Origin of the sequence: Nostoc sp. (genome assembly GCF_036917095.1) — a bacterium.
Taxonomy (GTDB): domain Bacteria; phylum Cyanobacteriota; class Cyanobacteriia; order Cyanobacteriales; family Nostocaceae; genus Nostoc.
Genome location: NZ_JBALFH010000054.1, coordinates 1 through 115,343 on the forward strand (window position 1 = coordinate 1; position 115,343 = coordinate 115,343).

The window sequence follows — 115,343 nt, forward strand, 5'->3', positions numbered from 1 at the left end:
CCCGATTGTACCAAGCTTCGTGGTAATCTGGTTTAAATTTCAGTGCTTGGTCGTAGGATGCGATCGCTTCTTCATTGCGTCCTAAATCATCTAGCACAATGCCCCGATTGTACCAAGCTTCGTGGTAATCTGGTTTAAATTTCAGTGCTTGGTCGTAGGATGCGATCGCTTCTTCATTGCGTCCTAAATCATCTAGCGTAATACCCCGATTGTACCAAGCTTTGTCTTTATCTGGTTTAAATTTCAGTGCTTGGTCGTAGGATGCGATCGCTTCTTCATTGCGTCCTAAATCTTTTAGTGCAATGCCCCGATTGTACCAAGCTTCGTGTAAATCTGGTTTAAATTTCAGTGCTTGGTCGTAGGATGCGATCGCTTCTTCATTGCGTCCTAAATTAAATAGCGCAATACCCCGACTGTACCAAGCTTCGTGGTAATCTGGTTTAAATTTCAGTGCTTGGTCGTAGGATGCGATCGCTTCTTCATTGCGTCCTAATTTGCCTAGCGCAATGCCCCGATTGTTCCAAGCTTCGTGTAAATCTGGTTTAAATTTCAGTGCTTGGTCGTAGGATGCGATCGCTTCTTCATTGCGTCCTAAATCTTTTAGTGCAATACCCCGATTGTTCCAAGCGTTGTCTTTATCTGGTTTAAATTTCAGTGCTTGGTCGTAGGATGCGATCGCTTCTTCATTGCGTCCTAAATCTTTTAGCGCAACACCCCGATTGTTCCAAGCTTCGTGTAAATCTGGTTTAAATTTCAGTGCTTGGTCGTAGGATGCGATCGCTGGTTCGTATTCATTAGCAGTAAATAATAAATTTCCCAGTTCAAATAGTAAAGGTGGCTTCTGATTATCTGGCTGATATTTTTCAGTCAGCAACTCTTGAATTTCTATAACTTTCTCAATTTTTTGTTCGGCGCTAAGTTTTAAATATTCCTCATAGTCTCCTTCCAACAACAAGCGATTTGATTCTTCTACTACTTCTGGCGTTGTGGGTAATTCAAACACCCCAGAACGCCAATCAAAAAAATCTGGGGCGCGATGAATAAAATAGTTTATCGAAAATGAACGCAAAAGAAAAACAAAGCTAATAGGAAAATCATCTCTAAAGCGTTCTCGCTGTTGATTTAAGTGATTTAAAATATGGGGAACACTGGTTAAATTGCTAAATTGCCCTTCGGTAATTTCCCCAAAACTTCTTTTTTCATACTTATATAAAGAATATTCCAGACCTTTAATCAATAAAATATCAATTTGCTTGTCTTTAATAAACTCTGCTACTGGCTGATATAAATTATCAATCGCCTCAACAAAGCGCAAAACTGCAATCTTCTTCTGGGGAATCTCCTGGGGAAGTTTGACAATAAACTTGTCTGCTTCCCCAGGTGTACACTGGACAAAAAACAAACCAAATCCTGATTTTCGCTTCAGTGCGCGAAGCAAATCTTGATAAGCTTCTTCTGGTTCTGGGGGTAAATCATCATCCCAATCGCTTAAATTTGGGTTCATGAAAGTTTTGCTACGGCTTCTTTAAATTCTGGAATTCCTTGAATCAGTGGATGAATATCATACCAACGCTGCATCTCTCCATCATCATCCAAATAGCGGTATTCCAAAAGACAACGATTATACATCAAACTCCGATACAAGTCATCATTAATAATGCGCTTAGAACAAGACACTTCCGCTAACAGACACCATTGATGATTTTCCACAGCGCGGCGATAAGTATCTCTGGCTTGAGTAATTGCTCGCCGCACCGCCTTTTCTGAAACAGGTAACTCTTCAGTGCGTCCAATGGCATCTTGAGTTAACAATAGCAAATTCCTCACATGACCTCCACTCATTAAACAAAGTCTGTCTAAGGTTTCGGGACTGTCGAAAATTTCTGTTTCTAGTGATAGTTCTGGTGCAATTTGCCGGACTCGCTTCTTAATTACTTCTTTAACTTTATTGAGTCCTAGCTGGTAAACTTCTCCCTTGAGAGTGTTTACCATAATCATCGGCAAAATTTGGGGGTCGCCGTAGATATCTCTGAGGTCTGTTGCCCTGCTAGAATAGACCATTGAAATGGGAACAGTGTAAATCAAATGACAATCTAAAGCTTGGAGTTGTTCGCTACGGTCTAAAAAGACTTCCTCATAGTTTGTGCGTCCGTCGCCATCTTTAACTAACACCATCCGGTCTAAATTATCGACAATTACCGCCAGTTTATTGTAGCCATTAGGTAAGTGCTGTTTTGCATCCACCAGAAACTCATTTAACACCTGAATTAAAGTGACGGTGTGAGGATCAATTTTTTGGCGAATCTTCTGGCGTAATTCAGGAACAGCTCTTAAATTTGCGGTCAACTTGGCGAATTGAGCAAGCTGCACTTCTACAGCCATCTTCTCAAACTCTATAGGAGTCAGCGCCAAATCTTTTAAATCTACCCAACGATCTTTCAACCAGTCGAGTATCGGGCGAGGACTAGCAATTCCTTTTAAATCTTTGAGCAAACGGCGGGTACAGGCGAGGAGAATATCTGTATATTGGGCATCTTCAGAATCGATATCCTCTTCATCAGCCGCAAAATAGACAACATAAAATTTCCGATTTTCTAAATACTTCTTTAACCTGAGTAATTCTGTAGACTTCCCCGCACCCCGATGACCAGAGTACAATTGGCAAGTATTTGTATTTGCCAATTGCATCCGATTTCCCAACTCTTGCAAAATATCAGCATCTCCCCGCACATCCTGACAATCTACATATTTTGGATCGCCTGCGGGTAAGGGTTCAAAGGGGTTAAAGGCGTTGTAGAGGTTTGCAAGTAAGTCAGTACTATTAACCATAGGTAAAAAATATAGCAATGATGCTCATAATAATTGAGATCATACAGAATTGAGGTAGATGAATCCAGTTCAAATACTCATTAACGGAGATAAAAGGCGGATTCATCCAGTTCAAACACTCGTTAACGGAGTTCAGAGGTGGATTAATCCAGTTCAAATACTCGTTAACGGAGATAAAAGGTGGATTCATCCAGTTCAAACACTCGTTAACGGAGATAAAAGGTGGATTCATCCAGTTCAAACACTCGTTAACGGAGATAAAAGGTGGATTCATCCAGTTCAAATACTCGTTAACGGAGATAAAAGGTGGATTCATCCAGTTCAAACACTCATTAACGGAGTTCAGAGGTGGATGAACGCACCTCAAATACTCGTCAGCAATAAAACTACTACGAGATGAGAAAATCTTTACTTACCTATTCTTACAAAAGAGAAACTGGGTTTAGAATCTTGCGCCAGCGCTTTACCGCTGTTTGTAATTCTCCCGACAACCAACTATCAAATTGCGGATAAACTGGCAAACGGGCTACCAATTCCCACCCCGCAGGCTGTAAAATTTCTCTTAATGCCTGTTCCTGAACATGAGGATAATCGGGATTCACCTCATCTTTTGGCCCTATTCCACCCAAATCTCGCGCACCAGCTTCGATACAAGCGAGTAACCATCGGTCATCTTTAACTAAATTCGGCGGAATTTGAATAGTAATATCTGGCGGTAAAATCTGACGTGCTTTAGCAATTACTTCTGGTAACTGATGAGGGTCAAAAGGTGGTGCATCAAAGGTTTGCTGATATCCTGGACTATGAGGTTGCAAGATAACTTCTTGAATGTGGTGATAACGTTGATGCAGTTGAGATATAGCTGTTAGTGTTTCCCAGCAATCATCAACTGTTTCCCCGATTCCCAACAGTAACCCAGTTGTAAAGGGAATCTGCAACTCTCCCGCCCATTGCAATTGCTGTAAACGAACTTCTGGTAATTTACTCGGTGCGTGCCGATGTACACTATTTAACAATGTTGGCGTTAATTGTTCCAACATCAGCCCCATCGAAACATTCACACGCTTGAGCTTTTGCATTTCTTCAAAACTCAGTGGCCCCGCATTCGTGTGTGGTAAAAACCCCATTAAAAGAGCTAATTCACACAAATCATAAATCCGCTCAAACCATGCCTGACGCTTTGGCGAATGTGGATGCACTTCACCGCTAAGTATGAGAATTTCACAGACTTTTTCGTTTTGAAGTGGTTTTAAAATACTGTCTGCATCTGAAAGACTCATCCAGGGACTTTTACCCGGTTCGCTGCGAAAGTTGCAGTAACTACACCGATTAAAGCACTCGTAAGTGGGAACGATTGTATAAGCAGGGCTATAAGTGACAAGACGAGAATTATTTATTGGCATAAGCAGAATAAATTTGCTCTTAGTAAGCAGCCCCAGACTTATTTTAAAGGCTGGAGACACTGACTACAAACCTTTAATTATTCACGCCCACTTATTTATTAGAAAAACCAGAACTATTTTGCTTTGTAAATTTCTGGTAACTGCCACCAAGGAATATGAGGATACTCGTGGTGTTCTTCGTGGTAGCCGAAATGATAGCACGTAATAAATGACCACCAAATTGGACGGCTAATAGTTTGGGCACAATGAGGCTGAATATACCCTGTGATTGGTTCACTATGTGGAAGAAAAGTACCAAAATAAAATAATTGGAATGAACTTAAAAGTGAAGGAAGTACCCAAAAATAATTTAGATTGTCACTTGGTATATGAAGTATATATTTTGCAAAGTTATAAATAATGCTTAGAGCAATTATTTGTCCCCAACTCCAGTAACCTTTCATAAAATGTAAATACCAAGCAAAGAAGTTTTTGTAGTTACCATTATGAAAATCTGGATCTATTTGAGTTGCTGGATTGTGGTGGTGTAACCAATGCTTTTTCAATAATTTTTTATATGGTAAAAGTCCATAAAAAGATAAAGTTAATGTCCCAATAAGATGATTAATTTTGCTGTTCTGAGGAAACACTACCCCATGCATAGCATCATGAGATGTAATAAATAATCCTGTATATAAAAATGTTTGCCAAGCTATGCTAGGTAATAGCATCCAAAGTTTTAACTTCGATATGTCAAGGGGAAGTAATAAACTCAAGCTAATGACCCATGCACTCACAATAACAATAGCAACGAAAAGTCCTTTAAACTGAGATTTACTTTTTACTGCTGGAGTCAGTTTTGTCCGATGACTGGGTGGTTGTTCTAATTGAATCACGCTTTTACTCCGCCTAGTATTTAGGTGAAAATTCCTAAAATATAGTCACCATAAAAAGCACTAACCACCAGCCAGAAAACTCTATTAGTAGTCAGTGTTTTGCCTTAGATAGTGCCAACACTTTAAGATATTTAGAAATATTAAGATACTTTAACTATTATTACACATACAACCGCGATACCAACAACTGTTTTTGGTATCGCGGTTAAATTATATAAGTCATAGTACTGGTAGGTTTGGTAATTATAGCAACTAGTGTTTTTAATATGGGGCTTTATAAACAGCCGAAGTCTGGGGAAAAGTCGGTAACACAATTAGCGGCAAGAGTAGGGAATGAAGTGGAGTAATTCGTGCATGACGCTGTAGCCGTTGAGATCCCAAACTAATGTAGGCTAGAAAGCGATCGCTCCAAAGTTCAGACTGAGGATTAAACCTCAACTGTAACGATAAGATTTCCAAGCTTTTCAGGAAACACTTCAAAGTTAGCAAATAGTATTTATAATGTCAAAAAAATCTAATGTAAATTAGAAAATTTACTGATTTTTATTATCCAAACTAACAAAGATAAAATAATAAGTATGGCTCCTAGTAAGCTCAAAATCTGGAGCCACTTACTACAATAGAATGCTCATAATTACTCGCATTCTCGTTTAGTCACATAGTGGCGGTAGCGAAACATCGCTTCTAATTGCGCTTGTACTAGCCAACCACTGACAAATTCAACACCTCCTCCACCAGGCATAGAGAAGGAAATAGCGTCAGTTAATCTGGTTTTGCCATTTTCCGGTTCAAATTCATGTCGATGTACCCACGATTCAAAGGGGCCAGATATTTGTTCGTCAGTAAACAGGCGATATTTTTCACATTCAGTATGACGCGCTAACCAAGTTAAGGGTAACGGGCCGAGAAATAGGCGAAATTCTGTGATAGCGCCCACGTTCAATCCGCCTTCACGACGAACCACTTGGACTGGTTGCCAAGGTGGATTCAGCAGTTGCAAAATATCTGCCCTTTCGTGAAATTTCCAAACTACTTCTGGTGAGGCATTAATTACTGAAGAATGTTTAAAGTGCAGCATGGAAAGAAAAACCTAAAATTCAACTTTCGGATTCGGTATCAATCTCGATATCTAGGGTATCTTCATCAACCCGCACATACAAAATATTTGGGTTACAGCAAACTTGACAATCTTCAACATAAGATTGCTGTCCTCCGGCACTCAAATCAATAAAAGTTAAGTTCGGTTCGCCGCAATAGGCGCAGTAATACTCAGCTGTGTTTTGCATCAAGTTCTCAGCTATGAATTCAATGGCTGTAATTCCTTTGGAGATGGGTTGATATAACTCTTTGCATCAGCCAAATGTTTTAGTAGTGTAGACTGTGGCAGAGGCCCTTGCAAGTGGCTCCAAGGTAATACTTGTTCTGTTGACCATTCGGCGTGGACGTAGAAATCTAAATCAGGGATTTGTCCTTTGAGTTGTTTGAAAGCACGTTTGTAGCTACCCAAGGAATCGCCAAAGTCACGAGTAAGTTGCAGGAGTTGGGACACTCTGCGATCGCCTCTCGACAACAAAGCCTGTATAATCGACCAATTATAGCTTTCTGGGCGAAATTCTATTCCCTGTGGTTTTAGCTGTTTTTGCAAAAACTGCAACCGCTTTTCGGCTTGACGATTTACCCCAAACCATTGAAATGGTGTGTGTGCTTTGGGTACAAAGGTGCTACATCCGTATGTTAACCGCAATCCCGGCGCAGCTTTTTTGATATTACGCATCATTGCCACGGTTTGCTCTAAATCCTCTGTTTCTTCACCAGGAATTCCTGCCATTCCGTAGAGTTTCAAGCTTTTTAATCCGCCAGCTTTGGCATTTATCGCCGCTTGGATAATTTCGTCGTTATGCAGCTTTTTGTTGATGATTTGCCGGATTTTCTCGGAACCACTCTCTACTGCAATGGTAAGCGATCGCGTGTCTCGTTTCGTCAAAGTTTCTGCTAGCTGCACAGTTACGGTATTGGTTCGCACTGAAGCAATACTGAGACGAACATCATCGTACTTTGGTTGACTAATATAATCTAGCAAAGTCTCAAATTCTGGATGCTGAGTTACAGAAGCCCCTAATAATCCTAGCCGATTTGTGACTTCTAAACCTTTTGCGATCGCTGGAATTAATGAACTTTCAAGACTGGCTGTTCTAAAAGGCAGTGTGAGATAACTCGCCAAACAAAAGCGGCACATTTCTGGACAACTTCTCACCACTTCCACCATGTAAATATTTTCCCAGGCGGCTTTTTCGGTGACTACAGTCGATGCAGATAGCGTATTTCCGCGATAAGTCTGCTTTTGCACCACTGCGGGAATTTCGGGAGAAATTGGTTTAATTGACTTTACTGCACCATCTATATTGTGATATTCGACTTCATACAAACTGGGTACATAAATTCCTGGGATTTGTGCAAGTCTTTTTAGTTGAGTTTGTCTAGAAGCATTTCTCACTTCTTTGTACGCCTCAATGAAATTTCCCAGGAGGTTTTCGCCATCTCCCAGTAAAATTACATCAAAAAAAGCTGCAAAAGGTTCGGGATTAGCTGTGAGAACAGGGCCACCACCAAAAATTATCGGATGAGAATCATCACGAGAAGTTGCCAGAATGGGAATTTCTAAAGATTCCAGCAGATTTAAAATATTCACATAATCCAGTTCCCAGGAAATCGAAAATCCGACTATTTCCGGCGTTCTGGGGAGTTGTTCGTAAGTATCTGTAAACAGGCGACTCACCTGCACATCATCACGCATAGCCAAAGTTGCCCAAACTACCTGATAGCCGAGGCTAGTGATACCTACGCTGTACTCATTGGGAAAGGCAAAAATGATGGGGATAGCGTCGGTGTCTGGGTTAGCAGGGGTGAAAAGGAGGCGTTCAGAGGTAAATACAGATGATGTCACAGGTGTTTCTTAGGAGTGTTTGAATAATACAGTCTCATCGAATTCGCGCCTACACAGGCAAAAACCACTTTTCCTTCTCTTTTCTCCGAGACGGTACGCGAACGTGGGTTTTCACGGTATCTGAAAAACCTCTCTCTAAATCTCTCTTTTCTTAGGAGAGAGACTTTGAATTTTCCCCCTTCCCGCGTCGGGAAGGGGGTTAGGTGTTTCATTTTAGTCCGCGTAGGGCTGACGAGAGTTTGTCTAGCCGCGATATATAGTCGCCAGCGTTTCTTTATCTATATTTAATTTTAAGCCATAGAATTATCAAGTTAAAAAACAATGTCACGCTATTAGCAAGAATAATTGGCAAGGCTTGTAGATAAATTCCGTATATTAACCACAAAAAAACACCAATTATGAATGTAATCAACGTCAGCAAAGAAACATCTTTTGCTGATTTGGTTTGCCAGGTTTTAAACATCTGTGGCAAAAAAGAGATTGTGGTTATTGTGGCAGCCGCTAATCCTAAAATTGTCAGAAAATCCATTGCGATGCAAACCTATAAAATAAAGTTTCCATTGGTTAAAAAACTTATAAATTGATTTTTATAATACTGTTTTAATGTCTTCGATTTTACATTGTAACGTAAGGTAGAAAGTGGAAAAAATAAAAAGGTAAAAGAGTTTAACTCTTTTACCTAATCAGTAAAGAATATGTGATTGACACTAGGAAAACCTGTCAATTAATTCTTCACGGGATAACTGCAACAGTAAAGGCGTAAACTCTTCTGGTGGTAACGTCAATAAAGGTTCAATAATTCCTTGAAGCTCATTATCTATTTCAGCAAAGCGAACTTTGAGCAAGTTTTCCACCACCAAGCGTTCTCCCTGCTGAATTCCTGTTTGGAGTCCTGTTTCGAGTCCCCGTTGTTCACCTTCTTGTATCGCCTGTTCTCGGTCTTGTTGGTAAAGTGGTGCTAATCGCATAAGTAATTCCCTATCTTCCTCGTCTTGATTTTGAGTGACTTGTAAGTTTTGTTGCAAGTTGTACAGCAATTCTAACGCTGCTTTTCGGAAAGGATTATCAGGAGTAAGTGCTTCTAGTTCGTCAATTGCTTGCTTTTGAACGTTGCCTCTACCGATGATTCTCAGCCATAAGGTTTCTGAAATAGATGGCAACTGATGAATTGCTACTATCGCGGTACGTAAATATTCTGCCATGAAGTAGATTCCAGGAAGGTAGTCAACTTTTGGATTAGCACCAAATCCTGATAAGAGTTGCGCTGATGCTGTGGGGGTAAGAATCCATAATTTTGGTAAATCAGATTCTAGAATGCGTGTTTTATTTCGATTTGCCTGTCGTTGTAAATCGCCACGTACCTCTAATAATTTTAAGAGGCAATCGCAAATTTCTGTAGCTGATGCTGCGTTACGAAATGGTTCAAGTAGAGAAGGGATAGTGACAAGCTGACCTAATAATCCGAGTGTTTCTGGTATGTTACTTGGTTGTGGTTTGGGGATGAAATAAACGTCAATTTGTCTAACTTCTCCTGCGACTCGTCTAGGTGCTTGGACTTCGCCGTAAGGAGTGAGTAATTGTTCGAGATAGTCTTTGGCAAATTGGTCGTGAATAAATCTGGTCATGTGTTGATAGTTTGGTGATGCAAACCAGTTTATTTACTATTGTCTGACGATTTTTTGAGATACGACTTAGCCCAAGAGTAGCGTTGTGAATCTTTTTTCAGCAAGTACTCTATTACTTCTCGACGCTTGTTTTCATCCTTAGCATTTTTCACTACTCGCTTGATTTCAGAATCCATATCTCTAGGATTAGCACCACGTTTGATTGCTTCTTCAAACCAATGCTCACCATCTGAATATTGATGCCGTTCAAAACAAATAGCTCCCATCAAGGTGTAAGGGTGATGGCTTTTTGGTTGATACTCAATAGCTTGACGAGCGCAATTTTCGGCTTTATCTAGTTTTTCAATATCTCGAAAGGCTCCACCTCTGCTAGTTAGCAAAGCTGACTTAAGTTTATTTTCTTTGATTTTGTCGAATTCTAAATTATTTGTCAGTTGCAATGCCTGTTCTGGTTCATCTGCTTTACGCCAATGGCTACTAGCATTTGCTAAGTTCCATTTGTTGTCAGTGCGCTGAAACTCCTGCTCATAGAAATTTGCTTCAATTGTGTGGTAAGAAATCCAAATTTTACCAGAGACTAAATTCTTCTCTTGATACTTAGGCTCTTTTTGCCAGCTATAATAATTATATGTTGGTTGAGGCACTTTAATTTTAGTCTCTTGCAGCCAAGCAAACTCTGTTGGTTCAAGTCGCTCTTTTAATTCAAGTTTTTGCAAAATTGTGTATAAAAGATTAGTGTGTGATTTATCTTGATAAGCTAAAACATCATATTTTGATTTCAAAGCTGCAAAGTGCTTTTGTTGTGCGAGAATAATTATATCTTCTCGTCCATTATTTTTCAGCCACTCAATTTCTAATTCATTTAGAGCTTTTCCTGATTCTATATTTAACTTGAGATTACTAGCGTATTTATCGTGATAAATTTCTATTGTCTTAGTCAGCTTACGCTTTCTCAAGAAGTTAATATCCTGTTCACCTAAGTGATGTGATAAATCAAGTTTTTTGAGAACTTTATACAGGTGACTCTTAGGCGATAAATCATCATAATGAGTGACCTTATACTTAGCTCTCAAGGCAGTAAATTCTCGTGTTTGTTCTAAATCTTGAGCAATGGCAATTGTTTCGCTAAATCCTTGCTGTTCTAGCCAGTTAATTTCTGACCCACTCAAATTATTTTTTGCGTCAATGTTTTGCAGTATTGGATATAGTGGACTCGACAATGATAAATCGAGGTGTTTATTAGCTTGGTATTTATCTCGTAATTGAGCAAAGTGAGTTTCTTTTTTTGACTCTTGTTGTTGAAAAATTTCTGCTGTTTCCAAGAGTTGGTTATTGAGCAGCCAATTATATTCAGAATCACTTAAACGTTCTGTAACCTCTAACTTTTTTAGTATTTGATGGAGGAAACTATCAGGATATGAGTCTTGATATTGAGTAGCTTTGTACTTAGATTTGAGTTGAGTAAATCGGTTTATCTCTTGAGCAATCTTCTTCGCTTCAAATAAATCATTTTCTCTCAGCCATTTAACTTCTGAATCAGTAAGTAAATTCCCTGAATCAATTTTCCAAAGTATAAAATACAGATGACTAGATTGCCAGGAAATACCATGCTTTGTAGCTTTGTACTTAGACTTTAATTTTGAGAATTCAACCCCTAAATTTACAAAGTCCTTTAATTTATCTTGCTGTTCTTGACATATAAATTCAAGCTCATGCTCTCTCAACCATTCAATTTCTAGTGTAGTTAGTTGAATTCCTAAGTCAACTTTTCGCAGGATGAGATAAAGAAGACTAGAGGGTGATGAATCGGGATAATTAGTTGCTTGGTATTTGGACTTTAAAGCAGCAAAGTGTTTTAAGCGATTTTGAGACTCTTTATCCATGTTGATAGTAGATGCGATCGCACTTAGTTACATGTGTTATCCGCTACTATAGCAATACTAGTAAAAAAGGGCGAGTAAGACACCCACCCACGAAACATAAATATTTTCTGTAGTCAGTTAAGGCGTCGCCACCAAAACTGGAGTCGAACTTAATGGAGTTCACTTCCATCCTTACGAAGCAGATAGCGATCGCTAATCAACTTTAAGACTACTCTACCTACTTCTGGATGCGTTTTTTCAATGACTGGTTGCACGACAACGCCTTCCATAATGCAGTCGGGACTGAGTACACTATTGGCATTATTGAACTGAGACACCGCTTCCCAACTGTAAGCACCAATATAAAGCACAGGTACTCTCGGCAAAGCAAATTCCTCGCAAAAAGCTACAAAATCACTGTAATTGAGAAAATAACTGCCGCGACGCACAGCAAATATAGCAATTCCAATCTTGCCATTATTCAAGCCATATTTGATATCTTGTACGCCGTAAATTTCCCCAAAAATCTGAGTTCCTGGCGGAAGTTTCTGGAAAGCTTCGTTTTCGTTGTAAGCACGAATATAAACTAAAGTTTTGTTTACTTCGTTATTTTTCCAGAAGTAATTATGGCTACCAATTTTAGTTGTGCCATCAGCATCAACTAAGATAGTGAAGTTAGTTCCGTGCAACTTCTCTGTTACAACAACTTCTTCGCCTTCAATTAGTATGTTTTTGTAACGTTTCAAGTTTTCTGGGCTGGGGAATTTGTAATGTCCAATAACATTTTCTGCTTCCCCGCTCATCCCTCGCGGAATTGGATATTCGTACTTTGTTACACCAAAATACTCCGTGTAGTCGTCTCCGACATTTCCTGTAAAGTTATTACCAACTGGGATAAGCAAACCCTCAGAAAAAATTCCGCGAAGTTTAATAGCATACAGTTTTTTCGAGTAGTAGTTACGAATACCAAACTCATCCAAAAACTTTTCTGGAATAACACTATCAATAGGAAAGTAAAAAGCTAAATCTCCTAAGCAAAACTTCCCTTTGACTATAATTACTTGATACCCCATACCTTCAATAGAGGCAATATCTAGTCTATCAGCATTGGGATGAGGATTAATACTGCTGATTTTGACAACTTCAACTTTAAAAATACTCATAGCTCACCTCTTTTGAAAAGAATACATTTTAGAAAAACTCGAAATTTAGTACGTAGTATGGGCGTACATCTGTTGTTGGGGTAAATTTAAGGCTAAAACCTTTAAAAATATATATTTTTTATACTGATGCGGGAATTTTTTGTTAAATAGATATAGGCGATCGCCTAAGTAATCGCTAACTTACTTTAGCAATATTAACTAAATTAAAATGATTTTAAATCAGCTTATAATCAGGCAATTCAATTTCCCAAAATATAATTTATGGCTATAATATAAAACTATTTTTTAAGTATTTTAAAAACCTTTTAATGTTGGTATTTTTAGCTTTTTTTCTAAAATTTATAGCTTGTATTTGCTTATGAGCGATGCAGCACGTAAACTGATTGGGAAGCTCGATTATTTAGTTCAATACTTTTATATTACAAACGTAATACAAAAATGTCAAGTTGAGAATAATGTTTGCAACAGTGCCTCAAATCACAGCCAAACACGTAGATGGGCTTTAGAATCGGCATCTTTCGGATTTAGGATAGCCTGCATAGCACCTGGATTGACGAGTATCCCAATCCTTAGTTGGGTATCTCTGCCTTGGTGGAGATGACTGCCAAAATACCTATCGCTCGCATAGCTGAACCTTACGAAATATGGCAGGCGATGCTTTTTATTATTGAATGTGATTACTTTACTGGTAGCGTCATAGAAGTGGATGGTAGTGCCCGATTTTAACCTTCTCCCGTGTAGATGAGTAATTCGGTTGAACAATTGGAATTATTCAAATGCTTCAATTTACGTCACGGATAAAATAAAAGCATTAAACAAGAATCCCGTTGCCTTAAAGCTAGGGAATGTCGAAATCCAAAAAAATTATATGAATGCAGAAGACTTTTTAAACCAAGGATTAAGCTACAATTTGCAAGGGGATTATCAAGGAGCGATCGCAGCTTACACTCAAGCAATCAAGCTCAATCCTAACTATGCCGAAGCTTACCATAATCGAGGAATTATTCTAAGCGTTCAACTCAAAGATTATCGCAGTGCGATCGCAGATTTTAATCGCGCCATAGAAATCAATCCTAATTTTGCCACAGCCTACTGTCACCGAGGCAATGCACGTTACTTTTTAGCTGATTATGAAGGAGCAATCGCCGATCAGAACCAAGCATTACAAATCGATCCAAATCTCGCCCAATCTTACCACAGCCGGGGTAATGCTTACTTTGCCTTAGAAAAATACGACAAAGCGATCGCTGATTATATCCAAACAATAGAAACTAGTACCCAGTTAGCTGATAATATCAATATTGATATTGCCAATGCTTATCATAATCGGGGTGTAGCTTGTTTTGAGAGGGGCGATCGTCAAGGAGCAATCGCTGATTTTCAGCAAGCTTTACAGTGGCATCCCAATTTTGCCGCAGCTTACAGCAATCGGGGTAATATTCATCATATTTTAGGCAATTATCACGAAGCGATCGCCGACCATAACCAGGCATTACAATTAGATCCTAACTTGGCGGAGGCTTATCATAATCGAGGTAATGCCCACTACTCTTTAGCAGATTATCAAAGTGCGATCGCAGATTACAACCGCGCACTAAAAATTAACCCCAGCTTTGCCGGAGCATACTACAATCGGGGTTTGGTTCTTGCTCATCTCAAAGAATATCATCGAGCAATTGAGGATTTTAACCAAGCATTAAAGTTCAATCCTGATGATGTGCAAGCATATTCTGAACGGGGTCTTGTCCGTAGTACTCTTGAAGATTATGAGGGTGCGATCGCAGATTACGATCGAGCTTTACAAGAAAATCCGACTTTAGCTTTAGTATACGGTTTTCGGGCCAATGCTCGTCGCCGATTAGGAGATTATCAAGGTGCAATTGAAGATAGCAATCGCCTATTACAACTCAATCCTAATTTAGCTGAAGGATATTGCGATCGCGCCGCGGCTCGTCGTTCTTTAGGAGATAATAAAGGAGCAATTAAAGATTACGATCGGGCATTAGAGATTAATGATAACTTAGCCGCAGCTTATTATGGTCGGGGTATTGCCCGTGAAGCCCTGCAAGATTTACAGGGAGCAATTGATGATAACACTCAAGCAATAGAGCTTGTTCCTGATTTTTCTCAAGCGTACTGTAATCGGGGAAATGCTCGTCGTCTTTTGGGAGATGAAAAGGGAGCGATAGCAGATTACGATCGAGCATTACAAATTAATCCCAATTTAATTGAAGCATATTACAACCGAGGTTCTACCCGCTATGCTTTAGAAGAATATGAAAGTGCGATCGCAGATTACACCCAAGCGTTGCAAATAAATCCCCAATCTGCTGCATTTTACAGCGATCGCGCTAATGCTCGCTATGCCCTAGAAGATTATCAAGGGGCAATAGAAGATTACAGTCGAGCGATCGCCATCGACCCCAGCTTTGCTGAAGACTGGTACAATCGGGGTCGTAGTCGTTCTTTATTAAAAGACTTACAAGGAGCGCTTGCAGACTTAAACCAAGCCTTACAGCGTCAGCCTAATTGGGCTTCAGCTTACATCCTCCGCGCAGATGTCTACCAAAATCTGGGAGATTCTCAAGGAGCAATTGCCGATTTCCAAAAATCCGCAGACTTGTATTATCAAGAAGGAAATATCCAGTATTATCAACAAATTATGGAGCTAATTGAACAGCTTCAATAAAAGAACCCCACCCCCAACCCCTCCCGAAGAGCGCAAAGACAAAGCACAGCTTTGGCGGGGTGGGGTTCTCCGGGTTTACAGCAGTTTTTATGTATTTGAACCACACCTGTCGTAGGGGCGCAAGGCCTTGCGCCCCTACTGCGTGGTCTATTTATCTGAAAATAGCTGTAATTAGGTTCAAGCGGACATAATATCACTCGTTTTTTTCAAAGTGAAAGCGTTCCATGAAGCGGCGGTCAATCCAATCTTTGTAATGCCATAAGAGTTTGTGGGGTGGTAAAATAATAGCGCCTCTGATTGCGTAGGCGTAGCCCGTCGCAGACATTGCTCGTCCGTCTCCTGTACCAATTAAACTCAAATATTGTTTCTGTGGTTTATAAGGTTTGAGCGGCTTGCCTAATAAAATTCGCTGCAAATTCTCAAATAAAGGTTTACCTTGCCTAACAGCAAACACCCCAGCTTTTGGACGGGGATAATTTACCATTGTGGCAATGTCACCAGCAGCAAATATCTGCGGGTGCGTTTGAGATTGCAACGTGTCCTCCACCAAAATAAAGCCTTGCTCATCAGTTCCGAGTCCAGCTATTTTTAACCACTCAGGCGCTGATGCTTGTGTTACCCAGAAAATTTTATTACACTCTACTGTCAAACCAGATTCGCATTTAATTTCAAATATTTCTTTAGTTTCCCTATGTGTTATGGGTGCAATTTTACACACACTTTCTCCAAGATGTAGCTCAATACCTTGCTCGGTGATAAATTGCTGAATTTGATGCCGCACTAATTGATGGTAATTGGGCATCAGTTCTTGTCCGCGCTGGAATAAATGAATTTCCAGATTTTGAATTGGTTGTTGAGTTTGACGTAAAATCCGATGTAAATGAGATTGCATCGCCAACGCCAATTCTACACCGCCAGCACCACCACCTACGATCGCAATGCTAATTGGTTCTTGAGGATTTTTATCTACAGCTTCAATTAGTTCATCCCAATGTTCCAATAGCTGCGATACTGGTTTAGCTGCGATCGCATATTCTGCTGCACCTGATACAGACACTGTGGCCGGAGTGCTGCCAATATCAATAGACAGCACATCAAAATCTACTACAAGTCCGTTAGCACAAAGAACTTTGTTATTTTTCAGGTCTAGGGCAACTACTTTGTCAATATACAACTGTGCTTGAGCAAAGTTTGCTAAAGGTCGCAAGTCAATATGACATTCATCATGGCTGTAAAATCCGGCAATGTGTCCTGGTAACATTCCAGAGTAGGCTGTCTTTTGGGTTGCGGTAATCAACGTCAAACGGATTCCGGGTAAGGGCTTTATTCCAAACATTCTCAGGACAATCGCATGACTGTGACCGCCACCTATCAGCACTAGGTCTTTAACTATGGGCTGTAAGTTTTGCTGCATTGAAGTACTTAATAACAATTCTATTTGAGTTAACTCAACTGTATTGCTTTATCATTAATGGTTTTTCATAAATAATTTATGACTGCTCTATCACTGATTAGGCATCAATTTAAATCATCCTTCTCAGAGGTTAATTGATGGTGAATACAACTCATGATTGAGGATGACAGGCAGCATATATGTTAAGGTCTACTTACTTAACAGTTATATTCTCGATTTTATTGGTTACATTAGCATATTCAAATATTGACTATGCATGAAACAATAGCATACGCGACTAAATTATTAAAAATTCTTGTGATTACTTGGATATGTTGACAGTCATTATTGATGCTTTTCATGCGATGAAAAATATTTTACCGACAAATAACAGTCAGTTATCAAAAATATGTCTGGGGATACACGCTTTTCAGGAAAAAGTTAACCAAACTCAGTATCGGTCGCCAAAAGAACGTTTAAGAATAGCAATTGAACAACTGGGGAATAAGACTATAGAATCCAATCTAGCTGTAATTAATGATTTAGAGCAAATTGCCCAAAATCATCCACAGTACCATTGGATAATCATGCAAATGCTGACTAATTTTGTCCGAGAAAATGCTCTTTACATACCCCAAGAGGAAATAACGAGCAACCCATCAGCAAAAGCTCGTGCAGATATTCAAGCAGCCCTTACCGTTATTGCTAGAAGAGATGTAAACAAAGACCCAGAAAATGAGCAACTTGATTTAAGCCACACGGATATGAGGGGGGCAAACCTAAACAAGGCGAACCTAGAACAGACAAATCTCTATCAAGCTAATCTTGCTGGCGCTAATCTCAGAGAAGCTAATCTTGCTGGAGCAATTCTCAGTGCAGCTAACCTAGAAGGAGCTAACTTATATCTAGCCAACCTAGAAGGGACAATCCTCAGTGCAGCCAATCTAGAAGGAGCGAACCTTTGTGGAGCTAACCTGCATTGTGCAAGTTTATATCTAGCTGGGTTGCATGGAGCAATTCTCAATGATGCCATACTCGATGGGGCAAACCTCAGAGAAACCAAATTCTCTAAGTAAAATAATTTATAATCACGCTCAATGAAACGCTTGCGTAATTCGTAATTATTGTACCGCAAGCGTTTCATTAATTTGGAATGGCTGGTTTATTTCTGTCGTAATGTACAAGTATATTCGATATCATTCCCTAGTTCAATGAGTGTTTTGACACCTATTATAATTTTCTGCTAAATGCTATACTATTTTTCCCCAACATCTAAGTAATAATTCTAGGTTGTAAGGAAAATCTTTACCATGTCTTCTAAAAAGACAGACGTTTTGTTGAATTGGTTGATAGCTATAACAGTTATATTTGGCTTCTCATTGACTGTAATTTTTTTCGTATTGTCTAGTATTAAAGAATTGTCAATTCAGGAAAAAATCCAGTATAGAAACCAAGCATTAACAACAACTGCAATAGTTTTTCTAGCATCGGCAGCAATGTTTAATACTTATTATGCAGCAAAGCGTGCCCAAGCGATGCAGAAAAATGCGATCGCAGCTGAGAAAAACCTCGAAATTGGCATTCAAAATGCAAAACTCAATCAAGACAGATTGATTGCAGAGCGCTTTATGGGGGCAATTTCCCAGCTTGGTCATGACAAGGTTGAAACTCGGACAGGTGCAATTTATGCATTAGAAAGAGTTGCTCAGGATTTTTCCACAGAACACTGGACAATTATGGAAATTCTCACTGCCTTTGTGCGAGAGAATGCACCTATCCAGCAGGTAAAAGCAGAGCAACAAAAGGCTGAATATTCACCAGCAGTTTACTCAAGTCGGCGTAGAGGTGGGCCGCGTCCGACACAGCAGTTGGAGCAAAGCCTCCATGAGGAATTGCCAAAAATCCGCACCGATATTCAAGCAGCACTAACTGTTATCGGAAGGCGTAATTTACTCGAAGACCCAAAAGAGCAGAAACTTGATTTACGTAATACCGACATCAGAGGGGCAGACCTACTCAAAGCTAACCTGCAACAAGCAGACCTACGTGGGGCTGACTTGAGTGGGGCTGACTTGCGTGGAGCGGACTTGAGTGAGGCTGACCTCAACGGCGCTAAACTCGTTAAGTCTATTCTTTATGAAACAAAATTACTAAAAGCCAGCCTATGTGGAGCTAACCTGTGTTGGGCTAATCTCAACCGCGCTAATCTTTGTGGGGCAAACATGCGTTCGGCTAACCTCTCTGGAGCAAGTCTGCGTGTAGCCAATCTGCAAGGAGCAAACCTCTATAAAGCTAACTTGCAGCAAGCGACCTTGAAACTCGCCAACCTCTCTGGGGCAAAGCTGTTTTTAGCTAACTTGCAAGGAGCAAAACTGGGCAAAGCCAATCTGCATATGACGGGTTTGATTGGTGCTAACCTCTCAGGGGCTAACTTAAATGGGGCCAACCTTTCAAAGGCTAACTTGAATGCAGCCAAACTCCACCAAACAGAAGTTTATTTTGCCAATCTCTCAGAAGCCAGCTTAACCGAAGCTGACCTGCACCAAGCAAACCTCATTGGCGCAAACCTGTATAGGGCAACCTTTTATCAAGCTAACCTGACTCAGGCAAACCTGATGGGAGCTAACTTCTCAGAAGCTAACCTCAGTGATGTCAAATTGGAAGGGACAATTTTGACAGGAGCTAAAAACTTAGAGTTACAGCAGATTAGAAAGGCACTTGGCGATCGCACCACTCGCCTACCTGATTATATCGAAGCGCCCACACATTGGCGGCAGTCTGGTTAAGTTACTTTAGCATCAATTAGTTATTTCGGCGCATTCTACCATTTTCATAAAATTTTATAGTTTATCCAAGAATTTACGTAAGCTTTATGTAACTAAAAATATGCTTATTATAATAGTTTTAATTCATTCATAAATTCTCTATTTTTCTTGCTTTGCGGCGAACGCTTTCCTTAAATCGGGAAATCCTTCCCTCAATCTATTAAATTTAAATTAAAATCACATGATTAGCATTTCTAAATTAAATAGAATTGACATTCTGGTTTTGATTGTTATTGTCATAATTGGTCTTGTACATTTACCTTTTCCATTTGATGGAGATCAAGCATTTTTTAGGCTAGGTGCTTTGGAAATGCAACAAGGAAAGGTACTCTATCGTGATTTTTGGGATGTGAAGCAACCGGGGATTTTCTGCTTTTATTTTTTGGCGGGAAGTTTGTTTGGTTTTAATGAGATTGGCATCCATGTCTTTGAACTTATTTACATGGTGGTTTTTTCTATAATATTGCTGCTGACTCTAAAAAGCTATTTTCAGCATCAAATTATTGCAAGTCTAGTACCTTTATTAACCGTTGGTGTTTACTATATTGTTTCAGGTGCTTGGCACCTTACTCAAGTGGAAGCATTGGTTGGTTTTCCTATATTTCTTTGTCTTTGGCTGACTTATCAATCTTTAAAATATGAAGGTAACCAAAGATTTTACTTACTTTTATTTTCAGGCTTTTTTGGCGGAATTGTCCTCATCTTTAAATTAATTCTTCTATTTATATTGCTTTCTTTTTGGCTAACTATATTGATATATTCTGTATTCATAAAGCGACAGAATGCTTTTAAAGAATTTATAGAAATTAGTCTACCAATTTTTATAGGTGTTCTATTTCCACTTTTAGTTGTTGTTGCCTACTTTGCTTGGTTTCATAGTCTTGGAATTTTGTATGAAACATTTATTTTATATCCACCTCGCATTGTTGCTAATTTTGCATTCGATCGAACTAGTTTTATTTCGGGAATACGATGGTTTTTAGGTGCTTTTTACCCTTTAATTTTATTGGCTATTGTTGCAGTCAATTTTTCATTGGGTAAGTCTAAGAATATATTGACTTTGCTACTTGTTGTTTGGTGTGCTTTTGATTTTGGTGTTATTCTTTTACAAAGTGGGGCATTCTGGGAGTACCATTATTTACTATTTTTTGTACCTTTAGGGATTTTAGCAACTAAAGGATTAGATATATTATGGCAGCCTTTAAAAGAATTGCGTTCCCCAATTATTACAATTGCGCTTCTGTTTTTATTATTTTTACCTTTATCATACACTCTTACAAGAAAGAGCGTTATTTTAGCTCGGAATAACTTTGCTTTAGCTGAAGATACACGATTTAAATATCAAACTTCCTTTAGAGCGAAATATCCATTACTTCGTTCAGAGGCTGACTTTATCTCTCAACCAGAAAGTCTTCCTGGTAATATTTATGTAGCTGGCGATGCATCTATTTACTACTTTTCTGGTCGTACTCAAGCAACATCACTACGTGGTTGGGCACTTGATTATTTTCTGCCTGAGCAATGGCCAAAACTTATAGAACAGTTAGATTTGTCTAAGCCTCCTTATATCTTTATTGATTATATTCAGGAGCATACAATCAAAAAAAACTTTCCAAAAATGCTGGAATTTATTGACCAAAGATACCGGATGTTACGTCAAAATAGTAACGGAATTTGGTATATCATCAAATGAGAAGTAAGTAAAATTAATCTTCTAGGATTGCTATTATAGCGGTTATCAGTTAAGTGAGGTACAAGAACCCCACCCCCAACCCCCTCCCCGCAAGCGAGGAGGGGAGTATGATGTACATAGCCAAAAATCTAGAACAACACCAGATTGAATCGGCAAAAGGCGATCGCACAACCATCCTACCGGAAAATCTTCAACTACCCGAACATTGGAAAGCTTAAGTTACCCTTTGATACTGAAACTTGAGCCTTTGAAACAATAGGGTTCAGTTAGAGACGAAAACAGAGAAAATATTCCCTAAGTAGGAGAGAAACCATAGGACACGTGTCTTATCCTAGCGATTCTATGGGAATAGGAAAAAGAGATGTCTGTAACAAAGCGGCTGGAAATTTTAGATTTAACTCGCGAACTTCGGCAGCAACTTAATCTTTCTCAGAAACAGTTTGCTGTTAGATTAGGAGTTTCCTTCAAAACAGTCAACCGCTGGGAGAATGGGCATACAGTGCCTTCACGGATAGCCTTAAAACTAATAGAAGAAATGTTGCGGAAGATGGGTGAACCCGGCAAAAAACTGCTAAATCAGTATTTTCCAGAAGCAGAATAGGGTTATGAGTCGTAAGGCGAGAGCATCTGAATCCCAAAACATCTTTGCTGGTGGTATAGACAAGGGCGCATTTATCCGAGAGCAACTGCTGCACTATGGTGTTGCTTTATTATCCGTTGCCTTAGCTCTGTGGGCAACTCTGCTACTCAATCCATATCTCACTCCAACGCCTGCTGCGCTGTTTTTTGCTGCGGTGATGGTGAGTGCCTGGTACGGTGGCTTGGGTTCAGGGTTACTTGCAACCGTTTTGTCTACTTTGGCAATCAATTACTTCTTTTTTAAGCCACTCTATCCGCAGAACATTACAAATCTGAATATTGTAGTTCCCTTGGTAGTGTTCATGCTGACAACAGGGTTAATCAGTTGGCTCAACGAATCACGCCGCATAGCCCAACGGAAAGCGGAGGAAAGTCTGAAGTTACTAAGCGAAAGCGAAGTACGGTTTGGTCGCTTAACAGAGTCCAATGAGGAAGCACTGCGGCAACGAGAAACAGAACTTCGCTTGATTACAGATACGTTGCCAGTTCTAATTTCCTTTGTAGATTCAGAACAACGCTACCGCTTCAACAACCGAGCCTATGAAGAGTGGTTTGGGCAGTCGGCGGCAGAAGTTTATGGAAAGCATATTTGGGAAGTTGTAGGTGAATCCGCTTATGGGGTGGTTCGTCCCTATGTGGAACAAGTACTGGCAGGAGAGCAGGTTACTTTTGAAAGTCAAGTTCCTTATAAAGATGGTGGCACACGCTACATTAATGCTATTTACGTTCCCCAGTTTAATAGACAGGGAATCGTTGAAGGGTATGCAGCGTTGATCGTTGACATCAGCGAACAGCAAGCTGCGCTACGCAAACGTCAGCAGGCAGAGGAGGCGTTGCGCGAGAGCAATGAGCGGCTAAACTTTGCCCTGCAAACCGCAGAGTTAGGCGATTGGGATATGGACTTGAGCAACCAGACTGCTCGCCGTTCCCTACGACACGACCAAATCTTTGGTTATGAGTCTCTCCTACCCGAATGGACTTACAATATGTTCCTAGAGCACGTCTTACCTGAAGATCGCGCTTTGGTTGATGCCAAATTTCGGACTGCTCTAATTAATCAGGATACCTGGGACTTTCAGTGCCGCATTCGCCGTGCAGATGGAGAATTACGCTGGATTTGGGCGCGGGGTCATATTTATCATAATGCTCAAGGAGATGCAGTGCGGATGCTGGGACTGATTGCCGACATTAGCGATCGCCAGCAAACAGAAGCAGCGTTGCGTGAAAGTGAAGCCCGCTTTCGCCAGATGGCAGACACTGCCCCCGTACTGATATGGATGTCCGGCACTGACAAACTTTGTAACTACTTTAATAAACCCTGGCTAGATTTTACTGGGCGGACTCTGGAGCAAGAGATGGGCAATGGTTGGACTGAAGGTGTTCATCCCGATGATTTTCAGCGTTGCTTAGACACATACACCAATGCCTTTGATGCCCGACAAAATTTTCAAATGGAATATCGCCTTAGACGCAATGATTGCGAATACCGTTGGCTTTTTGATACTGGTGTACCTCGGTTTGCACCATCTGGGGAATTTCTCGGCTATATCGGCTCGTGTGTTGATATCGACGATCGCAACTTGGCAGAAGTTGCCCTACGTGACAGTGAGGAGCGATATCGAATTTTAACGGAAGTGTCACCCCTGGCTATTTGGATGGGTAATAGCGATGGTGTAATTACCTATTGCAATCAATACTGGTTTGACTACACCGGACTGACAATGGAGCAGACTCTAGGGCATGGCTGGACTTGTGTCATTCACCCAGATGACTATATGCGCGTCTTGAAAACTTGGAAGCAGGCTGTTGCTGACGGCACAAACTATGAAGCAGAAATTCGCTACCGTCGAGTTTCTGATGGTAGCTATCGTTGGCATCTGGCGCGGAGTTTGCCATTTCGAGATGCAGCCGGACAGATTATCAAGTGGGTGGGCATCACCAGCGACATTCACGATCGCAAAGTTGCCGAAACCGCCCTGCAACAACTCAACGAAATGCTGGAACAAGGGATTCAAGAGCGCACCATCGAACTCCAAGCTGCCAACAAGGAACTAGAATCCTTTTCTTATTCAGTTTCTCATGACTTGCGAGCACCGTTTCGCCACATCGCCGGATTTGTAGAATTGCTTCAAAAGCGGCATAACTCAACAAACTTAGATGAAACGAGTCAGCGCTATTTGAAAATAATTGCCGAAACTGCAAAACAGGCAGGAATACTAATCGATGAGTTGCTCACATTTTCTCGCATGGGGCGCACCGAGATGCGCTATATCAACATCAATATGGAGCAACTGGTGCAAGGGATAAAACGCGATTTGCTCACAGAAACCCAAGGACGCACAATCCATTGGCACATAGAGCCACTCCCAGAAGTGCAGGCTGACCCCTCCATGCTGCGGCTCGTCCTTCGCAACCTAATAGACAATGCCGTAAAATATACCCAGACTCGAAACCCAGCAGAAATTACTGTTGGAAGTACTAACAATGAAAACGAAGTTGTCTTTTTTGTACAAGATAACGGCGTAGGCTTCAATATGCAATATGTTCACAAGCTATTCGGAGTATTTCAACGCCTGCATAGCGAGCCACAATTTGAAGGCACAGGTGTTGGATTGGCAAACGTGCAACGCATTATTCATCGACATAATGGTCGAGTCTGGGCGGAGGCTGTAGTTGATAAAGGAGCCACCTTTTATTTCTCGCTGCCTAAGTTGTTAACAAAGGAGAGTGATGAAAGAACTCAAACGAATTCTGCTGATTGAAGACAGTGCCAACGATGCAGAATTAATACTGGCTGCTTTGTCGGAAAATCATCTCGCTAATGAAGTGGTGGTGGTACGTGATGGAGAGGAAGCCCTGGATTATCTCTATCGCCGGGGGCTATTCCGGTTGCGAATGGAGGGGCATCCTGTTGTGGTGCTGCTCGATTTGAAACTACCTAAAATTGATGGACTAGAAGTGCTGGCACAACTCAAATCTGACCCAATGATGCGAGTGATTCCAATCGTAGTCCTAACTTCTTCTCGTGAGGAGCCAGATTTAGTTCGATGCTACGAGTTAGGGGTGAATGCCTATGTCGTCAAGCCAGTAAATTATCATGAGTTTGCCGATGCTATCAAGGGTGTGGGACTGTTTTGGGCAATGATTAATCAGCCACCTCTTGGCGCTCTACCTTCTGCACCTCATCGTCAACAGGAGAGTAAATGATGAATGTCCTGCGTTTTCTCCTTTTGGAAGACAGTATGTTAGATGCAGAGCTTACCCAAGCGATGTTAACTGAAGGGGGAATTAATTGCGAACTGATACGAGTCGAAACTGGTGCTGATTTCCTAGCTGCTGTGCAAGCGGAGGCTTTCGATTTAATTCTTGCCGATTATGCCTTGCCATCTTTTGATGGAATTTCTGCCTTGGAAATTGCCCGAAATCAATGTCCAGAGGTTCCTTTTATCTTTGTCTCTGCGGCGCTAGGTGAAGAATTAGCGATCGAAGCCTTAAAAAACGGTGCAACCGATTATGTATTAAAGCAACGACTCGGGCGATTAGTTCCTTCGGTGCAACGAGCATTGCGGGAAGCTAAAGAGCGACGTGAGCGCAAGGGAGCAGAGAAATCCTTACAAAAGAGTGAAGCCAGGTATCGCCGAATTGTTGATACGTCTTATGAGGGAATCTGGATGATTGATTCTCAAACTCAAACAGAGTATGTGAATCAGCGGTTGTCGCAGATGTTGGGCTATCCGGCAGAAGAAATGCTCGGTCGTTCCATGTTTGATTTTATCGATCGGATTGATGGGATAACACCCGAAGAGAAATTGAAGTGGCTTGAGAAAGAGGGGAGCGATCTTAAAGAAGCTCGATTGCGCTGCAAAGATGGTTCGTACATCTGGACACTGATTTCTGCTAGAGCAATTTTGAATGAACAAAATGAGTTCTTAGGTGCGATCGCAATGCTAACTGATATCACCGATCGCAAACGCACCGAATCAGAACGCGATCGCCTTTTGCAACTAGAGAAAAGAGCTAGGGAGGAAGCAGAGGCTGCCAACCAGATAAAAGATGAGTTTCTAGCAGTACTTTCCCATGAATTGCGATCGCCGCTAAATCCGATTCTTGGTTGGGCAAAACTATTGCAAATGCGAAAATTTGAGGAGATTCCGCTCAAAAAAGCACTGGAAACCATTGAGCGCAATGCCAAATTACAAGCTCAACTCATTGAAGACTTGCTGGATGTTTCTCGCATCCTTCAAGGTAAACTCAATCTCAACATGATGCCAGTCAATCTGGCATCCACCATTGAAGCTGCAATGGAAACTGTGCATTTGGCAGCGGAGGCTAAAACCATTCAGATTGAGACGATGCTCGATCCAACTGTGGGGAAAGTTCTGGGTGATTCAGCTCGCTTACAGCAAGTCCTTTGGAACCTGTTATCGAATGCCGTCAAGTTTACAGCGACTGGGGGACAAGTAAATGTGCGATTGGAGTGCATCGATGCCCAAGCGCAGATTACCGTCAGCGACACAGGTAAGGGCATTCACCCAGACTTCCTACCTCATGTGTTTGACTATTTCCGTCAGGGTGACAGTACAACAACCAGAAAGTTTGGTGGGCTAGGGTTAGGTTTAGCGATCGCCCGTCACTTGATTGAGATGCATGGTGGAACGGTTTGCGCCGAGAGTCTTGGCGAGGAGCAAGGAGCGATCTTCACAGTTAGGTTACCACTACTTAAGGACAGTGCAATAATTAAGGATGACACAAATGCCGATTCCTCAACTGCTGTTTTTCCTTTTTCTCCCCTCATGGGTCTACAAGTGCTGATTGTGGATGACAATGCAGACACCCGCGACTTTTTTAGTTTTGTGCTGGAACAGTTTGGAGCGATCGTCATCGCAGTAGCATCAGGCGATGAAGCATTACAAGCGCTAACACAGTCAAAGCCAGATATCTTACTCAGCGATATTGGGATGCCAGAGATGAACGGCTATATGCTGATGCAACAGGTACGGACTCAAGAAGCAGCAGTAGGGGGAAAACAGATTCCAGCGATCGCTCTGACTGCTTATGCAGGCCAAATCAATCAGCAGCAAGCAATAAAAGCAGGGTTTCAACAGCACATCGTTAAACCTGTAGCACCAGAGGAATTGCTCGCAGCAATTACTAATTTAGTCCAATCTACTTAGGTATTTGTTATAAACCTGAGTCCATTAGCTGAACCCCGTTAATGTTACAGATTTTAAACTATTCTTTACAGGTAATATCGCGTTTTCAATTGCCTGGACATACCTGCGGTTAACGTATAAAAATCTTGTATCTCAATTACGTATTTATATCGCCCTAATTAATCATTCGTGAATAATCACATCCCTGACTTCTCTAGAAAGTCGGCGATCTGAGCTTGTGACTTTCAAAAAGAGGATTCCTATATAGATGATTATAGATGATTATTATTTGATAGTAGAATTAAGAGTTCGTCAACTATATCCGTGTTTGTACTCTATCATAACTTTACAGATGCTCTTAGAATCAACCTAAATTTGTTTACGTAAGGAGTCAGATATGAAGGCTTATGACATGTCTTTCATAAAGATAAATGGACTTACGAGTTTGTTTGTATTTATCTCAATTATATTTATTTTCTCATTAACTCTAATTTTTTCATTCTTTGAGAATATTGAAGGCTTTTCAAATCAAGAAAAAATCCAATATATTAATCAAGCATTAACAACTCTTGCGATAATCATTGGGGGATTAGCATTAATTATTAATGCTTACTATACTTCCAGACTCTCTTTTGGTGAAAATCAGAGTGTATTAACCAAACTCCTTGGTAGGACACTAGCTTGGAACGACAACATCGTAACTGACATTAAGAGCACTCAACAAACTCCAGAAGAAATTGTTCCAGAACGTTTTTCTAAAGCAATCGAACAGTTGGGAAATGAAAAGATAGAAACGCGATTTGCCGCAATTTATGCTTTAGAACGAATTGCCAAGGATTCTCCGAAAGACCATTGGACAATTATGGAAATCCTCGCTGCTTTTATCCGCGAGAATGCCTCGGTGAATCAGGACGAATCACAGGAGTCATCAAAACTTCCTACAGATATTCAAACAGCCTTAACTGTCATTGGACGACGCGATTCTCATAAAGATCCGGTAAATCAGAAACTAGATTTACGCAATACAGACCTCAGTAATGCAGATTTAACGGAAGCTAACCTCTCTAAAGCAATCCTCGCAGGAGCTAACTTGCAATGGGTCAATTTTACACGAGCAAATCTCTCTGAGGCAGACTTATCAGTAACCTATCTTTGTGGCTCAATTTTCTATCAAGCCAACCTCTCTAAAGCAATCCTCCCAGAAGCCAATCTCCAAGGCGTAGTCCTCAGAAAAGCGAATCTCTCTAAGGCAATCCTTTATGATGCCAATTTGGAAGGTGCAGTTCTTTGTGATGCTAACTTAACAGGCGCAGTTCTTTGTGATGCCAACTTAGAAGGAGCAATCCTTTGTGATGCCAACTTGGAAGAAGTAAACTTTGAGGGTAGCAACCTTCTAGATGCAAACCTGATTGGCAGTAACTTGCACAGGGCAAAACTTGCTGGAGCCAACCTAGAAGGTGTATTACTGAGTACAGCCAACCTCCAAGAAGCTAACTTCCAAGAAGCTAACCTCTATAGAGCAAACTTTAGCGGTTCTGAAAACCTAGAATTACAGCAGATTGAACAAGCAATTGGCGATCGCACAACAATCTTACCGGAAAACTTTAAAATACCCAAACACTGGAAATAACAAAAAGCTTAAATTTTAGCATTTAAAACTAGATTACACATTAGAGGATATTTTAAAAGTTCTCTTGACCGGATCAAAAGTTATAAATACCTCTAAGTCCCCCTTAAAAAGGGGGACTTTGATTTGCCCCCCTTTTTTACAGGGGTTAGGGGGGATAAATAAGTGCCTAAAATCACAGCCAAACATTTTTAAAATAACCTCTTAGGTACGCATATTTTACGTAATTTAAATTCCTAACAATTATAAAATGCCGAGAGGTTCTCGACACAACTGCGATCGCGCACTAAAGTTATTGGTAGCAAAAGAGTTGGTCAATTTCAAAGACAATTCCAATAAATAACTTTTAGCAGTGAAATATATCACTGAAAATTATATAAATATCAAATTCCAAGAGATTTTTTAGTAATTTAAATTTATTAGCCTTTCATGACAGAAAAGATTTCCTTCTAATTGAATTTGTCTGTTGTTTGTTGGCACTGTTACAACCCGAAATTTTGAAACCGTTTACCATACCTGAGTACATTCAAAAAAACAAAAGTAGTTCCTCAGGAACATAAAACTTTTAATTCTGGAGAGTAACTTGTTGTTATTTTATCCAGTTAAATTGCCATAGGTTGGTAAATTATCAACGATTTTCATTTTTTATGAACACTGAATCGATAAATAAAACTAACAAAGGAAGTAAAAATTAGCAAAGAGAACAACTTAATCTATTTAGTTTTTTCTGCGCCACTAGTTAAGAGGTAATCTATGGTGCGAAACTCAAAGCTAGGGTACAGAACGTTCCCTAAGTCTATTCTGCGTCCATCCGTTGCTATAGGTATAATTGCATCTTTATTGGTTAGCGGAATAAGTTTTTATATAGTAAAACGCTGGCAAAATTATGCAAATTCAGAGGCACAAGTGCCAGCAACACAATTGCCACAGTTAAAAACGGTAACAGCTTTAGGGCGGATTGAACCACAAGGAAAAGTAATTAAACTTTCTGCTGCGGTGTCTGCGGAAGGAAGTCGGGTAGAAAAGTTGTTAGTGAAGGAGGGGGATAGGGTAAAAGCAGGACAAGCGATCGCGATTTTGAACAGCCGCGATCGCTTGCAAGCAGCATTAAAAGAGGCGCAAGAACAAGTAAAGGTAGCCCAGGCAAACCTAAACCGCACCCAAGCAGGTGCTAAACCCGGTGAAATTGCCGCCCAAAAAGCTGCGATCGCCCGTTTAGAAGCAGAACGCCAAGGTGATATTAATGCCCAAACAGCGACAATTGAACGGTTCCAAGCCGAAGTGCGTAACGCCCAAGCAGAAGACGAACGCTATCAGCAACTATCTCAACAGGGCGCAATTTCTGCCTCTCAACGGGATAGTAAGCACTTAAACTTGGAAACTGCCCAAAAAAGCTTGCGAGAAGCACAGGCGCAATTAAATCGTACCCAATCAACTAGCCAGCAACAGATCAAAGAAGCCACAGCAAAACTTGATGAAATCGCCGAAGTGCGAGGAGTGGATGTAGAAGCTGCCCAAGCAGAAGTCAATCGTGCCATAGCAGTCATGAATCTAGCAAAAGTCAACCTCAATCAGGCTGAAGTGCAATCGCCTCAAAATGGCCAGATATTCGAGATCCATACCCATCCTGGCGAATTAATATCGAATGATGGCATTGCTGATATCGGGCAAACCAACCAGATGTATGTCATAGCCGAAGTCTACGAAAGCGATATCGGCAAAGTGCATTCAGGGCAGCAAGTGCGAGTATCTGGTGATTACCTCCCGATTGAATTGCAGGGAATCGTAGATCGCAAAGGCTTGCAAGTGCGGCGGCAGAATGTCATTAACACAGATCCCGTCAGCAATATCGACAGCAGAGTAGTGGAAGTCCATATCCGACTAGATGAAGCCTCCAGCCAAAAAGCTGCCGCCTTAACCAATATGCAAGTTAAGGCAGTAATTGAACTGTGAAATTAGTCATTAGTCATTTGTCATTAGTCATTTGTCATTTGTCATTGGTTATTAATTCTTCTTCGTTACTCCCTTACTCCCTTGTCCCCTCATCCCCACACTCCCCACTATGATGGGATTGATCGAACAACTGCGACGGCGAACCCCTCTAGGATGGCTGCAACTGAATCATGAAAAAAGCCGTTTCTTAGTGGCATTGTCAGGCATTGCCTTTGCGGATCTTCTTATGTTCATGCAGCTAGGCTTTCAGACTGCACTGTATGACAGCAACACTAGATTGCATCGTAGTTTGGAAGCAGACATTGTTTTAACCAGTCCCCAAGCCCGTAACTTGCCAAGCTTGTCTACGTTTTCTCGGCGGCGACTTTACCAAGCAATGGATATACCAGGGGTGAAGTCGGCAGAACCAATGTATTTCAACAACACAATCTGGAAAAATCCCCAAACACATCGTGAGACGGGGGTTTTAGTTATCGGTTTCAACCCAGATAAGCCAGCTTTTGACTTACCTGATGTTAACCAGCAATTGCAAGCGATCAAACTGCCGGATACCGTCTTGTTTGACCGTGGCGCTAGAGGAGATTATCAAAAAGCGATCGCTCGAATTAACCAAGGTAAAACCCTGACTGCCGAAATAGAACGGCGCACAATTACCATTAGTGGCTTATTTCAAGTCGGGGCTTCCTTTGGTTCTGATGGCAATTTGATTACCAGCGATCAAAACTTTTTGCGGCTATTTTCTGGGCGACAGTCAAGCAGTGTCAGTCTAGGTTTGATTAAAGTAAAACCAGGCTATGACCCGAAAAAAGTGGCAGCAACATTGAAAGCCTATCTAAGAGATGATGTCAGAGTATTAACCCACGCCGAATTTATTGAATTTGAGAACAACTTCTGGAGAACAAATTCTCCAATTGGGTTTATTTTCAGCCTGGGTGTATCGATGGGGTTTGTAGTGGGCGTGATTATCGTCTATCAAGTCCTTTCCACCGATGTTAATGCCCACGTTCGAGAATACGCCACCTTCAAAGCAATGGGATATCACAATTACTACCTGCTAGGTGTGGTGCTTGAAGAATCGTTAATATTGGCAGCACTGGGCTTCTTCCCTGGATTGGGAGTGTCCTTAGCACTTTACCAACTGACTCGCAGTGCTACAAATTTGCCCATGTATATGACCGCGATTCGGGCATTGCAGGTATTAGTGCTGACTATAATTATGTGTGCAATTTCTGGTGCGATCGCCACCCGCAAACTCCAAGCCACCGACCCTGCTGATATGTTTTAAAAATTGTCATTAGTCATTGGTCATTTGTCCTTTGTAGTAACAAATGACTAATGACTAAGGGCAAATGACGGTCATCACGAGTAATCGAGCTACTTATGACTAGCAAACCCGTCATCTTCATCCAGAATCTCGACCACCATTTTGGTCGCGGCTCACTTCGCAAGCAAGTTTTATCTAATATCAACTTAGAGATTAACACTGGTGAAATTATTATCATGACTGGGCCCTCTGGTTCTGGAAAGACTACCTTGCTGACTTTAGTGGGTGGGTTGCGTTCTACCCAATCTGGTAGTTTGCGGGTGTTGGAACGAGAACTTTGTGGTGCTAGTGCCGAACAACTAGTAGAAGCGCGACGCCATAACGGTTATATTTTTCAAGCACATAACTTGCATGGTAGTTTGACAGCACTCCAAAATGTCAAAATGGCTTTGGAATTGCACAAACATCTTGGGTTAAAAAAGATGCAAGCTAGATCGGCCCAAATGCTAGAACAGGTAGGATTAGGAAATCACTTGCATTACTATCCTGATAAACTGTCCGGCGGACAAAAACAAAGAGTAGCGATCGCTCGTGCTTTAGTCAGTCATCCTCAAATAATCCTAGCGGATGAACCCACTGCCGCTCTTGACAGTCAATCAGGACGAGATGTAGTCAATCTGATGCAAAAACTAGCAAAAGAACAAGGCTGTACTATCTTGATGGTTACTCATGACAACCGCATCCTAGACATTGCCGATCGCATCGTTGACATGGAAGATGGCAAACTCAAGTCAAAAGTCATATTATCAGCCTCAAGTTGAGCAGCATATTCCATGATTCAGAGTTGATTTATAAAGTAAATCTTCTGTGTGCCGTGGCACGACTAAAATTTGTGCATTAGATTTATGGTTTGTTAGCGAAAGCGCCACTAACAAACGCTACGCGAACAATACGAGCAGATTTCTAAGACATTAATATTCTTTACATTTATTTACATTATTTAATATAGTTTGATTTATTCTCGCCGACTTACTTAGCTGGTGTAAGTGATTTCCCTATAGCGATTTTAACCTAACGGTGTGATATTAGTGTCCAGTTGAACAAGTGTCCAGTTGATTCCAAGATTTCCTTCAAGTATCATTATGTAATGACTGTAACCAAAACGAGTTTACTTTGTTGCTTAACAAGTAACACCTATGGCAAGCCACGATAGGCTTTTTGCCATCAATCTAGTTAAATTTTATGCTCATTGCCAATGTCATACACCTTGGTTTTAGAGTTAAGCCCAATTCACTAAAATTACAGATAAAATCATTCCCCCTTGCAAATCCATAAGTAGCTGGAGAATTTCCTAAGATTTATGGTTTTCAACAATATCGACTTCAAACAAGAAACACTGGCGATCGCAAGCTAGTCTATTTTCCAACACAAGCAAGGGATTTTTTGTAGTTCTATGATTATTGAGAATAGCGCTAGTAGTTCAAACAAAAAGTTGCTCGGTTTTGATGTCAAAACGTTGACAGCCAAACGTCGTGCAATAAATGTGTTAAAGGGAATATTTGCTGTTCTCCCTCTCACCTTGGCATTGCCTGTAGATGCTTTACAAGTAAAAGTGACTCCAACTAATCCTAAATTAGGGGATACACTCTCGGTGGAGATTAATCTAGATAATCCGGAGAATAGTACAAATCCAACAGTAGCTAGTGGTAAGAATACATACCCAGCCTTTGAAATTGCACCCAATCAGTATCGAGCTTTGGTTCCCACAACTCCATTAGAAAAAGCTGGAACTAGAACACTTCGGGTTGCAGGGGATAGTCAGGTGCAAAACTTGGCAGTCAACGTGCTTAATCGCAAGTTCCCCGTACAACGCATTAATTTGCCACCTGGCAAAGCCGGAGTAGATGCCACAGAGCATGAACTTAAACGCGTGGCAGCTTTTAAGGCACTACAAACACCAGAAAAGTATTGGAATGGAGTATTTCTAAAGCCAAATGCAGGGCGGATGAGTACAAACTATGGTGTACGTCGCTACTATAATGGTACATTTGCAAAGGACTACTATCATCGTGGTCTTGACTACGCTGGTGCTGCCGGCTCACCGGTAATTTCTCCAGCCGCTGGGCGAGTTGCTTTGGTAGGTAGGGTATCCCAAGGGTTTCGGGTTCACGGGAATGTAGTTGGCATTGACCACGGTCAAGGAGTAACCAGTATTTTCATGCACCTGAGTCGTATTAACGTTAAAGAAGGTGATTTTGTGAAAGCTGGTCAACTAATTGGCGCAGTAGGTTCAACCGGTGCAGCTACGGGGCCACATTTACACTGGGGTCTGTATGTCAACGGACAATCAGTCGATCCAACACCTTGGCGAACTAAGGTCGTTAACTAGTAGAGGCGGAATTGATCGCGTCTGTGCATAATTTGTATTTTTTTTGCTGAGAATTAGGCAAAAGAAATTGGATTAATACCGTCCCTACCTCGCTTGGCTAACATAAATGATGATAAGCGTTATGAGCATCGAAAAAATTGTAGAACAAGCTCTCCAGGATGGTTATTTGACACCAGCAATGGAAGCAGAAGTCGGTAGAATCTGTGACAACGCCTCAGAACTCTCAATTGAAGAGTATATGGCGCTGGATCGGCTGATGGGTGCGCTATTGACTGGTGAGGTAGTGGCGGTACCTCGCAAACAATTCATTAATGTCATGGAAGAATTAGTACTGACGGAAGCGATCGCACGAGTCGCAGAAATTGAAGCCACCAGCGAAAGTTCTCTAGATGTTGGGGATATTGCTGCTTACGCTCTCAATCGGCTACCACCTTTGTATGCTACTACAGAAGAAGGTGCTAACTTCCAACGCCAAACGGCTCAGGCACAACTCCAAGATTTCATTTCTCAACAAGTAAGTGAGGCGATTAACCGTTACCTCGATCGACCCAATTTCTTCCCAGAACGGCAAGCCTTAGGCAAAAACACTGGCAATGAGGTTGTACGCCAAGTTAGTGCTTTACTTCAGACATACGCACCTAACTTTGAGCAAAAATTATAATTTTAAGAGCCATTGGCCATTAGTCATTAGTCATTAGTCATTTGTTTTAGACAGAGGACAAAGGACTAATGACTCTATAATTATTCACGTACTAACACTGTTGTCCCTAAACTAACTTGCTCATACAACAGTCGGACATCAGAATTACGCATTCTTAAGCAGCCGTGAGATACAGCCGTTCCTACCAAATCAATATCTGGCGTGCCATGAAAGCCAATTTCATTCCGTCCATCTGACCAAAAACCAATCCATCTGTCTCCCAAGGGACTATCCGTACCAGCCTTAAATACTTTGCCCGTAATCGGGTGACGCCAGATTGGATAGTGTCGCATGTGGATCACTTGGAAAGAACCTGTGGGCGTTTCCCAACCTTTCTTACCTACAGCAATTGGGTAACTGGCTATCACCTCATCTCCTGCGTATACATAGGTGCGGCGATCGCTTAAATCAACCACTACTTGCGTTTTCGCATCTGCCAGCCTATTAGATGGTATTTGTTGGGCTGAAGCTTGAGACCACAAAGCTTTTGGCCAACTATCCGCAACCGGATTTTGTCTTTCTGGTTGTACTACCAGCCGCATCTTAGTTGGTGGATCGGTTGTAGCTACATTCTTTTTAATGGTTTGGGGCTGATTTGGAAGCGTAATAGTAGAAGACTTGAGTGTAGAAGCTCTCAGAACAGTGGTTTTCGCTACATTCTTCTTAATTATTTTTGACTTAGTTTGAGGCTTAATAGCAGAAGACCTGAGTGTAGGCGTCCTCCGGACAATTGTGCGTCCATCTGTTGCTTTCGTTACATTCTTCTTAATTAATTTCGACTTAGTTTGAGGCTTAATAGTAGAGGATCTCGGTTTAAACGCCCTTTGGGCTACTTCATCAGGGGGCATAGATGCACCCAGCGCAATTTCCCCTAAACTCACTTGGGAAAGATTTTTGTAGGCTTTCTCTGGGCGGCTTCCCTTGGGATTGGTTAGGGTAGAATCTCGCCGCATCGAAGTAGATGCAGACTTCTCAGACTGCCGTTCTGCCGTAGTAATGCGCCAATGGACAGCTAAAGATAAAAATGCTGTACCAAAACAAAGCAACATTACCATACGTGCTACAGATTCATTTCTTACCATTGCCATCGCCTATTGTTTATCCCTGACATATCCAGCCGAGCAATTGGATGAGTTCATCATCCGATTATCAAAAATTTATCAATACTTATCATTTCTGCTAGAAATCTGCCAACACGTCTGGGCAAACTAAGACTATGCGAATTGCCCCAGCAGCAAAATTTCACGCGAGCAACCTCATTCCTCAAAATTCTTGGGGGTCGTAAGCCTCTCCTCGGGCTTTGTTGTAGAACTTTTGAAATGTAGCAATCAATCATTAATGGTGTAAGTGGAAGAAAAACCATGTTTGAAAAACTATTGTTAGCAGTCACAATTACATTTTCACTCAATTTCTTTTTTCAAGTTCGCGTACCAGAACAACATCACTCTGGTGCTAACTACGGCACACAACCAGAACAATCAGCAACTCTTCTGGTAATTAAATCAAAAAAATAAATCACCATCTTAGCAACTAAAGCAACCCAACTTCCAGAAATTATTACTTGATTTTAAAGGGATCGAGAAGTTAGAATTCAAAAATTTTTATATTCATTTTTATAACCAGATTTAATTATTTTTATCAAGCGTAGATACACAGTTGCCAAAATCACCAAAACATGCATGTAGATGCGCCTTTGTTAGTTGATGGGTCTTGGGCAACTATGCGAGCAGTATAAGGAAAAAGTGGCTCTCTTTATTGCTATAAAAGTATCCAAAATTGTATGCCTCAGTGTTCCAGTCATAAATCCGTCACCTTAGCATGGAACTTCTGTCCCATTAGCAGGTCTAATAGATAGGGATGATTTAGAGCCAGTACGATCTATGAGTCAGTCGATCTCTGTATCCTGGTCAACGGTTGATGCAAAGTATCCAGAAGCATCAGTGCAAGTTGACAAACTCCCTAACCACGATTTAATTTTGCGCTGTCAAGCGGGACTGCGACCAGATCGTGTTGCGTTTGCAGAACTATTACGCCGCTATCAAAGTCAAGTTGATAGAGTTCTATATCACCTGGCTCCAGATTGGGCTGATAGAGCCGATTTGGCTCAAGAAGTTTGGATTCGAGTCTATCGGAATATTAACCGATTACAAGAACCTCCCAAATTTCGGGGCTGGTTAAGCCGCATTGCTACCAACTTGTTTTACGATGAGTTGCGGAAACGCAAGCGGGTTATGAGTCCTTTGTCATTGGATGCTCCCCGTTCGTTAGAGGACGGCGAGATGGATTGGGAAATCGCTGGCGATACTCCTGGCCCTGAGGAAGAACTGACAACTAGAGAATTTTACGAGCAACTGCGAGAAGCGATCGCGGATTTACCAGAGGTATTTCGTACTACCATTGTCCTCAGAGAAATCGAAGGCATGGCATACGAAGAAATTGCCGAAATCACTGGAGTTTCCTTAGGAACAGTTAAGTCAAGAATAGCCAGAGCTAGATCGAGGCTGCAAGCTCAGTTGCAGAATTATCTAGATTCCTAATTTACATTATCTTGCCTCTGCCCAATGGCAGAATTTAAGCATTGATTAAGAATTACCACCAAAGACGTAGATCGCTTCTGCCTTTAGGAGGAAAATTGACCAATTTTTCCCAATTTCCCGCCCAGTTTACCCGTGCATAAATTGGTAATAATGTTAAGATGACTACTGATTCTCAGTTTTTCGACCGTTCTCCTTTGCAACTTCCTCAAGATTTGCCAGATGGAATGGCCAAGCATACCAATGAATCAACGGGTCTTATGGATATGGTGAAGCGCGATCGCTTCGAGTTATTGAGTGCTTACCTCGATGGTGAAGTCACAGCCTCCGAACGCAGGCAAGTAGAAGAATGGCTGGCAAATGATGCCTCAGTTCAATGCTTGTATGCCCGATTGTTAAAGCTGCGCCAAGGCTTGCGGACTCTCCCAGTGCCGACACCCCAACAGTCACCAGAAGCAACAGTTCAGCAAGTATTGACACGTTTGCGCCGCCGTTCCCGTTTAAACTGGATAATGGCAGGTGCAGCCGTTGCGGCTTGTGCGATCGGTGCAGTATCTGGCTTACTAGCTGGTGGTTCGAGAACACCGCAACTGGCACAACGACCACACATAGAACCGATACAAACGTCCTCAGCGTCTATGCTTCCACCTTCCCCGCTGATGGTGGGACTAAATAACCCGGTAATTGAAATTCCTAAAGCAGCAGTAGCCTCTCCGGAAAATTCAATCTATCAGGTACAGCCGCAACGGCAGGACTCCAAACAGGACATCAATTAATCGCAAAGTTAAGAGTTCACAGATCGTAACTGTACTTTGCGGTTAAACCACAGCCGCTCCACCAGCCGTCAGGTTGGAGGCAGCCTCCTAATTGCTCAACTCGCTCTAGAGTCATTAAATAAACCCAAGCCCAACCCAGAGAGAGCGACTGTGGCTCATAAACCTCGATAATTTGTCGGTTATAGAGGTTTTCTGGTGTTTGCCTGGTGGATTGGTAATTTTCCAGCACATCTAGCTCATTTAAAATCCTTGAGTTGGCAAAAGAGAGTAAATATCCGCGAACTTGGCTATCGCCTAGCGTCATTACTGGGTACCCCATTGGCAGAGAAAACAATTTACCTTGTACAAAAGCTAATTTGACATCAACTACTTTGCCAGCACAGTATCTTTTATAGTTAGCTTCACCTGGTTTGAGCGTGCCGTAGACAAAAACCCGCACTAAATCAGAAAATTTTTTATTTGATTCAACCATTTAAACCTTCATCAAATAACTCTTGCTATACCTGAAAGGTTCGAAGTTTGGGCATAATCAGTCTGATGCTCAATTGCACTTATTGCTTATATATAAATCTGTGAGTAGTTGACCTACAATATTTAGATTAACCTGCTATGTTGACATAGGTAGGTTGACATAGTAAGTAGACCCAGTAGGAGAATTTTTGGTGGATTCCCGATATAACCCAGCAGCGATTGAGGAAAAATGGCAAAAAACATGGGTAGAACTTGGCTTAGATAAAACACCTACAGCTAGTAACAAGCCAAAATTCTACGCTCTTTCCATGTTCCCTTATCCATCGGGCAGCCTACACATGGGTCACGTCCGTAATTATACTATTACCGACGTAATTGCCCGCCTCAAGCGAATGCAAGGGTATCGGGTAATACACCCAATGGGTTGGGATGCCTTTGGCTTACCGGCAGAAAATGCCGCCATTGATCGTGGTGTACCACCAGCAAGGTGGACTTATCAAAATATTGCCCAGATGCGGCAACAATTACAGCGTCTTGGTTTATCCATTGATTGGGAATGCGAACTTGCTACCTGTTCGCCAGACTATTACAAGTGGACACAATGGATTTTCTTGCAGTTTTTGCAAGCGGGGTTAGCTTACCAAAAAGAAGCAGCGGTGAACTGGGACCCTATCGATCAAACTGTACTGGCAAACGAGCAAGTTGATAACGAAGGACGCTCTTGGCGCAGTGGGGCAATAGTTGAGCGCAAATTGTTGCGGCAATGGTTTTTTAAGATTACTGACTACGCTGAAGAATTACTCAACGACTTGCATAAATTGACAGGTTGGCCGGAACGCGTCAAGTCGATGCAGGCAAACTGGATTGGCAAATCTACAGGTGCTTACTTAGAATTTCCCATCGTTGGGATAGATGAAAAAATCGGCGTGTACACCACACGCCCAGATACCGTTTATGGTGTCAGCTATCTGGTATTAGCACCAGAGCATCCCTTAACAAAGCGCGTCACCACAAAAGAACAACAAGCAGCAGTAGAAAGCTTTATTAAAGAGGTTTCCAATCAAAGTGAGTTGGAACGTACCGCTGAAGACAAACCTAAGCGGGGTATCCCCACAGGTGGTAAGGCAATTAACCCGTTTACAGGGGAAGAAGTGCCGATTTGGATTGCTGACTATGTACTGTATGAGTATGGTACTGGAGCAGTGATGGGTGTACCAGCACACGATGTCCGGGATTTTAAGTTTGCCAAAAATTACGATTTGCCGATTGATTTTGTCATTGTTTCCCCAGATGATGTTGCAGGTTTTGACTTAACTCCAACATCAGAGATAGATGAAGTTACACAACTCATCCAAATTGAATATAACCAGGCGTACACCGAACCAGGAATTTTAATTAATTCTGGGCTTTTTACTGGTATGACTTCCACTGATGCTAAACAAGCAATAATTGAATACGCCGAAAAACAAGGTTTTGGTAAAGTGCGGGTGCAGTATCGCTTGCGGGATTGGTTGATTTCGCGGCAGCGTTACTGGGGCGCACCGATACCTGTAATTCACTGTCCTAATTGTGGGATAGTGCCAGTTCCCGATAAAGATTTGCCAGTACAGTTGCCAGAAGAAGTGGAATTTACTGGACGTGGCGGTTCGCCTTTGACTCAGTTGGAAAGTTGGGTAAATGTGGCTTGTCCGACTTGTGGCACTCCAGCAAAGCGGGAAACCGACACGATGGATACTTTTATTGATTCCTCGTGGTATTACTTGCGCTTCCCTGACGCTAAGAATGAACAACAGGTTTTCGATTCCAGTAAAATTAACGATTGGATGCCAGTCGATCAGTACGTGGGTGGGATTGAACACGCGATTTTACATTTGTTGTATTCGCGGTTCTTTACTAAGGTACTGCGGGACAGAGGGTTACTGAACTTTGATGAACCCTTCCAACGCCTGTTAACTCAAGGTATGGTACAGGGTTTAACTTACACAAATCCCAATAAGGCTGGTAAAGATAAGTGGGTTCCCTTTAATCTGGTTAATCCAAACGATCCACGAGATCCTAAGACAGGTGAAGCACTGCAACTCGTTTATGCCACCATGTCTAAATCAAAGGGTAATGGTGTAGCCCCAGAAGATGTAATTGCCAAATACGGTGTAGATACAGCGCGGATGTTCATCTTGTTCAAAGCGCCGCCAGAAAAAGACCTGGAATGGGATGAAGCCGATGTGGAAGGACAATCCCGCTTTTTAAATCGGGTTTGGCGTTTGGTGACAGATTATGTTGCGGCTGGGGTATCTCGTAAAAAAGCCCAACTCGCTGATTTAACTAAGGCAGAAAAGGAATTGCGGCGGGCAATTCACACGGCTATTCAAGCGGTGACAGAAGACGTGGAAGACGAATATCAATTCAACACAGCTATTTCAGAATTGATGAAGTTGAGTAATGCCTTAACCGATGCCAGCGACAAAAATTCACCAATTTATGCAGAAGGTATTCGGACTTTGGTGGTATTACTAGCACCCTTTGCACCACACATTGCTGATGAATTGTGGCATTTATTGGGTGAAAGTAATTTTGTTCACACTCAAACTTGGCCGTCATTTGACCCTGTTGCTTTGGTAGCCGATGAAATCACTTTAGTGATTCAAGTTATGGGTAAAACTCGCGGCGCAATTCAAGTACCAGCACAAGCAGATAAAGCAGCGTTGGAGAAATACGCCCGTGAATCAGAAATTGCCCAGCGTTACATCGAAGGTAAAGAGATCAAAAAGGTAATTGTAGTGCCTGGGAAGCTGGTGAATTTTGTAGTTAGCTAGTAGTAGAGGGAAGAGAACACAGTCAGGAATGACGCACTGAAAACCTGAACGTTGATTCCCTCTAGACTACGCCAGCTGCTTAAAAGCGGGTTATCCAAAGAACTACAAATTTTTTAATATTCATACAGGCTCGTATTTATTACGGCACGGATGCTAAGGCCATCAAGTATGTGTTTCAAGAAATAATGTAACAGTAGTTTCCTTCTCTGGTATATGTGTATTTAAAAACATATGTATTATCGTCCAGAGAGTAAAACTATTTTATTTATACACGAAAAAGTGCTTGAGAGTTTTGCTCACTCAAGCACTTTTTCGTAAAAGCTTATACCAGCTCACTTGTTTGCTGCAAAATTTGAAATCTGCAACACTCCCTTGGGAGGGAGCATTGCGGGGATAACTTATGACAAACATGTGGTGAAATGGTATCACTCCTTGCACTAACTAAGAATATCTCTTTTGCAAGAATACCGGGGATCTGATGAGTGACAGTTTATGAACTGACACTAGTTAAAAACGACTCACCATGAATGGTAACTAACAAGACTAAGCACGATTGTAGCAATTTTGTAAGTATAGTATAAAAAATGATGGTCTATTAAGGATCGCCTACCTCTTAGTGCAGTTTCTCTTCGGTGCAGTAACTAGTAGCATAAATATCTCAAATTTGGCGAAAATTCACTGTAAACCCTCAGTAGAAAATCCTCTTTAATGTAAGTGAAAGATGGTTTGGATATGGAGATAGAAGCGATTTAGACTGAAATAAATCATCACCTCCTCAATGGATAAAGGTATTCTTTAGAGATGGCAACTTGAGAACAAATTATCGACCCAAGCAGATTGAAAAGTTTGGGTTAGGTATCTTCTATCTCTTAACAAACGGTAACATCCAAGTCTTCCGCATAGTGTAGGTGGTTACTTCCTTGATTGAAGCAAAACACAGCTTTTTCACCAATGATTTCCGCGGTATTGAAAACGATTTCGCGTGTTTCTATAAAAACAACAGAGGTGGATTATGGGTAAGATTTAAGAATTCATCATACCTGTGCCTAAAATTGTGAGAGTCTAGATGGACGCTTTCCCCTTGGCTAAAATAGCCACTCCCCTACGAGCAGACGCCTTAACCCAGCGTCTAGGTGTGTGGTAAGATTGCCTGGAACAGAGATTTCATCTGAGTTGGAGTCTTATATAAATTGCAAAGGTCAAGCTGACCGATGATTAACCCCACTCTACTTTTCCTATGGATTCGGAAAATATACAACAAGACTGGTAACAAACTAAGTGTAATTTCTAAATGAATATCTAGAATCTGCTACCAGACTGAACGAACTTCACACAATTTTGACTTTTATTTGACTTTTAGGATAGACACATGAACGATAAGCTGATGCTAATGATTCCAGGCCCAACCCCGGTGCCAGAAGCTGCCTTACTGGCATTAGCCAAGCATCCGATTGGGCACCGTACTAGTGAATTTAGCAACATATTGGCAGAGGTGACGGAAAACCTCAAGTGGCTGCACCAAACTCAAAGTGATGTGCTGACACTGAATGTCAGTGGTACGGGTGCTGTAGAAGCTGGAATAATTAATTTTCTCTCTCCAGGCGATCGCATTTTAGTTGGCTCTAATGGTAAATTTGGCGAACGCTGGGTAGAAGTTGGTCAAGCCTACGGTTTGAATGTAGAAGAAGTTAAGGTGGAATGGGGAAAACCCTTAGACCCCGCAGTATTTGCCGAAAAACTCCAAGCAGATACTCAAAAGCAAATTAAAGCCGTAATTATTACCCACAGCGAAACCTCGACGGGTGTGTTGAACGATCTAGAAACCATCAATCGCCACGTCAAAGAACACGGTGAAGCTTTAATTATCGTTGATGCCGTCACCAGCTTGGGTGCGTTCAATCTTCCTGTGGATGCTTGGGGTTTGGATATAGTCGCCTCCGGTTCCCAAAAAGGTTATATGATTCCGCCGGGATTGGGTTTTGTCTCTGTCAGCCCCAAAGCTTGGGAAGCTTACAAAACTGCGAAGCTACCGAAATATTATTTGGACTTAGGCAAATATCGTAAAGCCACAGCCAAAAATACAACTCCATTTACCCCGCCTGTGAACTTGATCGTCGCGCTGCACACCACGTTGCGAATCATGAAAGAAGAAGGGTTGGAATCAATATTTGCTCGACACGAACGGCTCAAGAATGCTACTCGCGCCGCTATTCAAGGGTTAAATTTACCCTTGCTTGCAGCAGATAGTTCCGCCAGTCCGGCGATTACGGCTGTAGCACCGCAGGGAATTGAACCCGATAAGATTCGTTCATTGATGAAAAAACGCTTTGATATTGCCCTAGCAGGCGGTCAAGACCATTTGAGTAACAAAATTTTCCGTATTGGTCACTTGGGTTTTGTGAGCGATCGCGATATTCTTAGCTGTATAGCATCCTTAGAAGTTACTCTCAGAGAACTTGGCTACGAAGACTTTACCCCTGGATCTGGTATAGCGGCAGCAGTTAGAGTGTTTAGTCAGTCCTGAGTACCGAGTCATAAGTGATGAGTATGATTTTTACTCAGCACTAAATCAAGAGAGCGAGTTAAATTATCAACTCGCTCTCTTGATTTATGTATATATGAGTAGAAACCGCCAAAGATAAATTCCTTATATATCAACCTTTGCATAAGGTAGAGTGGATGTGACACGCCTACATTCTCCTGAATCAGCTAGTCATAAGCTAATTCTATTAATTCGCATCGAATCAATAGCTAAGAGGCTAGCACGATTGCTTTTCTTCTCTACGAGACGCTACGCGAACATTTTGAATTTTGAATTTCTTAGCTATGCCGTCTCCAACCAATCATAAATTTGTTCTAACTGCTCTAGAGTAATCAGCCCATACTGCCAAAGAATCATTGCCAAAGGGCCTGGATCTTGCTCCCGATGCCGAAGCGCCACCGCCAGCGATGCTGTGGAAATTGCTAAATCTTCTTGCAAAAAATTAATCAGTCGAGAATATTTTGATGGTGACATTTGTATCTCACCTCCTTGTGCAGAATGTATTGTCATATATCAGTTCACCATTGCTTGGTAGCCAGTAGCCAGTATTTTATCTGTCACGGTGCCGTTATCGGCTATACACCCCAACACAGTTTTTTCGATCTGCCTTCAAGGGAAGCTTCTCATTAAGGGTCTGAGAAATAGAAATTTTCGTACAAATCATCTGCTCGATTCTCAAGCAGTATTTTTAGTTAGTTAGATTGGCTCATTTTGTTTACTTTTGTGCTTTGTTTAATTACACATGTAGTAACAAAGATTCCATAGCCTATACTCTCTTATTGGCGACTATTTACACTTACACCCAAGGGAGTATTTTTGCAACCAAATCTTAAGACCGCGATTTTAGGTTGGAGGACAGTAGAATTTTTACATTATTACCACAGTTTTTAAATAGTAGCGTTACAGATGACTGTTTTACCACATAAAGTGACATTTTTTACAGAAAAAACATAAATTTTGATCGTCTTGGCTCTGAACAGAGCAACTACCCAAATCTTTATCCCTGCAAAGCACCGAAGTCTCAATACTCGATTTTGACAATATCGCCCACTTTCAACTTCAATTCGGCGGCTCTTCCAGAGCGAAGTTCAATCACCTTATCGATTGGTGTATTGGGGCCATAGGTAGGACAAGGTTCACTTGCACAAGGAGGTGCAGCAGCCTGTATATATTTAACTATGCCTTTATGTAGAAATACCATATCCAAAGGCACAGGTACATTCTTCATCCAGAAACTAACTGGTTGTGCTGAAGGGAAGCCAAACAGCATCCCCCGGTTATCTGGCAACGCTGGCCGATACATCAACCCCTTCGCTTGCTGTTGTGGCGTCTGCGCTACTTCTAATTGAATCGTTGTGCCATTAGGAACAATAGCTTTAGCAGTAATTGGTAGTGTTTGACCTAAATTCTGTGTTGCTGGAGTTTGAGAACCAGAGGTGAGGCTGGGAGGTTTAGCTGTTGTTGGCACAGAACAGCCTAACAATAAAATACTCAGCAACATCGAGAACAAACTTAGCCAGCGAGTCATCATTATTTTCGATTTTGTAATTTAGATTTCAATTTTACAGAATTTAAGCTAAAAAGCCCACGGCTTTTATTCGTCCCGTAATCCAGAGGCGTTTTCAACCTCGATTAACAAGACTTGGGGCAAAATTCCCTTGTTAAAAATAGGCAAACTGACGCCACAGTGTACTAGGATTCTCTTAAAACGTAACCAACGCCTCGCACTGTTTGAATGAGGCGCTTTTGACCTTCATCTTCGATTTTTAACCGCAAGTAACGGATGTACACTTCAATTACATTCGACTCACCCAGAAAGTCATAACCCCAAACATTTTCTAAAATTTGTTCGCGGGTTAACACCTCACGGGGATGTTCCATTAAGAATTTTAATAGTTCAAATTCCTTCATTGTTAAGTCAATTGCCCGTCCGCTATGTATCGCACGGCGAGTTGCTATGTCTAAAATTAAATCCCCAAAGCGCAACTGCTCTGTGGTATCCACATCGGGTTTTAAGTAGAGGCGAATCAGCTTCAAAAAGTCTTCTGAGCGGTAAGGCTTGAGGATGTAATCATCCGCTCCAGCTTCTAGACAAGCTACACGATCGTCGACTGTATCCCTTGCCATTAAAATCAACACAGGCGATCGCATACCGGTGCTTCTCAGATTTTTGCACAAAGAGAGTCCTGATTCTCCTGCTAACATCCGGTCTAAAACAATTAAAGCAGGTTGGCGATCGCGACAGTGTTGTAAACCACTGGTCGCATCATGAGCCAAAATTGATTCATAGCCAGCTTCTTGCAAATCGCAAGAAAGCTGATTTGCTAGGCTCTCATCGGTTTCAATCACCAAAACACAGGGACTTTGAGCAACTGTCATAAGAATTTGGGATATTGGATTGGGGATTGTAAAGATATTCCAGAGAAAATCTTTACATCAGTTATAAAGTGCAGTTACGAGTTTTTAATGATGGAGCAATCCTGATTTGACACGCTGCTAAGAATCTTTTAGCACGTTCAGGTGTCAGCCATCTAATTCTCCGATGCAATCTTAATAACTAACTCCAAATACCATCCCTACACCAGTAATTCTGGAAGGAAATCACCAAACTGGAAACAGGGCATAGGGCACGGGGAGATAAAAGGGAGAAAGAAGCAATGCCCAATGCCCAATAACTACGGCAATTCTACCGAAGTTGGTTTAGCGATATGTGGCAAACCCCAACCTAATTTTTCTCGCAAAATTCGGAAAAATTCAGGCGGTTGCAGGCGGATAAATCGGGCACTATATTGCGATCGCTCCATATATACCCGATCTTCTGGTAGTATATAGCACCCCCCATTGCCATCTACCACCATAACCAAGCGAGGAATGTTGACTGGGTAAATGTTGACCGATTCAGTATCTGGAAATACTAATGCTCTAGAAGCTAGGGAATGGGGACAAATGGGTACTAGCTGTAAAACAGGTACGCCAGGAGTCACCACTGGCCCACCAGCACTCAATGAGTAAGCTGTAGAACCAGTAGGCGTAGAAACAATTACACCATCCGCTGCAATATCTACTGGCGCATGACGCCCTATGGCAATTTCAAAATGGCACATAGAGGTCAAAGGTTCTCGATGCAGAACCATTTCATTCAGGCAGAGGGCTTCCCACAGGACTGAATCTCCCCGAAACACTTTGACGGTGAGCATAGCTCGTTCTTCTATTTCATACTCACCCGCCATCAACTGTTCTAGTGCTTGGGGTAATTGATTCAGGAAAGTTTCTGTCAAAAATCCCATATGGCCGGTATTCACTGTTAGCAATGGAATACCACAGGGGGCGACTTGACGAGACGCTGCTAAAACAGTGCCGTCTCCCCCTAATACCACTGCAAACTCCATATCTGAGTCAAAACCAGGGGGTGTCAGACCGTCAATGGGGGTGTGGCACACAGGACTCTCCGGGTTAGAGTAGCCCAGTATCCCACCGATACTCGATGTCATAGACACATCCCAACCGGCAGCGGTTAGCTTGTCTTTCAACTCGATAGCGACACGACCCGCTATCGGTTTAACGTCATTGTAGATAATGCCTGCTTTCGGCACACTCAAATATCCAAATTTAGGCGATGCTCTGTATTATGTAATCCTTACACATTTTTGACCATGTAGTCATTAATCTAGAGTCAAATATCCAGAGTCTAGAGTTTAATGACTAATCTGACATTTCACCTCATGTGGAAAAGCTAACCCCAAACTTAACCCCCCAGCCATCTTACCTAGTAAAGAAGGGGGAGAATTTAAAGCCTTTCTCCTGCAAGGAAGAGGTTTTCTAGACCCCGGGAAAAGTCAGAATGACTAATATCTGTTTTGTAATGACTATTGACTATTGACTTTTGAAGATTGTTTAAAAGGAGTTTTTTTAGATGATTTCTGCTTTTTGGTTTTATTTTTCTCGTAGTCTAACTCTTTGAGCTTTTTCATTATTCGGCTGAAGTACTCTTGTAGATAGCTTTCTAGCGTTGTGGTTTGTTGCCGATCTAAACCAAAGACTGCGTATACTTCATCCATTGAAGCATCCAACTGTTTACCACTAGCCAATACTTCTGTAAACGCTAGCCTGTCCGCTACGTTCCATCCCCACTGAAAAAATCGCATTATGCCCCGCACGGCACGCAGTAAGCTGATTGGCATCCGCGTTACTCTGGCGTCTTTTCCAGATAAGCGTTCGCACAGGTTGATGATTTCCTCTGCACTCCATGCACGAGTACCTACTACAGGGAAAGCTTGGTTTTCTGTTTCTGGTACACTCAGTGCTCGGATAGCAAATTTAGCAATATCCTGAGTGTCCATATAGGCGATGGGAGAAGAATTACCTGTTACCCAAACGGGCTGTGCTTCCAAAATCGGAATTCCGTACTGACTAATTAACCCTTGCATAAACCCAGCTAGCCGCAAGATGGTGTAATTCAAGCCTGACTCAGCCAAGAAGAGTTCTGTACACCGCTTAATTTCCATTAGCGGCACTTCTGGGTATTTATCAGCATCTAAAATCGAAAAGAAGATAAAACGCTCTACACCTGCTGCTTTCGCAGCTTGAATCAATGCTACTTTGCCCTCCCAGTCCACTTGTTTGATACTTAGTGAATCTGTCGGGCGAGATGTTGAGGCATCAATAACTTGGGTTACACCAACTAAAGCTTCCGCTAAGGTATCTGGGTAACGTAAATTTCCTGGTACGAGTTCCGCACCCCATTCTTTAAGAAAAGCTGCTTTTTTGCTGCTGCGAACAAGACAGCGTACTTTATATCCCTCATCGATAGCACGACGAGCCACTTGTCTTCCTAAGGTGCCAGTGGCACCGACGATTAATAATGTCATGAGGGTTGTAATAAATTTTAATGTTTTATGAAAAGAATGTTATCAGAATAACCTATGCAAACAAAACTTTACATCTTTTCTCAGAAAATCTATTTATTTAGATAGACTTATGGGAAAATAGCTGTCCGGCTAACGGACAAGCTTTTTTCCCAATCAACGAAAAGTATGAGCGATCGCTTGGGGCGTTCAGAACTTTTCGATGAAAAAGGGAGTGGGCAGTGGCGAATGAGGAGAATAATAACTCTTAACTCAGCACTGGCTCAACGCCCCGCTACTGCTAACAGCGCTCAATTATTCTTCGCCGCCCTGAATTTTCAGTAACAACGCGCCTAAGCCCCAGCCTACGAAGATTAAACCGAAAGACAATAGAGCTGCATTCAAAATTTCGCCGCCCATTGGTGTGATTCTCCTTATGCAAAGTGGTGTGTAAACTAGGTCTACCAGAAGCTTTTCAATAGTTGCTGTAGGATTAGACCTGTGTAAATAATTTTAAACTAGTTTAGCAGGCAATCCCTACTGTGGAGGGGGGTGAGGGAGATGAAGGATTTGATGAGCATAATTATGAAGAAAATTTATGTATCAAAATAATCAAGCTAATTTAGTAAATTTTGGTGAAGAAAATCGTCCGCGTTTGGCGATGACGCTGGGAGATCCGGCGGGAATTGGGCCGGAGGTGATTTTGAAAGCTTTAGCAGAGCCGGAAATTATTAAAAAATATAACGTTACAGTGGTGGGTAGCCGGGATTTGCTGGCACAGACTTATCGCAATCTGAATTTAACTGGTAATTTAGCACCTGTGGCAAATCCAGACGAGTTGTCAGTTAGTGATGTGCTGTTGGGTGCGGAAATTGGTGAAATTATCCCAGGAAAAGGTAATACAGCAAGTGGTGCTGCGAGTTTTGCGTATATGGAATATGCGATCGCTCAAACACTCGCTGGTAAATTTGATGGTATTGTCACAGGGCCGATCGCTAAATCTGCTTGGAAAGCCGCAGGGTATAATTATCCAGGGCAAACGGAACTTTTGGCGCAAAAGTCAGGTGTTGACCGTTTTGGGATGTTATTTGTGGCGCGATCGCCCCATACTGGTTGGACACTGCGTGCTTTACTTGCCACCACGCATATTCCCCTACGTCAAGTAGCCGATACATTGACACCGCAGTTGTTGACACAAAAACTGGATTTGCTGGTGGAGTGTTTGGAGAAAGATTTTGGTATAGATAGAGGGAGAATTGCGATCGCAGGTTTAAATCCGCATAGTGGCGAACAGGGACAACTTGGACATGAAGAACAGGATTGGCTAATTCCCTGGTTGGAGCAAGAGCGGCAAAAAAGACCACAATTACAGCTAGATGGGCCAATACCGCCAGATACGATGTGGGTTAAACCTGGTCAAGCTTGGTATGGAAATTCTTTAGTACAAAATCCAGCTGATGGTTACTTGGCACTTTACCACGACCAAGGTTTAATTCCTGTGAAATTGATGGCGTTCGATCGGGCAGTTAATACTTCTATTGGCCTTCCTTTTGTTCGGACTTCACCGGATCATGGAACAGCGTTTGATATTGCAGGTAAGGGAATTGCTGATGCTACGAGTATGAAAGCAGCGATACATTTAGCGGCTGAGTTGGTTAGTCAAAGATTGGCGGCGAGAAAACTATGAATTATTTCATGATTTATAACTAGACTTGTCGAAAGAATCATGGAAGTCCAACCAAGAGAAATTAGGAATTATCTGACAGTAGATGGAAAAAATATTTTTGATGAGTGGCTTGATTCTCTGCGAGATAGAAGAGCAAAAGCTAAAATAAGAGCCAGACTTGACCGAGTTGAAGATGGTAATTTAGGTGATTGTAAGTCAGTTGGAGAAGGTGTTTTTGAATTGAGAATCGACTATGGGCCAGGCTACCGCATATACTTTGGAGAAGAAGGGATAACAATTATTATTCTTTTATGTGGTGGAGATAAAAGCACTCAGAAACAAGATGTTGATAAAGCTCAGGAATATTGGAAAGACTATAGGAGTAGAGATAATGCCTAGAAGTGTAAGCTATCACGAAGGACTAGTTAAACATCTCCAAGATCCATTAGAAGCAGCATCTTATATCGAAGTAGTTCTAGAAGAGGGCGATCCTAAAATGTTAGGAAAAGCACTCAAAAATGTGATTAAGGCACAGGGTGGAATTGATCGGTTTCCAGCGCCAGTTAAGCAATGCTATGAGCAACTTGACTTGATGTTATCTGAGCAAGGAGAAATTGAATTTTATTGTCTGAGGAAATTACTGGATGCATTGGGATTACAGCTAGCAGTAACAGTGAAGTCAGTATGAGGTGATTTTTTAAGGACAGTTGAAATCGCTCAGTCTTATACCTTCCCAATTTATTTTTACAATTTATAAATTCCCTCTCGAAGTTATCACTCTATATTTTAAGTAAGCAATAAGACTAATGCTGACTCAGATGAGTCATTTTTTTATGAAGTACTCCTGAAATCGGAAAGCTCAGGAATTAGTATTTTCGTCAGGTGCTTCAAACTTGTAACCATAGCCGCGCACAGTTTTAATAAACTCCGGTATGCTGGCATCGACTTCCATCTTCTTGCGAAGCTGACCAATATGCACATCAACCACCCGGCCATCTCCTACGTAGTCGCAACCCCAGATTTTTTGGATTAACTGTGGGCGACTCCAAGCCTGATTAGGATGACTTGCCAAAAAATGTAAGATATTAAATTCCAGCGCTGTTAAGGCGAGAGGTTTATCGTTAAGTGTTACCTCCCGACCCTCTGGGTTAATTGCTAGCTGCTTGAAAACGATACGCTGTGTTGGGGAGGGGTTGATGTAGCGTATCCGCCTCAAAAGAGCTTCTACTCTAACTTCAACTTCTGCAAGACTAAATGGTTTAGTCATGAAATCATCAGCACCTGCGCTTAAGATTTTAATTTTATCAGCCTCGTCAGTCCTACTAGTCAGTATCAGCACTAAAACATTAGTGCGACTTTGCATTTCTTGACAGAGGTTATAACCATTAGCATCTGGCAAATTCCAATCCAGAATTACTAAAGCTGGGTTAAATTGCTCAAACAACGATAAAGCAGTCTTACCATCTGCTGCCGACTCTATTTGATATTTGCGACTTAAAAAACGATAGACGAGATTTCTCACGCCGAAGTCGTCATCGACGATCATAATTTTGGGAGTAGTAGCGGTAACCATAACCATAATGTTGCCTATAGTAGATTGGGCGATTCGCTGTTGCGCCAGTTTTGCTTTACGTGTTTGTGTTGAGAGTGTATTCACGCGCGTCTCTGCTGAGTCCGATCGCCACTGTAGTACTTGTACACAATAATTAATTTTCTATGAAGTTTATGAAAACTTCAGCCATCTTAATGCTTATCGAATGTATAAGTATTGTACGAATTTTGTATATTTTTGAATTTATGTTGTGTAGGTTGGAACTTTTATACTTAATATAAGTGTAATCGAAGACCATCTTTATAACCGCAAATAGTAGAGAGAAACACCAAACGCCCGGCAATTACTAAAATTTTGGAAGGAACAACACTCCCCGATCGATTAGGTATCTATAAAGACTTACAAACTAAGCTATAAGCCAATCTAAATTCTAAACTCCTACTTATCCAAGTGTACTCTAGCTAACAGGTATGTCCTATTGAAGAGGGTCTACGAAAATTTACTCAGCGTGCATTTACATGTAGCTACCCTCTTAAGCATATACTATACTACAATTTTCAGCCTGAGACTATGATAGGCCAAGGACTGAGAGCATCGCCAGAAGGCATTAAGGCAGCAAAAACAGCTTTAACAGACAAAACTTGGAGTCAGCATAAATTAGCAACGGGTTTAAACATTACACGTCAACCAGATTCCAAATTTTTACCAAAATATAGACAGCAATCCAGAGAAATTTAGGGGCTGGTAGCAAGCTAAGGGTAAAACCTGGAGTAAACAGTTAAGAGCTACGCTGATTAAATATCGCAATATTGGTTACGACTGGCAGTTCAACTAACAGCAAAAAGAATTGCTTCAGCAATATTACGATGTCAATAAATTGCTGGTAGATTGCCTCAATAGTGCTGCAAGAAATTGAAGAGACATTATTGCGATCGCAGATATTGAAAAGGTACGCAATTCCTGTACTAATCTCTGAATATTTTTAATTTTTAGACTATTTTTTAATTAATTAGCTAGGGAATTTAATAAATTTAAATTTATTTATAATCTGTCTGAATATTCAATATTTTATATATAAACTTAAAATGTATTTATATAAGTTAATACAAAAACCTGAGTTACTTATAGTCTAAGTTGACAGTATTTGCAATGGATTAATTGGTAGAAAATATTTTAATTACTAACTCTATCTTAGGAGAGATTTTCAGGATATTCATCCCAGAGAAAGAGCAATTAAATATGCTTAGTCCGTTAAATTGCAATTACGTCAGTTAGGAATAAATTATGGTTAACAACATAGTAGGCGGTATCATTCCCCCACAGCCACCAATAGAAGCGCAATCTGATGTTCATACGCTGAAGTCTCGTCTAGAATGGGGCGAACCAGCTTTTACAATACTTGATGTGCGCGATCGCAACACCTTTAACGAAGGTCACATCATGGGAGCAATGCCGATGCCCATAGATCAATTGGTAGAGCGTGCAGTACCTTCTTTGGATAAGAGCCGTGATATTTACGTTTACGGTGCTAATGAAGAAGAAACTGCCCAAGCCGCACAACAACTGCGTTCTAATGGATTTGAGCATGTCTCCCAACTCAAAGGTGGTCTTGCGGCATGGAAGGCTATCGGTGGGCCAACAGAAGGCATTGTTGAATCAAAAACTCCCCCAGGTGCAGATGACTACAATGTAGTAGATCGGCTAAAAAATCATCAAGAAAATCAGCCAAAGGGAGGCCCTAGCGCGACGGAAGCCATTAAAAAAGGAGCTAGTGACCTCAAAGAAAACATTCAAGAGGGAGCCAGTAACCTCAAAGAAAACATTCAAGAGGGAGCCAGTAACCTCAAAGAAAACATTCAAGAGGGAGCCAGTAACCTCAAAGAAGGAATTAGTGAATCTAAAGACACTGAATAATTCCAATCTTGGCTCTTAGGCAAAAATAACTTAGAAAATTAGCGAATAGACCTCTTGCATAAATCAAGAATAAGAACCCCACTCTACCTTTGACTTACGTCTAATTCTCTCCTCGCAACCAAAGAGGAGAGTTTAGGGATGGGGTGTTAGGAAATTTTCCAAGAGGTCTAATCTCGATTTATTGCGAACAAAAAAGTCACAATTCAGCAGTCAAAAGACAGAATATTGTCTCTTGCAATATTTGCTCTCCAGATAAATAACTTTTGCAAGAGACTTGATGAGGGGCGCTTACAAGGAAGAATGAAAAAATTTTCCCTATCCCCTGTAACCTGTTCCCTATTTTTAAGGCAGGTTGACTGTTCGCTCAATGTTCAAACAAATCTTTAAATTGCAATAAATCTAAGGAAACTATTGTTGGTAGAAATTCAAAACATTCTTGAGCAATTTCCCAACGTTCTTCTCGTTTGAGCATTTGTATTAGCTTCTGCTGCACGCTAAGTAAGTAGCGCACATCATTGGCAGCATAACTCAGTTGAGCTTCAGATAAACTAGTGGCGTTACCCCAATCAGAACTTTGAGAGCTTTTATCTAGTTCCACTTGTTCTAACTCTTGCACCACATCTTTGAGTCCGTGGCGATTTGTGTAAGTACGCGCTAACTTACTGGCAATTTTGGTGCAAAAAACAGGCCGAACCTGAATCCCCAGATTGGCTCGCAAAGTCGCAAGGTCAAAGCGAGCAAAGTGAAACACTTTTACAACATTCGCCGCTTCCAAGAGTTTTTTTAAGTTTGGAGCCTCAGCTTGTCCTTTAGCTATGCGGATTACAGCCACTTTCCCTTCAGGGTTGCACAGTTGGACAAGACACAAGCGATCGCGTTGCGGCAATAATCCCATCGTTTCTGTATCAACTGCGATCGCTGTAGATTCTAAATACTGTTCAAGGGCTGCGTCACTGAGATCGCGATCGCTCACCTGAAAATCTTGTAATGTCATGAATTGTTCAAAAATAATTGTAGTGTCCAACAGATAAAAGTCTTGTCAGACACTACATTATTATTGTGCAAAACAATCAGAAATTAAATCTACCTAGTGCGAAAGAAAAGCTGTGTCAGGTAAACTTCGCCTTGATTATTAGTAGCAACGCCAATTCCAGTCAGGTTGTAATTTCCTTTAAGGTTCTTTAAATGTCCGGGACTGTTGATCCAACCAGTAACAGCTTCGTCTACAGGGCTGCTATATCCCCGGTTGAAAGCAACATTTTCCGCCGCACTGTTGTAGCGTAGAGGGATAGCTTTGACTCGCCGTTCAAATCCCTGATGGCTAAATGGGGTTTTACCTTTAGCCATATTTTGACTATGAATTCTTGCCTGTCGAGTAATATTTGCATTTAGGGTCAACTTTGGCAGCCCTTTAGAAGCCCGATATCGATTAATTTGGTCAAAAACTGATTTTTCTAACTCCGTAGTTTTAAAAGTAGGAGTCGATATAGCAACCTGACTGGAAAAAAGCGACAACAGCTTATTACGGGTGGATGTATTTGTAGAAGGATGATTTGGTATCGGAACAGTCGTTAATCCACTAGCAAGGACAAGCGCACTTAAAGCGATGCCAAAAGCAGTTTGTCGGAACATGGAGAATTGCGTAATGTGTAGAGATATAAGACTTCTACTCTATCCTATTGTTCCGACGATACATAGCACGATACTATTAAGGATTGATGAATTTTGGCAATCTGGCTATATCGTTGGATCGGAAGTATAAACAATCTGAACAATTGTCAATACTTGAATAGGTCAGCTTCATAAAATCACGGTTATTTTGGCTGAGAATTTAAGATTTTCATCAATTACTAAAAAAATAATGTAGTTTTCAATAAACAAATGTCATTGAAACTACATTATTCAACATCTAGTAAAAGCTTTGGTAGCAGGCTGAAGTCTTGGGAATTTGAGAAGAAAACTTAAATTTACCAAATCTATCAGCGAAGGAAAATTTGTGTAAAGTAGATTTCGCCTCTACTATTCTTGACGACACCAATCCCCGTCTTATCATAATTACCTCTGATATTGGCAAGATGCCCTGGACTTTTGAGCCAGCCTTGAACAGCTTTCGTCGCAGGATCGCTATATCCCTGGTTGTAAGCGACATTTTCAGCAGCTCCTCTGTAGGAAATACCGATCGCTCTAACACGTTCTGAAAATCCTGTATGTCCAAAGGGAACTGTACCGTTAGCCATATTCTGACTGTGAATCCTGGCTTGATTATCGATGGCAGAATTACGAGTCAACTTTGCTAGCCCTTGGGAAGCTCTGTAGTTATTAATTTGGTTGAAAACCGACTGTTCTTGAGCAGCTGTATCGATGCTAGATGCTGCCATATAAACAGTATCACTTAATACATGTGAAGATTTTGCTGTAAAAGTTGGATTTGTTACGGGAGTAGCGATCGCTCCACTACCGAGAACAATAGTGCCTAAAGCAACGCTGTAAATTATTGATTTAATCATTTGCTGGTAGTAAACTTTTAGACAATCTAACCAACTAATATCAATGTGACAAATTGCTTATAGGCTTATATATCTAAATTTATGCCCTTTTTTGTTCAATAGCTACCAGTAATCGTTTAAATACACGATTTTACGAAGGAATCATGCTGTTTAAGAGATAATTGTCTTCTACCATTAGTATGTATGTCGAGCTAATTTACATAATGTACTTAGGCTACTATATAGTGTAATTACTAGGCTATTTTGATTTTTATAGTTCTAAGTTATGCTTATCCATCCTAAGAATTCAGGTATATTACTGTTTTTAGGTATATTCCATAGCTTTGTTGATGTCTAAAAAGCAGTAAAAACCGCTTGTGTAAGTTGAAGGTGCAGAATGTAGGATATAAATTGCACGGATATCTTCAGCAAAATATTTGCGTGATTTCAACTAGCCTTGGTTAAAGGTTTCTAACTCTTGCTGTACCACGCGCAATAGCCGTGCAATATATTCTGCACGCCATCGGTTAACGGGGGAATTTCATGCAGCAAAATGCGAAAAACCACTAAGTCAAATGATTTAAAGTAAATATTAAGTAAGGTGCATTACGGCTTGAGCCTAACGCACCATGTTCTCTGGCGGTGCGTTAGGCGCTTTGATCGTGTTTTTCGTGACAAATTAGCTCAAATATATGCGCCTAACACACCCTACTGGCGTGGCAAGGCTAAAATGTTGCAAAAAAATTGTAGGTTGGGTGGAGCGGAGCGCAACCCAACCTACGTCTACTAACCCACTAGCCAAAGATTTAAAGTTGCGTCAATGGTTTTGCCCCAGTTGCAGTAACTATAATTTCAGTTCAAAAAATATCCCGTCGTAGGGGCACAAGGCCTTGCGCCCCTACAAATCTATAAATAATTTGGGATAATTTATTTTTTGCAAGTCCCTAAACGCAAGTCTAAATATTTTGAGCGAGGGATTAAGATTATAGCCGCCGTAGGTATCCCGGCGGCTATTAACGCGTGTCAAGAACTTGGAAGTCCTGAAGTAATTTAGGCAGAGATCGTTGAAGCAGGAATTGCGTGACTTCTAGTCATGCGAACTTCAAAAGTATATATTTCAAAATTTTGGTCGAGGGTTAAAGTACCCAGTTCACTGTTGGAATTGTTGGTCTGTGTATTGCTTTTCCCCAAAGATTTTATGCATATTTACGCATCATTTAAGAACTTGGCTACTGTTTGTACATCCTTATCGCCGCGTCCAGAGCAGTTAATTACAATCCGGGGACTATCGGTTAGTTGGGGACATAGGGTTTCGAGGTAGGCGATCGCATGGGCTGTTTCCAATGCCGGGATAATCCCTTCCAATTTCGACAATCGCTGGAATGCCGCCAAAGCTTCTGCATCCGTCACACTATAGTATTCGGCGCGACCAGTATCCTTCATATAGCTATGTTCTGGGCCAACACCGGGATAATCTAAACCTGCACTAATTGAGTGTGCCTCAATGATTTGCCCATCCTCATCTTGCAGGAGATAGCTCATTGCTCCGTGCAATACACCAATTCGTCCTTTTGTCAAGGTTGCTGCGTGTTTTTCGGTATTGACACCTTCTCCTGCTGCCTCAACCCCAATAAACCGGATAGAAGGCTCATTAATAAACTCATAGAATAGTCCCATAGCATTGGAACCACCACCCACGCAAGCCAAGAGAATATCAGGCAATACACCCCATTTTTCGATTGCTTGGGCGCGAGTTTCTTGGCCGATTACTGCATGGAAATCACGTACCATCATCGGGTAAGGATGGGGCCCTGCTACCGAACCCAGGATGTAATGAGTCGTTTCCACATTTGTCACCCAATCGCGAATTGCCTCAGAAGTAGCATCCTTGAGGGTTCCCGTCCCTGCTTCCACCGGACGCACTTCTGCCCCCATCAACCGCATTCTGAACACATTCAAAGCTTGGCGTTCCATGTCATGAACGCCCATGTAGATTATGCATTCCAGTCCAAAACGAGCGCAAACTGTAGCTGTGGCAACTCCGTGTTGTCCAGCACCGGTTTCGGCAATAATCCGCTGCTTACCCATGCGTTTCGCTAACAATACCTGACCAAGGGCATTATTAATTTTGTGAGCGCCAGTATGATTTAAATCTTCACGTTTTAAGTAAATTTGTGGCCCCGTGCGATCGGGTCGGGCATAATGAGCAGTCAGGCGTTCAGCGAAATACAATGGTGTGGCACGTCCTACATAGTCCCGTAACAACTGCTGTAGTTCTGCTTGAAAACCAGGGTCATTGCGGTATTGCTGATAAGCTGTTTCTAGTTCGGTAAGAGCAGGCATCAGCGTTTCAGGTACATACTTACCGCCAAAGCGTCCAAAGCGACCTTGCGTATCGGGAACCTGAGCAGTTGAACTTGGAGATAGGGGAGTGGTAGTCACAGGCTGATTTTGATGACGGGAATGACTTAATTATTATAGAAAAATCTGGGGTATATCTGGGGACTGGGAACTAAATTATTCGTTGATACTCAATGTCCAATGCCCAGTGCTTCATGTCCAATTACTTTCAATCCCTGGCAATGGATTTATGATGTTAGCCTAGAAATATGATATTGCAGCAGAATGGTTGCGTAGAAGTTTCCACTGCCTTTGAAATTTGTCTTAAACATTCATTTTATGTCTTCTTCCAATCCCAAATCTTCTGACAAAAGTTTTGTCTACCGCGAATTTGGCAACGACAACTCCGCCGCGACAGAAAGACCAATTCCAGAACTGCCTCCACAACAACAAAATCTTAAAGTACAAGCTTCTCGCAAAGGACGCAAAGGGAAAACCGTGACAGTGATTAGCGGTTTTCAAGCCAAACCAGAAACCTTGGCTGATTTGGTGAAGCAGTTGAAAAGCCAGTGTGGGACAGGTGGGACAATTAAAGACAACGAAATTGAAATTCAGGGCGAACACAAGCAGAAAATTGTCGAGATTTTGACCAAGCTAGGTTACAAAGCTAAAATCAGCGGTGGCTAATCTTGAGTGCGGTTTACCGCATCTTAGATTGAGACTGGCAATGTTATCTTTGAGAGGTACAAATATGCTTGAATGCTGGTGAATCACTTCGCCGACAAGCTGTCTTTTTTGAGATTAACAGGAGGTTCAAATGGATTTAGTTCGTCTTCTGTGTGCCATTTTCGTGCCGCCATTGGGAGTTTTTTTGCAAGTAGGTTTTGGTGTAGACTTTTGGATTAATATACTTTTGACGCTTTTTGGTTACATTCCTGGAATTATTCATGCAGTGTGGATAATTGCTAAGAAATAATTCTTTGTAGGGGTAGGTTGAGTGTACCAATCTCGGCGTTACTGATTCTGAGTAATATTTGCGTAGAGGCAATTTGATGAATTGCCTCTATAGAAAAAGTTATGAATTGGATGTCTGCAAATTATTCAATAACAATTCATTACTCAGAATCAATTAGAGACTTCCAAGCAAAAAAATATCCAATTTTTAGGGTGCGTTACTTAATTAAGCACTATCGCGATCTAATCTGTAACGGTGCGCCAAAGCTATAATGCAGCATCATAATTTGTAAGTTTAATTGGACAAAAATCTAAAATATTTTATAATTTTTTAAAATAAAAAACGTAAAGACATGAATTTTCACGTCTCCAATGTAGATTTTAGCGCGGTAGTAATTACCGAATTAACTCTCATTTTTTAACATGGCGTAGAGTCTAAACTCTAGAAGCAAGGGGCAGATGTGCAATTGCCATTGCACAGTTGAAACGTTCAAATCTTTGATCAACCCAGTGCGTATATCTAGTACCCAGCCATGAACCATAGGCGCTTTTCGCTCATAGAGTGCCTGACGCATGATGGAAGTTTGGTAAAGATTTTTTACTTGCGCCACAACATTAATTTCCGCCAAACGATTCAGACGTTCTTCTCTTGTTGGCAAGGCATCAATCTCTTCTTGTTTCTGTAAATACAGTTCCCGAATTGGATTTACCCAGTTATCAAGTATTCCAATAGTTCTTCCTTCTAAAGCCGTCTTAATTCCTCCACAATCGTAGTGACCGCAAACGATAATATGTTCTACTTTAAGATGTAAAATTGCGTACTCTAAAATGGCTAAAAAGTTAATATCGGTCAGAGAAACTTGATTGGCAATATTACGATGTACAAATAACTCTCCTGGTTCTGTACGGGTAAACTTTGTTAATGCCAGACGACTATCAGAACACCCAATGTATAGAAAAGGTGGTGTTTGCCCACTAGATAATACTTCAAAGTAACTTGGGTCTAGAGCTAGTTTTTCGGCAACCCAAGCCTGATTATTTCTGAGGAGTTCATCGATGCTGTTATATTTCATCTTGCGTCAAATGCGAGAGAGAATCTCATCAATATTTTAGCTTATCTACAGTTTCCTCTATATCAAGATGAACTTTTTTAGAAGCTCAAATTTTATAAAGATCACAATTTTTTTCTACAGCATCAATAGAATTATTGTATAAATTGTAAAAAGCTAAGTTAGTAGTTAGAGAAGAACAACTATGTATAACTTGGGAGAACTAGCTAAATAAAGTTAAATTTATTTATATTAACTAAAAACTGAGCGTTGATACTGCCTGTTGAAAATTATCATTTAGCATTTCTAGCTATTTTTGCAAAGTAGAAAAATTTACGTCCCAAAAATCTATGTAAATCCTTTTAAATTACACCCCAAACTGTACATTGGAGCCAAGCAAGTGTAATGGAAGGTTTGAGTACTGGCCTCTTTAAGACACAGAGACACTTTCTGATTTTGGGAAGCTAACTTAATAAAGAAACCAAATTTGAGGTTGAAATATTAAGTTATCAGCTTCAATCGGGGGCAACAACTTTATTATCGTGATGATGGTTGATTGACCAACGGTGATCGACAGTCATAGAGGAAAACTCGCAAATTTCTTCTAGGCGTTTTTGCTGTACGGCAGCTTTACGCAGAGTAATAATTAGTTGATTTACCTGATGCCGTAAATCTGGATTATCATTTACAGCTAACATGGTTTGTCTTTCTAAAAGTTGAAGTATAAGTTCGTAGTGAATAGGAGAAGGTAGAGGAATTTGCTCCATGAAGTTCAATTTTGATTTCATATTTGGGATTTTGTATTAGTCAGATGTCTCTTATTAATGAATTGTTACATAATAAATAACTAGTTGCTTATGGCTTTGATTTGATTAGCAATGAAGATTTGGCAAAGATATTGATGATACTTAACAGCAAATTGCTGCATGTCTATGCATAGTGTGCCCAATTGCTCAACTATTTATGCAGTTGCCCTGCGCTTCTTAGCACAGGGGAGATGTTTCTTTCAGAAATTTCTCGGTAATATACGAGCGATCGCAGCACCGGGATCTGGTTGTTTTACCAAAGATTCTCCAATGAGTACAGCGGATGCACCTGCTGTAAGCACCAAACTCAAATCATCTGGGTTGTGTAGTCCTGACTCACTGACAACAAGGATGTTTTTCTCCTGCAATTGGCTACCCCTTGCAGCTAAAAGTTGGCAAGTAGTTTGCAGGTCAACAGAGAAATCTTCCAAATTGCGATTATTGATTCCTACTAAGGAGACCCCATCTAAGGCTAACACACGGTCAAGTTCTGCCAAACTATGGACTTCAATCAAGGTTGCCATTTTCAGATTGTTAGCAATTTTAAGGAAGTATTTCAAATCTTGATCGCTCAGGATAGCCGCAATCAACAAAATCGCATCTGCACCCTGAACCCGTGCCAAATATATCTGGTAAGCATAAACGACAAACTCTTTGCACAGTACGGGCAAATCTACGGCAGCCCGAACCTTTGCTAAGTTGTCAAAACTACCTTGAAAGAACTTGACATCCGTCAGCACAGAAAGACAACTAGCGCCACCTTGCTGATAAGATAGGGCGATCGCTACTGGGTCAAAATCTTCTCGTAAAACGCCTTTGCTCGGTGAAGCTTTTTTAACTTCTGCAATCAGTGCTGGCTTGGTCTTACCTTGGCGCAAGGCACCGACAAAATCACGGGTTGGCGGCGCAGTCAGTACCCGCTTCCGTAATTCTTGCAAAGGAACTTTCTCCCGCATTTGGTCATATTCTACTTCTTTCTGCCAGACAATTTCCTCCAAGATATGTTTTGGCGCTGCATCAGGCACGACAGCCTGATAACGCAATATCGATACATCAATAGCTGGGTTAGGCGAACGGCGACGGATTTGCATAATTAGTCATTGGTCATTGGTCATTGGTCATTAGTCATTAGTCATTGGTCATTAGTCATTGGTCATTTGTCCTTGTTTATTAGCAAAGGACAAATGACAGAGGACAAATGACTAAATGGCTCGTTTGTAAGCTTCGTCCAGCACTTCCGAAAGTGTCGGGTGGGCGTGAACTAGATGAGCGAGGCTTTGGACGGATTGACGGTTTGCGATCGCAGCTGACGCTTCATGAATTAAGTCTGAGGCGTGCAGTCCAAAAATGTGGACGCCCAAGACTTCTCCGGTGTCTTTGCGATATATCACCTTAGCAATACCGTCGGCTTCGTTTTCTGCCAGCGCTTTGGAATTCCCTTTGAAGTAACTCCGACTTGCAGCGATTTCAAATCCTTCGGTTTGTCCCAACTCCTTAGCTGCTGTTTCCGTTAAGCCCACATAGCTAACTTCAGGATGGGTAAACGCCGCTGCGGGAATGCTGCGATAGTCTACTATTCTTTCCCTCCCAACTATATTTTCTACCGCGATGATGCCTTGAGCAGAAGCAGCATGTGCCAACATCATCTTCCCATTAGCGTCGCCAATTGCCCACAAATGCGGCACTACTTCACCTGCTGATAGCACTGCCATGCGATCGTCAACTGGGATAAAATTCCGCCGATCGAGTTCTATGCCCACAGACTCTAAACCGAGATTTTTGGTCGCCGGGATGCGTCCTGTAGCCACCAAGCAAGCATCTACTTCGATGACATCGACATCTTCTTTGGTTTTGAAATCTGCTAACTCAATCACCACTGGCGAACCAGGGGTAACTTTTTTGGCGTATATCCCTACTTTGGTTTCAATATCGCGGGGAGTAATCAGCACCCGTTCGGCAAGTTTGGCAATATCGCGGTCAAATCCTGGCATTAACTGATCTAGGGCTTCAATCAAGGTGATTTCACAACCTAAAGCTGAGTAAATATCAGAAAATTCCAAGCCGATGTAACCACTGCCAATAATCGCCACCCAATCTGGTAGCGACTCCAACTTGACACCTTGGTCGCTGGTAAAGACAGTTTTGCCGTCTACTTCAATCCCTGGAGGTACAAAAGGAATTGAACCGGGCGAAAGAATGATGTCTTTGGCTGTGATGGTTTTTTCACCACCATCGCCGGTGACAGACACTTTTTGTGGCCCAGCAATTTTTCCCCAACCCGTGATGATATCGACTTTTAAACGTTTGAGGCTGTTGGTTAAGTCCCCTTGAATTTTCGAGACGAGATTACCAGCATGATTGGCGATCGCTTGGCGATCGAATTCTACGCTACCAATTTGAATTCCTAGTGACTTCAGGTGGTGGGCATTACGTAACTCCCGCACACGTCCAGATGCTGCCAGCAGCGCCTTTGAAGGAATACAGCCCCGATTAACACAGGTTCCTCCCATATCAGCAGCTTCAATAATCGCTGTTTTCAGACCGCAACTTACGGCGTGTAAGGCTGCGCCATGTCCGCCTACACCAGCGCCGATAATTACTAAATCGTAATCAAATCCTTGACTCACGTTAGTTTCCCCGTGTGCTTCGCCTATTTATTCTCAACTTGACCGACAATCAGCGCAACCCCTTTAACAGTTATCAGTTATCAGTTGTCAAGTTCGTTGCTGGGTTTAAGCCCCCAGAACACAGTAAGAGCGATCGCTCTTAACTGGTAACTGATTTAAATTCCCTACCATACGCCTGATAACTATTTACTGATTTAACATTTGGGTTTTGCTAACTTAAATTATGATTCAATCACTTCTGGCGGAAAGATGGATGTTTCCAGTAATTATAGTCAAATCTAGATACTTATTTTTTTTAGACTCCAAAGGGAGTGGGGACTGGGGAAGAAGCAGGGGAGCAGGGGGCAGGGGGCAGGGGAGCAGGGGGAAATTCTTCTCCTCTGCCCTCCGCACTCTGCCCCTCTGCGTCTATTCCCCACACCTTTTTCTTTACAGGGCGTCAGCCTAAGACCTAAGCTGGATTTAGGATTTATCCAGAAGATTTACGCAGGCGATCGCTCGATGTCTATTCCCCAAATTAGTGAATTTACTATCCGCCGTCATGCCAACGCCAAATCTTTCCAGCGAGGCGAGGCATATTATGAGGCAGGTGCTGTCAATGCTGTTACCCAACGCGGTCATCTGCTTCAGGCAGAGGTTACAGGCACTGAAGCTAGACCTTATCATGTCAATCTGAGTTTTGATAGCAGTGGGTTAACCTCAGTCAACTGCACCTGTGCCTATGACTTTGAAGGGTGGTGCAAACACATTGTAGCGACGATGCTCGTGTGTGCGCGTAACTCAGAAAATATTGAGCAGCGCCCCACCTTAGAACAACTACTCGATCGCCTCGATCCGATCCAAACCCAAAAGCTGCTGCAAGATTTGGTAACAGAATACCCACCCCTGATTGAGGCGATTGACCGCCATGTTACCTGGATGACTAATCCTGCTGTCCAGGAAAAAATTACAAAATCCTTGCGCCGCAGTACTATCAATCCGGTTCCCTTTCGTGGGCAAGTACGGCAGATTCTCCGGGATACCGTGCGCTACTTTGAGGAGGGGTACGAAGAAGAACCGATTGGCGAAGAATTGCTGAGTGTAGTCCAAACTGCGGTAGATTTTAGCGAACGGGGAGAGAGTGAAAATGCGATCGCTATTTTGGAAGCGATTACCTCTACCTGTGCGGAAAATTGGGACGATGTTGCAGAATATGGCGCTGAAAACGATGAAATTGTCGGGGAATTAAATAATGCCTGGTGTGAAGCTATTCTTAGTGTGGAACTCACCCCAGAAGAAAAAGTTGATATTCAAATAAATTTAGAAGCCTGGCAAGATGAGTGGAATGCTGATTTTGGCCTAGTTATGGAAGCTTTACGCCAAGGTTGGGATTATCCGCCACTGGTACGAGTTCTCCAAGGTAATATCACCGAAAGGGGAGCTTGGGAAGAAGACGTACCAGACTACGCAGATGATTTGGCATTAATTCGGCTGAAAATTCTTGAACGTCAGGAACGTTACCAAGAATACCTGTATTTAGCAGAAGCGGAAGGGCAAACCCAGCAATATCTCACAATGCTAGGGCGTTTGGGCAGGGTGGAAGAAGCAATTGATGCTGCTCAAACCCAGATGAACTCAATGGAAGAGGCTTTTGCCCTAGCGAAAGCACTAAGCGTTCAGGGGGCATTACAGCAAGCACTAGATATAGCCCAGAGTGGATTAAATTTACCGGGTAATTGTCAGTACGAATTGGGAATTTGGACAAGTGATTTGGCTCTTGAGTGGGGTAATAGTGAAGCTGCTTTATTAGCAATCAAGGCTGCTTTTCAAGTGAAGCCCTGCTTGGTTGACTACCAAAAGATGGCAGAATTGGCTGGTGAAAACTGGGAAAGTGTCAAAACAGACCTACTGAGAATTATCCGTACTGATGGTGCTTTGGGAACAGAATCAGCCAAGGTAGATATATTTTTATATGAAGGACTGATTGATGATGCAATTGCGATCGTTAGCGAACTCAGTTCTTATTATTCAGAGTTGATTTACCAAGTTATGGATGCTGCTATCTCTCACAATCCTAGTTGGGTGATTGCTAATGCTCGTCGCCGTGCCGAAAAGATTATGGATGCAGGTAAAGCCGAATACTACTACTACGCGGTTGAATGGTTGAAAAAGGCACGTAATGCCTACTTGGAATCTGGGAAGAAAGCTGACTGGTCAAGCTATCGGGAAAACTTGATACAAACCCACGCTCGTAAACGTAAATTGATGGGAATGTTTAAGCAAAAAGGTATGGAGTAAAAATTATTGTTTGTAACTATAAATCATATACAAAATGGATTAGAGCCTGAAGAAGCTCGATAATTGCTTAATCTGCAATTACAACACTTTTTTGCTCTAAATGTTTTTGCTTACCTTCTGAAGTAATAAGTGTAACCTAGATCGCGCCATACAGAAAACTCTGATTCATCCAAATACTCTAGGTCTATTTCTCCACCAATGCCAACAGATAATTCCAACATATATGCTTACTTATGCAGATCGAATACCATCGATACTTTTAAGTCTGCAATAATCAGATGATTTAGCTTTTAAATTGAGATTTGCCGAAGATATAAACTTTAGCGACAAAAAATGAAGTAAGATTCACTTCTGAAGCAGTCGCCGTATAATCCTATAGTTTCTGACAAAAAATAATCCAGTGTGATGATTAATAAATATCCTCAGAATCTTATAGTGTCCTGCTTACCGCTGAATATACTTCTATTACTCAGCAGCATATCTTTTAGTCCACTGAAAGCTCAGGCTGTTGATACCACACAATTACCAACTAGTAATTTCATCCTGTCGCAACAACTCCCACGGCCACAGGATGTCCAACCATCCTTACCTTCTCCACTTCCCTCACCTGAAGTGCCACAGCCACTCCCTCCACCAGCAGAACTATTTCCACCCTCTGCCCCAAATCCCACACTTGAGGAACCACTCCCTGGCAACTTTCCTCAAACTATTATTGTTGAACGGTTTGAAGTTGTTGGTAGCACAGTTTTCAGTCCTGAAGAGTTAGCCCTCGCCACTGCTGAATTTACCAAACGACCGATCTCGCTGACTGAAGTGTATCAAGCACGTTCTAAAATCACTGAGCTGTACGTCAAAAATGGTTACATTACCTCTGGTGCTTATATTCCACCCCAAACAATCCAATCCGGTGTTGTAAAAATTCAGGTGGTCGAAGGTAAATTAGAAGATATCCAGGTAACCGGGACTAGGCGGTTAAATCGGAATTATGTCCGCAGCCGACTGGCAATAGCTACATCACCGCCTCTGAATCGCCAGCGTCTACTAGAGGCACTGCAACTTTTGCAACTTAATCCTTTGATTCAAAACGTGACTGCTGAACTCTCGGCAGGATCTCAGACTGGTACGAGTCTGTTAGAAGTCAAGATCGGTGAGGCTAAAACTTTTAGTAGCCAAATAGTTCTTGATAATGGGCGATCGCCTAGCGTTGGCAGTTTCCGCCGCGGATTACGTTTGAATGAAGCCAACTTACTCGGATTTGGAGATGGTCTGAGTTTAGGATACACGAACACTGATGGTAGTAACTCTTTTGACGCTACTTACACATTACCTCTTAATCCTCGCAACGGGACGCTTACCTTCAACTATGGCACTACGTCGAGTAATGTCATTGAACCTGATTTCAGATCGTTAGATATCGAATCGGCTTCTCGCTACTACGAATTGACATTCCGTCAGCCCATAGTTCAAACTCCCACACAAGAATTTGCCGTTGGGTTAACAGCTTCCCGACGTGAAAGTGATATCTCGTGGATTCTAGAGAAAGAAGGAATTCCCGCCTCTCTACTTTCGCCTGGTGCTGATGAACAGGGACGCACCAGGGTATCTGCGTTGCGGTTTTTTCAAGAATGGACGAGTCGCAACAGCCGTGAAGTCATCGCCTTACGCTCTCAATTCAGTTTGGGCATAGATGCGTTGAATGCCACGGTTAATCAAAATCCTCCCGATAGCCGTTTTTTTGCTTGGCAAGGGCAAGCGCAGTGGGCACGCCTTTTAGCTCCTGAAACCTTATTATTATTACGTGTGAATACCCAGCTAGCATCCAGAACACTCTTACCTATAGAGCAATTTGGCTTAGGTGGGCAGGATAGCATTCGCGGCTACCGTCAAGATTACCTGTTGACAGATAATGCCACTTTTGTTTCTGCTGAAGTTCAAGTACCGATTTTGCGCTTACCCCAGATAGATAGCATATTACAGGTTGTCCCGTTTGTGGATTTTGGCGTTGGCTGGAACAGTTCTGGTAGAGAGAATCCCGACCCTAATACTCTAGCTGCTGTTGGTCTAGGGTTGCGTTGGTCACAGGGCGATCGCTTCACCGCTCGTCTTGACTGGGGCATTCCTTTAGTATCTGTTAACTCAAATGATAGAACATTACAAGAAAACGGTCTGTATTTTAGTTTAATTTATAATCCTTTTTAAAATTTAGGGGTTCATTCTCCTTTTATTCTCTACCAGAGACTGGACTTTGCTCACTTTCAGTAAGGGTTTAAATCTCCTTATGTAACTCTCTTCACTTCTCTACGAGAGGCTGTGCCAACTTAAAGTTGCGCGAACAATTTTGAATTTTGAATTTTGAATTTTGAATTGTTATTCTGGGTATCCTAAGAAAGACAAGGTTAAATGATATAAACGAAGGAACAAATTTTATAACTTATGTGTGAGTAAAGAAAACAGCTACAACTTCTACCCCAAAAACTGACTAAACAATTAGCCATCTCATTCCAAACGCTCAATCATAAAGAGAAGGCTGCACCCTCATCCCAATAGGTCACGGCGAGCAAATTTTCCTTAAGTGTAGACTTTCAGACTGCACTCATAGCGCTTCTAGGTTGAGTCTAATACAGACCTAACAAGAACAGCCCGAACCCTTATAGCCTTGAGGAGTAAGATTCAAAGCCTCTCTCCTAAAAGGCTGTGCATTAGTCACATTTTTTGTAACAATCCTGAAACCCAGATTTTAAAAGGGTTTTAGAGAGTGAGGCAAAGAGGTTAATTGACAAGTTTTCCCTTACTTTAATGATAACTAATCAATTTTATTGAAAATTTCACACAGATGTATAAGGATTTGTTAAGTGCCTGCGATCGCTCCCAAAAATCTTAATAAAGATGTAACTAATGGATAGCCTAAAAAAGGATGTTCGGAGTGTATTGCATACAAGAACCGCTATATAGGAGTAAGTAAGTGAGCAAGAATAAATCAAATATGTTACGCAATATAAAATTAATTAGATAAGGTTGTTGTAAGTGGATATATCCCTTGAAATAGAGTTATATTCACTTACTAAAAACCTTTAATTAACTTAGAATTTTTCAGACTAAAACATTAAATATATGAGTATTTGAGGAACAGCCATGCTAAGAAATGAGCGGGAAAAAATACGCCATCTGTTGGTCATTCGAGACCTGGAAGGGCGACGAACTGTCCCCTTGCGAGAGACTACTTATTCTCTAGGGCGGCATCCCGCAAACACTATTGTCTTGGCTTCCCGATCGGTATCAATGCAACATGCAATTTTATTGCGAGTAACTGTTCCAGAGACTGAGCAATACGGTTTTCAGATTATTGATGGCAACTACAAGGGAAAAGGAAGTACTAATGGCTTATTTGTAAATGGCACTAAATGCTTTTCTCATAATCTTAGGCATGGAGATGTCATTGCTTTTGGCAGTAATAAAGCTCAGGCGAAATATTATGCTATTTCTAATATTTCAGAACAAGCATTTTCTGAATCTTTTGATGTTGAAGACTTATCTGGTTTCTTATCAGAGCAAGCCAGTCCTGCCAATCCTTTTCAAACCTTAGCTATCGATCCTAGCTTTGAAGCAGCCAGTGAGTCTGCTCTAGCTCGCCTAGCATCCTTTCCTGAACTCATCCCCAATCCAATTATTGAGATGGATTTAGAGGGAACAGTTACTTATCTCAATCCAGCCGCAGCTCTTAAGTTTCCCAAACTTCGAGAAGTTGGGACGAAACACCCAATCTTAACAGGACTTTTGAGTGAAGTTAATAATCTAGAAAAAAAATCTTTTGTGCGGGAGGTGGAAGTAGGTGCAGAAGTTTTTGAACAATCCGTTCTCTACCTTCCTGAAAGTGATTTAATTAGAACTTTTATTATTAGAGATATTACAGAGCAAAAGAAAGCTACAGCCGAACTGCGCCAGCGCGATCGCTTGCTACAGGCAGTTGCGGAAGCTGCCAATTATTTGCTAGGGGAAATGAATTACGAAACTGGTATTGCTCAAGCTCTAGCTGTACTCGGTGAAGCGGCCCAGGCAGATCGTGCTTATCTGTTTCAGAACCATCTCCATCCTGCTACAGGTGAAATAGCAGTCAGCCTGCGGTTTGAATGGACGCGCTCTTTTATTGAATCTAGCCATCACCATTGGCAGAATCAGCCTTATCAAGCTTCTGGATTAGCTCGTTGGTATACTGTTCTCTCTAGCGGCCAGTCAATTAGCGGACTCACTCAAAAATTTCCTGTCGCCGAACAAGAATTCCTGATTCGAGATGGCATTCAATCCCTTCTCCTGGTGCCTCTCCGGTTGGAGAATGAGTTCTGGGGTTACCTTGGCTTGGCAGACTGCACCTTTGAGCGTCATTGGTCAAAGCACGAAGAATCTACCCTTTTAACGATGGCCGCCAGTATCATTGGTACGCAGCAGCGCCAACAAGTAGAAGAAAAGATTCGCTATCAAGCCCTCCATGACTTGCTGACAGGGTTACCCAATCGCCTACTATTTAACGAATTGCTCAGTAAAACTTTGCCCAACGCAACTCGGAATGGCGAAAGTTTAGCTGTGATCTTCCTCGACCTGGATCGCTTCAAGGTGATTAATGACACTCTGGGGCATACTCTGGGAGACCAATTGTTACAAAGCGTCTCTCAAAGATTAAAAGACTCACTCAGAGGCGGAGACACTGTAGCTCGTTGGGGAGGCGATGAATTCACTATCTTACTCCCGCGAGTCAATGATATTGAAGAGGTAACTCTGGTGGCGTGCAGAATCTTACAAGCGTTGGAGGATGCTTTTTATCTCCAAGGGCATGAACTTTATGTGACTGCCAGCCTCGGTATTGCGTTGCTTGATAACAACAGTCCTGACGCCGAAACACTAATCCAGCACGCAGATGCCGCTTTGTACTACGCCAAAGACAAAGGGCGGAATAACTACCAATTCTACAGTGTTTCCCTGAGTGCGAAAAATCCTGAACTCCTGACTTTAGAAAAGAGCTTGCGCTATGCCCTAGAACGCAATGAATTTACGCTGTACTATCAGCCTCGTGTGAATATTGCTACAGAAGAAATTACTGGTATGGAGGCTCTATTGCGTTGGCAGCACCCAGAGATGGGATTGGTCGCACCTAGCGTTTTCATTCCCTTGGTCGAAGAAAGTGGATTAATTGTCCCCATCGGCGAATGGGTATTACGGACAGCCTGTACTCAAAATAAAATCTGGCAAGATGCAGGATTTCCACCCATAATGATGGCTGTCAATCTTTCTCTTAAGCAGTTCCGTCAACCCAAATTGGTGGAGACTATAGCCACAGTTTTAGAACAAACGGGTCTGGAGCCGCGCTTTTTAGAATTAGAAATTATGGAAACCACAGCCATTGAGGACTTAGATTTCACCAGAACGGTGTTAAAGGATCTACAGCAGATGGGTGTTTACATCTCCATTGATGACTTTGGTACGGGTCATTCCTCGCTCTCGCGCCTACAACTTTTGCCACTCCACAATCTGAAAATAGATAAATCTTTCATTCAAAATTTGACACAGGATGACAAAGTAGCTCATATTATCCAGGCTATAGTTACCTTGGGACACAGCTTGGGATTGAAGTTGACGGCTGAAGGGGTAGAAAAAGAAGAGGAATTAGAGTTCTTAAAATCTATCAACTGTGAGGATGTCCAGGGCTTTCTATTCTACCGACCGCTTTCTGCAAAGATTGCAACAGAAACCCTCGAAAGTAAACGACCAAAGGTCTAGTAGTCTGTCCCATTAATTCTGACAAGTAGATAAATTCTTCAATTTCTCTTCTTTCCTTCTTCCTTTGCGTACTTCGCGTCTTCTCTGCGAGACGCTGCGCGTAGCTTACTTCTCCGTAGGAGTACGCGGTTCGTTCTCTTATCCCTGAAATTTAATGGGACAGCCTACTAATACAAAGAAAAACTGTTTGTGCCAGTGACGATACAATAGCATTCATTGTCTTGCTGCTAACTTTTTTCGTTCTATGTTGCCAGTCATCTATTCCGATGAATTTTTAGATCACAAGACTGGAAAATACCATCCCGAAAGACCAGAACGTTTGATAGCGATCGCTACTGCCCTAAAAGCAGCTACATTCGCAGATAAAATCGCCTGGCGATCGCCCACACCAGCATCAGAACAGCCATTATTGATGCCTATGTTGGTTAAAGCGCATAGCCCAGCCTACATCAAAAAACTTTGGCAAATCGCTTCTAGTGGCGGCGGCCCTTTGGATGGAGATACGCCAGTTTCCCCGCGCAGTTATGATGTGGCTTTGTTGGCAGTAAGTGCATGGTTGGATGGAGTTGAGGCTGTATTAAAGTCGGCTAATCCAGCTTTTGTACTGGCGCGTCCCCCAGGACACCATGCAGAAAGTGATGCGGGGATGGGCTTTTGCCTATTTTCTAATGCAGCGATCGCAGCTTTTTTTGCCCTCGAACAACCCGGAATTAACCGCGTCGCCATCCTTGATTGGGATGTACATCACGGTAATGGTACTCAGGCGATCGTCGAAACTGAAGCATGCATCGCCTACTGTTCCCTACATCAGTACCCATGCTATCCCGGTACTGGAAGATCCACGGAACGCGGCTTTCATAATAATGTATTAAATTTACCTGTACCCCCAGGTAGTGATATTGCAACATATCAGCCACTCTTTGAAAGACAGGTCGTACCGTTTTTAGCTAACTTTCAGGCAGATTTACTGCTTGTGAGTGCTGGTTATGATGGCAATGCCGCAGATCCTTTGGCAAGTATCAATTTGCAGCCAGAAGACTACGCTTTATTTACTGATTATTGTCTGGGGATAACTCGTAAAATTCTGTTTGGTTTAGAAGGTGGTTACGACTTTGATTCTCTTTCTCAATCGGTTGTAGCGACAATTGAACGCTGTTTATTTTAGGGATTTCTTTTTTTGGCGTTGCAGAGAAAGCGCGATAATTTGGCAACTTCTAAAATTCCCCACTGCTTGTCCCAATTCATGCCACTGCTCTGCAACGCCCTTTTTTTAGGTGAAACCTCGGAATTCTTAATTGAATAACTTTCGTACATCCACTGACATCGTAGCAATCGTATTTAATTTGTAGCTCAGATTCTCGACTTCTCTCAAAAACCGGGAATCTTCTTATATATTTCCTTTGGATTTCACAACATAGTTAGCAAAAATAGGCATTTGTGCATATTTATTGTCATGATTCTTTGTGAGTTAGTTGACAAATTTAACAACTATCTTTACGTAAATTTAGGGTGACACAACTTGCGATCTAAACTAAAACTAAGTAATTTCTTTTACAAAGGCTTACTAAAATTCATCAAATCTTCAGAAATAAAAAGTTTGAATGTTGTTCTGAAACAGCTAAAGTTTTGTTAAGATGCAATTGCTAGCAGTTTCTCAACGAAATTCACCTATCGGGGTGTGGAGAAATAAAAAGTACTAGCAGCACAAATTTAAACAGGTGAAGCAATGACCACCTACATTTTTTTCGATGAAGCCCTACGAATGCTGACCAACGCCTATTTGATGTCAGTAGTACTGTTAATAGCAGCTTCTGGTATAGGTTTGGCGGTAATTGAAACAATAGAAAAAACAGGAGAACGCTAAGTTTACTGATAGCAGTATAATTTTTGCCAAAAACCATTGGGTACAGGTGTTCGCCGTGAATAAATCCTGGGAACACTAAAGTATGAAAGTCTCACAGCGTTGCAGCCTTACCTGGAAATCTATCAAACATACAGGTAACTGTAGCGCTATTGAGACTCAAACCAAGGAGCTACTACAATGGGTCTATTCGACGCTGTGTTGGGCACAGAAAGCCAAACCCAAACAGCACTCAATCAAGAGGAAGCTTTTGCTGTCATTATATTAGTGGCAACAGCCTCAGACGGTTATCTTTCTGTTGAGCAAGAAGATTCTATCACTTCTGTGCTGTCCCGGATGAAACTTTTTAAAAGTTATCCCCATGAGATGATGAAGAAGCTGTTTGAAAAAATCTTGGGCATTCTCCAGGGTGATGGTTTTAATGCTTTATTTAATGCAGCAAAAGATTCTCTATCTCAAGACTTGCGGGAAGCAGCCTTTGCAGTAGCCACTGATTTAGTCTTAGCTGAAGGTACTGTAGCTGAAGAAGACAAAAACTTCCTAAATGATTTATATCAAGCTTTAGGGGTTTCTAGTGAGATAGCAATACAAATTGTGCAAGTAATATTGATTAAAAACCGGGGATAGGGCGATAAAATATATGCTTAATTAGACTATATATATAGCTTATAAACAAAGCGTGCCAAAGGAGTTAAGCTTCTTTGGCACTATTTTTGGCGCTATTGTGACTAGGCTTAGATTCGCGCCTTTTTCGAGAAGTAGCAAATCTTGTTGTTCAATGCATTATTGTGTCATAATTCGAGTTTCTAATTTTGAACTCGAAATTGTAAATTACTTATGCGTTGTTCTGCCACCCTAACCCAACTAGTTGAAGTTATTTTGGCCACTCCGATAAACTTATCTGAAACTGCTTTAACACAAGTAAGTTGCGGGATACAAACAGATAGCCGTACCCTGAAGCCAGGTGAAGTATTTGTAGCTTTCCGAGGTGATAAGTTTGATGGACATGAATTTGTGCCAACTGCGATCGCAAAAGGTGCAATAGCTGCAATTGTGGATTTTGAATACGAAAATCCTGGTTTTCCTATATTACGGGTAAAAGACACCCTCCAGGCATATCAGAAAATTGGCAGATGGTGGCGCGATCGCTTTCACATCCCTGTGATTGGTGTAACAGGTTCTGTAGGTAAAACTACAACTAAAGAATTAATTGCGGCAGTTTTAGGAACAAAGGGACGAGTTCACAAAACTTTTGGAAATTACAACAACGAAATTGGTGTCCCGAAAACTCTCCTAGAACTTGGTGCAGAACATGACTACGCCGTGATTGAAATGGCGATGCGGGGTAGGGGACAAATTGCCGAACTGACGCAAATAGCGCGTCCAACAATTGGAGTGATTACCAATGTGGGAACGGCGCATATTGAGTTACTGGGTTCCGAAGAAGCGATCGCTGAGGCAAAATGTGAGTTATTAGCCGAAATGTCTGCTGATAGCGTGGCAATTCTGAACCACGACAATCCTTTATTAATGGCCACAGCAGCAAAATTTTGGCAGGGAGAAGTTTTAACTTACGGCTTTTCTGGTGGAGATATCGAAGGGCAATTAATTGATAACGACACTGTAGAAGTTGCAGGAATTCAACTACCTCTACCTCTACCTGGGCGTCACAATGCAACTAATTTTTTGGCAGCTTTAGCGGTGGCAAAGGTGTTGGGGATCGATTGGGCAAGCCTGAAAGCAGGTGTAATGGTGGATATGCCCACAGGGCGATCGCAGCGATTTAGCTTACCCAATGACGTGTTAATCTTAGATGAAACTTATAATGCTGCACCAGAAGCGATGATCGCAGCATTGCAATTATTGGCAGATACACCCGGAAAGCGGAAGATTGCCGTGTTGGGTGCAATGAAAGAATTGGGAGAGCGATCGCAGCAGTTGCACCAGCGAGTGGGAGAAACAGTGCGAAAGTTGAATTTAGACGGTTTGTTGGTTTTGGTAGATGGACAAGATGCCGAAGCGATCGCCCTTAGTGCCGAAGGTATCCCATCGGAGTGCTTTGCAACTCATGCTGATTTGGTGGCTAGGTTGAAAATATTTGTGCAAGCAGGCGATCGTTTATTGTTCAAAGCCGCCCATTCCGTGGGACTAGATCGGGTAGTCAATCAGTTACGTGCAGAATTTCCTAAATGATACCACTCGAAACCCAACGTCTCATATTGCGAGACTTTGTAGAATCAGATTGGCCAGAGGTTCATCAATACGCTAGCGATCGTGAAGTTGTGCGTTATTTGACTTTTGGCCCTAATAGCGAAGAAGATACCAAGAATTTTTTGCAAAGAGAGATTTCATTGCAAGGCGAAGAACCTCGTCAGCATTTTGCCTTGGCAGTGACTTTAAAAGTCCAAAAGCAATTAATTGGAATCTGTCGAATATCCATTAAAGATACTGACAATAAAATAGGCTCTATTGGATACTGTTTTACTAAGGGATTTTGGGGGCAAGGATATGCAACTGAAGCTGTAAAAGCAATTGTATCATTTGGTTTTCAGGAGTTAGGCTTACATCGCATCTTTGCGACTTGTCACCCAGAAAACATTGCCTCAGCAAGAGTTATGCAAAAAATCGGAATGCAGCAGGAAGGATATTTGCGAGAACACCATTGGATTAAGGGAGAATGGCGAGACTCTTGGCTATATGCCATCCTTGAGCATGAGTGGAGAAGAGTTAATTAGGTAAGGTATAGCCTAACCGATTTTTTGGTCTGCAAGCGATCGCTTTTTCTGATATGATCTGATATGTATATTCCTGGGCGCAACCTGCCAATACCAGCAAATTTTTTGAAGTAACTAAACTTAGACAATGGCTAAGTGATTTAAGTTGCCTTTGTAGCCACTAATCTCAATCACGGCATCGGTGAGAGCAGAGAATCCATTAGTATTATCATTAACTGCCAGAAAAGTCTGCTGATGAGTGCCTTTACCGAGAGTGAAAGTTGCCGCAGCTTTAGCCACAAAAGCAGTTACAGTTAATATCTGTTGTACATCTGAAAGATTCAGACTTGCAACAGTGCCAAGTTGAACCAAATTAGCGGCTGAAACTGTATTCAGACTATCAATTTTATGTTGACAGATGTTAAGGTCAGTAATCACATCAAACCTAGATAGCAGCGAATCACTTAGGCTGTTAAACACAAATTTATCAGCACCATTACTGCCTGTGAGGGTATCACCACCAGCGCCACCGTTGAGGATATCATTACCGTTACCACCAACCAGTTTGTCATTTCCTGCTAATCCAAAGAGTTGATCGTTGCCGTTTTTACCAGAAATTTTGTCATTACCAGCCCCAGCAGTGAGTTTATCTTTACAGTTGCCACCGCTTAAGGTAATGTTTGGTACATTTGCTTCTGTAGTAATCTTGCCGATCGGTTGACTATTAGCATCAAACAGATAACTGGCAACTGCATCAGCGATCCCATCGCTGTTATTGTCAATATCTGCGGAAGTTAGTTTGCCGTTGGCATCGTAGTTGTAAGTGGTAATCTCATCAGCGATGCCATCATTATTTTTGTCAACTACCTGTGCAGTGAGTTTGCCGTTAGCATCGTAGCTGTAAGCAGTTACTTCATCAATGATACCATCATGATTATTGTCAAGAAGCTGTGATTTTAGCTTGCCACTAAAATCGTAAATATAAGTGCCAACCGCATCAATTACACCATCGTTGTTGAAGTCATAGCTGGCGGATGCGCGTCCATATATATAGGTTTCGACACTATTAACTATGCCGTCGCTGTTGTCGTCATTCCTTCGGGATGTCAACTTGCCGTTGGCATCATAAGTTTCAACACGTTCAGCGATGCCGTCGCCGTTGCTATCATAGCTTTGGGATGTTAACTTGCTGTTAGCATCATAAGTAGAGGTTTCGACAGAATCAGCGATACCGTCACCGTTGTTGTCATAGCTATAAAATATCAGGTTGCCGTTGGCATCATAATCATAAGTATAGATATAGACAATATCAGCGATACCGTCACTGTTGTTGTCATAGGTAGAGGATGTCACGTTTCCCTTGGCATCATAAACGAAGGTTCCGCCACTATCAACGATGCCATCGCCGTTGTTGTCACGACTATAAAATATCTCGTTGCCGTTGGCATCATAAGTATAGGTTTCAACAGAATCAGCGATGCCATCGCTGTTGTAGTCAGTACTAGAGGATGTCACCTTGTTGTTGGCATCATAAACCAAGGTTTCGACAGAATCAGCGATGCCATCGCTGTTAAAGTCACGACTTTCCGATGTCCGGTTGCCCTTGGCATCATAAGTATAGATGTAAACTTGTTCAGCAATGCCGTCGCCGTTGGAGTCAAAGCTAGAGAATGTCAACTTGCCGTTGGTATCATAGATTTCGGTCTCAACACCAACAGTGCCGTCAGCATTGTTGGCACGACTAGTTAATGTACGGTTACCCTTGGAATCATAAATAGAGGTTTGGATATAATCACTGATGCCGTCACCGTTGTAGTCAGTGCTAGAGGATATCAGGTTGCCCTTGACATCATAAGTAGAGGTTGAGAAAAAATCAGCAATGCCGTCTTCGTTCTGGTCACGACTATAAGATATACGGTTGCTGTTGGCATCATAAGTAGAGGTTTGGACAACAGCGATGATACCGCTACGCTTGTCGTCAAGGGTTTCGGATGTTTGGTTGCCGTTGATATCATAAGTATAGGTTCTGATAAAATCAGCAATGCCGTCGCCGCTGAAGTCAACGTTATAGGATGTCAGGTTGCCCTTGGCATCATAAGTATAGGTGTAGATAGATTCAGCGATACCATCACCGTTGTCGTCATAGATAAGGGATGTCTGGTTATAGCTGTAGGTAATAACTGAGTCTATTGTGCCATCACTGTTTTTGTCTATATTCTCAGATATCAGTCTGCCATTGGCATCGTAAGTGGATGTTGTAGTTGAGGTCATAAACTTCTATTAAACTTATTTTAGCTACAAGCAAAAATACTGAACTCATCTCAGAGTCTTTAGTTAGATTTGTACTCATAACAGTGAGAATATTGATTTATCAATTTTGATAATATTAAAAGCTGTTTGTAAAGTAAGTTTAAGACGAAGTTGCTATTTAGCTGACGCGACGCAGCATTAATCGAGTCATTGCTGCTTTTACCAACAGCACCAGAAAGGGCGAGTACAGAATTTTAAGTCGTCTTAAATCTAAAATTTGGAGGGTAATGTCTAACGATAAGCCGAAGAAGTGCCTACGCAGCGCTTTACCTTATCAGAAGGTGCGATCGCAGGTTTGTAATTACTGGCATACACACCCAAAAAGGGCAAATTTGCCGTATTGGGTGCGATGAAAGAATTGTAAAGAGCGATGTCTAACCACAAGCCGAAGAAGCGTTTACGCACCAGCGAGTTGGAGAAATAGTGCGATCCGCAACTATGTGTAGATTTCAGGCGTTGTTGGAAAGACTAGGGCTGTTACTGTAGCGTCTTTGAAAAAGAATTGCTGCCAAATTCGTCACCAAACAAGTAATTGCTAGCCACAGCAAGATATAAGTAGGAGCCATCACCACGCCAATCTGGAACCAAGTATATACGTGCAGTATCATTACAGAAGCGAAAAAGCTAGCAATTCCAGCAGATTGCCACACTTGATACGATGGGCGACGTAACGCTACCAGGCTCATCGTTAAAATTGTGACAAGCAAGTTCGCTGGTACGAGAAATGCACAAATACTAACGCAGTTACCACGAGAGAACTCAGCTAAGGTGTTTAAATCGAGCATTAATTTATTGGGATAGATGTTAGCGTTTTAAGAATTTAATTTATTGTATTTTAAAATAACGAAATCAACATTAATATATGAGTGAGTACTCACATTGCAAATATAACATAAATTAAACTATTGAGTTGCGTTTTGATACTAGCAATAGTTAGTTAATTATAAAGATTTTGGATAAGTAGGGTGGAAAATACCCACCCTAGCTGAATTAACCCGGTAAAATCACCGTATCGATAACGTGTACCACACCATTATCAGCTTCGATATCTGCTGCTAAAACTGTGGCATTTTTAACTTCAAAACCATCAGAAGAACTAATTTTAATGGGTGAACCTTCCACAGAATTAACCGTACCGAGTTCTGCTAAATCAGCCTTTAGCAGCTTTCCTGGAACGACATGATACTTTAAAATCCGCGTTAGCTGGGGAATATTCTGTAACAGAGTTTGGATAGTTCCCGGCGGTAACTTGGCAAAAGCATCGTCATTTGGTGCAAAGACAGTGAACGGGCCAGGACTTTTTAATGTTTCTACTAAACCAGCAGCTTGTACAGCCGCCACCAGTGTTTTGAAAGACTCAGCCGTAACTGCAATATCAACAATATCAGCCATATATCTTACCTAAATCTCTGCAAAAGATTTTAAAGGATAATAAACCTATTTTAAGTTTTATTAAACAAAATAAATTTAAAATCAGGCGTTGAATAAACCACACATAAAAGTGTAATTTACGCTAGACATCACCTGATGATGTTTTGAAGAAAATTCTGATTTAGTTGAACAGCTGATGTATGAAGTGGCGGTGGCGAAAACTTATGAGCGCACGATCGGCGATCGCTGCATTCAAACAATGCTCAATTATACAATCAAGCTTCAATTGGGGGAACCTCCGCAAGGCAGTGGCTCCCCTATGCTGATTAATTATGATTAGCTTTCCAGTTTGCTAAATCGGTTAAAGAGCGATCGCGATAACGTCCATAACGCTCCTGCTTACTTTTGATTTTCGCACCCAGTTCGGGAAAAATCCCAAAGTTGGGTGGCATCGGTTGGAAATGCTTTGGCGAAGCAGAACTAATAAATTCCAATAACGCACCCATCATTGTTGTTGGTGGTAAAACCAAAGCTTCTTTACCCAAAGCTAGCCGCGCTGCATTAATTCCCGCCAAGCAGCCACCCGCAGCCGCAGCAGTATAGCCTTCAGTACCAATCAATTGTCCAGCAGCTAACAATGTCGGACGCTCTTTAAATTGCAGAGTTGGATGCATTAGCCCAGGAGCATTAATAAAAGTGTTGCGGTGCATCACTCCCAATCGCACAAACTCTGCCTTTTCCAAACTTGGAATTAGCTGAAATATTCGCTTTTGCTCGCCCCAACGCAGGTTAGTTTGGAATCCTACCATATTCCACAGTTGACCGGCTTTATCTTCTTGTCGTAACTGCACCACAGCATAAGGACGTTCCCCGGTGCGAGTATCTGACAACCCCACTGGCTTTAGGGGGCCGTAGCGCATGGTATCTTCCCCACGCTGTGCGAGTTCTTCAATGGGTAAACAAGCTTCAAAAAATTTCGCTGTTTCTCGTTCAAAACCTTTGAGTTCTGTTTGTTCCGCTTTACAAAGTTCTTCTCGAAACCGCAAGTACTGCTCTTTATTCATTGGGCAGTTGAGATAAGCGGCTTCACCTTTGTCATAACGTGATGCCATAAAAGCAACGTCACGGTTAATCGATTCTCCCACAATAATCGGACTAGCCGCATCGAAAAAGCTGAGGTATTCCATCCCGGTAAAGCGGCGCAAATCTTCCGCTAAGTCGGGACTGGTTAAAGGCCCAGTTGCCAAAACCACAATTCCTTCGGGAATCGCAGACACTTCACCCCGGCGAAATTCAATTAAAGGATGATGTGCTAAAGTTTGAGTCAAGTCTTGGCCAAATTGCCCCCTATCTACCGCTAGCGCCCCACCCGCAGGAACGGCGTGTTCATCAGCTTTCGAGATGACGATAGAACCAAGTTGGCGTAACTCTTCGTGCAATAATCCCGCCGCGCGATCGCTTGCCATTGCCCCAAAAGAATTACTACACACTAATTCTGCCAAGTGTTCTGTATGATGAGCAGGGCTGAAGCGTTTTGGACGCATTTCATGCAGAATTACCGGTACTCCAGCTTGGGCTATTTGCCACGCTGCTTCAGTTCCAGCTAGTCCACCTCCAATTACTTGTATCGGTTGTTGTTCCATAGTTAAATTTTTAGTTCCTATATCATAAGTATCCATCAGCATCACAGAAGGAAAATTAAATAAAAAGTCATGCTGACTATACAATCAGCGTAAAACATGGTGGAGCAACAACACCAGATAATTTCTGCTATGCCTGTATTCTATGTAACCTTTAAAAAATTATAAATTATCTGTATCAATTCCCTTTTCTTTGAGTTTAGCCAACAATTCTTGATAGCGATCGCGCTCTTTTTCTAATTCTTGTAAAGCCGCTTCTTTTGCTTGGCGTTCTTGTTCTCGTAACCGATCGATTTCTACGGGTGACAAAAACTTTTGTCCGGTAGGAGAAACAATTTCCAGAGTTTCCGGGGTTAGTGTAAACCGGATTCCCAAACGCGGACTTACCCAATCATTCATCTCTTCGATGACTTCAAAACTATCCCCAGAACGGAGCAAGCCATTTAAATCGTTCTTAGCCGGATCGTAAATATAATATTCTTCTACGCCGTAACGCTGGTAAAACTGCAATTTTTTGGTCATTTCTTTGAGGGTATTACCTGGCGACAGAATTTCAAATACTACCTGTGGGGGGATATTATCTTCATCCCACTGTAAATAGGAACCCCGTTTTCCTTTTGGTCTGCCAAAGACTACCATTGTATCCGGCGCTTGTTTAAGATTCGGGCTTCCTTTAACTGGATACCAAAACAAATCTCCGGCGATAAATACATCAGCTTGCGATGCAAATAAAATTTCTAAATTTTCTTTAATTTTGACAATCCATGCAAATTGTTCTGTATTATCCGCCATTGGCTGTCCGTCGCTTTCCGGGTAGATGACTTCGATGGTGGTTTCTGGTGTAACTTGTTGTACCATTGCTGTACCTCCAAGTATGGGGTTTTTAGCTGATATTTCTAGTTGAGATAGCGATCGCGTTCATCTTAATTTTACCTATAAGTAAGTCGGCGATAAAAAACCAAGCTATGTAAAATCTCTGGAATTAGCTTGTAGTTGCGTTTTAGCAAAGACAGCGCAACTCCAAACCATAATTATTTATTCATGCCGACTTAGTTAAGACTGAATTTCGCTCATGAAGTCGATTGCTTTTTGGTGAAATATTGTGTTTTGATGCTTTAAAGCAATTTGGGCTGATTCTTGGAGATCGGCGATCGCTTCCTCCCGATTACCTAAGCGATGGCGATTGATAGTCACCAGAGTTATAAAGTATATAACCAAGGCTGGAATATCCAAAAGCAAATATTAAATTGAGCATTGGTTTATAAAAGTTTATTACACTAGTATTTTTCCCAAATCTAGGAATTAAACATCACAACCTTTGCTCTGCTGTTTTGCAACTGCACACAATTTGCCACAAACTATTATGGAAATTTCCGATCGCGCACTTCCACAGCATAATCTTGCACGGCTTTGGTAATCGTTTCTCGCAAGTTTGTATAAGCTTTGGCGAATGGTGGATGTTTCTCAGCAAGTCCGAGTACATCTGAAGTAACTAAGACTTGTCCATCGCAGTGAGTTCCCGCACCGATACCGATTGTCGGAATGCTCAATTTTTGTGTAATCTGCATTGCTAAATCTGCGGGGATATGCTCTAAAACCAGAGAAAATACACCAGCTTTTTCGAGAGCGATCGCTTCTTGTAAAATCCTTTCACTCGCTTCTTCCGTTTTCCCTTGTTGTCGCAAACCGAGTTGATGTATTGATTGCGGTGTCAAACCGACATGACCCATTACCGGAATTCCAGCTTGTACCAAACGAGCAATAGTTTCTGCGATCGCTGGATAGCCACCTTCCAATTTTACCGCTTGAGCGCCTGTTTCTTTCAGTACCCGCCCAGCTGAGTGCATCGCTTGCTGGAGACTTTCTTGATACGTCAAAAATGGTAAATCTACAACAACTAATGCGCGTTTAACCCCACGACGCACAGATTTGGCGTGGTATATCATTTCATCCAACGTTATCGGCAGTGTTGTTTCATACCCTAGAACTACTGCCATAGAGTCGCCCACAAGGATTAAGTCTACACCAGCTGCATCGATGAGTTGAGCGATCGCATAATCCCAGGCGGTCAACGCCACAATTGAACGTCCCTGTTGTTTCCATTGAATTAATTGCTGGGTAGTGATTGCCATTTTTAATTAGGGGATAGGGGATAGGGGATAGGTGATAGGGGATAAGTCATAGGTGATAGGCTATTAGAAAGAATTCAGTCCCCTGTACCCTTTAACCTGTCCCCTAATCCCTACTTAACAGCGCGACTGAAAGCAATATGGGGTTTTGCACTACTCGTTTTGGGCATTAACCAAGCTAGACCTTCACTAGTGCCGATCCATAATTTATTGGCGATGTCAGGTGCAAGGGCAAGAACCCGACTAGAAGGAAGTCCAGCAACTTCTGCATCTAACACAGCTCCTGTATTTGGATTTAATCGTAACAAACCATTATTAGTCCCGACCCAGACACTACCATCTTTCGCAAAACGTACTGCACTCACATCACGCCCGCGCAGGCGAGTCACAGACCGCAGTACTGCACCAGTTTTTGGGTTAATAACTAGCAAATTATTTGGCATCCCCGCCCAAATTAATCCTTCTGGACTAATAGCTAAGGCTTGTACGGTTGTCCCAGGTAAATCGGCAATCCGCTTCATTATCGTTGCACTAGAAGTATTTACCCGCACTAATCCATCAAGAGTACCAACCCACAGTTGACCTTCAGCATCTAAAGTCAGGGCGTTGGCACTAACACCAGGCAGATTTTTTAATGTTGTCATAATTAAGCCTTGGTCGGGACTAATTAGGGCTAAACCACTATCGGTTCCAGTCCACAAATAACCCCGTTTGTCAAGTAACAATGACAACACGCGTTTAGAAGGTAAAAATAAATTCTGCGCGGTGATTTCATTAGTGCGGGGGTCTACCCGGCTTAGTCCCTCATAACTTCCCACCCACAAGCGTCCTACTTTGTCTTGGGCTAAAGCACCAATGGCAATATTCGGTAACCTAACACGAGAAATAATCTTGCCGGTTTTAGGATCGATCCGCGATAGTCCCCGCCAAGAACCTACCCAAAGATTGCCTGTAACATCTCCGAGTAAGTTACCAACACGATAATCAGTTTCTGGCGAATTTTCTTGGACTCCCCGCTCATCGGGTAAGGATTCTACGCGCGGTGGCGGTGCAGAAGGCGGGTAAGCAGGGGTTAGCTCAGATGAATTAATATCAGGGGTTTTTTGTGCCCATCCTATACTTGGCAAAGCTATCAACCCCAGCAAGATAGAAGTAGTCAATAAACTAGTACGCTTGCAAAACAATACCACGGTGACATTTCCTTTGGAGACACTACCCATAGCCGTTACCTAAACTGGCTTTGGGTTAATCTCAGTGTTCCCCTAGCTGAGATTTTTTAAACATTGGGGATTGGGGACTGGGGAATAGAAAATAAATATTTAGGAATACTTACTTTCTCATTACCCAATACCCAGTCCCTATTGCCCAATGTTTAGATACCATTGATGACACGTTGTAAAGCATCTGTAATAAAATGTTAAATTTTTATGTAATAACAAAATTAAATATATAAGTTAAAAACTTTCAAAGAATAACTTATCGAATTCTTGATATATTGTGGAATAAGTTACAAATTACGTGGTGTGCAATTTTTTATCTTTACGCTCACGACTGTGCTAAATTTCTGTCAAGTAAATTCTTTTCTGGTATCTTTTCCATCAACGGAGGAGATAGAAGGAGTGTAAAGGCGGGAATGTGTGCCAGCCAGCCCAATCCCCTGAATACCCCGATTTGTAGGGAAATTATCTAAATACTATCTGCAAAAAGCGGAAGTTTTGGTGAAATTGAGAAGGTTTAGTTAGGTGCGAAGAAGAGGTAAAAAAGAATTTTGATTCGTAGGAAGAGGGAACAGTAGAAGCGCTAGGTCGTGTACCCCTAGAAGGGGATAACACTGGTGAGGAGGGCTACCACCGCTACCAAAGTGTCAGCCGCAAAAAGACTGCTACCCTTTGCCAAAAACAACCCTTAACAAAAATTTTTCCCGTTCTTTTCCCCAATGAAGGGGGAAAAAATGGGGTAAGGGGAAGTTGCACAAAACGTGATTTGATAATTAACAAGAGTGATTTCAGGGAAGGATAAAATATGTCTTACGCTCAAACGAAGACTCAGAGCAAGTCTGGGTATCAAGCCGGGGTTAAAGATTACAGACTTACTTATTACACACCCGATTACACACCAAAAGATACCGATCTTCTAGCTGCGTTCCGCATGACACCCCAGCCTGGTGTTCCTCCCGAAGAAGCAGGTGCGGCTGTAGCGGCTGAGTCTTCCACAGGTACTTGGACAACTGTGTGGACAGACTTGCTCACCGACCTCGATCGCTACAAAGGTCGTTGCTACGATATCGAACCAGTTCCCGGTGAAGACAACCAGTACATTTGCTACGTTGCCTATCCTTTGGACTTGTTTGAAGAAGGTTCTGTAACCAACGTTTTAACCTCAATTGTAGGTAACGTATTTGGTTTCAAAGCTCTGCGGGCACTGCGTCTAGAAGATATTCGCTTTCCAGTAGCTTACATCAAGACCTTCCAAGGGCCTCCTCACGGTATCCAAGTTGAGCGCGACAAGTTAAACAAATACGGTCGTCCTTTGCTGGGTTGTACAATTAAGCCCAAATTGGGTCTTTCCGCTAAGAACTACGGACGCGCTGTATACGAGTGCTTACGCGGTGGTTTGGACTTCACCAAAGACGACGAAAACATCAACTCCGCACCATTCCAAAGATGGCGCGATCGCTTCTTGTTCGTAGCTGAAGCTATCAACAAAGCTCAAGCAGAAACCGGTGAAATTAAAGGTCACTACCTAAACGTCACCGCTCCTACCTGTGAAGAAATGCTGAAGCGGGCTGAGTACGCTAAAGAACTCAAAATGCCCATCATCATGCATGACTACCTCACCGCAGGTTTCACCGCCAACACCACATTGGCTCGTTGGTGCCGCGATAACGGTATCTTGCTGCACATTCACCGGGCGATGCACGCTGTAATTGACCGTCAAAAGAACCACGGTATCCACTTCCGTGTATTGGCTAAAGCCCTACGTTTATCTGGTGGCGACCACATCCACACTGGTACAGTAGTTGGTAAGTTGGAAGGTGAGCGCGGCATCACAATGGGCTTCGTTGACCTGTTGCGTGAAAACTACATTGAGCAAGACAAGTCTCGTGGTATTTACTTTACCCAAGACTGGGCTTCTCTACCTGGTGTAATGGCAGTTGCTTCTGGTGGTATCCACGTATGGCACATGCCCGCGTTGGTAGAAATCTTTGGTGATGACTCCGTACTACAATTCGGTGGTGGTACTTTGGGTCACCCTTGGGGTAACGCTCCTGGTGCAACCGCTAACCGCGTTGCCTTGGAAGCCGTTGTTCAAGCTCGTAACGAAGGCCGCAACTTGGCTCGTGAAGGTAACGATATCATCCGCGAAGCTGCCAAGTGGTCTCCTGAACTAGCTGTTGCTTGCGAACTGTGGAAAGAAATCAAGTTCGAGTTTGAAGCAATGGATACCGTCTGATCTGAGTTAACGGTTAAGAGTTAAGAGTTAGAAGTAGAGACGCGACGCCAGTCGCTACAACGGGGGGAACCCCCCTTCGGGTTCGGGGGTTCGCAATCGACGGGAACCGCCAAGACTGCGACCCCCTCACCGCAACGCGCTGGCTCATGAATCGCGTCTGTACAAGAGTTAGGATTTGCATTAATTCATAACTCATAACTCATAACTCATAACTCTTCAGGGCTGGGGTCAAGCATGAATCTTAAGCAAATTGCGAAGGACACAGCCAAAACTCTCCAAAGCTATCTGACTTATCAGGCTCTAAGGACAGTATTGGCACAGCTAGGCGAAACTAATCCGCCATTAGAACTTTGGTTGCATAACTTTTCGTCTGGCAAAATTCAAAATGGTGAGTCATTTATTGAGCAACTGTTGCGAGAAAAACCAGAATTGGCTTTGCGAATCATGACTGTCAGAGAACACATTGCGGAAGAAATTGCAGAATTTTTACCGGAAATGGTTACCACTGGCATTCAGCAAGCCAACATGGAACAGCGTCGCCAGCATTTAGAACGCATCACACGAATAGACGCATCTAACCCCAGTCTCCAACCAGAACAGCAAGCAACTTCAGATCCGAATTTGGATAACTCATCCAATTAGTTCGGTCAACCTAGTAGTAAAAAATCGCAACCCATTATCAAAAGCTATGCAAACTTTACCAAAAGAGCGTCGTTACGAAACCCTTTCTTATCTGCCACCCCTGACTGACGCTCAAATTGCCAAGCAGATTCAGTACATTTTGAATCAAGGTTACATTCCAGCGATCGAGTTCAACGAAACTTCTGAGCCAACAGAATTATATTGGACAATGTGGAAGCTACCTTTGTTCGGTGCTAAATCTACTCAAGAAGTATTGAGCGAAGTTCAAGGATGCCGTTCTCAATTCAACACCAGCTATATCCGTGTTGTGGGTTTTGACAACATCAAGCAGTGCCAAATTCTCAGCTTTCTTGTTCACAAACCTAACAAAGCCAACAAATACTAAATTTAGCAAGCTTTAAGTAATTGGTTTATCCCCATAGGAGAGGTAGAATTATCTGCCTCTCCTATTTACTAGATTTGTTTTGAAACGCATAGGGAGGTAGAGGAAAACGCAGAGAATAACTCCGCGTCACTTTGCATTTTCCTCTGCGTTTTTTAAGAAGATAATAAATGGAATTACAGCAGCTACCTGAAATAAGAATTTGTTTTGTTGGTGACTCCTTCGTTAACGGCACTGGCGACCAAGAATGTCTTGGCTGGACTGGGAGAGTATGTGCTAATGCTAATAAAAAAGGTTATGAAATTACTTACTATAATTTAGGAATTAGGCGTAATTCGAGTACTGATATAGCAAAACGTTGGTTACAGGAACTTTCACTGCGATTACCCAAAGAATATGATGGCAGAGTTGTGTTTTCTTTTGGATTGAATGACACAACATTAGAAAATGGTAAAACTCGCGTGGATTTGGCAGATTCCATCAAAAATGCCTATGAAATTTTAAGTAAAGCTCAAAGGTTATACCCTATTTTAATGGTTGGCCCAGCACCATACGCAGAACAAGAAGATAGTCAAAGAAGAAACAGAAATATTGATTTATCTAAACAGTTTGCTTTAATTTGTAATGAATTAAATATTCCATATTTAGATGTTTTCCCAATATTAGAAAAATCAAGTATCTGGATAGATGAAGCAAAAGCTAATGATGGCGCTCATCCTAGAGCAGGAGGTTATGCAGAATTTGCCAAAATTGTGGAAAATTGGGATGCTTGGTTAAATTGGTTTCCCTAAAGTTTAGCAATGGGCAAATAGCGATCGCCCTAAGTTATCCTATAAAAAAAGGGTAAAAAGTTGCATGGCATGGCCAAAAAAGGGAACAAGCCCGATTACGGTGAATAATATAACCTACCGTTGGACTGTTAGATTCGATAGCGGTTACATAAAGTTGATTGTTGTACGTGAACCCCAGACAGGACAACGACTGGCTACGACATTTCCTTATCGATTGATGGCTACGACATTTCCTTATCGATTGATGATGGTTAATCCTTTGATTATTCCTTCTGTAGTACGTTCAGTTATCTTGCTAGCTTTGGAGCAAGGTTGGCAACCAACTAAGCGAGGGTTGAAAGAATTTTACATTGATGTCGATAAGCAAGCAATTCCCAGTTTTGAAATTATCGGAAAAAAAATATATGCAGCATATTCCTCTAACTGAAGCATCCAAAAATTTACCCGACTTAATTGAAGCAGCACTCAGTGGTGAGGAAATTATCATCATCAAAGATAATCAACCTGTTGTGAAGTTAACTCCTGTGTCGCCAGTTAAACGCCCCCGCCAACCTGGAAGCGCAAAGGGTTTAATTACAATATCTGATGACTTTGATGAACCACTGGAAGATTTTAAGGAATATATGGAATGATATTACTGTTGGATACACATACTTTTATTTGGTATGTGACTGACAATTCAAGACTTAGTAATCAAGTACTAGAGTTCATCAATGATGAGAATAATGAGATTTTGCTAAGTATCGCTAGTCTATGAGAAATAGCTATTAAGCAGAATTTAGGAAAGCTTAATTTCAATCAGCCATTTGAGATATTTATCACACAGCAACTCAATCTGAACGATTTTAAGTTACTCGATATCAAAATTAGCCACGTTACTGTTGTTGCCGCACTACCCTTACATCACCGTGACCCATTCGACCGAATTATAATTGCACAATCGATAGTGGAAAATATACCTTTACTGAGTGCCGATAAAATTTTTGATGCATATCCAATAAGACGTGTGTGGTAGGTAGCGTTGCTTTTCTACCAAAAGATAAATAAACAGTTATAACCAAAAAAACTTAACATTACTTTAGGCAGTGCTAGGCAAAGATAATTTTATGGGTTACTACATCGCTCCCCGCTTTTTGGACAAACTGGCTGTCCACATCACTAAAAACTTTCTAAAGCTTCCTGGAGTAAGAGTCCCGGTGATTTTAGGTATTCACGGACGCAAAGGGGAAGGCAAAACATTTCAATGTCAATTAGTCTTCGAGAAAATGGGTATCGAAGTAACTAACATTTCTGGCGGCGAATTGGAAAGTCCAGATGCAGGAGATCCAGCGCGGTTGATTCGGTTGCGCTATCGGGAAACAGCAGAACTGATCAAAGTACGCGGCAAAATGTGTGTACTGATGATTAACGATTTAGATGCGGGGGCTGGACGCTTTGATGAAGGCACTCAATATACTGTAAATACGCAGTTGGTGAATGCCACACTGATGAATATTGCTGATAATCCCACAGATGTGCAGCTGCCTGGAAGCTATGATTCCACACCTTTACATCGCGTACCGATTATCGTCACAGGTAATGATTTTTCCACTCTCTATGCACCGTTAATTCGGGATGGACGGATGGAGAAATTCTACTGGGAACCAGACAGAGACGACAAGGTGGGGATTGTCAAAGGGATTTTTGAATCGGATGGACTGTCACAGAAGCAAGTTGAACAGCTAGTTGATACTTTTGTCAATCAGTCTATTGACTTTTTTAGCGCTTTGCGATCGCGCATTTACGACGAACAAATCCGCAACTACATTCATAAAGTAGGTTTTGAGCAGGTATCCTTGAGTGTGGTTAACAGCGTTAAAGGCCCACCAGAGTTTAAAAAACCAGATTTCCGGCTGTCTCACTTAATCGAGTCCGGTAACTTCCTAGTTGGCGAACAAAAACGGGTGGAAAATTCCCATTTGGTTGATGATTACAATCGACTCAATCGAGGTAGAAATTCTCAATCAGCACCACCTGCTGTTGTAACACCTATTAGTCAGCCGTCAAATGGCGCAACCCAAGAAGTAAAAACTAATCAATTCCAGAAACAGCAAGCATCAAGTGCACATTTGACTTTAGAGACACAAGAACAGATTCGGCAATTATTGGCTCAAGGTTACAAAATTAGTATTGAACACGTAGATGAGCGCCGTTTTCGCACAGGTTCTTGGCAAACTTGTGTTCATAGTCACATCGATGCAGAGTCTGATGCAATCTCAAATTTAGAGGCAACTTTGTCAGAATATAGCGGTGAGTACGTGCGCTTAGTAGGTATTGATACAAAAGCTAAACGTCGGGTTTTAGAGACGATTATTCAGCGTCCGAATGGGAAAAATTAGTCATTAGTCATTAGTCATTAGTCAAAAGGAAGTGGGGGGAAAACTAATGACTATGGACTAATTCAAACCACGTTCTTGGCGGGCGTGGTATTTTTGTTGGACTAATAACTGATAACTAAGCGTGAGTTCGACGAACCTCTCCCTCCCAGCCTCCCTCTCCGAAACGGAAAGGGAGGAGCAACGAAAAATTCAGCTTTTTGCTCCCCTCTCCGTGTCGGAGAGGGGCTGGGGGAGAGGTCAAATAGGCTTGTCAAACTCACGTTAACTAATAACTAATGACTCCGCAAAGGGGTTTGATAGCTGAATCTTAACTTTTTAACTACAAGTAACTGCTGAAGCCGAGTTAACTGTAGCTAAATCACCAGTGAATACTGCTGTGTATTGATAAGGTGATGAACCAGAGCAAGTCATGGAATTTGTATTAGCGCGACGGGGAGTCCACCATGACTTTGCTTGCACAGTCAAATTTGTGCCATTCCATGAGAGGTTTTGGACAACTAAAGAGTTAGTTTGCCCATTATCTGCTTTTTTAGCAGATAAAAATGTGGCATAGTCAACCTGACCGTTGGCTGGGTTAATGCGAGCTATGATTGCGACTTTTGGCCCGCCTCCGCTACCATAGCTAGACAACCAGCGCCCAGTTGCAAAGCGGCGAAAATCGTTACCAGTCTGACTACCAGTGGCAGAGTAAACGCCATATAAAACATTTGCCCCATCCCAAAATAATCCATAACCCGTACCATCATCATTTGTGGTTTCGTAATCATTACGACACCATGTTTTGATCCCATTATTAAAAAGGGCAGTCACAGGGTTTTTGTTATTAGATGAAGCTTGCTCATAACCAATGTAAATGGTTATATTCCCACTACTTACTTTGGGCCCATTTTTAGCTTTGATTGTCGCTTCACTATCATTGCAACTGAACGTCACAGCATTACCGATAGATGAATTTACAGTTTGGGCAAACGCTGGAGGAGCTTTTTGGGCGATTACTAAATCAGCTAGTAATATTACAGACAAAGAGAAATTTGCCCAAAATTTTTGCAATTTGGGAGAATAATTATTCATGGTAGAAACCTGCCGAGAAACTGTTAGGGAAAACACCGTATCACTATAAACTCTAATCAGAGTTTAAACAAGCAAATTCCTTGAAAACCCGTGATTGCAGTATTTTCAACATTATGAAAAGTAAGACTAAGTTAGAAAATGCATAATATAATATGCATGAGATTGCATGATACTAACTGTATATAACCCTTACTTATAGAAGAGCATTGTTGAATAGAAGAAATTGCAATCGTACTAGTCAACAATAAATGGTATTAATGGACAAGTAGCGTTTGTTCATTCTCCATGTTTATTGTTAAAAACTTTATTAACCTCTGCTTTATACCTACTGCCGTGCTGTTCTAGACGGTTTTAGCATTCTGATTTAATACTTCTCCTGCACTAGCTTTCAGGCGGCTTAATCTGCTTTTGCGGACACGTTCGCTATCACGAATACCACCCGCCATCTCATATTCACTGCTGTCTTTGCCATACTTAAAAGCAACGCCCCTCACCATCTTATCTGTAAGATTGCTCAAGGTTTTTTCCATCTCATCAATTTTAGTTTTGGAAGAGTCAATCATAGCTAGAGCAATGTTATAAGCGTCCAGCATAGTGCGTAACTCTTCAATTGATTGAGTCAGATTTTGTAAATTGCAATTATCACCAAAATCCATTTTTGAATCAATTGCTTTCAGTCCAGCGGATCTCAATTCAGCTTTTTCTAGAACACGGGATGTACGTTTTGGGCGGGACATAGATATATTCGTTGAACAGGGTTCTAGGGTTAGTTTGACTTAGTGAAGCTGTTTTCTGGTTCAGTAAATTTCGTGAATAATTTTATTTCTTAAAAAACTAATACATAAATCTGGGTAATTTCTCTTAATTCAGATATAACACCTGATTTTTTGGACGATTGCTTTAATGTTGATGATGAATATTGTGATGTTGATGATGAACATCGCGATGTTGATGATGAATATCGTGATGTTGATGATGAACATCGCGATGTTGATGGTGAATATCACGATGTTGATGATGGATATCGCGATGTTGATGATGGATATCACGATGTTGATGGTGAATATCGCGATGTTGATGATGGATATCGCGATGTTGATGATGAGTATCGCGATTATTCATCATAATGGCTTCTCATGGAGGTGCGTAGACGCGTAGCGCAAAGCCGGAGACTCCGAAACTCCGGGCTTGTCATTATGCGCCCCTATAGGGCAATACAATTCAGTTAGCGCCAAAAACCTTAAACTGTGTAGGTTGGGTGGAGCGCAGCGCAACCCAACATATATCAGGATGTTAGGTTACGCAAAGCCTCCACCCAACCTACAATTTTTCTTAACTTCCTGCTCCCTGCTCCCTGCCCCCTGCCCTCTGCCCAAAATGGGTACCCCTTTGGGGAAGCAAGCTACGCGTAGCGTCCCGCAGGGATGGGATATTTTTTAGTTGGAAGCCCCAAAATGCTGCTTTACCACGTCTAAGCGCGAACAATTCCAATAATCGACATGGGACACAATCAAACCATCAGAGTTAAGACCTAATTCACTCCAACCAGGAATAGAGATTCGTGGCTTCCAGGGGAGAGGAGTATTCCAACTGAGCGTCCACTCAGTTTTTATTGTGTCTCCTAAACGTTGAATATTATGTAAATCCATCTTGGGAGCTAAAAACCAAGTTTGGATAAATTTAATCATTGCTTTGTAACGTTTAACGCCACGAAATTTATTTAGCGGGTCTTGAAAATAAACGTCTGGAGCATAAATGCTGTAAGTTTGATTTACTGGGAATCTTTGATAGTCTTCTTTGAGAATTTCAATGATATTCATGATAAATAGATATATCTGTAAATTGCTTTAATATGTAAACGTGGCGCGGATATAAATCTCGATTAAAAATTGGAATTAACCTTCATTCCATAAACGTTCTAACTGACGCCGCCAAGTAGCTAGAACTTCTTCTCGCGCTTCTGAGGTCTGATTTATTTCGCCCATCAATCCTTCTGCATAAAAGCGTTCTAAGCTTTGCATCGTAGCTTGCAGAGATTGTCCTTGCTGTTTTGCTGCCTGAATAATTTGCCGGATGCGGCTTTCAATTAGTCGATTAAAGACATTATCTAATCCAGCCTGATGGAGAGATACAAGTCGGTTGATTGCATTGGACAAATCTGCACTCACTAAAGTGCCAGTGTTATGTTGAAATACTCCCCAAATTACCCCTTCATACAAAGCGTAACGTACTTCCTGGGTGTCATCAAAGTTGCTTTCTAGGAACTGTTCTAAAAATGGTTGGGCTTGTTGGATGGGCAGAATAGGCAGTAAAACTCGCAGCCAAGTTTTATCTTCGGAAAGCAGTACCAACAGCCGAAAAGTAGAAGTGTCTACTTGCCACGAACCAGGAGCGATGTCTACGAGGGGCTGCGCCAACGCATTAATAGCTGTTGTGTCAAATAATTCTGTTAGCGTACCCGCAATTTCTTCAGGTGTCATAAGCTTTTATTTAGATATAGCCTCTAGATTAGCGCAGAGGTGGATCGGCTTATTCACTAAAATGCTGTACTGTTTGCTGGACAACTTCCAGAGGTAAAGTTCAGTTACCTTAAATAGGCAGTGGGGGCTTACAACTAGTGTACGCCCCCACAAATGAATCTATTCAACTGAATTGAAATATTTTATTTAAATTATCGAGTTGCTCAAAAACACAATGCCGATCGCACACAAAGCGAAGCCAGCAATGCTAATTTTCCAGGGTAAAATTCGGTTTATTTCTCCCATACCCATTGCAACACCAATTTCTCTAGCACTCATGACAACCGCAAACAGAGTTAAGGTAATCCCTAGTATATAGGCAACTAGTGGCAGCATTCCTGCCCCAATAATAGATTCAGCATTAGCGTAACCCTGAAATAAGCCAGCACTGATGCTCGTTAGAGCAAGTACCAAAAAGTTTGGTTGATTTGGCATCATCAGCATAGTACCAAAAAGGATGGTAGAAATGGCGATCGCTATTTCTGTGCCTGGGAAATTTAGCTGGAATATATGAATTACAATCCCCAAGGCTGCTGCGAAGACAAAAGATCCAGCGATCGCAGCGCCCCAAACAAATACAGATGAGAGTAAGCCAATAGCAATAATACCAACTAAACAATTCAAGCTAATGATTGGATCTGCTAGCCCCCAGAGAAAGCCTTCCCACACGTTAGAGATGGCACGATCGGCTGGTGTTCCACTCAATGAACTCAGTAAGCTGATTAAAATTAAAGCTGCGATCGCCCCAATATGCCGATGCATTAACTTCAAAGTGTAAAATTCTCCCCAAGCACGGGATTCTGATAATTTAGTTTTGAACATTACCATATGTCAAATTAGTTTTTTCGGTAATTTATACTACCCACATGCTCAAAAGAACTAACGTGGTAATGATGCGAGATTACACTAGCTTTATCTTCGTTTTATTCTGGTATTTCTAAATTACTTTCCGAATTAGCCTCAGACTTTGTGTAAATGGAATCAGCAAAGCTTGCGGATATTACTGAAATAAAATGCAGTCATGCGATCGCTGAATATCCATTCGTATTAGATGTCATATCAAGTCCGAGTAATTAGTTTTGATTCCACAGTCATTGCACCCCACCCTAACCCTCCCCTTATAAAGGGGAGGGAACTAGATTTCCTGTTTCCCCCAATATATCGTGGGGATTAAGGGGGGTAATACAAAACGAGCATACTGTAATTCCTAAAGAGAAGGGGCGCACATCTGTACGCCCCTTCATGCAATAAAATATCCTTATAGGTCAAAGCTTTAATGCAGTAATTCCTCAACTTGATGTTGGCTCCACAAAGTTCTATATAAACCTTGTTGTTGTAAAAGTTCTAAGTGATTGCCTGTCTGAACAATTTTTCCCTTTTCCATTACAAAAATTTGGTCAGCAGCTGCCGCCGCTGATAATTGATGAGTAATGAAAATTACTGTTTTGCGTTCAGTACCATTAGATAGATTTTTGAGGATTTGCGTGGCTGTTTGATTATCCACACTAGAGAGGGCATCATCCAAAATTAACACTGGAGCATTAACCAGCATCGCCCTAGCCAAGGCAGTACGTTGTCGTTGTCCGCCAGAAAGAGTAATACCGCGTTCGCCAACAATAGTTTCGTATTGTTGGGGGAAATTGTGAATTTCTGATTCAATTTGGGCAAGTTTAGCGGCAGATTCTATCTGCTCTTGTTCGCCAATTGGGTCACCATAGCGGATATTATTTTTGATTGTAGTGCTAAATAGAAAGCTATCTTGAGGAACGTAAGCGATCGCACCTCGTAAATCTGCCAAAGCTATCTTAGTAATATCCAGCCCATCTAAAAACAATTGTCCTGGTTCAATATCCAACAAGCGTGGCAAAGCATTGGCCAAAGTGGATTTCCCCGAACCAATTGCCCCAACAATTGCCACAGTTTCTCCGGGAGCAATAGTAAAGTTAACATTTTCTAAAGCTGGAGTTTTAGAACTAGGGTAAGTGTAGGTGAGATTTTTAGCTGTCACTTCCCCTTTAAGTTCAGCCACTGGTATATGTATGGTATCGGGTGTGTCTTGAATTTTCGGTGTGACAGAGAGAATAGATTCAAGGCGATCGATACTAACTTCACCCCGTTGGTAGGCAGTAATTGTGAATCCTAAAAGGGCAGTGGGGAAAACTAGACGCTCTACATAAATTAACAGTACTAAAAAATCGCCAACCTTCAGGCTACCAGAAGACATCCGCGCCGTCCCTAGCCAGAAGATTACCAGTAAACTGATATTAGCTAGCCCACCAATTAACGAAAACAGTGTATTTCGGAGTTTTGCCAATTCCAAGTTAGCAGTTAATAGCTGGTGATTTTTCTTAGCGAAGGCTCGACGCTCGTTTGCTTCTTGAGCATAGATTTTAATCAAGGCAATGCCACTGATATCCTCTTGGATAAGTTCGCTAATGTCAGAGAGTCGCTCTTGGACTGCTGCTTGTTGTTTGCGTAAGCGATTGCTAAATAGACTCACTAACAAGAGCAAAAAAGGATACACTGCCAGGGCGGCTACTGTGAGATCCACACTAATCGCCAGCATTACTGGCAGTGTCAGGGCGTAGGCAAACACCGTATTTGCCAAACTCAAAACGGCAAAACCCAATAACCGCTTGATATTGTCCACGTCACTGGTAGCTCGATTAATCAAATCGCCAGCAGTATTACTGGCAAAATAAGCCGGCTCCAGCTTGAGTAAGTGTTCAAAAATCCGTTGTTTCAGGTCAAATTCCACCTGACGCCCCACCCCAAATAGCCAAATGCGGGATGCCATCCGCATTAGCCACATCGCCGAACTGAGCAATACAATTATTACTACGTCACGTAGTATTTGGTTAAAGTTGAAGGTTGTCGAGAGTTTCTCAACACCAGCGCGAATCAACCAAGGAATATAAACGCCCAGTGCATTGACAGCCAATAAAGCGAGAATCCCTAAGGACGCCTCCCGCCAATGGGGTTTTAGGTAAGCACCGAGTTTAGCGATTCGTCGATATTTTGCCATTAAAGCAATTTTGCAACTTTATCATCCTAGATTAACGCTAGCCCAAGCAGACAGCTATGTAGAGGGAATATCGCTTCTAGATTAAGTAAGCTTTTTTTACCTCTTTTAACTGGATAGTTATTGCCGTTCCCTTTCGCTGACCGAATGGTAACCATGCCCCTTCCGGGCGGGGTGTAGGGTGTAGGGTTGCAGGTATGGGGAAATTAGCACCGAAATCAGGTTTTAAGTCTCGCCCATAGTGGGCAAAAACATTCTTGTATTACAAAGTAGTTTGAAACCCTACCCCAGGCGTCTGTCTTGGTTTTCTCCACACCCCACACCCTACACCCTATACCCCTTCCTCCATGTCTACTCAAACTTTTGGTGCTCTAGCGGCAATCACAGCTTTAATTAATCCAGCTACTAGTACCGCTACCCTGTGGGAAACGCAGTACTAGAGCGTGGCATTGCGACCTTTTTAGTTTTTCTTTATTACCGCTGAACACGCAAGAACCTGTAAATTTCAACGAGATAACTTTCCCAAGTTCTTGTTGTAAATAACAACGTTTCGGAATTCGGTACAAAGTCTTCAAGTCGTAAACCGCGCGTGCGGATATCTTGGGGATTTCCTTGTAATAGATAGGGAGGCACTCTCAAATTATAAGAAAGAATGCTATCCCCAGTCACATCTGAGATGCTTGCTGTGGTGGTTGGTTGCCCTAATGCCACCAGTGTCCCAGATGTTTGTGTAGCAGTTGCTACATAGGTTCCACCTGTCATTGCTAGAGGTGCTCTATAAAGGAAATAGGCAACTGCTGGTGTACTTGCCAACAACAAAATTGTCAGTGCCCAACCTACCAAGTATCCTCCTGGTTTGTCTATTCCGCCCCCTTTGATTCTCTGAGCTGCAAAAATCATCAGTAAAACAGAGGCTCCTAGAGGTCTGAGTGGAAAAGATAGCATCCTCCACAACGACGCCACAGCTGGTTCGCTGGGGTTAAGAAATGATAGGGCTACGATTATCAAGATGACGACTAGGATTAATCGCCCTACAAAACTTCCAGAGGGATAAAACCGCTGGAACAGAGAATAAACGATAGTGCCAATCAGCAGCCACAGCAGTACTCGACTTAACAATAGAAACATAGATTAACTCTCAAATTTTCTGGTTCGGTGAGCCAGTGTGGTGGTGAGGCAGCCCGTTTCGCTCGGGATTTCCACGCCACACCCTTCAACCGGAGAATTACCGGTAACGAGCGCAGTGGCTCCCCAGAAGGAACTGCCGTGCATGATTTCCCTGGATAAAACAACTAGCGACTTCTTAGCTGTAGCGACGCTAGAAGCGTCACCCGTAAGGGTCAACCCAGAGGTTCCGGGAAATGGATTTATTTGATTGTCAAATTGTAATCGCACTGTTTGACTTAAAATACTTCAAACCTCACACCCAAAGACTACCGTCGTAGTGATTTTAGTGCAATTTTTTGACACTGCGTCGATTATTTATAATTTTCCAGAAGAGTAATGTGACACCGATAAACTAAATTAATTGAGTAATCCACTCAAAAGGAAAAACTATGTCGCCTGGAAAGCCTACTATTTTGGTAACGGGAGGGGCTGGATATATTGGTTCCCATACAGTACTTGCCTTGAAGCAAGCGGGTTATAACGTTGTCATACTTGATAATCTGGTCTATGGGCATCGCGAACTGGTAGAAAGCGTTTTACAGGTAGAACTGATAGTAGGCGATACAGGCGATCGCGCCTTGCTCGATCGGCTATTTAAAACCCACGATATTGCCGCTGTGATGCACTTTTCTGCCTATGCCTACGTAGGTGAATCGGTGACTGACCCGGCCAAATACTACCGCAATAATGTTCTTGGTACTTTGACCCTGTTAGAAGCGATGCTGACGGCATCTGTAAAGAAATTTGTCTTTTCTTCTACCTGTGCTACCTACGGCGTACCGGAATTCGTGCCCATTCCAGAAACCCATCCCCAAAATCCGATTAATCCCTATGGCGCTACAAAGCTAATGGTAGAGAGGATTCTCTCTGATTTTGATGTTGCTTACGGTTTCCAATCAGTGCGTTTCCGCTATTTTAATGCTGCTGGTGCTAACCCCAATGGCTTACTTGGTGAGGATCACAACCCAGAAACCCATTTGATTCCCTTGGTGCTGATGACAGCTTTAGGCAAACGAGAATCCATCTCAATTTTCGGCACCGATTACCCCACACCCGATGGTACTTGTATTCGCGATTATATTCATGTTAACGACTTAGCAGATGCCCATATTTTGGGATTGGAATATTTATTAAAAGGTGGCGATAGCGAAGTTTTTAATTTAGGTAACGGCAGCGGTTTCTCTGTCAAAGAAGTCATTGCAGCTGCCGAACAGGTGACAGGAGTTTCCATACCAGTCGAAGAACGCGATCGCCGTCCTGGCGATCCCCCAATTCTCATTGGCACCAGCGAGAAAGCCAGAACAATCTTAGGCTGGCAACCTCAGTATCCATTCATCAAAGATATTGTCGCTCATGCGTGGCAGTGGCATCAAAAGCGACATAAGTAGGAAGGGAGTGGGGGCAGGGGGGCAGAGGAGGCAGGGGAGGCAGGGGAGGCAGGGGAGGCAGAGGAGGCAGAGGAGGCAGGGGAGGAAAGAGAGTTATTATTAAGCAATTTCTCTTCCCCTGCTTCCCCTGCTCCCCCTGCTCTCCCTACTCCCTACCGTCTCTCATGCTTCGCAGTACGACAACTAAGATGCCGATAAATCCGAGGATTGGGAGTGCGATCGCCCAAAGTGGTAATTTCTGAGATTCACCTTCTACTAAATCACCATTGACGTTTCGCAGGTTTTGTGTATTTTCTGTAGACCCGCCTGCCACGGTAACTTCAAATTTGAACTCAAACGGTTTGAACCTTGCCCCAGAGACTGGTTTACCATTTAGTTGCAACTCATAAATACCTGGCTTGGGAAAGACAACTTCCGCTCCTGGGATGCCTTGATAGCGTTCAGCTGCCACAGGTTTTAACTCTGGTTCTAGAAGGGGTGGTTCTCCTGCGGCGTAGGGTTCGGCATAAACAGCTAACTGACAATTACACTGTGACAGAGGAATCACCCTTCCACCTCTGCGAGTAAGGGCAAACCAGGCTTGGCTTGGTTCTCCAGCACGGGGATTATCATTTGGTTCAACGTGGAGCGTGCCACCGACATCTCCAGCGACTTCCACTTTATGAGCAGATGCCGGAGAAAGATTAGTTATTGATATAACTAAGCAACTCAGGAATAACAAATAGTTTATTGTTCCTTGATGCCAGGAAATACCTTTGAAGAGGTAACGTCTCTGTTTTTGACTCGTTGGGATAGAGCCAGAGAACAAAGATGATTTACCGCGATTTGCTTGGGGGGACATAAAACTTTTCTACGGCTAACTTTGACCAAAAAAAGCGCGAGCGCACTATCAAGACACCGAGGGTAACAATTACCATCAGTACTGCCGCTAATTTATTTCCCCAAGTTGATTGCAAGGAACCCAGATAATGGGAACCAATCAACACAGCATGAATGGCACTTAAGAGCAAGGCTGGCACACCCAATAGATGAATCTGTCGCCAACGCTTGCCCAAAGATTTCTGCAACGATTCCCAACTCGTAAAAGCGGCGGGGGACATTAATACCAATGCTACAGCACCCGCAGCCATACCCCACTGAAATTCTGGCGGCAGGAAAGAAAAGGCGGCAAAATTCCATTGCAATGAGTGTTCTATCATGTGGGCGGTGTGAACTACAGAAAGCACAAAAGATCCCACTCCCAAGCCTCGGCGGTAACGCAGTGGTGATGCCCACAAGCCACTAATAGGACGCGCAATTAACGCCAAAATTAAGCAGATTAACGCGGCGTGTCCGGTGTAATCTACCATTGTGTCACCAGTCCGCAACAAGGTAATGACGCCAATGGTGAGTGTCACCCAACCGCCCAATCTAAACAACTGACTGCGCCTGTCTTTGCTTACCAATGATGTAGAAACGCCTACACCTAGCATCGTGGGCAGGGTTCCAAAGCCAAAAGCCAGCATAATTGCCCCACCCATCCATAAATTGCCAGTTTCAGCAGCTTTAATTTGGGCAGCATAGAGGAAACCACAGGGCATTAAACCCCAAGTCATCCCCAAAAGCATTGGTGTCCACCATTTGGTTTTAAAGGAAAGCTTAACCATTCCGGCGCTGAGGCGATCGTGTAAACTACCTTGCAATAATGGGTGTAACACGGGAATGCGCGGCAGCAAATCGGGTTTTACTTGTCCTAAGCCAAACCAAATCAGCATTACACCAGTTAGAATTGCCATCCAGCGCCGGAAGTCGCTGCCAACGCCCGCTAGCTGTCCACCTTGCAGCAATACCGAACCCAGCGCCCCAATACCAGCACCGACTAGAGCATAGCTCAACATCCGCCCCAGGTTTAGCAAGATATGAAATTTTAATTGCTGTTGCCAAGTGTCGGACTTTTCTAAGGTTGATGTTCGTCCCAACGAGGCTGTTTGTGGATTTTTTGGCTGATGAGACAGGGAAAACGCCACTGTTAAAGGGCCGCACATCCCAAAGCAATGTCCAAAACTGCCCAGGAACCCCAAGATTGAGATCAGCAACAAATCTACCATAAAAAAGTCCTGAGTTCTGAGTCATGAGTCCTGAGTGGCAGAATAAAGATTTTGAAGAAGTAATAAGAAATTCTTTTCTTCTCTACTCAGTACTCAGCACTCCTCTAGTGTCGGCACTTTACGTGAAGTTGCGATCGCTGTCAAAAGACAAAGCGTCAAACTTGATGTTTACTCTAGGAAAAGAAAAAAGTAATAAAGCCTGGGTGTAAACACTCATAAAACTCCCTACAAGCGCGTAAATCCTAAACTAATAACTTGAGATTTAACAGTATATACCGCATAGTCTTATACTTAAAATCATGTATAATTTTAATGTGTAAAATAGTATCTACTTAAAAATGCCTGTCCATTCTGTCGATTACTATCTTAATAGTATTCACAAATCTATCTTAACTAGATAATTTTCAACTAAATACGAGGACAAAAATATGTTATTTAACAATAAAGTGTATAAAACAAATGATGTTTATGGTATAAGTCGTGACCTCCCTTTAAACTATATAAAGAGGCAAGAAGTTGATCAAAAACTTATTGAAAATTTAGACAGAAGTAGACATATTGTTATATATGGTAGCTCTAAGCAGGGAAAAACATCTTTAAAAAAGAGTTGCCTTAAACCTGATGAATATATTAATATTCAATGTCTTAATCATTGGAAATTAACAGATATACATCTTGCTATTCTGAAAAAAGCAGGTTACCAAACTACTCAATCTGTTAAACAAACTGCTTCTGGGAAGCAAAAGGTTGCAGCTTCTTTTGAAGGAATAGTGAATTTCTTCGGACTAGCTGGAAGTAAAGGAACAATTTCATCTGACACAGAACAACAAAAAACTACTGAGACTTTATTAGAAAATTTTGATGTTGATCCAGACGATGTAAATGATATTATTGCTTGCTTGAATGCGATCAAATTTCAAAAGTATATTGTTTTAGAAGATTTTCATTATCTTGATATAGATATTCAAAGAGACTTTGCAGTTGTATTAAAAGCATTTCATGAAGCATCTAAGTTTTGTTTCATAATTATAGGTGTTTGGTTAGAAGAGAATAGGTTAATTGTACATAATGGCGACTTGACTGGACGTGTAATTGCTATAGATGCTGACAAATGGACTTCTAGAGAATTAATGCAAGTAATTGATGAGGGAGCTAAATTATTAAATATTAGTTTTACCGAACATTTTAAAACGACTGTTATAAAAGAATCATATGAGAGTGTTTATATAGTTCAAGAAGTTTGTTCTCAAGCGTGCGATCAAGAACAAGTAAAAGAAACTCAAAGCCAATCCCGTACCATTGGTGGTAGGTTGCTAGTGCATCATCTAATCAAATCTGTTGTTAATCAGCAAAATGGGCGATATATGTCTTTTATAAATCAATTTTCTGAAGGATTTCAAGATACACAACTTGAAATGTATAAATGGATTCTTTACCCTATTCTTTCACTAAGTTTAAAGGAGTTACAGCAGGGACTTACTTATGCACGAATACGTGAGGAACTTCAATCGCGTCATCCACAAGGAAAAAATCTTAATCCGGGGAATTTAACTCAAGCTTTAAAATCGACATCTTCACTTCAAGTTAAAAAAGGTATTAAACCAATAATAATTGATTACGATCAGACAAATAGGCGATTAAATGTGGTAGACAGAGGTTTTTTAATTTGGCTTGCCAATCAAAATATACCAGAACTATTAGCAACAGTTGAATATAATTAGAAAATGTAACGCAATGTGCGGTTTAATATTGCGTAATTGAATTGAAGAAGAGCGCAGTTATGGCGATTAAGTCAGAAACTTGCATTTGTAAAAAATCATGCATTTATAGATGGTAACACAAGGGTAGCTTTCGTTTTGATGGCTACCTTTCTTATATTGAACGCATATTATTTAGAAGTGTCAGCAAAAGAAGTTGTATTAATGATAAAAAGACTTTCAACTGAGCAAGAGACTCTTGAGTAGATAGCGGATTGGATTAAAGAAAATTGTATTCAAATAGACAATTAAGCTGATTGCAAAGTCACTTTGCAGGTTTATCTAAGAATTTAGGGAACCAAAATATTAAACCCTTCCTAGCAATGCTTGAAAGTTATGCCTAGGGATTCGCGCTACCCTAAGTCTGGAAGGCAGGGATAAATTACATGAAAAAATGGATTTGGCTGATGCTGTTGGTGCTGATGGCTGTTGCTGTGGTGGGTAGCAGAGGTAGCACGTTTTTTGAACAGCGTTCGTCACCAGCAATTGTTGAGCGCATTCCAGTGGAAACACCCCAATCACAGGCAAAGTTAAAAGAAGTTAACATTGCCCCGCAAGTGTCTGCTGACAGGCTATTAACCCATATCCAAAAGTTGAATTTTCACCGCTACACAACAACAGAGCGATCGCTTACTCGCACTTATATCACAACTGAACTGAGAAAGTTAGGCTGGAAGCCCAAATTGGAAAAGTTCTCTGAGGGTGTGAATATTTTTGCCGAACGTCCAGGAACTAACAAAGCAGCTAAAGCAATTCTTGTAGCAGCGCATTACGATACTGTTGCCTTATCCCCTGGTGCTGATGATAATGCCAGTGGTGTAGCCGTAGTACTGGAAGTAGCCCGCTTGCTTGGTTCCCGTCCCACACCACGAACGTTACAGCTAGCTTTTTTTGACAAAGAGGAAGCAGGACTTTTGGGTAGTCAGGCTTTCGTTAGCAAGACACTACGCTTGCAAAACTTAGGCGGAGCGATCGTTATGGATATGGTAGGTTATGCATGTTACACTGCTGGGTGTCAGAAATACCCTGCCGGATTGCCTGTTACTCCACCTAGCGACAAGGGCGACTTTTTGGTAGTAGTCGGTGATATAGAACATTTGCCTTTGCTGAATGCCTTTCAAAACTCACAGACGCTTCCCTCAACTGCCCTGAATAAACAGGAATCAAATCTGCCATCAGTCTTAACACTACCAATTCCTTTTAAAGGTTTACTCACACCAGACACTCTACGCAGCGACCATGCACCATTTTGGTATCAGGGTGTGGGTGCTGTGCTGGTGACAGATACTGCAAATTTACGTACTCCCCACTATCATCAACCTAGCGATGTTCCAGCGACTATCGAGCGATCGTTTTTCACAGGAGCAGCACAGATTGTGGTCAATACTACTACTATTTTGTTAGAAAAAAACGAGGTTTTGAAAACTCAACCACCAAGCTAACTTATGAATTATAAATTGTGTTGACTAGCTTTTAGCTCAGGGAAAGTCAACGTCCAATTATTTGGATCGTCGATTTGGAAGTACAAACCTTTAAGAATAAGTCGCAGAGCTATGCGAGTTCTAATAAACTTCCTCACCAGAAAAGTTCCTGGTTCAGCAAAGATATTATTAAAGTTTTTTTTATGACCAGATTGTTTTGAACAGTAACTGCCAGCACCTTGGACTGTTACCACAAAAAATGGAGCTTGTTTATATTCATCAGGAATCATGAAAATTCCATATACATGGTGACGACCACGCCACGGCTGAACAATAACCTTAGTAGCATGTACTTGGAATTTTGGAGTTTTTGATGCTAGAAAAGCCTCGAAATCGCAATCAGAATCATTCACAGGCCACCACAGTGTAGTAATACTCAAGGAGAGTAGCAAAATCAAAATATAGCGGAGTCTGCGATGCATAAAGCCAAGAAAAATTGTTGATGCGGCTGGTAGAATTTGATGAGTAATGTTAGTGCAGCTACAGCAGTAAGACTATCCACCTGCAACACGTTCTAATGGGCAAAGAGAAAAAATTAAGCGGTCGGTTAAACTTTTCTGCCAAAAAATTGCAATCAAGAATTCAGCCTACAAAAAGTGCAGATTGTAGATGCGTAGTTTACCGTCGCAGGCATCGCTTACCCTGTTCTAGTAGCTCTGTTACAGTATTAAACCTAGCTGAGAAACGATCGGGCTTTTGTGGCTGTCAACACTGATTTATGCTCAAATTTTTAGTTGTAATGAATTCTACAATTCGTTGCTTTTGTTATGCTTTTGATCTAACTCTGTTCGCATCAGCAGATGCTTTGAGGAGATCGGAGCGACGCCAAATAGCCCGTCGTAGACATCGCCATCTAGTTCGCGAAAAAATCTGTTTTTCTTTCTAAGCAATTAATTGGGTAGTCAAATACACAAATATTGGTTATATTCCCGTAAGTAAGAATTGGTATAAAAGTTTATGGGAATAACTTGGAGAAGTCTTAAGACAGTTGCGGGTTTCTTTAGCGCAATTATACTTACACAGTTCGGGGCAAATACTTCGGCCATTGCGGCTGACACAGTTGTTGTGCGTTTAGGTTTATTTACAGAATCGATCTCCCTTACTGAGTTGCAAAACGCTGCAAAGACTGGGGAATTGCCTGGGAGCTTGAAGCCTTACGCTAAAGGATTATCTGAACAAGAACGCCGCTTCTTCTTAGGGGCGCTGGGCATGAATGTACCGATGAATGTTGTCACCATTGATAAGTTACTTAATACTCAGATTGGCACAAGTATTCTCAATGACTTTGCTACAGCCTTAGTCCGAAAGGACAAAGCTGGGGTACAAGCACTGAGATCGGGATTGGTATTAGGCTCTACTGCACCGCAGGGTCTTTCTATATTGAGTTTTATCGCCGCTTATCCGAGTAAACGCTTAGAAATTAATTTGCCACAGGCTTTTATAGTTGCAGGGAGTTTGAATACAGCTTTTTGGCGTACCCAGCAATTTATGCTAGCGATCGCTCCCCAACTCAACCCCAAAACACCGCAGATTGCTTTCCCTTTTGATCCCAGCCAACCAGGAAGCGCTGAAGTAAAAATACTCAACTTAAGCCTGAATGACCAAAAGCGCGGCCGTAAAATTCCAGTTGATATTTACTGGTCAACTGCTGCAACTGCCAATAAACCCGTAATTGTCTTTTCTCACGGCTTCGCGTCAGTCCGCACGGACTTGCGTTACCTAGCAGAACACTTAGCATCCCACGGTTATGTAGTAGCTGCTTTAGAACATCCTGGTAGTAATGAGGCAAATACTAACCTAGCATTCCAAGGTAAAACCAGAGTTGTGAAGCCTCAAGAGTTTTTGGATCGCCCTCAAGATATTAGTTTTGTTCTCGACGAATTAGAAAAGCTTAACCAAACAGCTAATAATCCCCTGCAAGGGAAGCTTGCAACCACGAACGCGATGGTTGTTGGCTATTCTTTTGGTGGTGGTACAGCTTTAGCAGTTGCTGGAGCCGAGTTACAACTGGAACGGCTCAAACAACGCTGCAAAAAGAACTTGGCTAGCTTGAGTCTGGGAGAAGGTATGCAGTGCATCGCTGAAGAACTGCCAGAAAATACCTATCAACTACGGGATACCAGAATAAAACAGGCGATCGCTCTTAATCCTACAACTTCTCTAATTTTTGGCGAAACTGGGTTAACTAAAGTGCAAGTTCCTACTCTAGTGTTAGCAGGTTCCGCAGATAAAACCACTCCAGCTTTAACTGAACAAATTGTGGCATTTAACAAAATCCCATCCCCCAAATGGCTAGTTGGTATAGTTGGGGGTACTCATCTGAGTGTAAAAGACCCCAGTAAGACTTTGGATCAGATCGGACAACCGAATACACCAATTAGTGGCGGTGAAGTTGTGGGCGAACAAGCAGCAGATGTTCGCAAGTACCTTAAAGCTATAGCTTTGGCGTTTGCTGCACAGATGACCCCAGAAGCTAAAAACTACGCGATCTTTCTGACATCAGATTATGCCCAGTTTGCCTCGACTGCGGCATTTCCATTTCGCCTAATTACTCAGATTCCTCCTGATGCTATGGCAGTAGTGAAAGAATTTGTTGAGAAATAAGGGACTTCCAATTAAAAAAAAATATCCAATTTTATAAGGGAGATTTCCGACGCTCCGCGAACGCTATCGAGTGTTACCCGTTCGCGTAGCGTCTCCGACAAGAGAAGGGCATTATTTTAGCAGTAAATACAGCATTATATTCATCTGTCAAGGGGCGTTAGACGGAACATCTAATACGAATTCTCTGTAAACCTGCATTTAATAATTAATTTCTTAATAAGAGCTTAACAGCTTTCTCTATTCATACTCTTTTTTTGGCAAAGGTATTCAAAATTAGACTTAATTCTTGATAATTTACTTATATAGAATTATACTAACTTGATATTAAATTTATAGCTGCTGTTAAATCAACACTAAATTTTTACAGTAAAAATAATTATTTATACATAAACTTTATAATATATTTGTTAAAAACAATAGAAGCTTGAGACTGTATCAGAAAGTAGGAGCATCTGCTTGATAATACATATGTATTCTAGTTAAAATACAAAAAATAGATGAACATAATTTGCTTGGTGCGAAAATATGTTTGTGTATTTATCGGCGTAAATTTCTTTAAATTCACAAAAATGCTAAAACATTGTTATCTGAGACAAGCCACATATAAACCAAAAATCAAAAAACGTCAGCCTTGTTTTGTTTACTTAGATAACGATTAGTTTCAGTAAAATACTGTTGTATAACTAATTTTGGATTCCGAATTAAACAATTATTCCATTTCACCTAAGCTGATGCAACTATATACAACTCTTGAAGTCGAACAACTCCAGCAACACGAGGATCTTCCTTGCTTAATTGAAATTCTGGAGTGGGTCAAAAATTTTTTAGGAAAGCCCCATCCTAACTTAGGAAGACCCGGTGCAGTTTGCCCTTTTGTACCTTACTCTCTCAAGTCAAACAGTATTCGTCTAACAGTTATTCACACAAAAGATTTGTATCCAGAACAATTAGAAGAGGTTGTTGGACGCTACCGAGATATATTTATTGACATGGAAGTTAAAGAGGATGAACTAGCAATCAATAAAGCTTTTTTACTTATTTTTCCTGACATCCATATAGAAGAAGCTTCTAAACTAATAGATAGTGTCCAACAAAAACTTAAACCTTTGTTTGTTGAGTCAGGATTGATGATCGGAGAATTTCATAAACGTAATGAAAGTCCTGGCTTGCACAACCCAAACTTTCGTCCACTTCGTAGCCCTATCCCTTTGTTGGCTATTCGGTTTATGGTCGAAGCTGACCTCCCCTTCCTTGAGAGTCCGGCCGATCCACGCTTACGTATTCGCTATCTGGAAGCTTATTTAAAGTGTTTCGATCATAAATTTACAGATGAAACAAAGTTTAAAAATGCTCATCAAGCATTGGCTTTAGCGAAAGAGCAACTTCAACAAGAAAGTTTGGTGAGTTCTTGCATATATAGCAGCTCTCGATCGAATGAGGTACATCTTCAAACTTAAAAATATTTATATATAAAGTCTAGATTATCAAGTTAGAGAACAATTAGCAACATAAACTAAGTTAGCAGAACAATTTGCAGTGAATCGCCATACTCCTAGACAGGCGATCGCATGAACTTATTTTTTTAAATGACTTGACAAAATAGACTTACCTTGTTATTTAATTTTGTAAATAACAAGGTAAGTAGAATGGCGAAAGAAATAGAACGGAAATATTTAGTGAGAGGAGATAGCTGGAGAGAATTAGCTGAAGGTAGTGTATATCGTCAAGGATACATTGCCACACAAGACAAAGCGACTGTACGTATACGTATAGTCGGAGAAAAAGGTTATTTGACAATTAAAGGCCCCAATATTAAATACTCAAGATTAGAGTTTGAGTATCCTATTCCTATTGAAGATGCTCAAGAAATGCTTGAGACGTTATGCGAACGTCCCTTTATAGAAAAAATCAGATATAAAATAGAGTCCGGTGGTTTAATTTGGGAAATAGATGAGTTTGATGGTGTTAATAAAGGGCTAATTTTAGCAGAAGTTGAACTCAGTGATGAAAACCAACAAATTGAACTACCAACCTGGATTGGAGAAGAAGTTTCTGATGACTTCAGATATTTCAACAGCAATTTAGTGAAACACCCTTTTTCACAATGGTAATGGCTGAAAATTGGAATGTTCCCAATTTTTCAAAAATACCTAACAAATAGAATTCGCAGCTGCATTATTTAAAAATACAGACTTTCAAACCCACCTTTCCTTGCGGAACGCTACGCGAACGTGGGTTTGATTTTTGTAGCTACGGTTTCTAAGTGCCGTTTTAACTCTCGATTTAAACTCATCATTTAGTTTAGCGATCGCACGGTTGAAATATTCACGCACCATTTGAATCTAATGTAAAGAAGCCACTACTGTAATTCCCCTTTCCCGATTTAGTTCGATTAGCAACTCCATAACTTTACGAGCAGATTCTAAATCGAGGGAAGCGATGGGTTTATCTGCAAAGATAATTTTGGCTTCCTGTACGAGATAAGGAGCGATCGCTACTCGTTTTTGTTGTCCGCCAGAAAGCATATTCCAGAATACCGACTCTCTCCAGCGCACAAAGCATCTCGGATTTTTTCTTCTTTAGTAAAGGAATGTAATGCTGGAATCACAGGCGATGTCTAGGTTGGGCTGCGCCAACGCGCTAAAAGGAATTAAATCATCATAAACCAGTATATTTTCCTCTATTAGTATAATTATCTAATTATAAATTCAGTAATATTATTGATATGCAATTTAATTGATAAATTTCCTGTCGTGTAAAATTATCGAATTTTCTGAGAATTCACTATTTAAACTACGGTAATATTATCGAATTGCAGATGTATGAAAACATTTAAACTACGGAAAATTTATCGATTTACGGGTCTTTGCATGTAGTCAAAGCCCGGTAAAATCATCGACTTTCGAGGGTATTTACTAATAAAAATTCCGGCAAAATAACTAGTTAAATTTAAATTTAAATATCTGTTTTTTCTTCCTGGACAACTTTAAATTGCGTGTTAGAATTACAGCAAAACTGCCTAATAAATAATCAAAAAGCTTGATTACAGTTGCTAATTATACAGGCTGTAATAATTCATTTGTTCAGGCTTAATTAGGTGTATTTTAAGCAAGACTCAATAATTTGAGTCTTAGATAAAAAACATTGAGGTAAAAATATAAATTATGAAATACGTTACTAATTTTTTTAGTACTCTATTTGTTGTTAGCACTGGACTATATTTACTACCTCATTCGGTAGCCAATGCAGTTACCTTAAGCAATGGTGCGATCGCCTTTGCCCAACCACCGCGTTTAGTTAGTGCCAGCACTCCATACACCGATACAAGTTTTCCCAATACCACTTACTATTTCACTGTAGAAGTGCCAGCCACTGCTGGGGAACCGTTGCAGCAGGTCACTTTTAACCAGATTCAGGGGACTGAAGATATTGAATTCAATCAGAAAGATACTTTTGCCTTTGAAGGCACACGTAATAATCAGGGTTCAAAGTTGGCGCTCAAAGCTGTAAAAGGCGACAACAAACAGCAGACTATCACAGTAACCTTTGATACTCCTGTGCAACCAGGCAAGACAGTTACTATTGGTCTGCAAACTTACCGCAATCCTTTTTATGATGGCGTCTATTTATTTGGTGTGAAGGCTTTTCCCTCTGGCGAGCAAACCGCTGGTCAATTTCTCGGCATTGGACGCTTTCAATTTTACGCACCAACGGCGGCTACAGAGAACTAATTTCATTTAACCTTATTTGATGCAGAATCTGTTATTTTAACCATTCAGGACAAGTATAATTCTTGTCCTTTACTTTTTTGAGAAAGTTTTCGCCACACTTAACTCTCTTAAGAAAGAATATCAATAAATTTTAATAGCCTCTTGTTTTTTAGCACAATCTATGTAAATCTCATAAATACATACTACGGTAAATTGGTCGGTCTTAAGTAGATTAATAAGCGAGTTAGGTGGGCTAGTCAATAAACTCAAAATTTACTTTTAGCGTCTATTACAAGGGTTCTTGAAAGCTATGTCTGAGCCACGCTATGGGATCTGGATTCCCGTTTACGGCAACTGCGGCGTAATGAACCACCCTCTTGAACCTCGTGATGCCAGTTACTCACGAGCCAAGGATCTGCTCCAGTTGGCTGAACGGAGCGGGTTTACAACAACTCTGATTGCAGAACACATCATTAATCCCAGAAATCAACAATTAGATCAGCTAGAAACTTGGACAGCAGCAGCAGCCCTTGCCGAAGCAACAAATTCTATCGAAATTATCGCCGCCGTGAAGCCTTTACTTTTTCATCCAGCAATCTTAGCGAAGATGGCATTAGGCATTGATGAAATTAGTGGTGGGCGTTTTGCGATTAACTTGGTAAGTGGTTGGTTTAAGCCAGAAATCGAGAAATCTGGCATATCTTTTCTTCCCCACGATGAGCGTTACCGTTATTCCGACGAGTGGATAAGAGTAGTAAAGGCGCTGTGGAGTGGAGAAAGAATTAACTTCCAAGGAGATTATTTTCAGATTGCTGACCTAAGCTTCAATCCTCGTCCCGTAGCCAGTCCTCATCCGCGTGTGTATGTAGGAGGTGAATCAGAACCAGCGCAAGCTTTGGCGGCAAAAGAGGCAGATGTATTTTTTCTTAATGGTCGTCCGATAGAAGCGATCCGAGAAACCATTGCTCAGGTTTTGAAACAGCCGCGTTCTCATTCCAAACCTCTGGGCTTTGCGATGTCCGCATTTGCGATCGCTCGATCCACAGATGAAGAAGCTCAAGAGGAATATCACAACTTGCGAGCAATGGTAATGGCACAAGACGATCGCTCAGAACTTCTCAAAGGAGTCGATTCCGAAGTGGTCATGTTCAAGAATTTGGCCAAATACCCTGGCGTGGGAAGTAACGGTGGCACAGCTGCCGGCTTAGTTGGTAGCTATGACACCGTGGCTGGTCGCATTGCCGACTTTAGCAGGGTAGGAATCGGCACCTTTATGCTGCAATTTCAGCCGTTTGCGACTGAGATGAAGCGTTTTTCTGAGGAAGTAATGCCACGAGTGCGTTCCTTAGAACTTGTGGCTGCAAAAGGATGAAGGGAACAGGGGAGAAGAGTTTTCCCCTCTGCCCCTCTGCCCCCCTGCCCCCCTGCCCCCTGCCTCTTCCCCAATCTCCAGTACTCAATCCCCATTCCTTATTCTCCAAAAAATATGACTGCAATCCTCACACGTCCAGCTTGGACAACTGAATTAGAAGTTGAAATTTTCAACAAACTGATTGATAAGCACGCTCCTCATCTTCCTAAAAGCCGTCAGCAAGACCCCAGACCACCTGTAACACCAGAAGAAAAAGAGAATTTCTACCAATATCGTGTTGCTGGTGCAGCCCATGACTTATTTATTGTCCAAGTTTGTGCCAAAGTAATAGACCAAATTCCCGACCCAGAATTACAGCTGTTTTTGAGCCGACAACTTGGAGATGACGGCGCACACGCCCAAAATACTCGTCTCAGAGCGCAAGCTATATCTGGATACGATCCTATTGAAGACATCCAAAAGCAGGTGCAAAAGCATTGGGACTACCAAGGTGACTTACCCATTCGTAACTGGCAAGGTTTCTTGTCTTTTGAATTGCACTACGAACTCCATATCGTATCTTTACTCTTGCTCAACAGCCGGATTAGCAAAATCAATGACCCAGAATCAGCAAAGTTTGCTGCTGAGAGAATTTTGCCAGATGAAGCAGTCCACCGTCTAGGAGTTGTGGATTGGTGGCAGCGTAAATTCGATAAGGCCTCGCCATCCGAGAAAGCCGAGTTAGTAGCACAAGTCCTAGAAGCGGATGAAGAAGGACAACGCCGCCGCAGTACCTATCTTAAAGATCATTGGCAGCTGGCTCACCGCGCTATTGGCATTGAAGTTGATGATTTGCCAGTTATTTATGATGCGTGGCGGCGCGAAGTACTCTCTTACTTCTTGGATATTCCTGTCTCTAAACTGCCCAAACTCGTAAGTGTTAACGATTAGGGATTGGTGAAGAAGCAAGAGCAGCACCCCGCCCCCCGCCCCTCTACCTCTTTTCAATGCCCAATATCCAAAAGGAAATTTTATGGCTGCAACTCTAACTCGGACTTGGAATGTAGAG

The 115,343-nt window shown here is 41.7% G+C and carries 110 protein-coding genes and 4 pseudogenes (1 of these 114 running past the window's edge); 63 read left to right on the top strand and 51 right to left on the bottom strand.

What is annotated here, in order from left to right:
* The 9 genes from V7L01_RS31605 to V7L01_RS31645 all read right to left on the bottom strand — a co-directional run.
* Positions 1–1,504 (bottom strand): tetratricopeptide repeat protein (locus V7L01_RS31605; RefSeq protein ID WP_335042007.1); only part of this gene is annotated, 1,504 nt, incomplete at its 3' end.
* Complete coding sequence (locus tag V7L01_RS31610; RefSeq protein ID WP_335042009.1) at positions 1,501–2,829, bottom strand: ATP-binding protein; 1,329 nt, start codon at positions 2,827–2,829, stop codon at positions 1,501–1,503. The genes V7L01_RS31605 and V7L01_RS31610, both read right to left, overlap by 4 nt.
* Positions 2,822–3,145: a hypothetical protein gene (locus tag V7L01_RS31615; RefSeq protein WP_335042011.1), complete on the bottom strand. Its 324-nt coding sequence runs from the start codon at positions 3,143–3,145 to the stop codon at positions 2,822–2,824. Before V7L01_RS31615 ends, V7L01_RS31610 begins: the two co-directional genes overlap by 8 nt.
* A gap of 106 nt (positions 3,146–3,251) precedes the next feature.
* Positions 3,252–4,232: a 7,8-didemethyl-8-hydroxy-5-deazariboflavin synthase subunit CofG gene (gene cofG / locus V7L01_RS31620; protein WP_335042013.1), complete on the bottom strand. Its 981-nt coding sequence runs from the start codon at positions 4,230–4,232 to the stop codon at positions 3,252–3,254.
* 113 nt (positions 4,233–4,345) lie between these two features.
* On the bottom strand, positions 4,346–5,107 hold the full coding sequence (gene crtW / locus V7L01_RS31625) for a beta-carotene ketolase CrtW (RefSeq protein ID WP_335042015.1): 762 nt from the start codon (positions 5,105–5,107) through the stop codon (positions 4,346–4,348).
* 634 nt (positions 5,108–5,741) lie between these two features.
* Positions 5,742–6,185, bottom strand: a complete 444-nt coding sequence (locus V7L01_RS31630; protein WP_335042018.1) for an SRPBCC family protein — start codon at positions 6,183–6,185, stop codon at positions 5,742–5,744.
* Positions 6,186–6,204: 19 nt separating this feature from the next.
* Positions 6,205–6,393 carry a CPXCG motif-containing cysteine-rich protein gene (locus tag V7L01_RS31635; protein ID WP_012411100.1) on the bottom strand — a complete coding sequence of 63 codons (189 nt, stop codon included), beginning with the start codon at positions 6,391–6,393 and terminating at the stop codon, positions 6,205–6,207.
* A gap of 11 nt (positions 6,394–6,404) precedes the next feature.
* Entirely contained in the window at positions 6,405–8,051 is a 1,647-nt protein-coding gene (locus V7L01_RS31640; RefSeq protein ID WP_335042020.1) for a B12-binding domain-containing radical SAM protein, read from the bottom strand.
* Positions 8,052–8,325: 274 nt separating this feature from the next.
* Positions 8,326–8,523, bottom strand: coding sequence for a SemiSWEET transporter (locus V7L01_RS31645; RefSeq protein WP_335042256.1), 198 nt, complete (start codon positions 8,521–8,523; stop codon positions 8,326–8,328).
* On the opposite strand from V7L01_RS31645, the gene V7L01_RS31650 reads away from it, so the two are divergent.
* Complete coding sequence (locus tag V7L01_RS31650; RefSeq protein WP_335042271.1) at positions 8,450–8,635, top strand: hypothetical protein; 186 nt, start codon at positions 8,450–8,452, stop codon at positions 8,633–8,635. The two genes, V7L01_RS31645 and V7L01_RS31650, sit on opposite strands and share 74 nt — an antisense overlap.
* A gap of 123 nt (positions 8,636–8,758) precedes the next feature.
* On the opposite strand, the gene V7L01_RS31655 is transcribed toward V7L01_RS31650, so the two are convergent.
* From V7L01_RS31655 to V7L01_RS31665, 3 genes are all read right to left on the bottom strand, one after another.
* On the bottom strand, positions 8,759–9,676 hold the full coding sequence (locus V7L01_RS31655; protein WP_335042022.1) for a hypothetical protein: 918 nt from the start codon (positions 9,674–9,676) through the stop codon (positions 8,759–8,761).
* 29 nt (positions 9,677–9,705) lie between these two features.
* Positions 9,706–11,400: a tetratricopeptide repeat protein gene (locus V7L01_RS31660; protein ID WP_335042024.1), complete on the bottom strand. Its 1,695-nt coding sequence runs from the start codon at positions 11,398–11,400 to the stop codon at positions 9,706–9,708.
* Between the two features lie 308 nt (positions 11,401–11,708).
* Positions 11,709–12,701, bottom strand: coding sequence for an RNA ligase (ATP) (locus V7L01_RS31665; protein WP_335042026.1), 993 nt, complete (start codon positions 12,699–12,701; stop codon positions 11,709–11,711).
* Between the two features lie 597 nt (positions 12,702–13,298).
* Here V7L01_RS31665 and V7L01_RS31670 point away from each other — a divergent pair.
* Positions 13,299–13,427: a hypothetical protein gene (locus V7L01_RS31670; RefSeq protein WP_335042028.1), complete on the top strand. Its 129-nt coding sequence runs from the start codon at positions 13,299–13,301 to the stop codon at positions 13,425–13,427.
* A 142-nt stretch (positions 13,428–13,569) separates the two neighbouring features.
* Positions 13,570–15,390, top strand: coding sequence for a tetratricopeptide repeat protein (locus tag V7L01_RS31675; RefSeq protein WP_335042030.1), 1,821 nt, complete (start codon positions 13,570–13,572; stop codon positions 15,388–15,390).
* Positions 15,391–15,583: 193 nt separating this feature from the next.
* Here the strand turns inward: V7L01_RS31675 and V7L01_RS31680 are convergent, their stop codons facing one another.
* The gene (locus V7L01_RS31680) at positions 15,584–16,804 is read right to left on the bottom strand and encodes an FAD-dependent oxidoreductase (RefSeq protein ID WP_335042033.1); all 1,221 of its coding nucleotides are present in this window, start codon (positions 16,802–16,804) and stop codon (positions 15,584–15,586) included.
* Positions 16,805–17,115: 311 nt separating this feature from the next.
* Here V7L01_RS31680 and V7L01_RS31685 point away from each other — a divergent pair, with 311 nt between their 5' ends.
* The 13 genes from V7L01_RS31685 to V7L01_RS31745 all read left to right on the top strand — a co-directional run bounded on the left by V7L01_RS31685 (position 17,116) and on the right by V7L01_RS31745 (position 34,987).
* The gene (locus V7L01_RS31685) at positions 17,116–17,859 is read left to right on the top strand and encodes a pentapeptide repeat-containing protein (RefSeq protein WP_335042035.1); all 744 of its coding nucleotides are present in this window, start codon (positions 17,116–17,118) and stop codon (positions 17,857–17,859) included.
* Positions 17,860–18,093: 234 nt separating this feature from the next.
* Complete coding sequence (locus tag V7L01_RS31690) at positions 18,094–19,569, top strand: pentapeptide repeat-containing protein (RefSeq protein WP_335042037.1); 1,476 nt, start codon at positions 18,094–18,096, stop codon at positions 19,567–19,569.
* Positions 19,570–19,789: 220 nt separating this feature from the next.
* Complete coding sequence (locus tag V7L01_RS31695) at positions 19,790–21,301, top strand: hypothetical protein (RefSeq protein ID WP_335042040.1); 1,512 nt, start codon at positions 19,790–19,792, stop codon at positions 21,299–21,301.
* Between the two features lie 361 nt (positions 21,302–21,662).
* On the top strand, positions 21,663–21,902 hold the full coding sequence (locus tag V7L01_RS31700) for a helix-turn-helix domain-containing protein (RefSeq protein ID WP_335042042.1): 240 nt from the start codon (positions 21,663–21,665) through the stop codon (positions 21,900–21,902).
* Between the two features lie 4 nt (positions 21,903–21,906).
* A complete protein-coding gene (locus tag V7L01_RS31705) occupies positions 21,907–24,702 on the top strand; it encodes a PAS domain S-box protein (RefSeq protein ID WP_335042045.1) in 2,796 nt (931 codons plus the stop codon).
* Positions 24,671–25,147 carry a response regulator gene (locus tag V7L01_RS31710; RefSeq protein WP_335042047.1) on the top strand — a complete coding sequence of 159 codons (477 nt, stop codon included), beginning with the start codon at positions 24,671–24,673 and terminating at the stop codon, positions 25,145–25,147. The genes V7L01_RS31705 and V7L01_RS31710 overlap by 32 nt, the downstream gene beginning before the upstream one ends.
* Positions 25,147–27,114: a hybrid sensor histidine kinase/response regulator gene (locus V7L01_RS31715; RefSeq protein ID WP_335042049.1), complete on the top strand. Its 1,968-nt coding sequence runs from the start codon at positions 25,147–25,149 to the stop codon at positions 27,112–27,114. The genes V7L01_RS31710 and V7L01_RS31715 overlap by 1 nt, the downstream gene beginning before the upstream one ends.
* Before the next feature lie 376 nt (positions 27,115–27,490).
* On the top strand, positions 27,491–28,723 hold the full coding sequence (locus V7L01_RS31720) for a pentapeptide repeat-containing protein (protein ID WP_335042051.1): 1,233 nt from the start codon (positions 27,491–27,493) through the stop codon (positions 28,721–28,723).
* Positions 28,724–29,476: 753 nt separating this feature from the next.
* The gene (locus tag V7L01_RS31725) at positions 29,477–30,673 is read left to right on the top strand and encodes an ABC exporter membrane fusion protein (protein ID WP_442937058.1); all 1,197 of its coding nucleotides are present in this window, start codon (positions 29,477–29,479) and stop codon (positions 30,671–30,673) included.
* 112 nt (positions 30,674–30,785) lie between these two features.
* Positions 30,786–31,958: an ABC transporter permease DevC gene (devC, locus tag V7L01_RS31730; protein ID WP_335042258.1), complete on the top strand. Its 1,173-nt coding sequence runs from the start codon at positions 30,786–30,788 to the stop codon at positions 31,956–31,958.
* Between the two features lie 95 nt (positions 31,959–32,053).
* Positions 32,054–32,758: a DevA family ABC transporter ATP-binding protein gene (locus tag V7L01_RS31735; RefSeq protein WP_335042055.1), complete on the top strand. Its 705-nt coding sequence runs from the start codon at positions 32,054–32,056 to the stop codon at positions 32,756–32,758.
* Between the two features lie 632 nt (positions 32,759–33,390).
* On the top strand, positions 33,391–34,326 hold the full coding sequence (locus tag V7L01_RS31740) for a M23 family metallopeptidase (protein WP_335042057.1): 936 nt from the start codon (positions 33,391–33,393) through the stop codon (positions 34,324–34,326).
* Positions 34,327–34,447: 121 nt separating this feature from the next.
* Complete coding sequence (locus V7L01_RS31745; protein WP_069072163.1) at positions 34,448–34,987, top strand: late competence development ComFB family protein; 540 nt, start codon at positions 34,448–34,450, stop codon at positions 34,985–34,987.
* 80 nt (positions 34,988–35,067) lie between these two features.
* Here V7L01_RS31745 and V7L01_RS31750 read toward each other — a convergent pair whose 3' ends face one another.
* Complete coding sequence (locus V7L01_RS31750) at positions 35,068–35,697, bottom strand: L,D-transpeptidase (protein WP_442937059.1); 630 nt, start codon at positions 35,695–35,697, stop codon at positions 35,068–35,070.
* Positions 35,698–36,387: 690 nt separating this feature from the next.
* Between V7L01_RS31750 and V7L01_RS31755 the strand changes: the two genes are divergently transcribed.
* From V7L01_RS31755 to V7L01_RS31765, 3 genes are all read left to right on the top strand, one after another.
* Positions 36,388–36,540, top strand: a complete 153-nt coding sequence (locus V7L01_RS31755) for a hypothetical protein (RefSeq protein ID WP_335042060.1) — start codon at positions 36,388–36,390, stop codon at positions 36,538–36,540.
* A 366-nt stretch (positions 36,541–36,906) separates the two neighbouring features.
* On the top strand, positions 36,907–37,563 hold the full coding sequence (locus tag V7L01_RS31760; protein ID WP_335042062.1) for a sigma-70 family RNA polymerase sigma factor: 657 nt from the start codon (positions 36,907–36,909) through the stop codon (positions 37,561–37,563).
* Positions 37,564–37,721: 158 nt separating this feature from the next.
* Entirely contained in the window at positions 37,722–38,336 is a 615-nt protein-coding gene (locus V7L01_RS31765; protein WP_335042064.1) for an anti-sigma factor family protein, read from the top strand.
* A gap of 16 nt (positions 38,337–38,352) precedes the next feature.
* Here V7L01_RS31765 and V7L01_RS31770 read toward each other — a convergent pair whose 3' ends face one another.
* On the bottom strand, positions 38,353–38,808 hold the full coding sequence (locus tag V7L01_RS31770; RefSeq protein ID WP_335042066.1) for a gamma-glutamylcyclotransferase family protein: 456 nt from the start codon (positions 38,806–38,808) through the stop codon (positions 38,353–38,355).
* Between the two features lie 190 nt (positions 38,809–38,998).
* Here V7L01_RS31770 and leuS point away from each other — a divergent pair, with 190 nt between their 5' ends.
* Both leuS and V7L01_RS31780 read left to right on the top strand, forming a co-directional pair.
* Entirely contained in the window at positions 38,999–41,620 is a 2,622-nt protein-coding gene (gene leuS / locus V7L01_RS31775) for a leucine--tRNA ligase (protein WP_335042068.1), read from the top strand.
* Positions 41,621–42,989: 1,369 nt separating this feature from the next.
* Positions 42,990–44,144, top strand: a complete 1,155-nt coding sequence (locus V7L01_RS31780) for a pyridoxal-phosphate-dependent aminotransferase family protein (RefSeq protein ID WP_335042070.1) — start codon at positions 42,990–42,992, stop codon at positions 44,142–44,144.
* A 300-nt stretch (positions 44,145–44,444) separates the two neighbouring features.
* On the opposite strand, the gene V7L01_RS31785 is transcribed toward V7L01_RS31780, so the two are convergent.
* The 5 genes from V7L01_RS31785 to V7L01_RS31805 form a co-directional block, all read right to left on the bottom strand.
* Entirely contained in the window at positions 44,445–44,672 is a 228-nt protein-coding gene (locus V7L01_RS31785; RefSeq protein WP_292719964.1) for a DUF2949 domain-containing protein, read from the bottom strand.
* A gap of 511 nt (positions 44,673–45,183) precedes the next feature.
* A complete protein-coding gene (locus V7L01_RS31790) occupies positions 45,184–45,690 on the bottom strand; it encodes a DUF192 domain-containing protein (RefSeq protein ID WP_335042261.1) in 507 nt (168 codons plus the stop codon).
* A gap of 164 nt (positions 45,691–45,854) precedes the next feature.
* The gene (gene nblR, locus V7L01_RS31795) at positions 45,855–46,541 is read right to left on the bottom strand and encodes a response regulator transcription factor NblR (RefSeq protein WP_229488708.1); all 687 of its coding nucleotides are present in this window, start codon (positions 46,539–46,541) and stop codon (positions 45,855–45,857) included.
* 296 nt (positions 46,542–46,837) lie between these two features.
* A complete protein-coding gene (locus V7L01_RS31800; protein WP_335042073.1) occupies positions 46,838–47,755 on the bottom strand; it encodes an NAD(+) kinase in 918 nt (305 codons plus the stop codon).
* Positions 47,756–48,028: 273 nt separating this feature from the next.
* Complete coding sequence (locus V7L01_RS31805; RefSeq protein WP_335042075.1) at positions 48,029–49,030, bottom strand: SDR family oxidoreductase; 1,002 nt, start codon at positions 49,028–49,030, stop codon at positions 48,029–48,031.
* A gap of 165 nt (positions 49,031–49,195) precedes the next feature.
* Here V7L01_RS31805 and V7L01_RS31810 point away from each other — a divergent pair, with 165 nt between their 5' ends.
* Positions 49,196–49,351: a hypothetical protein gene (locus V7L01_RS31810; RefSeq protein WP_335042273.1), complete on the top strand. Its 156-nt coding sequence runs from the start codon at positions 49,196–49,198 to the stop codon at positions 49,349–49,351.
* Here the strand turns inward: V7L01_RS31810 and petM are convergent.
* The gene (gene petM / locus V7L01_RS31815; RefSeq protein ID WP_109009093.1) at positions 49,322–49,426 is read right to left on the bottom strand and encodes a cytochrome b6-f complex subunit PetM; all 105 of its coding nucleotides are present in this window, start codon (positions 49,424–49,426) and stop codon (positions 49,322–49,324) included. The two genes, V7L01_RS31810 and petM, sit on opposite strands and share 30 nt — an antisense overlap.
* A gap of 178 nt (positions 49,427–49,604) precedes the next feature.
* Here petM and pdxA point away from each other — a divergent pair, with 178 nt between their 5' ends.
* The 3 genes from pdxA to V7L01_RS31830 are packed head-to-tail and all read left to right on the top strand — an operon-like array spanning position 49,605 to position 51,360.
* The gene (gene pdxA, locus V7L01_RS31820; RefSeq protein ID WP_335042078.1) at positions 49,605–50,693 is read left to right on the top strand and encodes a 4-hydroxythreonine-4-phosphate dehydrogenase PdxA; all 1,089 of its coding nucleotides are present in this window, start codon (positions 49,605–49,607) and stop codon (positions 50,691–50,693) included.
* Between the two features lie 39 nt (positions 50,694–50,732).
* Positions 50,733–51,071 (top strand): type II toxin-antitoxin system RelE/ParE family toxin, encoded by a 339-nt coding sequence (locus V7L01_RS31825; RefSeq protein ID WP_335042080.1) that lies wholly within the window; start codon positions 50,733–50,735, stop codon positions 51,069–51,071.
* Positions 51,064–51,360, top strand: coding sequence for a helix-turn-helix domain-containing transcriptional regulator (locus tag V7L01_RS31830; protein ID WP_335042082.1), 297 nt, complete (start codon positions 51,064–51,066; stop codon positions 51,358–51,360). The genes V7L01_RS31825 and V7L01_RS31830 overlap by 8 nt, the downstream gene beginning before the upstream one ends.
* A gap of 171 nt (positions 51,361–51,531) precedes the next feature.
* On the opposite strand, the gene V7L01_RS31835 is transcribed toward V7L01_RS31830, so the two are convergent.
* A complete protein-coding gene (locus tag V7L01_RS31835) occupies positions 51,532–52,251 on the bottom strand; it encodes a response regulator transcription factor (RefSeq protein WP_335042263.1) in 720 nt (239 codons plus the stop codon).
* 543 nt (positions 52,252–52,794) lie between these two features.
* Here V7L01_RS31835 and V7L01_RS31840 point away from each other — a divergent pair.
* From V7L01_RS31840 to V7L01_RS31845, 3 genes and pseudogenes are all read left to right on the top strand, one after another.
* Entirely contained in the window at positions 52,795–52,962 is a 168-nt protein-coding gene (locus V7L01_RS31840) for a hypothetical protein (RefSeq protein ID WP_335042084.1), read from the top strand.
* A 22-nt stretch (positions 52,963–52,984) separates the two neighbouring features.
* Positions 52,985–53,140: pseudogene (locus tag V7L01_RS35535) on the top strand (NACHT C-terminal helical domain 2-containing protein); the annotation flags it as partial.
* Between the two features lie 368 nt (positions 53,141–53,508).
* Positions 53,509–53,955: pseudogene (locus tag V7L01_RS31845) on the top strand (rhodanese-like domain-containing protein); the annotation flags it as partial.
* Positions 53,956–54,502: 547 nt separating this feature from the next.
* Here the strand turns inward: V7L01_RS31845 and V7L01_RS31850 are convergent.
* The 4 genes from V7L01_RS31850 to trpB all read right to left on the bottom strand — a co-directional run bounded on the left by V7L01_RS31850 (position 54,503) and on the right by trpB (position 59,066).
* A complete protein-coding gene (locus V7L01_RS31850) occupies positions 54,503–55,132 on the bottom strand; it encodes a ribonuclease H-like domain-containing protein (protein ID WP_335042085.1) in 630 nt (209 codons plus the stop codon).
* 89 nt (positions 55,133–55,221) lie between these two features.
* Positions 55,222–55,770: a CAP domain-containing protein gene (locus V7L01_RS31855; RefSeq protein ID WP_335042087.1), complete on the bottom strand. Its 549-nt coding sequence runs from the start codon at positions 55,768–55,770 to the stop codon at positions 55,222–55,224.
* Positions 55,771–56,117: 347 nt separating this feature from the next.
* On the bottom strand, positions 56,118–56,645 hold the full coding sequence (locus tag V7L01_RS31860) for a CAP domain-containing protein (protein ID WP_335042089.1): 528 nt from the start codon (positions 56,643–56,645) through the stop codon (positions 56,118–56,120).
* A 1,185-nt stretch (positions 56,646–57,830) separates the two neighbouring features.
* On the bottom strand, positions 57,831–59,066 hold the full coding sequence (gene trpB / locus V7L01_RS31865) for a tryptophan synthase subunit beta (protein ID WP_335042091.1): 1,236 nt from the start codon (positions 59,064–59,066) through the stop codon (positions 57,831–57,833).
* Between the two features lie 237 nt (positions 59,067–59,303).
* On the opposite strand from trpB, the gene V7L01_RS31870 reads away from it, so the two are divergent.
* Together V7L01_RS31870 and V7L01_RS31875 are read left to right on the top strand one after the other, a co-directional pair.
* Complete coding sequence (locus tag V7L01_RS31870; RefSeq protein ID WP_335042093.1) at positions 59,304–59,651, top strand: translation initiation factor; 348 nt, start codon at positions 59,304–59,306, stop codon at positions 59,649–59,651.
* Positions 59,652–59,781: 130 nt separating this feature from the next.
* Positions 59,782–59,940, top strand: a complete 159-nt coding sequence (locus tag V7L01_RS31875; protein ID WP_335042095.1) for a YqaE/Pmp3 family membrane protein — start codon at positions 59,782–59,784, stop codon at positions 59,938–59,940.
* Between the two features lie 382 nt (positions 59,941–60,322).
* Here the strand turns inward: V7L01_RS31875 and V7L01_RS31880 are convergent, their stop codons facing one another.
* The 4 genes from V7L01_RS31880 to lpdA all read right to left on the bottom strand — a co-directional run bounded on the left by V7L01_RS31880 (position 60,323) and on the right by lpdA (position 64,400).
* On the bottom strand, positions 60,323–60,991 hold the full coding sequence (locus V7L01_RS31880) for a carbonic anhydrase (RefSeq protein WP_335042098.1): 669 nt from the start codon (positions 60,989–60,991) through the stop codon (positions 60,323–60,325).
* A gap of 491 nt (positions 60,992–61,482) precedes the next feature.
* Positions 61,483–61,734: a DUF5340 domain-containing protein gene (locus V7L01_RS31885; RefSeq protein WP_100903113.1), complete on the bottom strand. Its 252-nt coding sequence runs from the start codon at positions 61,732–61,734 to the stop codon at positions 61,483–61,485.
* Between the two features lie 239 nt (positions 61,735–61,973).
* Complete coding sequence (gene trpC / locus V7L01_RS31890; RefSeq protein WP_335042100.1) at positions 61,974–62,864, bottom strand: indole-3-glycerol phosphate synthase TrpC; 891 nt, start codon at positions 62,862–62,864, stop codon at positions 61,974–61,976.
* Positions 62,865–62,975: 111 nt separating this feature from the next.
* Entirely contained in the window at positions 62,976–64,400 is a 1,425-nt protein-coding gene (gene lpdA, locus V7L01_RS31895; RefSeq protein WP_335042102.1) for a dihydrolipoyl dehydrogenase, read from the bottom strand.
* A 14-nt stretch (positions 64,401–64,414) separates the two neighbouring features.
* Here lpdA and V7L01_RS31900 point away from each other — a divergent pair, with 14 nt between their 5' ends.
* The 9 genes from V7L01_RS31900 (at position 64,415) to V7L01_RS31940 (ending at position 77,042) form a co-directional block, all read left to right on the top strand.
* Entirely contained in the window at positions 64,415–64,543 is a 129-nt protein-coding gene (locus V7L01_RS31900) for a hypothetical protein (protein ID WP_335042104.1), read from the top strand.
* A gap of 358 nt (positions 64,544–64,901) precedes the next feature.
* The gene (locus V7L01_RS31905; protein ID WP_335042106.1) at positions 64,902–66,677 is read left to right on the top strand and encodes an SWIM zinc finger family protein; all 1,776 of its coding nucleotides are present in this window, start codon (positions 64,902–64,904) and stop codon (positions 66,675–66,677) included.
* A 405-nt stretch (positions 66,678–67,082) separates the two neighbouring features.
* A complete protein-coding gene (locus V7L01_RS31910; RefSeq protein ID WP_335042265.1) occupies positions 67,083–68,876 on the top strand; it encodes a ShlB/FhaC/HecB family hemolysin secretion/activation protein in 1,794 nt (597 codons plus the stop codon).
* Positions 68,877–69,809: 933 nt separating this feature from the next.
* Complete coding sequence (locus tag V7L01_RS31915) at positions 69,810–72,446, top strand: EAL domain-containing protein (RefSeq protein ID WP_335042107.1); 2,637 nt, start codon at positions 69,810–69,812, stop codon at positions 72,444–72,446.
* 244 nt (positions 72,447–72,690) lie between these two features.
* Positions 72,691–73,611: a histone deacetylase family protein gene (locus tag V7L01_RS31920; protein ID WP_335042109.1), complete on the top strand. Its 921-nt coding sequence runs from the start codon at positions 72,691–72,693 to the stop codon at positions 73,609–73,611.
* 561 nt (positions 73,612–74,172) lie between these two features.
* The gene (locus tag V7L01_RS31925; RefSeq protein WP_335042111.1) at positions 74,173–74,310 is read left to right on the top strand and encodes a hypothetical protein; all 138 of its coding nucleotides are present in this window, start codon (positions 74,173–74,175) and stop codon (positions 74,308–74,310) included.
* 177 nt (positions 74,311–74,487) lie between these two features.
* Positions 74,488–74,934, top strand: a complete 447-nt coding sequence (locus V7L01_RS31930) for a tellurite resistance TerB family protein (RefSeq protein WP_335042113.1) — start codon at positions 74,488–74,490, stop codon at positions 74,932–74,934.
* Positions 74,935–75,144: 210 nt separating this feature from the next.
* Positions 75,145–76,500 carry a UDP-N-acetylmuramoyl-tripeptide--D-alanyl-D-alanine ligase gene (locus V7L01_RS31935; RefSeq protein ID WP_335042116.1) on the top strand — a complete coding sequence of 452 codons (1,356 nt, stop codon included), beginning with the start codon at positions 75,145–75,147 and terminating at the stop codon, positions 76,498–76,500.
* Positions 76,497–77,042, top strand: a complete 546-nt coding sequence (locus tag V7L01_RS31940) for a GNAT family N-acetyltransferase (RefSeq protein WP_335042119.1) — start codon at positions 76,497–76,499, stop codon at positions 77,040–77,042. The genes V7L01_RS31935 and V7L01_RS31940 overlap by 4 nt, the downstream gene beginning before the upstream one ends.
* Before the next feature lie 120 nt (positions 77,043–77,162).
* Here V7L01_RS31940 and V7L01_RS31945 read toward each other — a convergent pair whose 3' ends face one another.
* The 4 genes from V7L01_RS31945 to V7L01_RS31960 all read right to left on the bottom strand — a co-directional run bounded on the left by V7L01_RS31945 (position 77,163) and on the right by V7L01_RS31960 (position 80,723).
* Positions 77,163–79,292 carry a bluetail domain-containing putative surface protein gene (locus tag V7L01_RS31945; RefSeq protein WP_335042121.1) on the bottom strand — a complete coding sequence of 710 codons (2,130 nt, stop codon included), beginning with the start codon at positions 79,290–79,292 and terminating at the stop codon, positions 77,163–77,165.
* Between the two features lie 270 nt (positions 79,293–79,562).
* Positions 79,563–79,736 (bottom strand): hypothetical protein, encoded by a 174-nt coding sequence (locus tag V7L01_RS31950; RefSeq protein WP_335042123.1) that lies wholly within the window; start codon positions 79,734–79,736, stop codon positions 79,563–79,565.
* 44 nt (positions 79,737–79,780) lie between these two features.
* Positions 79,781–80,116: a hypothetical protein gene (locus V7L01_RS31955; RefSeq protein WP_335042125.1), complete on the bottom strand. Its 336-nt coding sequence runs from the start codon at positions 80,114–80,116 to the stop codon at positions 79,781–79,783.
* A 205-nt stretch (positions 80,117–80,321) separates the two neighbouring features.
* On the bottom strand, positions 80,322–80,723 hold the full coding sequence (locus V7L01_RS31960) for a fasciclin domain-containing protein (protein WP_118166018.1): 402 nt from the start codon (positions 80,721–80,723) through the stop codon (positions 80,322–80,324).
* A gap of 175 nt (positions 80,724–80,898) precedes the next feature.
* On the opposite strand from V7L01_RS31960, the gene V7L01_RS31965 reads away from it, so the two are divergent.
* Positions 80,899–81,042, top strand: coding sequence for a hypothetical protein (locus V7L01_RS31965; protein ID WP_335042128.1), 144 nt, complete (start codon positions 80,899–80,901; stop codon positions 81,040–81,042).
* Here V7L01_RS31965 and trmFO read toward each other — a convergent pair.
* Positions 81,029–82,345 carry an FADH(2)-oxidizing methylenetetrahydrofolate--tRNA-(uracil(54)-C(5))-methyltransferase TrmFO gene (trmFO, locus tag V7L01_RS31970; protein ID WP_335042130.1) on the bottom strand — a complete coding sequence of 439 codons (1,317 nt, stop codon included), beginning with the start codon at positions 82,343–82,345 and terminating at the stop codon, positions 81,029–81,031. The genes V7L01_RS31965 and trmFO overlap by 14 nt on opposite strands.
* A gap of 59 nt (positions 82,346–82,404) precedes the next feature.
* On the opposite strand from trmFO, the gene V7L01_RS31975 reads away from it, so the two are divergent.
* The gene (locus V7L01_RS31975; protein ID WP_335042267.1) at positions 82,405–82,500 is read left to right on the top strand and encodes an HNH endonuclease; all 96 of its coding nucleotides are present in this window, start codon (positions 82,405–82,407) and stop codon (positions 82,498–82,500) included.
* 4 nt (positions 82,501–82,504) lie between these two features.
* Here V7L01_RS31975 and V7L01_RS31980 read toward each other — a convergent pair whose 3' ends face one another.
* From V7L01_RS31980 to V7L01_RS31995, 4 genes are all read right to left on the bottom strand, one after another.
* Complete coding sequence (locus tag V7L01_RS31980; RefSeq protein ID WP_335042132.1) at positions 82,505–83,200, bottom strand: Uma2 family endonuclease; 696 nt, start codon at positions 83,198–83,200, stop codon at positions 82,505–82,507.
* 195 nt (positions 83,201–83,395) lie between these two features.
* Positions 83,396–83,536, bottom strand: a complete 141-nt coding sequence (locus V7L01_RS31985; protein WP_335042134.1) for a hypothetical protein — start codon at positions 83,534–83,536, stop codon at positions 83,396–83,398.
* Positions 83,537–83,703: 167 nt separating this feature from the next.
* Positions 83,704–84,474 (bottom strand): 3-methyl-2-oxobutanoate hydroxymethyltransferase, encoded by a 771-nt coding sequence (gene panB / locus V7L01_RS31990; protein ID WP_335042136.1) that lies wholly within the window; start codon positions 84,472–84,474, stop codon positions 83,704–83,706.
* A 110-nt stretch (positions 84,475–84,584) separates the two neighbouring features.
* Positions 84,585–85,691 carry a ligand-binding sensor domain-containing protein gene (locus tag V7L01_RS31995; RefSeq protein ID WP_335042138.1) on the bottom strand — a complete coding sequence of 369 codons (1,107 nt, stop codon included), beginning with the start codon at positions 85,689–85,691 and terminating at the stop codon, positions 84,585–84,587.
* 802 nt (positions 85,692–86,493) lie between these two features.
* On the opposite strand from V7L01_RS31995, the gene V7L01_RS32000 reads away from it, so the two are divergent.
* The 8 genes from V7L01_RS32000 (at position 86,494) to V7L01_RS32035 (ending at position 92,117) form a co-directional block, all read left to right on the top strand.
* Positions 86,494–87,924 (top strand): form I ribulose bisphosphate carboxylase large subunit, encoded by a 1,431-nt coding sequence (locus V7L01_RS32000; protein ID WP_069072882.1) that lies wholly within the window; start codon positions 86,494–86,496, stop codon positions 87,922–87,924.
* Positions 87,925–88,158: 234 nt separating this feature from the next.
* Positions 88,159–88,566 carry a RuBisCO chaperone RbcX gene (rcbX, locus tag V7L01_RS32005; RefSeq protein WP_335042140.1) on the top strand — a complete coding sequence of 136 codons (408 nt, stop codon included), beginning with the start codon at positions 88,159–88,161 and terminating at the stop codon, positions 88,564–88,566.
* Positions 88,567–88,612: 46 nt separating this feature from the next.
* On the top strand, positions 88,613–88,951 hold the full coding sequence (locus tag V7L01_RS32010; RefSeq protein WP_334972189.1) for a ribulose bisphosphate carboxylase small subunit: 339 nt from the start codon (positions 88,613–88,615) through the stop codon (positions 88,949–88,951).
* A gap of 167 nt (positions 88,952–89,118) precedes the next feature.
* On the top strand, positions 89,119–89,739 hold the full coding sequence (locus tag V7L01_RS32015) for a GDSL-type esterase/lipase family protein (RefSeq protein WP_335042142.1): 621 nt from the start codon (positions 89,119–89,121) through the stop codon (positions 89,737–89,739).
* 64 nt (positions 89,740–89,803) lie between these two features.
* A complete protein-coding gene (locus V7L01_RS32020) occupies positions 89,804–90,166 on the top strand; it encodes a hypothetical protein (RefSeq protein ID WP_335042143.1) in 363 nt (120 codons plus the stop codon).
* A complete protein-coding gene (locus V7L01_RS32025; protein WP_335042145.1) occupies positions 90,144–90,371 on the top strand; it encodes a type II toxin-antitoxin system Phd/YefM family antitoxin in 228 nt (75 codons plus the stop codon). The genes V7L01_RS32020 and V7L01_RS32025 overlap by 23 nt, the downstream gene beginning before the upstream one ends.
* Before the next feature lie 134 nt (positions 90,372–90,505).
* Positions 90,506–90,754, top strand: a complete 249-nt coding sequence (locus V7L01_RS32030) for a type II toxin-antitoxin system VapC family toxin (RefSeq protein WP_335042269.1) — start codon at positions 90,506–90,508, stop codon at positions 90,752–90,754.
* 91 nt (positions 90,755–90,845) lie between these two features.
* Positions 90,846–92,117: a ribulose bisphosphate carboxylase small subunit gene (locus V7L01_RS32035; protein ID WP_335042147.1), complete on the top strand. Its 1,272-nt coding sequence runs from the start codon at positions 90,846–90,848 to the stop codon at positions 92,115–92,117.
* A gap of 315 nt (positions 92,118–92,432) precedes the next feature.
* Here the strand turns inward: V7L01_RS32035 and V7L01_RS32040 are convergent, their stop codons facing one another.
* Positions 92,433–93,188, bottom strand: a complete 756-nt coding sequence (locus V7L01_RS32040) for a hypothetical protein (RefSeq protein WP_335042149.1) — start codon at positions 93,186–93,188, stop codon at positions 92,433–92,435.
* Positions 93,189–93,529: 341 nt separating this feature from the next.
* Positions 93,530–93,925 carry a hypothetical protein gene (locus tag V7L01_RS32045; protein ID WP_335042151.1) on the bottom strand — a complete coding sequence of 132 codons (396 nt, stop codon included), beginning with the start codon at positions 93,923–93,925 and terminating at the stop codon, positions 93,530–93,532.
* A 150-nt stretch (positions 93,926–94,075) separates the two neighbouring features.
* On the opposite strand from V7L01_RS32045, the gene V7L01_RS32050 reads away from it, so the two are divergent.
* Complete coding sequence (locus V7L01_RS32050; RefSeq protein WP_335042154.1) at positions 94,076–94,315, top strand: hypothetical protein; 240 nt, start codon at positions 94,076–94,078, stop codon at positions 94,313–94,315.
* A 309-nt stretch (positions 94,316–94,624) separates the two neighbouring features.
* On the opposite strand, the gene V7L01_RS32055 is transcribed toward V7L01_RS32050, so the two are convergent.
* From V7L01_RS32055 to V7L01_RS32075, 5 genes are all read right to left on the bottom strand, one after another.
* Positions 94,625–95,008 carry a DUF2358 domain-containing protein gene (locus V7L01_RS32055; RefSeq protein ID WP_335042156.1) on the bottom strand — a complete coding sequence of 128 codons (384 nt, stop codon included), beginning with the start codon at positions 95,006–95,008 and terminating at the stop codon, positions 94,625–94,627.
* Positions 95,009–95,083: 75 nt separating this feature from the next.
* A complete protein-coding gene (locus V7L01_RS32060; RefSeq protein ID WP_335042158.1) occupies positions 95,084–95,668 on the bottom strand; it encodes a leucine zipper domain-containing protein in 585 nt (194 codons plus the stop codon).
* Positions 95,669–95,854: 186 nt separating this feature from the next.
* Entirely contained in the window at positions 95,855–96,529 is a 675-nt protein-coding gene (locus V7L01_RS32065) for a HupE/UreJ family protein (protein WP_335042160.1), read from the bottom strand.
* A gap of 451 nt (positions 96,530–96,980) precedes the next feature.
* Positions 96,981–98,732, bottom strand: coding sequence for an ABC transporter ATP-binding protein (locus V7L01_RS32070; protein WP_335042162.1), 1,752 nt, complete (start codon positions 98,730–98,732; stop codon positions 96,981–96,983).
* A 471-nt stretch (positions 98,733–99,203) separates the two neighbouring features.
* The gene (locus V7L01_RS32075; RefSeq protein WP_335042164.1) at positions 99,204–99,857 is read right to left on the bottom strand and encodes a hypothetical protein; all 654 of its coding nucleotides are present in this window, start codon (positions 99,855–99,857) and stop codon (positions 99,204–99,206) included.
* A 27-nt stretch (positions 99,858–99,884) separates the two neighbouring features.
* Between V7L01_RS32075 and V7L01_RS32080 the strand changes: the two genes are divergently transcribed.
* Positions 99,885–100,016: a hypothetical protein gene (locus V7L01_RS32080; protein ID WP_335042166.1), complete on the top strand. Its 132-nt coding sequence runs from the start codon at positions 99,885–99,887 to the stop codon at positions 100,014–100,016.
* A 269-nt stretch (positions 100,017–100,285) separates the two neighbouring features.
* The gene (gene galE / locus V7L01_RS32085; protein ID WP_335042168.1) at positions 100,286–101,284 is read left to right on the top strand and encodes a UDP-glucose 4-epimerase GalE; all 999 of its coding nucleotides are present in this window, start codon (positions 100,286–100,288) and stop codon (positions 101,282–101,284) included.
* Positions 101,285–101,429: 145 nt separating this feature from the next.
* Here galE and V7L01_RS32090 read toward each other — a convergent pair whose 3' ends face one another.
* Together V7L01_RS32090 and V7L01_RS32095 are read right to left on the bottom strand one after the other, a co-directional pair.
* Positions 101,430–102,125, bottom strand: a complete 696-nt coding sequence (locus V7L01_RS32090; protein WP_335042171.1) for a hypothetical protein — start codon at positions 102,123–102,125, stop codon at positions 101,430–101,432.
* Entirely contained in the window at positions 102,100–103,371 is a 1,272-nt protein-coding gene (locus tag V7L01_RS32095; RefSeq protein ID WP_335042174.1) for an urease accessory protein UreH domain-containing protein, read from the bottom strand. The genes V7L01_RS32090 and V7L01_RS32095 overlap by 26 nt, the downstream gene beginning before the upstream one ends.
* 23 nt (positions 103,372–103,394) lie before the next feature.
* Between V7L01_RS32095 and V7L01_RS32100 the strand changes: the two genes are divergently transcribed.
* From V7L01_RS32100 to V7L01_RS32115, 4 genes and pseudogenes are all read left to right on the top strand, one after another.
* Positions 103,395–103,580, top strand: a complete 186-nt coding sequence (locus V7L01_RS32100; protein ID WP_335042177.1) for a hypothetical protein — start codon at positions 103,395–103,397, stop codon at positions 103,578–103,580.
* 219 nt (positions 103,581–103,799) lie between these two features.
* Positions 103,800–105,092: a hypothetical protein gene (locus tag V7L01_RS32105; protein ID WP_335042180.1), complete on the top strand. Its 1,293-nt coding sequence runs from the start codon at positions 103,800–103,802 to the stop codon at positions 105,090–105,092.
* Between the two features lie 90 nt (positions 105,093–105,182).
* Positions 105,183–105,335, top strand: a pseudogene (locus V7L01_RS32110) (Fic family protein); the annotation flags it as partial.
* A 179-nt stretch (positions 105,336–105,514) separates the two neighbouring features.
* On the top strand, positions 105,515–106,570 hold the full coding sequence (locus V7L01_RS32115) for a M28 family peptidase (protein WP_335042183.1): 1,056 nt from the start codon (positions 105,515–105,517) through the stop codon (positions 106,568–106,570).
* Between the two features lie 8 nt (positions 106,571–106,578).
* Here V7L01_RS32115 and V7L01_RS32120 read toward each other — a convergent pair whose 3' ends face one another.
* Positions 106,579–107,031: a hypothetical protein gene (locus tag V7L01_RS32120; RefSeq protein ID WP_335042185.1), complete on the bottom strand. Its 453-nt coding sequence runs from the start codon at positions 107,029–107,031 to the stop codon at positions 106,579–106,581.
* Between the two features lie 535 nt (positions 107,032–107,566).
* Here V7L01_RS32120 and V7L01_RS32125 point away from each other — a divergent pair.
* From V7L01_RS32125 to V7L01_RS32135, 3 genes are all read left to right on the top strand, one after another.
* Positions 107,567–109,213 (top strand): alpha/beta hydrolase, encoded by a 1,647-nt coding sequence (locus tag V7L01_RS32125; protein WP_335042187.1) that lies wholly within the window; start codon positions 107,567–107,569, stop codon positions 109,211–109,213.
* Between the two features lie 731 nt (positions 109,214–109,944).
* Positions 109,945–110,670 (top strand): DUF6875 domain-containing protein, encoded by a 726-nt coding sequence (locus tag V7L01_RS32130; protein WP_335042189.1) that lies wholly within the window; start codon positions 109,945–109,947, stop codon positions 110,668–110,670.
* 189 nt (positions 110,671–110,859) lie between these two features.
* Positions 110,860–111,324 (top strand): CYTH domain-containing protein, encoded by a 465-nt coding sequence (locus tag V7L01_RS32135; protein ID WP_335042191.1) that lies wholly within the window; start codon positions 110,860–110,862, stop codon positions 111,322–111,324.
* Between the two features lie 84 nt (positions 111,325–111,408).
* Here the strand turns inward: V7L01_RS32135 and V7L01_RS32140 are convergent, their stop codons facing one another.
* Positions 111,409–111,549, bottom strand: coding sequence for a hypothetical protein (locus tag V7L01_RS32140; protein ID WP_335042193.1), 141 nt, complete (start codon positions 111,547–111,549; stop codon positions 111,409–111,411).
* A gap of 9 nt (positions 111,550–111,558) precedes the next feature.
* Positions 111,559–111,812 (bottom strand): annotated as a pseudogene (locus V7L01_RS32145) (phosphonate ABC transporter ATP-binding protein); the annotation flags it as partial.
* Positions 111,813–112,377: 565 nt separating this feature from the next.
* Between V7L01_RS32145 and V7L01_RS32150 the strand changes: the two are divergent.
* The 4 genes from V7L01_RS32150 to V7L01_RS32165 form a co-directional block, all read left to right on the top strand.
* Positions 112,378–112,944 carry a DUF2808 domain-containing protein gene (locus V7L01_RS32150; RefSeq protein ID WP_335042197.1) on the top strand — a complete coding sequence of 189 codons (567 nt, stop codon included), beginning with the start codon at positions 112,378–112,380 and terminating at the stop codon, positions 112,942–112,944.
* 289 nt (positions 112,945–113,233) lie between these two features.
* The gene (locus tag V7L01_RS32155; protein ID WP_335042199.1) at positions 113,234–114,295 is read left to right on the top strand and encodes an LLM class flavin-dependent oxidoreductase; all 1,062 of its coding nucleotides are present in this window, start codon (positions 113,234–113,236) and stop codon (positions 114,293–114,295) included.
* Positions 114,296–114,409: 114 nt separating this feature from the next.
* Positions 114,410–115,225: a hypothetical protein gene (locus V7L01_RS32160; RefSeq protein WP_335042201.1), complete on the top strand. Its 816-nt coding sequence runs from the start codon at positions 114,410–114,412 to the stop codon at positions 115,223–115,225.
* A gap of 82 nt (positions 115,226–115,307) precedes the next feature.
* Positions 115,308–115,343 carry the beginning of a hypothetical protein gene (locus V7L01_RS32165; protein WP_335042202.1) on the top strand. The gene runs 768 nt beyond the window's last position, so only the first 36 of its 804 coding nucleotides appear in the window; it begins with the start codon at positions 115,308–115,310; its stop codon lies off the right edge, out of view.

What these genes read in the sequence shown, in the direction of transcription:
- V7L01_RS31610 (WP_335042009.1), bottom strand. Translation starts at nt 2,829, where the DNA reads ATGGTTAATAGTACTGACTTACTTGCAAACCTCTACAACGCCTTTAAC.
- V7L01_RS31615 (WP_335042011.1), bottom strand. Translation starts at nt 3,145, where the DNA reads ATGAATCCACCTTTTATCTCCGTTAACGAGTATTTGAACTGGATGAAT.
- cofG (WP_335042013.1), bottom strand. Translation starts at nt 4,232, where the DNA reads ATGCCAATAAATAATTCTCGTCTTGTCACTTATAGCCCTGCTTATACA.
- V7L01_RS31630 (WP_335042018.1), bottom strand. Translation starts at nt 6,185, where the DNA reads ATGCTGCACTTTAAACATTCTTCAGTAATTAATGCCTCACCAGAAGTA.
- V7L01_RS31635 (WP_012411100.1), bottom strand. Translation starts at nt 6,393, where the DNA reads ATGCAAAACACAGCTGAGTATTACTGCGCCTATTGCGGCGAACCGAAC.
- V7L01_RS31650 (WP_335042271.1), top strand. Translation starts at nt 8,450, where the DNA reads ATGAATGTAATCAACGTCAGCAAAGAAACATCTTTTGCTGATTTGGTT.
- V7L01_RS31655 (WP_335042022.1), bottom strand. Translation starts at nt 9,676, where the DNA reads ATGACCAGATTTATTCACGACCAATTTGCCAAAGACTATCTCGAACAA.
- V7L01_RS31665 (WP_335042026.1), bottom strand. Translation starts at nt 12,701, where the DNA reads ATGAGTATTTTTAAAGTTGAAGTTGTCAAAATCAGCAGTATTAATCCT.
- V7L01_RS31670 (WP_335042028.1), top strand. Translation starts at nt 13,299, where the DNA reads ATGACTGCCAAAATACCTATCGCTCGCATAGCTGAACCTTACGAAATA.
- V7L01_RS31675 (WP_335042030.1), top strand. Translation starts at nt 13,570, where the DNA reads ATGAATGCAGAAGACTTTTTAAACCAAGGATTAAGCTACAATTTGCAA.
- V7L01_RS31680 (WP_335042033.1), bottom strand. Translation starts at nt 16,804, where the DNA reads ATGCAGCAAAACTTACAGCCCATAGTTAAAGACCTAGTGCTGATAGGT.
- V7L01_RS31685 (WP_335042035.1), top strand. Translation starts at nt 17,116, where the DNA reads ATGTTGACAGTCATTATTGATGCTTTTCATGCGATGAAAAATATTTTA.
- V7L01_RS31690 (WP_335042037.1), top strand. Translation starts at nt 18,094, where the DNA reads ATGTCTTCTAAAAAGACAGACGTTTTGTTGAATTGGTTGATAGCTATA.
- V7L01_RS31695 (WP_335042040.1), top strand. Translation starts at nt 19,790, where the DNA reads ATGATTAGCATTTCTAAATTAAATAGAATTGACATTCTGGTTTTGATT.
- V7L01_RS31700 (WP_335042042.1), top strand. Translation starts at nt 21,663, where the DNA reads ATGTCTGTAACAAAGCGGCTGGAAATTTTAGATTTAACTCGCGAACTT.
- V7L01_RS31705 (WP_335042045.1), top strand. Translation starts at nt 21,907, where the DNA reads ATGAGTCGTAAGGCGAGAGCATCTGAATCCCAAAACATCTTTGCTGGT.
- V7L01_RS31710 (WP_335042047.1), top strand. Translation starts at nt 24,671, where the DNA reads ATGAAAGAACTCAAACGAATTCTGCTGATTGAAGACAGTGCCAACGAT.
- V7L01_RS31715 (WP_335042049.1), top strand. Translation starts at nt 25,147, where the DNA reads ATGAATGTCCTGCGTTTTCTCCTTTTGGAAGACAGTATGTTAGATGCA.
- V7L01_RS31720 (WP_335042051.1), top strand. Translation starts at nt 27,491, where the DNA reads ATGAAGGCTTATGACATGTCTTTCATAAAGATAAATGGACTTACGAGT.
- devC (WP_335042258.1), top strand. Translation starts at nt 30,786, where the DNA reads ATGGGATTGATCGAACAACTGCGACGGCGAACCCCTCTAGGATGGCTG.
- V7L01_RS31735 (WP_335042055.1), top strand. Translation starts at nt 32,054, where the DNA reads ATGACTAGCAAACCCGTCATCTTCATCCAGAATCTCGACCACCATTTT.
- V7L01_RS31740 (WP_335042057.1), top strand. Translation starts at nt 33,391, where the DNA reads ATGATTATTGAGAATAGCGCTAGTAGTTCAAACAAAAAGTTGCTCGGT.
- V7L01_RS31745 (WP_069072163.1), top strand. Translation starts at nt 34,448, where the DNA reads ATGAGCATCGAAAAAATTGTAGAACAAGCTCTCCAGGATGGTTATTTG.
- V7L01_RS31755 (WP_335042060.1), top strand. Translation starts at nt 36,388, where the DNA reads ATGTTTGAAAAACTATTGTTAGCAGTCACAATTACATTTTCACTCAAT.
- V7L01_RS31760 (WP_335042062.1), top strand. Translation starts at nt 36,907, where the DNA reads ATGAGTCAGTCGATCTCTGTATCCTGGTCAACGGTTGATGCAAAGTAT.
- V7L01_RS31765 (WP_335042064.1), top strand. Translation starts at nt 37,722, where the DNA reads ATGACTACTGATTCTCAGTTTTTCGACCGTTCTCCTTTGCAACTTCCT.
- V7L01_RS31770 (WP_335042066.1), bottom strand. Translation starts at nt 38,808, where the DNA reads ATGGTTGAATCAAATAAAAAATTTTCTGATTTAGTGCGGGTTTTTGTC.
- V7L01_RS31780 (WP_335042070.1), top strand. Translation starts at nt 42,990, where the DNA reads ATGAACGATAAGCTGATGCTAATGATTCCAGGCCCAACCCCGGTGCCA.
- V7L01_RS31785 (WP_292719964.1), bottom strand. Translation starts at nt 44,672, where the DNA reads ATGACAATACATTCTGCACAAGGAGGTGAGATACAAATGTCACCATCA.
- V7L01_RS31790 (WP_335042261.1), bottom strand. Translation starts at nt 45,690, where the DNA reads ATGACTCGCTGGCTAAGTTTGTTCTCGATGTTGCTGAGTATTTTATTG.
- nblR (WP_229488708.1), bottom strand. Translation starts at nt 46,541, where the DNA reads ATGACAGTTGCTCAAAGTCCCTGTGTTTTGGTGATTGAAACCGATGAG.
- V7L01_RS31805 (WP_335042075.1), bottom strand. Translation starts at nt 49,030, where the DNA reads ATGACATTATTAATCGTCGGTGCCACTGGCACCTTAGGAAGACAAGTG.
- V7L01_RS31810 (WP_335042273.1), top strand. Translation starts at nt 49,196, where the DNA reads ATGAGCGATCGCTTGGGGCGTTCAGAACTTTTCGATGAAAAAGGGAGT.
- petM (WP_109009093.1), bottom strand. Translation starts at nt 49,426, where the DNA reads ATGGGCGGCGAAATTTTGAATGCAGCTCTATTGTCTTTCGGTTTAATC.
- pdxA (WP_335042078.1), top strand. Translation starts at nt 49,605, where the DNA reads ATGTATCAAAATAATCAAGCTAATTTAGTAAATTTTGGTGAAGAAAAT.
- V7L01_RS31825 (WP_335042080.1), top strand. Translation starts at nt 50,733, where the DNA reads ATGGAAGTCCAACCAAGAGAAATTAGGAATTATCTGACAGTAGATGGA.
- V7L01_RS31830 (WP_335042082.1), top strand. Translation starts at nt 51,064, where the DNA reads ATGCCTAGAAGTGTAAGCTATCACGAAGGACTAGTTAAACATCTCCAA.
- V7L01_RS31835 (WP_335042263.1), bottom strand. Translation starts at nt 52,251, where the DNA reads ATGGTTATGGTTACCGCTACTACTCCCAAAATTATGATCGTCGATGAC.
- V7L01_RS31840 (WP_335042084.1), top strand. Translation starts at nt 52,795, where the DNA reads ATGATAGGCCAAGGACTGAGAGCATCGCCAGAAGGCATTAAGGCAGCA.
- V7L01_RS31850 (WP_335042085.1), bottom strand. Translation starts at nt 55,132, where the DNA reads ATGACATTACAAGATTTTCAGGTGAGCGATCGCGATCTCAGTGACGCA.
- V7L01_RS31855 (WP_335042087.1), bottom strand. Translation starts at nt 55,770, where the DNA reads ATGTTCCGACAAACTGCTTTTGGCATCGCTTTAAGTGCGCTTGTCCTT.
- V7L01_RS31860 (WP_335042089.1), bottom strand. Translation starts at nt 56,645, where the DNA reads ATGATTAAATCAATAATTTACAGCGTTGCTTTAGGCACTATTGTTCTC.
- V7L01_RS31870 (WP_335042093.1), top strand. Translation starts at nt 59,304, where the DNA reads ATGTCTTCTTCCAATCCCAAATCTTCTGACAAAAGTTTTGTCTACCGC.
- V7L01_RS31875 (WP_335042095.1), top strand. Translation starts at nt 59,782, where the DNA reads ATGGATTTAGTTCGTCTTCTGTGTGCCATTTTCGTGCCGCCATTGGGA.
- V7L01_RS31880 (WP_335042098.1), bottom strand. Translation starts at nt 60,991, where the DNA reads ATGAAATATAACAGCATCGATGAACTCCTCAGAAATAATCAGGCTTGG.
- V7L01_RS31885 (WP_100903113.1), bottom strand. Translation starts at nt 61,734, where the DNA reads ATGGAGCAAATTCCTCTACCTTCTCCTATTCACTACGAACTTATACTT.
- trpC (WP_335042100.1), bottom strand. Translation starts at nt 62,864, where the DNA reads ATGCAAATCCGTCGCCGTTCGCCTAACCCAGCTATTGATGTATCGATA.
- V7L01_RS31905 (WP_335042106.1), top strand. Translation starts at nt 64,902, where the DNA reads ATGTCTATTCCCCAAATTAGTGAATTTACTATCCGCCGTCATGCCAAC.
- V7L01_RS31910 (WP_335042265.1), top strand. Translation starts at nt 67,083, where the DNA reads ATGATTAATAAATATCCTCAGAATCTTATAGTGTCCTGCTTACCGCTG.
- V7L01_RS31915 (WP_335042107.1), top strand. Translation starts at nt 69,810, where the DNA reads ATGCTAAGAAATGAGCGGGAAAAAATACGCCATCTGTTGGTCATTCGA.
- V7L01_RS31920 (WP_335042109.1), top strand. Translation starts at nt 72,691, where the DNA reads ATGTTGCCAGTCATCTATTCCGATGAATTTTTAGATCACAAGACTGGA.
- V7L01_RS31925 (WP_335042111.1), top strand. Translation starts at nt 74,173, where the DNA reads ATGACCACCTACATTTTTTTCGATGAAGCCCTACGAATGCTGACCAAC.
- V7L01_RS31930 (WP_335042113.1), top strand. Translation starts at nt 74,488, where the DNA reads ATGGGTCTATTCGACGCTGTGTTGGGCACAGAAAGCCAAACCCAAACA.
- V7L01_RS31935 (WP_335042116.1), top strand. Translation starts at nt 75,145, where the DNA reads ATGCGTTGTTCTGCCACCCTAACCCAACTAGTTGAAGTTATTTTGGCC.
- V7L01_RS31940 (WP_335042119.1), top strand. Translation starts at nt 76,497, where the DNA reads ATGATACCACTCGAAACCCAACGTCTCATATTGCGAGACTTTGTAGAA.
- V7L01_RS31945 (WP_335042121.1), bottom strand. Translation starts at nt 79,292, where the DNA reads ATGACCTCAACTACAACATCCACTTACGATGCCAATGGCAGACTGATA.
- V7L01_RS31955 (WP_335042125.1), bottom strand. Translation starts at nt 80,116, where the DNA reads ATGCTCGATTTAAACACCTTAGCTGAGTTCTCTCGTGGTAACTGCGTT.
- V7L01_RS31960 (WP_118166018.1), bottom strand. Translation starts at nt 80,723, where the DNA reads ATGGCTGATATTGTTGATATTGCAGTTACGGCTGAGTCTTTCAAAACA.
- V7L01_RS31965 (WP_335042128.1), top strand. Translation starts at nt 80,899, where the DNA reads ATGTATGAAGTGGCGGTGGCGAAAACTTATGAGCGCACGATCGGCGAT.
- trmFO (WP_335042130.1), bottom strand. Translation starts at nt 82,345, where the DNA reads ATGGAACAACAACCGATACAAGTAATTGGAGGTGGACTAGCTGGAACT.
- V7L01_RS31980 (WP_335042132.1), bottom strand. Translation starts at nt 83,200, where the DNA reads ATGGTACAACAAGTTACACCAGAAACCACCATCGAAGTCATCTACCCG.
- panB (WP_335042136.1), bottom strand. Translation starts at nt 84,474, where the DNA reads ATGGCAATCACTACCCAGCAATTAATTCAATGGAAACAACAGGGACGT.
- V7L01_RS31995 (WP_335042138.1), bottom strand. Translation starts at nt 85,691, where the DNA reads ATGGGTAGTGTCTCCAAAGGAAATGTCACCGTGGTATTGTTTTGCAAG.
- V7L01_RS32000 (WP_069072882.1), top strand. Translation starts at nt 86,494, where the DNA reads ATGTCTTACGCTCAAACGAAGACTCAGAGCAAGTCTGGGTATCAAGCC.
- rcbX (WP_335042140.1), top strand. Translation starts at nt 88,159, where the DNA reads ATGAATCTTAAGCAAATTGCGAAGGACACAGCCAAAACTCTCCAAAGC.
- V7L01_RS32010 (WP_334972189.1), top strand. Translation starts at nt 88,613, where the DNA reads ATGCAAACTTTACCAAAAGAGCGTCGTTACGAAACCCTTTCTTATCTG.
- V7L01_RS32015 (WP_335042142.1), top strand. Translation starts at nt 89,119, where the DNA reads ATGGAATTACAGCAGCTACCTGAAATAAGAATTTGTTTTGTTGGTGAC.
- V7L01_RS32020 (WP_335042143.1), top strand. Translation starts at nt 89,804, where the DNA reads ATGGCATGGCCAAAAAAGGGAACAAGCCCGATTACGGTGAATAATATA.
- V7L01_RS32025 (WP_335042145.1), top strand. Translation starts at nt 90,144, where the DNA reads ATGCAGCATATTCCTCTAACTGAAGCATCCAAAAATTTACCCGACTTA.
- V7L01_RS32035 (WP_335042147.1), top strand. Translation starts at nt 90,846, where the DNA reads ATGGGTTACTACATCGCTCCCCGCTTTTTGGACAAACTGGCTGTCCAC.
- V7L01_RS32040 (WP_335042149.1), bottom strand. Translation starts at nt 93,188, where the DNA reads ATGAATAATTATTCTCCCAAATTGCAAAAATTTTGGGCAAATTTCTCT.
- V7L01_RS32045 (WP_335042151.1), bottom strand. Translation starts at nt 93,925, where the DNA reads ATGTCCCGCCCAAAACGTACATCCCGTGTTCTAGAAAAAGCTGAATTG.
- V7L01_RS32055 (WP_335042156.1), bottom strand. Translation starts at nt 95,008, where the DNA reads ATGAATATCATTGAAATTCTCAAAGAAGACTATCAAAGATTCCCAGTA.
- V7L01_RS32060 (WP_335042158.1), bottom strand. Translation starts at nt 95,668, where the DNA reads ATGACACCTGAAGAAATTGCGGGTACGCTAACAGAATTATTTGACACA.
- V7L01_RS32065 (WP_335042160.1), bottom strand. Translation starts at nt 96,529, where the DNA reads ATGTTCAAAACTAAATTATCAGAATCCCGTGCTTGGGGAGAATTTTAC.
- V7L01_RS32070 (WP_335042162.1), bottom strand. Translation starts at nt 98,732, where the DNA reads ATGGCAAAATATCGACGAATCGCTAAACTCGGTGCTTACCTAAAACCC.
- V7L01_RS32075 (WP_335042164.1), bottom strand. Translation starts at nt 99,857, where the DNA reads ATGTTTCTATTGTTAAGTCGAGTACTGCTGTGGCTGCTGATTGGCACT.
- galE (WP_335042168.1), top strand. Translation starts at nt 100,286, where the DNA reads ATGTCGCCTGGAAAGCCTACTATTTTGGTAACGGGAGGGGCTGGATAT.
- V7L01_RS32090 (WP_335042171.1), bottom strand. Translation starts at nt 102,125, where the DNA reads ATGTCCCCCCAAGCAAATCGCGGTAAATCATCTTTGTTCTCTGGCTCT.
- V7L01_RS32095 (WP_335042174.1), bottom strand. Translation starts at nt 103,371, where the DNA reads ATGGTAGATTTGTTGCTGATCTCAATCTTGGGGTTCCTGGGCAGTTTT.
- V7L01_RS32100 (WP_335042177.1), top strand. Translation starts at nt 103,395, where the DNA reads ATGAGTCCTGAGTGGCAGAATAAAGATTTTGAAGAAGTAATAAGAAAT.
- V7L01_RS32105 (WP_335042180.1), top strand. Translation starts at nt 103,800, where the DNA reads ATGTTATTTAACAATAAAGTGTATAAAACAAATGATGTTTATGGTATA.
- V7L01_RS32115 (WP_335042183.1), top strand. Translation starts at nt 105,515, where the DNA reads ATGAAAAAATGGATTTGGCTGATGCTGTTGGTGCTGATGGCTGTTGCT.
- V7L01_RS32120 (WP_335042185.1), bottom strand. Translation starts at nt 107,031, where the DNA reads ATGCATCGCAGACTCCGCTATATTTTGATTTTGCTACTCTCCTTGAGT.
- V7L01_RS32125 (WP_335042187.1), top strand. Translation starts at nt 107,567, where the DNA reads ATGGGAATAACTTGGAGAAGTCTTAAGACAGTTGCGGGTTTCTTTAGC.
- V7L01_RS32130 (WP_335042189.1), top strand. Translation starts at nt 109,945, where the DNA reads ATGCAACTATATACAACTCTTGAAGTCGAACAACTCCAGCAACACGAG.
- V7L01_RS32135 (WP_335042191.1), top strand. Translation starts at nt 110,860, where the DNA reads ATGGCGAAAGAAATAGAACGGAAATATTTAGTGAGAGGAGATAGCTGG.
- V7L01_RS32140 (WP_335042193.1), bottom strand. Translation starts at nt 111,549, where the DNA reads ATGGTGCGTGAATATTTCAACCGTGCGATCGCTAAACTAAATGATGAG.
- V7L01_RS32150 (WP_335042197.1), top strand. Translation starts at nt 112,378, where the DNA reads ATGAAATACGTTACTAATTTTTTTAGTACTCTATTTGTTGTTAGCACT.
- V7L01_RS32155 (WP_335042199.1), top strand. Translation starts at nt 113,234, where the DNA reads ATGTCTGAGCCACGCTATGGGATCTGGATTCCCGTTTACGGCAACTGC.
- V7L01_RS32160 (WP_335042201.1), top strand. Translation starts at nt 114,410, where the DNA reads ATGACTGCAATCCTCACACGTCCAGCTTGGACAACTGAATTAGAAGTT.